We start from the raw sequence: 112,894 nt of genomic DNA on the forward strand, positions 1-112,894 counted from the left end.
CCCCCCGGCGCCCGTTGGCCTGCCCGGTGGTGCCCCCGCGCCCCCCCCCCCCCCCCCCCCCCCCCCCCCCCCCCCCCCCCCCCCACAACTCAACGGGGTTGGCGGTGGCGGGTAGTTTGATCGAGTGAGGGCCGGTGAGCTGGGTGCGATCGTGCGGGGGCGGGACTTCCGCCGGCTGTACGCGACGCGGCTGACGTCCCAGCTCACCGACGGCGTCTTCCAGGTCGCGCTGGCCGGGTACGTGTTCTTCTCGCCGGAGCGGCAGGCGACGGCGGGCAAGGCCGCGGCGGCGTTCGCGGTGACGCTGCTGCCGTACTCGGCGCTCGGGCCGTTCGCCGGCGTGTTCATCGACCGGTGGCAGCGGCGGCAGATCCTCGTGTGGACGCCGGTGCTGCGGGCGATGGTGGTGCTGGCCGTCGCGGCGCTGGTGGCGAGCGGGCGCGACGGCGCCGGCTTCTTCCTGGCCGTGCTTGTGGTGCTGGGCGTCAACCGGTTCTTCCTCTCGGCGCTGTCGGCGGCGCTGCCGCACGTCGTGCGGCGCGAGCGGTTGGTGACCGCGAACGCGTTCTCGGTGACGAGCGGGACGGTGATCGCGTTCGTCGGGGGCGGCGCCGGCTACCTGCTGCGCGCCGTGTTCGGCGGCGAGGAGCGGGGGACGGCGCTGATCCTCGTCGCGGGCGCGGGCATGTACCTGGCCGCCGGGGCGATCGCGACGCTGCTGCCGCGCGGGCTGCTCGGCCCGTACCCGGCGGAGGCGGAGGCGCTCGCGGGCCGCGGCCCCGGCCCGGACGCGCCGGGCGTGCGGGACGCGCTCGGCGCGGTGCTGTCCGGGCTGGCGGACGGGGCGCGGCACATCGCGGGCCGGCGGCAGGCGGCGCTGGCGCTCGGCGCGATCTCGTTCCACCGGTTCGTGTACGGGATCATCCTGATGATGACGCTGCTGCTGTGCCGCGGCCACTTCTCCGACGACGCCGACGAGGGGCTGGCGACGCTGGCGCTGATGCTGGGCGTGTCCGGCGCGGGGTACTTCGCGGCGGCGCTCGTGACGCCGCCGGTGGTGCGGCGGATCAGCAAGCAGGCGTGGATCGCGCTGCAGCTGGCCGCCGCGGCGGCGGGGATGCTGCTGCTGGGCCTGCCGTTCTCCGAGACGGCGTGGACGGCGGGCGCGTTCGGGCTCGGGGTCGTGTCGCAGGGCGTGAAGCTGTGCGTCGACACGACGCTGCAGGAGACGATCGACGACGCGTACCGGGGGCGGGTGTTCTCGGTGTACGACATGCTGTTCAACACGATGTTCGCGGCGTCCGCGGCGCTGGCGGCGACGTGGCTGCCGGCGGACGGGGTCGCGTCGATGACGCTGGTCGCGGTGGTCGTCGCGTACGCGGCGGGCGCGGCCGTGTACTGGACGGCGACGGTCCGGACCCCGAAGACCGTCCCCGCGCGGGACTGAGCCTCGACGGCGCGGCTCAGAGGGATTCGGCGATCGCGTGGAGGGCCGAGCCGATGTGGGCGGTCTCGTCCTCGGTGCACACGTACGGCGGCATTGTGTAGATCAGCTTCCCGAACGGGCGGAGCCACACGCCGTGCGCCATCGCGAGCTCCTGGACGGCGGCGACGTCGACCGGCTCGCGGGCCTCGACGACGCCGATCGCGCCGAGCACGCGCACGCCGGCGACCCCCGGCAGCTCCTCGGCGCCGGAGAGTTCGCTGGTCAGGACGGCCTCGATGGTGTCGACCTCCGTCCGCCAGTCGCGCGAGAGCAGCAGGTCGATGGACGCGGACGCGACGGCGGCGGCGAGCGGGTTCGCCATGAACGTCGGCCCGTGCATGAGCGCGCCCGCGTCACCGGAGGTGATGCCGTGCGCGACGCGGTCGGTGCACAGCGTCGCGGCCATCGTCATGTACCCGCCGGTCAGGGCCTTGCCGACGGACATGATGTCGGGGACGACCTCGGCGTGGTCGCAGCCCCACAGCTCGCCGGTCCGGCCGAAGCCGGTGGCGATCTCGTCCAGGACGAGCAGCAGCCCGTGCTCGTCGGCGATGTCGCGGAGCGCGCGCAGGTACTCGGGTGCGTAGAAGCGCATGCCGCCGGCGCCCTGGACGATCGGCTCGGCGATGATCCCGGCGAGCTCGTGCGCGTGCTCGGCGGCGAGCTCGCCGACCTCGTCGATGTAGGCCTGGTCGGGGTCGGCGGTGTAGCCGAGCGGCGGCACGGGCGCGAACACGTGCCGGGCGAGGACGTCGCTGAACAGGTGGTGCATGCCGTTGACGGGGTCGCAGACGGCCATGTCGCCGAAGGTGTCGCCGTGGTAGCCGCCGCGGACGGTCAGCAGCCGGTGCCGCTCCGGGCGTCCCTGCGACCGCCAGTACTGCAGCGCCATCTTGATCGCGACCTCGACCGCGACGGAGCCGGAGTCGGCGAAGAACACCTTGGTCAGCGGCTCGGGCGTCAGCCCGACGAGCCGCTCGGCGAGCCGCACGGCGGGCGGGTGGGTGAGCCCGCCGAACATGACGTGCGCCATCTTGCCGAGCTGCCCGGTGACGGCGGCGTTCAGCTTCGGGTGGTTGTAGCCGTGGATCGCCGCCCACCACGACGACATCCCGTCGATCACCTCGGTGCCGTCGGCGAGGGTGAGCCGGACGCCGTCGGCGGACACGACGGGCAGGGCGGGCGCGGTCGCGGGCATCGGCGCGTACGGGTGCCAGATGTGGTCGCGGTCGAACGCGAGCATCCGCTCGGTCTCGGCGGGGCTCATCCGGCCCAGCTGCAGGGGGATCATCACACCTCCGACGCGGTCGGGCCGGGTCGTCCCCCCTCGGGGTCGATCCCCTCCTCGGCGGCCCAGCGGCGCAGCTCCCGCTCGGCGGCCTCCTTGCCGATCATGCCCTGGTCGAGGCGCAGGTCGAGGAGGAACCTGTAGGCGCGGCCGACGAGCGGCCCCGGCCTGATCCCGAGGATCGCCTGGATCTCGTTGCCGTCGAGCTCCGGGCGGATCGCGGCGAGCTCCTCCTCCTCGGCGAGCCGCTCGATCCGCGCCTCCAGGTCGTCGTAGGTGCGGCGGAGCCGGTCGGCCTTGCGCTTGTTGCGGGTGGTGCAGTCGGCGCGGGTCAGCTTGTGCAGCCGGGTCAGCAGCGGGCCGGCGTCCCGGACGTACCGGCGGACGGCCGAGTCCGTCCACTCGCCGGTGCCGTAGCCGTGGAACCGCAGGTGCAGCTCGACCAGCCGGGACACGTCGGCGACGACGTCCTTCGGGTAGCGCAGCGCGGCCAGCCGCTTGCGGGTCATCTTCGCGCCGACGACCTCGTGGTGGTGGAACGACACCCGGCCGCCCGCCTCGAACCGGCGGGTCCGCGGCTTGCCGATGTCGTGCAGCAGCGCCGCGAGCCGCAGGACGAGGTCGGGCCCCTCCTTCTCCTGCGCGATGGCCTGCTCGAGGACGATCAGCGAGTGCTCGTAGACGTCCTTGTGCCGGTGGTGCTCGTCGATCTCCAGCCGCAGCTTCGGCAGTTCCGGCAGGACGTGCGCGGCGAGCCCGGTGTCGACCAGCAGCGCGAGGCCCTCCCGCGGGTACCGCCCGCAGATCAGCTTGGACAGCTCGTCGCGCACCCGCTCGGCGGAGACGATCTCGATCCGTCCCGCCATGTCCGTCATCGCCCGGACGACGTCCGGCGCGACGGTGAAGCCGAGCTGCGCGGCGAACCGCGCGGCCCGCATCATCCGCAGCGGGTCGTCGCTGAACGAGTCCTCCGGCTTGCCGGGCGTCCGCAGCACCTTGCGCCGCAGGTCGGTGAGCCCGCCGAACGGGTCGACGAACTCGTATCCGGGCAGCCGCGCGGCCATCGCGTTCACCGCGAAGTCGCGGCGCCGCAGGTCCTCGACGAGGGACGTCCCGTACGACACCTCCGGCTTGCGGGACTTCGGGTCGTAGGACTCGCTGCGGTAGGTGGTGATCTCCAGCTCGTGGCCGTCCTTGCGGAGCCCCACGGTGCCGAACTCGATGCCGATCGTCCAGACCGCGTCCGCCCAGCCGTCGATGATCTCCAGGATCCGCTGCGGCGGCGCGTCGGTGGTCAGGTCGACGTCCTTGGACGGCCGGCGCAGCAGCGCGTCCCGGACGGGCCCGCCGACGAGCGCCAGCTCGTGCCCGGCGGCGGCGAACCGCTCGCCGAGCTCGTCGGCGACCGGCGCGATCCGGCGCAGCAGCTCCGCGATCGCGGTTCTGCGGCGCGCCGCGGCGCTGGGGTTCTCGTTGTCGTCGGGCACCTGGTCGAGCACGGCCATCGAGCGTATTTCCTTGGTGAGCGGGCTGACAAAGGACTTTCGGCGGGCGCGGGCCCCTTCACACGGCGTCGGCCCCGGGTTACGTTCTGGGCACCCCGATGCCGCCGGCGCGACCGCCGGTGAGCCTCCCGTACGCACCACGGTAGCGGGATCCCCGCCCCGTACGGTCCGCCGCACCTGCGGCGCAGGCGCATCGGGAGGCTTCACCTGCCGTTCGGCGAGTGTTGATCCGAGCACCTCGGGTATGTGGGGACATCCCCCGCAGAGTGCAACGTACGGGGGCACAGGAGACCGGCACGGGGCAGTGCGGGGCATCGCCCCGCGGGACGGAGCCAGACATGAAGGACGCGCTCACCCTCCACCGCGCGCTGCTCGAATGGGAGGCCGTGCACGAGATCGTGCGGCTGCCCATCGGCATCGCCCACGCCGACGAGCTGCCGAAGGCGCTCGGCCTCCCGGCGGACCGGTGCCTGGTGACCCGCGTCTTCGCCTGCGACGACTCCGTCCCCGGCGATCCGCCCGACGACGGTCTCACCGGGGACGGCGGCGCGCCTCCTAGGCGGTGCTTCCTCACGGGGGTGATCGTCCGGGCGGGGGACCGGCCCTCCGGCGAGGCGGTCCGCCGCGCCATGGGCGCCCGGCGGGTCGGGCCCGCCCGCGCCGACCTCGTCAACGCCGTCACCGAGTACGCGGCCGGGCTGGTCTGCCCGCTGCTGCTGCCCGAGTCGATGCCGCTGCTGATCGACCAGCGGCTGGTGGACGGCCCGCCCGGACCGGACGTCGTCTACACCCCGACCGGCGAGCCGTCGACCGCGCTCGGCATCCGCGGCCACGACCTCGCCGCGCTGTGCCAGGCGAAGCCGGTCGACCTGGCCGCCCCGGCGGACGTCCCGGCCCGCATGGGCGGCGCGGGTACGGGCGGCGCGCCGGCGCGCGGCGGGCGGCCGAACACGCCGGGACGGCGCCGTCCCGTGGGCTGATCCGCCGCGAAAGTCCGGCACCCGGCCGGTCCCGACTACCATCGGGGCCGTGGTGCGGGAAAAGGACGTCCGCCCCGAGGCGGACCCGGCGCCGGGCCTCCACCGGGCGGACCTGCCAGCGGACGCGGTGTGAGGGCGGGCACGGCGTGAGAGCGGTCAAACGCGCGGTGACGCTGGCCGCCCTGCTGCCCTGGCTGGCGGTGGGCGCCGGCCCCGCGCTCGCCGCCGCGCCCGGTACCGCCGGAGCCCCCCGTGGCGCGACCGTTCCCGGCACGGCGCGGGCGCCCGGCCAGGCGCTCAGCCGGAGCCAGGTCGGCGTCGCGCTGACCAAGGTCAGCCCGAAGCCGCTGAAGGCGAACTCCACCCTCGACATCCGGGGCACGGCGCAGAACCGGTCCGGGCACGCGATCAGCGGCCTGACCGTGCGGCTGCGCTACGGCCGGCAGCCCCTCACCAGCCGCAGCCAGCTCGACCAGTACGCCGGGATGACGGCGAACCAGCTCCCCTTCCCCGGCCAGGCCAAGCAGATCCCGCAGGCGAGCGCCTCCGGCGGGCGGCAGGACTGGCAGTTCAAGCTCAAGGTCTCCGCGCTGCACCTGGTCCCGCCCGGCGCCACGCCCGGCGTCTACCCGGTCGGCGTCGAGGTCCTCAACTCCGCGCAGCAGGTCGTCGGCGGCGTGACGACGTTCGTGACGTTCATGCCGAAGCAGACCCACTTCAAGCCCGTCGCGGTCGGCTGGGTGCTGCCCCTCGCCGACCAGCAGCACCGGGCCGGCGACTCGGTCTTCCTCGACGACCGGCTCGCCGGCGAGGTGAGCGGCACCGGGCGGCTGAACGACCTGGTCGGCGCGGTGGCCGCCAACCCGAGGACCCCCGTCACCTGGGCGATCGACCCGGCGCTCCTCGACGACGTGCAGCAGATCGCCGCGCACGACTACCACGTGCTGACGCCCGGCGCGGAGACGTCCACCAAGACGGTGAAGAAGAGCGCCGCGGCGGGCGCATGGCTGACGGCCCTGCGCAACGCCGCGAAGGGCGCCCACCGCTACTTCACCCTCCCGTACGCCGACCCCGACGCCGTCGCGCTCGCCCGCAACAAGACGACCGGGCCGATCGCGACCGCGTTCGACCCGCGCAACACCCGCGTCGCGTCCGACGTCATCGGACGCGCGCCCGACGCGCGCTACGCGTGGCCGCCGTACGGCGTCGCCGGCCCCGACACCCTCGACGCGCTCGCCAAGTACGGGCTCAAGGGCGGCGGGTCGTTCCTGATGAGCGATCTCCAGTTCGGCGACCTGCCGGCCGGCGAGCCGGCGAACGCCACCAGCACGGTCCAGACCGTCCACCAGGGCACGCACAAGACGCTGATCTACGACTCGGGCCTGAACGACATCGTCAGCGCGAACTCGCGGGCCCCCGGCGGCACGGTGCTCACCGAGCAGCGGTTCCTCGCCGAGACCGCGGTGATCGCCGGCGAGGCGCCGAACGTCCAGCGCACCCTCGTCATCGCCCCCGACGCGAACTGGAACCCCGCCCCCGGCCTGGCCGGCGACCTGCTGAAGTTCACCAAGGGCGCGAGCTGGCTGCGCGCCACGGGCCTGGACCAGATCGAGCGGGCCCGCGCGCAGCCCCGCGAGCTGCGCGCCTACAACGACGAGTACCAGAAGTACGAGCTGGGCCCCGCCTACCTCGACCAGGTCGCCGCCATCGCCCGCCGCGCCGCCCGGTTCCGCGCGATCATGACGGAGCCGATCGGCGTCTCCTACGAGCGGGCCCTGCTGCGCGTCCAGTCGGCGTCGTGGCGGACGAGCCCGTCCCGCGCCCGCAACGCCAGGATCGAGCTGTCGGCCGAGGTGGACCACGAGATGGCGCGGGTCCGCATCGTCACGACCAAGAACCGGCGGGCGAACCTGGCGGGCAGCTCCGGCAAGGTGCCGGTCACCGTCAAGAACACGCTGCACGGCCAGGCGGTCCGGGTGCGGCTGGTCGCGACGTCGGTGAACACCGCCAAGCTGCAGCTCGGCAAGCTCGACAAGGGCGAGGACGTCATCGATCTCGGCCCGGGGGAGCAGGTGCAGCGCTGGTTCCCGGCGCAGGCGGCGGGCAACGGCAACTTCGACGTCCGGCTGGAGTTGCGGGACCCCGGCTCGGGCAGGGTGTTCAGCAGCACCACCATCACGGTCCGCACCACGGGCTACGGGCGGCTCTCCCTGCTCATCACCGGTGGCGGACTTGCCGTACTCTTCGTGGGCGTCGGAGTGCGGGCCATCAGAGCGAGGCGCCGCCGGAAAGCGGAGGCAGCCGGTGACGGGTCGACCGGAGTGGGATCGGCAGAGGCCGGAGAACCGGGGAACGGATTCCCCGGCCCCGGGTTCCCAGGGTCCGGGTTCCCGGGGTCCGGCTTCCCAGGGTCCGGAGTACCGCCCGCAGGGGCCACCGCCGCAGGCGCCACCGCCGCAGGCGCCTCCCCCGCAGGGCCCGCAGCAGGGCCCGCCTCCGGGCCGTCCTCCGCAGGGATACCCGGCCCGGCCGGGTTCTCCGAGGCCGCAGAGTTCCCCGGGGCCCCAGGGCTACCCGGAGCAGACGCCCCAGGGCTACCCGGCGCGGGGCCAGCAGCCCCCGTACCCCCCTCAGCCTCCCCGGCCGCCGCGCCATCAGCGGCCCCCGGCGCCCCAGCGGCCCCCGGGCCGTCCGGCGCCGCAGAACCCGGCGGGCTACCCGGCCCCAACGGCTCCGGCGGCCCCAACGGCTCCGGCGCCGACGGGCCGGCCGCGCACCGCGGCGAACATCGCGGCCGAGACCGCGATTGACATCCCGCTCCCCGGCGGGGGCGGCCCCGTGGGCGAGACCGTCGTGGACGTCCCGCCCCCCGCGGACGGCGGCGACGGCGGCAAGGCCGCGGCCGGCGGCATCCTGCGGTCCGGCGCGATCATGGCGATCGGGACGCTGGTGTCGCGCGTCACCGGCTTCCTGCGCACCGCCGTCCTCGTCGCCGCGCTCAGCACCGGCCTGCTCGCCAACGCCTACAACACCGCGAACACGATCCCGAACCAGATCTACGACCTGCTGCTCGGCGGCATCCTGACCAGCGTCGTCGTGCCGCTGCTGGTCCGCGCGAAGGAGCGCGACCGCGCCTACGGCGAGCAGTACGAGCAGCGCGTGTTCACGCTCGCGGTCATCGGCCTCGCGGTCCTGACGGTCGTCGCCGTGATCGCGGCGCCGCTGTTCATCGACGTCCTCGCCGGCAGCTACAAGGGCGACCAGCGGCACATCGCGGTCATGTTCGCGCGGTTCTTCCTGCCGCAGATCTTCTTCTACGGGGTCGGCGCGTTCGCCGGCGCGATCCTGAACACCCGCAACAGCTTCGCCGCCCCGATGTGGGCGCCCATCCTGAACAACATCGTCGTGATCGGCGTCGGCGGCGTGTTCCTGGCGATGGCGTCCGGCGTCGACCCGTCCAGCATCTCCGACACCGAGTTCCTCATCCTGGCGGCCGGCACGACCGGCGGCATCGTGCTGCAGACGGTCGCGCTGTGGCCGTCGCTGCGCCGCGTCGGGTTCCGCTGGCGGCCCCGGCTGGACTTCAAGCGCGGCGAGGTCGGCCAGGTCGGCCGGATGGCGGGCTGGACGCTGCTGTACGTCGTCGCGACGCAGGCCGGGCTCGCCGTCGTCACCGCCCTCGCCAACCGGGCCGGCGACCTCGGCCACGCCAAGGGCCTCGGCGACGGCTACGGGTACACCCCGTACTTCACCGCCTACCAGATGTTCCAGCTGCCGTACGCGATCGTCGGCGTCTCGGTGATCACCGCGCTGCTGCCGCGGATGAGCCGGTTCGCCGCCGAGGGCAAGATCGCCGACGTGCGGTCGGCGTTCTCCAGCGGGCTGCGCCTCTCCTCGGTGATCATCATGCCCGCGGCGGCGCTGATGCTGGTGCTCGGCCCGGAGATCACCACCGTGCTGTTCGCGCACGGCAACACGCACGCCTCCGACGCGCTGGTGATCGCCCGCGTCATGCAGATGTTCGCGATCGCGCTGGTGCCGTTCTCCACCTACCAGCTGATGCTGCGGGTCTTCTACTCCTTCGGTGACACCCGCACGCCCGCGCTGATCGGCGTGGTCTCCGTGACGGCCAACATCATCCTGGCGTTCGCCGCCTACAACGTGCTCGGCGTCAAGTGGATCGTGGTCGGGATGGCCGGCGGCTACGCCGTCACCAACGCCGTCGGCACCCTCGTGTGCTGGCTGGTGCTGCGCCGCAAGCTCGGCGGCATGGACGGCCGCCGCATCGCCGGCGGCCACCTGAAGCTGCTGGTCGCGATCTGGCCGCTGATCGGGTTCGCGTACGCGGTGCACGCCGTCGCCGACGCCGCGCTCGGCACCGACACGCTGGGGCCCGCGCTGATCGCGCTGGTCGTGGGCGCGGGCGGCGGCGGGCTGCTGTACCTGGTGTTCGCCAAGCTGCTGCGGGTCGACGAGGTCCAGGCGACGATCGCCACATTCGCGCGCCGGTTGCCCGGCGGACACCGGTAAGTCGTGGCAAAGTGAGGGGGACGCGCCCGGATCACGCCGCCATTCCCGTGTTCGAACCACTACCATGTGGGGGACTACGGCTTGCGGGCTGACACCCTGGGGAACGCAAAGAGGAGGGTCGGAGGCGTAAGCTGCCACGCCACGAACATGGGATCTGACCACCTGCGCAGGACGTTGCCGTGAGCACGTCAGTGATCGAACCCGGCACGCGTCTCGCCGGCCGCTACCGGCTCGAGGAGCGCATCAGCGACTCCGGCGGGTCCTCGCTCTGGAAGGCCATCGACGAGATCCTGGCCAGGGCCGTCGCCGTCCGCACCTTCGACCCCGAGTTCCCCCGCGTCGGCGAGGCCGTCACCTCCGCCCGGGCCGCCAGCCGCCTCACCGATCCCCGCGTCACCCAGGTCTTCGACGCCGACGACAGCGGCGAGAGCGCCTACGTCGTCAGCGAGTGGGTGGCGGGCGAGACGCTGGAGCAGATGCTCGCCAAGGCCCCCCTCGAACCGGGCCGCGCCGCGACCCTGCTGTACGAGGCCGCCGAGGCGATCGCCGCCGCGCACGCGGCCGGGCTCGCGCACCTCTGCCTGTCCCCGCGCGACCTGGTCTGGACGACCGGCGGCACCGTCAAGCTGCTCGGCGTCGCCACCGACGCGGTGCTCGGCGACCGCTACTGCGACGACCCCGCCGCCGAGGACGTCCGCGGCCTCGGCCGGATGCTGTACGCGGCGCTCACCGCGCACTGGCCCGGCGACGAGGACGGCTCCGACCTGCCCGCCGCGCCCAAGGGCGAGGACGGCGTCGCGCAGGCGCCCCGGCAGGTGCAGGCGGGCATCTCGCACGCGATCGACGCGATCGTCTGCCGCTGCCTCGGCATCGGCGCGGCCGAGCCGCTCACCGAGCCCGCCGAGCTGGCGAAGGCGCTGCGCGGCGTGCCGCGCACCCCGCTGCCGCTGTTCGCGGGCCTCGGCACCGCCGCGCCGCCGCCGCCGCGTCCGGCCGCGCCCAAGCGTCCCGCGACCCCCTCGACGGCCGCGACGACGCAGCCGCACCAGCCGCCCGTCCCGGAACCGACCCGGCCCGTACACGGCCAGGACGCGCGCGGCCTCGGAAGGCGCGGGCGCAGCGCGCACGCGCAGCAGGCCCAGCACGGCCAGCAGGCCCAGCACGGCCAGCATGCGCAGCCGGCGCCGTCCGGGCAGGTCCCGCCGCCGCGCGGCCGGTACGACACGCCCCCGTCGGCGCCCGCGGGCGACGCCGCGACCGTCGCGTCGCACGCCCGCAAGCCCGCCAACCGGGCGCTGCTCGGCATCGCCGCCGCCGCGCTCACCGTCATCGTCGGGCTCGGCGCCTGGGCGCTGTCCGGCGGCGGCTCCGACGACGGCAAGGGCGCCGCGGGCAAGAAGGCCGACCAGGGGCAGAAGAGCCAGCCGCCCAAGCCCGCCACGGTGAAGCTGAAGATCCAGGACGCGTCCGCCACGCAGAGCCCGGCCGACCAGCACCCCGACGGGACCAGCCGGAAGAACCCCTCGGCGGTCATCGACGGCGACCCCGGCACGGTGTGGGAGACCCAGACGTACTCGTCCGAGCAGTTCGGCAACTACCTCAAGGCCCTCGGCGTCACACTGACCCTGGGCACCCCGGCCAAGGTGTCGACGATCAAAGTCGACTGCCCGGCGTCCGGCGGCACTCTGCAGGTCAGGATCGGCGACTCCCGCGCCCCGGGCGCCATGAAGCCGATCGGCGAGCAGTCCTGCCACCGGGGCGAGCTGACCTTCGCGGCGAATCCGGCGGTGCAGGGCCAGTACGTGCTGGTCTGGTTCACCCGGCTGCCCGACGGCCTCAAGGGCAAGCTCAACGAGATCTCCATCAACGGGACGGCCGGCTGACCGCGCCGCGCGCGGGCCGCCCCGGCCGCGTCCGCGGGCGGTGCGGAGCCTCGCGACCTGTGACGTGAGCTGCCCGTTGTCTGTATCGTGCCTGTGAGCATCCATGTCCCCTCGCCCCCAGGAAACCGTGGTGACCACCCGAGCAGCCGGAGCCGGCCGCAGCCGCCCGGCACCGGCAGGGCGGCCCGTACGAGAAAGCGGTCGCTCATGACGTCGGTGAGCATGCGTCGAGTCGACGAGGTCCCCGACAAGGAGCTCCTCGCCCGGCACGCCCAGGGCGACCCGCACGCCTTCGCCGAGCTGGTGCACCGGCACCGGGACCGGATGTGGGCGGTCGCGCTGCGCACCCTCGGCGACCCGGAGGAGGCCGCCGACGCCCTGCAGGACGCGTGCCTGTCGGCGTTCCGCGCCGCCGGCCGGTTCCGCGGCGACGCCGCCGTCACCACCTGGCTGCACCGGATCGTGGTGAACGCCTGCCTCGACCGGATCCGCCGCAAGTCCGTCCGGCCCGCCACCCCGATGGGCGACGACGCGACCTTCGACGCCGTCGCGCCGAAGATGCCCGACCCGACCGACGCGCACGGCGTGTCGCTGGACGTCCGGACCGCGCTGGAGCAGCTGCCGTTCGAGCAGCGCGCCGCGCTGGTGCTGGTCGACATGATGGGCTACTCCGTCGACGACGCCGCCGAGGTGATGGAGGTCCCGCCCGGGACGATCAAGAGCCGGTGCGCGCGGGGCCGCGCGCGGCTCGCGCCACTTCTGACCCACCACCGGAACCGACGCGACTCCAAAAACGTCGGAGGTGTGGAAGGAGGTGGCATGCCCAAGTGAACCCCGCACATCTTGACTACGACGTCCTGGCCGACCTGGCCGAAGGACTGCTCGAAGACGATCAGGCCGCCTCCGTCAACGCGCACCTCGAATCCTGCGCCGAGTGCCGGGACCGCTCCGCCGATCTTGCGGACGTCTCCCGGATCCTCGCGGAGGCGCCCGCGCCTCCCATGCCGCCCGAGCTGGCCGAGCGCATCGACACCGCCATCGCGGCGGAGTCGATGCACAACGCCACCGTGGTGAGCATGGAGCAGCGGCGCGGAAGGCGGCATTGGCGGATACTGTCCGCCGCGGCGGCGGCGATCGTCGTCGTCGGCGGCGGAGCGACGGTCGGCAAGATCGCGCTGGACGGCTCGGACGGCACCGGCAGCCAGGCGTCGACCCCGCCGCAGGGGGACAGCGCGCGGCGCATGTCGGCCGGTGCGGCGCCGCACCAGGCCGCACCATCGGAGTCCGCGCTGGCCGCGGGCGCCTTCAAGGTCACCCGCAGCGGCACCGAGTACCGGGCCGGGAAGGTCGCCGGCCAGCTCGGCCGGCTGCTCGGCAAGGGGCAGGAGCTGCGGCTCCAGGGGGCCCCGCCGACCGCGCAGATGTCCGGCTGCGTCACCGGCGTCGCCCATGGTCGCACGCCCGCGCTGGTCGACCAGGCCAGCTACGACGGGCGAGCCGCGACGGTGATAGCCCTTCCCGGCGGCCGGGCGGGCAGCTGGGACGTCTGGGTCGTCGGCCCGGACTGCAGCGCGCAGGACCCGCACGTGCTCGAGCACGAGCCGGCCTGACCCACCGCCCGCGCGAAGGCCAGGGGGCGGCCTGGGGACCCGCCCCCGCGGTGACGGCCGCCTCTCCACCCCCTCGATGATCAGTTTTTCCCGAGCGGCGCTCGACGAGCAGCGCCGCGTAACAGCCGGGCACGTGCCCATCATCTACGCTGCGCAGCGACCAGCGACACTCCGTGATCAGCGGCGCCGCTTCTTGGCGGGCAGCCCACGGCCCGATTATGGGCACCGCCTCCGACATTCCCCCGGCCCGCTACAGCGACGCCACGAAGTCGAGCGCGATCGTCCAGGCGCGCTCGGCGGCCTCGGGCTCGTAGTCGGGCAGGTCCGGATCCGTGAACAGGTGCCCGGCGCCGCGGTAGCGGAACACCTCCACGTCCGCGCCCGCCTTGCGCATCCGCAGGTACCAGGCGTTCAGCCAGTCGACCGGCTCGAAGGTGTCGGGGTCGGCGACGTGCAGCTGCACGGGGATCTCGGTGGACGCGTCGTCGGCCAGGTCCGACGTCCCGTGCATCAGCAGCAGGCCGCGCGCCCGGTCGTCGCCGAGGGCCAGGTTCTGCGCGATGGACCCGCCGAGCGAGAACCCGGCGTACACGAGCCCGTCCCCGTCCAGCAGCGGCGCCGCCGCCGCGACCGCGCGGCGCAGCAGCTCGTCCCGGCCGATCTCCTCCTTGATCTCGACGCCCTCGTCCGGCGTGTCGACGACCCGGCCGCCGTACAGGTCGGGGACGGTGACGTCGTGCCCCGCGGCGCGGAGCCGGTCCGCCGCCTGGTGCACGGCCGGACGCAGCCCGTACATCGAGTGGAGAAGCAGAATGCGTGCCATGGCCACCACCCTATGGCTGTCCCGCCCGGTCCCCCGGGCCGCCCGCGCACCGGCCCGGGGGGAGCGTCGGGAGCGCATTGCGGGGCAGGTCACGGGTCAGGCGGCGCATGCCGGGAATCCCCTGGCCCTAGGATCGGTTGACGCGACTGGCAGGCCGTGCGGTGAGGCCACCGAAGGCCAAGAGGAGAGGCGCACAACAGTGAGCGACGTCCGTAACGTCATCATCATCGGGTCGGGCCCCGCGGGCTACACGGCCGCGATCTATGCGGCCCGCGGCGACCTGAAGCCGCTGCTGTTCGAGGGGTCGGTGACCGCCGGCGGCGCGCTGATGAACACCACCGACGTGGAGAACTTCCCCGGCTTCCCCGACGGCGTCATGGGCCCCGACCTGATGGACAACCTGCGCAAGCAGGCCGAGCGGTTCGGCGCCGAGCTGGTCACCGACGACGTCACCGAGGTCGACCTCGCCGCCGACCCGAAGGTCGTCAAGGTCGGCGACGAGACGTACCTGGCCAGGGCGGTCGTCGTCGCGACCGGGTCCGGCTACCGCGAGCTCGGCCTGCCGGACGAGAAGCGGCTCTCCGGACGCGGCGTGTCCTGGTGCGCCACCTGCGACGGCTTCTTCTTCCGCGAGCAGGACATCGCCGTGGTCGGCGGCGGCGACACCGCGATGGAGGAGGCGATCTTCCTGACCAAGTTCGCCCGCTCCGTCACCGTGATCCACCGCCGCGACGAGCTGCGCGCCTCCAAGATCATGCAGGACCGGGCGTTCGCCAACGACAAGATCCGCTTCCTGTGGGACAGCGAGGTCGTGAAGATCGACGGCGAGGACCGCGTCACCGGCGTGCAGGTCCGCAACCTCAAGACCGGCGAGCAGAGCCCGCTCGAGATCACCGGCCTGTTCATCGCGATCGGCCACGACCCGCGCAGCGAGCTGTTCACCGGCCAGCTCGAGACCGACGCCGACGGGTACCTCCTCGTGGACGCCCCGACCACCCGGACGAAGATTCCCGGCGTGTTCGCCTGCGGCGACGTGGTCGACCACATCTACCGTCAAGCCATCACCGCGGCCGCCAGCGGCTGCTCGGCGGCCATCGACGCCGAGCGCTGGCTCCAGGACCAGGACGCCGCGGAGACCGTCCCGCAGGCCTGACCGGGGCCCGCGGACGACCGACCGCACGGCCCGCACACCCGGCCCGGCGCCCGTGGCGCGCGCCGGACCCGCTCACCGAAGGAGACACCATGAAAGCCGTGACCGACGCCGACTTCGCCTCCGAGGTCCTGGACGCCGACAAGCCCGTCCTGGTCGACTTCTGGGCCGAGTGGTGCGGCCCGTGCCGGATGGTGGCGCCGATCCTGGAGGAGATCTCCCAGGCGCACGGCGACAAGCTCGAGATCGTCAAGCTGAACATCGACGAGAACCCGCAGGTGCCGGCCAAGTACGGCGTCATGCAGATCCCGACGATGAACGTCTACAAGAACGGCGAGGTCGTCAAGCAGATCATGGGCGCCAAGCCGAAGGCCGCCCTGCTCCGCGACCTCGCCGAGTTCCTCTGATCCCACGTGGCGAGCACGGCCCGCGCGGCCCGGTACCCCCGCGGTACCGGGCCGCGCGCCGTCCAGGGGTCAGGAAGCCGGGCAGTCCTTGATGGACGGGTCGTTCGCCTTGCAGGCGTCGCGGTGGGCCTTTAGCTCCGTCAGCTTCGCCTCGGCCGACTGCTGCCCGATGAACGCGAGGCCGCCCTTCGTCACCGCCGCCGCGTCCGACGCCGGCAGCTCGCTCACCGGGATGTCGCTGTCGGCGATCTTCTTCTGCTCGCAGCTGTCCTGGCCCCGGCCCTTGACGACGACGACCTTGCCGGACTCCTCTGTCAGGATGTACCTGCACACCCGGTCTTTCAGGGCCTTCAGGGCGGACGGCCCGTCCACCGTGTAGGTGTCCCTTACTTGCGTCCGCAGGTCTTGCGGCAGGTCCGCGAGCAGGATCGGCGGGTTCGGTTGCTGATCGGCCTTGCGGGACATGCTGATGCCCGGCACCTTCTGCGTCGTCCCCCGGTACAGGACGACCCTGCCGTCCTCCGCGCCGATGTAGTACCCGTTCCGGACGTTGTACACGAACAGCGAACCAGCGGTCACGATGCTTACCACGACGATGCCCGCGGCCACGGCCAGCCACGTCCACCGGCGCATGCCGGAGCCTCGCCCGGGACGCCCCGCCACCAGGCGGTCGGGCGGCATCGTCGGGTACCGCACGTGGTCCGGGTCCCCGGTCGGCTCGGACAGGTCCTGTTCTGGTGCGGCGGGCTGCGGAGCCTGCGTCATCTCCACGCTCGGCATCCCCGACGCGGGCGTCGCGGTGGACGGCCCCTCTTCGCCCGGCTGCCAACTCACGGACGCGGGCGCCGGCACGCCCGGCGCGGCCCCGCCCAGCACGGGACGGGGTGCGGTGCTTCGCGACGGGGCGTTCTCCGGCGCCGGACGTCCGGACGCGCCGACCAGCCGCATCAGCAGCGCGTGCGCGGTGGGCCTGCGTGCGGGGTCCTTGTCGAGGCAGGAGAGGATCAGCTCCCGCATCGGCCCCTGGAGACCGCCGAGGTCCGGGTCCGCGTGGGAGATGCGCGCGATCACCGCGGGCAGCGGGCTCGTCCCGAACGGCGGCCGGCCCAGCGCCGCGAACGCCATCACCGAGCCCCACGCGAAGACGTCGCTCGGCGGGCCGACCCGCCGCCCCGCCGCCTGCTCCGGGGACATGTAGGCCGGGGTGCCGATCAGGCCGCCGGAAACGGTCGTGCTCGCCTCGATGATGCGGGCGATCCCGAAGTCGATGACCCGCGGCCCGTCCGCCCCGATGAGGACGTTGGCCGGCTTGAAGTCGCGGTGCACGATGCCCGCCTCGTGGATGGCCACCAGCGCGGTCGCCGTCGCCACGGACAGCCGGTGCAGCGCGTTGCCCGTCCGGGGGCCGTCCGACCGGACGACCTGCTGGAGGGACGGCCCGTCGACGTACTCGCTCACCACGTACGGGCGGTCGCCGCCCAGGTCGGCCGCGATGATCTGGGCCGTGCAGAACGGCGCGACCCGCCGGGCGACCTCCAGCTCCTTCGCCAGCGCGCCGCGGTCCTCCCGTCCCGAGACCAGCCCGTCGTGCAGCACCTTGACCGCGACGAGCGTCCCGTCCCCGGCCCGCCCCTGGTACACCACGCCCTGGCCGCCCGCGCCCAGCCTGCCGAGGATCTCGAAACCGCCGAGTCGTCGCGGATCGCGCTCGCCCAGCGGTCCGACTGGCTGCATCGCTGCTCCCCGGGTGCGTCCGCGTCTGCCCGACCTGGGCCCGAGATTAGACGGCGGAGCACGCCTCCGGGTTCGGGGCGCACGGACCGGTCGTGGCCGGTCCAGGCCGCGGCCGCCCGGCCAAGGACGGCTGAACGCGTCTCAGACGGGCCGGAGCGCGCCTTCCGGGGTCATGGAGCCCAGCAGCCGTTCCAGGGCGACCTCGACGTCCTCACGCCACGACAGGGCCGACTTCAGCTCCAGCCGCAGCCGCGGGTACCGGTGGTGCGGGCGGATCGTCTTGAACCCCACCGACAGCAGGTAGTCGGCCGGCACCATGCAGCCGCCCTCCTCGTCCTTCAGGTCCCCGAACGCCTCGATCGCCTTCACCGCGCGGCGCGTCAGGTCCTTCGCGACGCCCTGCACGAGCATCCGGCCGAGCCCGCCGCCCGCGAACTCCGGCAGGATGTGCGCCGTCATCAGCAGCACCGCGTCCGCGCTCACCGGGCTCGTCGGGAACGCCACCGACCGCGGCACGTACAGCGGCGGCGCGAACATCACGAACCCCGCCGGCACGTCGTCCACGTACGCGATCTTCCCGCAGGAGCCCCACTCCAGCAGCGTGGAGGAGATCCACGCCTCCTTCTCCAGCGCCGCGCCGCCGCTCGCCTCCGCCCGGTCGCGGCTGACCGGATCCAGCTCCCAGAACACGCAGCCGCGACAGCGGTGCGGGAGATCGTCCAGATTGTCCAGCGTGATGTTGACGAGACGACGCGACACCGGGCCGGCACCCCCTGCTGCATCCTCGTCCGCCGGGCGAAGACCCCCGCCGCGGCCGGGACCTTCAAGGCGGATCGCCCACTTGCGCGGAAGCTCCCGGCAACAGACCGGGATCCTCGGGCATCGTATCGGACGGGGGACGAGCGGCCGGGCAGCGCGCCAGGTGCGGAAACCGCAGATCCGCAAGGTACGGGGTTCGCCCGGTCCCCCCGGAGCCGATGCCGTAACTTTGCGGTCAAGCCAGCCCCACCGGAGGTGCCTCGTGGAACAGCACTCGCGAACCGATGCCTACGCCGACCGCTACGCCGCCCGCGCCGCCGGCATGGTGCCGTCGGAGATCCGCGCTCTGTTCGCGATGGTCGCCCGCCCCGAGGTCGTCTCCCTCGCCGGCGGCGCGCCCTACGTGTCCGCGCTGCCTCTCGACGCCGTCGGCTCCATGATCGGCGACCTCGTCGCCGGCAGGGGCGCCGAGGTCCTCCAGTACGGCTCCGCGCAGGGCGACGAGACCCTCCGCGAACTCATCTGCGACGTCATGGCCCTCGAAGGCGTGCAGGGCTCCGCCGACGACGTCGTCGTCACCGTCGGCGCCCAGCAGGCCCTCGACCTCATCACCAAGATCTTCATCGATCCCGGCGACGTCGTCCTCGCCGAGGCCCCCTCCTACGTCGGCGCGCTTGGCACCTTCGCCGCCTACCAGGCCGACGTCGTGCACGTCCCCCTCGACGAGGGCGGCCTCATCCCGTCCGCGCTCCGCGAGACCCTCGACCGGCTCCGCCGCGACGGCCGCCGCGTCAAGTTCCTCTACACCGTCCCGACGTTCCAGAACCCCGCCGGCGTCACCCTCACCGCCGCCCGCCGCGCCCAGATCCTGGAGATCTGCGCCGAACACGACGTCCTGATCGTCGAGGACAACCCCTACGGCCTCCTCGGCTTCGAGGGCGAGCCGATGCGGGCGCTGCGCGCCGACGACCCCGACCGCGTCATCTACCTCGGCTCGTTCTCCAAGACGATCGCGTCCGGCCTCCGCGTCGGCTGGGTCCTCGCCCCGCACGCGGTGCGCGCCAAGCTCGTCCTCGCCGCCGAGTCCGCGATCCTCTGCCCGTCGAACTTCTCCCAGCTCGCCGTCCGCGAGTACCTGCTGACGCAGCCCTGGCGCGAGCAGATCAAGGCGTTCCGCGAGATGTACCGGGAACGCCGCGACGCCATGCTCGACGCCCTCGACCAGCTCATGCCGGACGGCTGCACCTGGACGCGCCCCGCCGGCGGCTTCTTCGTCTGGCTCACCCTCCCCGAGGGCCTCGACGCCAAGGCGATGTCCCCCCGCGCGATCGCCGACCGCGTCGCCTACGTCGCCGGCACCGGCTTCTACGCCGACGGCGGCGGCCGCCGCAACATGCGCCTCTCGTACTGCTTCCCCGAGCCGCACCGCATCCGCGAAGGCGTCCGCCGCCTCGCCGCGGTCGTGGAGAAGGAGATCAGGCTGCGGGACACTTTCGGGGGAGTCGAGCACGACGGCCCCGGCGGTGTGCACACCCCGGGCCCGGGCATCGTCTAACCGATACCACCCGGTTTCGCGTAACCGCGCCGGCTCCCCCATGCTGGGAGCCGGCGCGTTTTCGTAGCCGCTCCTACCGCCAGAAGGGCACCTGCTGTGGAACTCGGGCACGTCGTCGTCCTCGCCGGGGGACTGTCCTACGAGCGAGAGGTCTCGCTCCGCTCCGGACGCCGCGTCACCGACGCGCTGCGCGCCCTCGACATCCCCGTCGAGTTGCGCGACGCCGACGCCACCCTCCTGGACTCCCTCGCCGACGACCCGCCGGACGCCGTGTTCCCCGTCCTGCACGGCGCCGCGGGGGAGGACGGCTCGATCCGCGACGTCCTCGACCTGCTCGACGTCCGCTACGTCGGCGCCCGCCCGGACGCCTGCCGCGTCGCCTTCGACAAGCCGACCGCCAAGTCCCTGGTGCGCCGCGCCGGGCTGCGCACCCCCGAGTCCGTCGCCCTGCCGAAGGAGGTCTTCCACGACCTCGGCGCCGCGTCCGTCCTCGACCAGATCATCCGCGGGCTCGGCCTCCCCCTCTTCGTCAAGCCCACCCGCGGCGGCTCCGCGCTCGGCGCGTCCGTCGTGCACGAGCCGTCCGAACTCTCCGCCGCCATGGTCGGCTGCTTCGCCTACGGCGACAGCGCCCTCGTCGAGCGCTACATCGAGGGCACCGAGGTCGCCGTCAGCGTCATCGAGCGCCACGGCCGCCCCGAGGCGCTCCCCGCCGTCGAGATCGTCGCCCCGGGTGCCCTGTACAACTACACCGCCCGCTACGACGCCGGCGACACCGAGTTCATCACGCCCGCCCGCCTCGCCCCGGACGCCGCCGAACGCGCCACCGCCGCCGCCGTCACCGCCCACCGCGCCCTCGGCCTCCGCGACCTGTCCCGCACCGACCTCATCGTCGACCCCGACGGCGAGGTCCACTTCCTCGAAGTGAACGTCGCCCCCGGCATGACCGAGACGAGCCTGCTCCCCCGCGCCGTCAGCGTCGCCGGCCTCGACCTCGGCGAGGTCTGCCGCGACCTCCTCCTGGCCCAGTTCTCCTGAGCCGATGTTTCACGGGAAACCCTCGCCCTCACCAACGTTTCCCGTGAAACATCCCCTGACGTCGAACGGCCACTCCAGAGCATCGCACCAGGGTGACTTGCCAGTCGTCGACGAACGACCAGCGCGCCCGGCCCATGTTTCCCGTGAAACATCGCCTGCCCGTCCCTCTCCGCGCTCACGTCCGACACGGAGACTCTGGATCGCTCGGACGACTGGGATCGGCGGCCGGTCCCCCGAGCAACCATGCGAGGCCGAGGGAGCCAGGGCCCGCACGGACGCTGGCAGTCACACCGAGATCCACGCTGGTTGGTTGACTGCCGTCGGCGAGAGGCGTCTGGTGCGCCCGATCGGCCGCACGCTTGGCAGCCGACAGGCTCCGCGGTCGCGGAGTTCGGGGCCGAGTTCACCGAGCAGCGCGACCGAACCGACGGGGTAGCGGGCCCCAAGCGCACCGTTGCCCTACGTCCGCCGCCCGGCGCGGGCGGACGATGCAGTGGCCGGCACCCGAGCGAATCGTTGCCTACGTCGCGCCGTCCCGGCGTGTGCGGGACGGTGCATGCGCGCCGATGAGTCGCCGGGGGCGCGGAGCCGGTCGTCGCTCGCAGGGCGTGCCAGGCCTCGCTGTCGCTCGCGTGTTCAGAGAACGTAGTGATCCCCAAGCCCGCTCGCGTTCGCCGCGCCCGGTGCCCGGGTGCCCCGGGCGCGGCGGCCGGGCGTTCGCGGGGGAGACGCAGGCGGGGATGTTTCACGGGAAACATCGGGTGGGTGGGAAAAGCGAAGCGCCCCGGAAGGCTCCGGGGCGCTGGAGGTCGAGGGATGGCGAGGAGCCTACGGCTCGCCGGGGCCGTCGTCGGGCGCCATCGACTTGATGATGCGGTCGAGGTCTTCGAGGGTGGCGAACTCGACCACGATCTTGCCCTTGTTGCGGCCCATGTCGACGCGGACCTTGGTCTCGTAGCGGTCCGAGAGGCGGTCGGCGAGTTCCTGGAGCCCGGGAGCGACGGGCTTCTTGCGGCGGCCCTGGCGCGCTGCCTTCGGCGCGTCGTCCACCTCGCGGAGCGCGATCATCTCCTCGACCGCGCGGACGGAGAGGCCCTCCTGCACGATCCGCTGCGCCATGTGCTCCTGCGCCTCGACGCTGTCGAGGGACAGCAGCGCGCGGGCGTGGCCCGCCGACAGCACTCCGGCGGCGACGCGGCGCTGGACGGCGGGCGGCAGGTTCAGCAGCCGGAGCGTGTTGGTGATGTGCGGGCGGGACCGGCCGATCCGGGTGGCGAGCTGCTCGTGGGTGGCGCCGAAGTCCTGCAGCAACTGCTGGTAGGCGGCCGCCTCCTCCAGCGGGTTCAGCTGCTGGCGGTGCAGGTTCTCCATGAGCGCGTCGCGGAGCAGATCGTTGTCGCCGGTGTCGCGGACGATCGCGGGGATGACGTCCAGCCCGGCCATCTGGGAAGCGCGCAGCCGGCGCTCGCCCATGATCAGCTCGTAGTCGTGCTCGCCGGACTCGGCCCGGCGGACGACGATGGGCTGCAGCAGCCCGACGATACCGATGGACTCGGCGAGTTCCTCGAGGGCCTGCTCGTCGAAGTGCTCGCGCGGCTGGCGCGGGTTGGGGGTGATGGACGTGACGGGCAGCTCGGCGAAGTGCGCTCCGGCGACCGGCTGGACGTCCGGGCCCGCGGCGCCGTCCAGGCCGGTGCCGTTCGGGCCGCCGGGGTATCCCGGCCCGCCCAGGCCGCCGGTTCCGCCCGCGCCGGACGGGTCGCCCGCCGGTGGCGGGGGCGGGGCGGTGGGGATGAGGGCGCCGAGCCCCTTGCCCAGACCGCGTCGCTGCTGGCTCACTTCCTCGCCCCTCCATGGGCCATTTCCGAGGCCGCCTCGCTGTAGGCGAGGGCGCCGCTGGAACCCGGGTCGTACGTCATGACGGACTGTCCGTAGCTCGGCGCCTCGGAGACGCGGACGCTGCGGGGGATCACCGTGTTGAGGACGACGTCGCCGAAGTGGTTGCGGACGTCGTCCGCGACCTGCGCGGCGAGCCGCGTCCGGGCGTCGTACATGGTGAGCAGGATGGTGGACACCCTGAGCTTCTGGTTGAGGTGCGCCTTGACGAGGTCGACGGTGCGGATGAGCTGCCCGAGCCCTTCGAGCGCGTAGTACTCGCACTGGATCGGGATGAGCAGCTCGTCGCCGCCGACGAGGGCGTTGACGGTGAGCAGGCCGAGCGACGGCGGGCAGTCGATCAGGACGTAGTCGAACTTGTCGGTGTCGTAGGCGTCCAGGGCGCGGCGCAGCCGGGACTCGCGGGCGACCTTGGAGACGAGCTCGATCTCGGCGCCGGCGAGGTTGAGCGTCGCGGGCGCGCAGTACAGGTTCGGGATCTCGGGGGCGGCGACGACGATGTCGGCGAGCGCCATGTCCTCGATCAGGACGTCGTAGATGGACGGGATCTCGGCGTGGTGCTCGATGCCGAGGGCGGTGGACGCGTTGCCCTGCGGGTCGAGGTCGACGACGAGCACCTGCGCGCCGTGCATGGCGAGCGACGCGGCGAGGTTGACCGAGCTGGTGGTCTTGCCGACGCCGCCCTTCTGGTTGGCGATGGTGATGATGCGGCAGCGGTCCGGCCGCGGCCATTCGCGTTCCCGGCGGCCGGACATCGCTTTCAGAGCGGTGACCGCTGTTTCATGTGAAACCTTGGCGTCCTTGAGCGCCTCGCGCACGAGTTCTGACTCCCCCTGAGATGGTCCCTGGCGCGGACCCGCCTGCTGTGTGCCGGCGCTGGTCGGCACATAGCCGACGTTCTCCGCGGTACCGGACGTCGTGTTACCCCACATTGCGTGCCCGGAGGGCGCGACCGCCGGCGGTGTCGCGGCACCGGCGTCCTCCCGCGTCCCCTCGCCGGCCTGCGCGGCCTGGCCCGCGGGGGTCTCCCGCGCGGGCTCCGCGGCGCCGGTCCCGCCCGGGCCGGGCGGCTGTTCGTCGGGGGATTCGCCGGCGCGGTCAGGCCGTCCCAGTCCTGGTCCCGTGCTCATGAAGACCTCTTCCTCGACCTTCCAGCGCGCCGGGGCGCGCTCTGTCGTCGCCCGGCCGCTGCACTCCGGTCCGCCGGCCTGCCGGCGACCACACGGACAAGCGTTGTCGGCGGGTCGACCATACCGCGCCCGACTTGGAGCAGTTCGGTCTGCCGCACCCCGAAACGCTGCAGAACGGGTGCGGCCTCGTCGAGCTCGGCCGCGGCCCGCTCGCCCTTGAGCGCGAGCAGTTCACCGCCGGGGCGCAGCAGCGGCAGCGCCCACTTGGCGAGACGTTCGAGGGGGGCCACCGCGCGCGCCGTCGCCACGTCCACCGAGAACTCCTTGGTGACGTCCTCGGCCCGGGCCCGGCGCACCTCGACGTTCCGCAGGTCGAGCATCTCGACGCACTCGTCGAGGAAGGTCGTCCGCCGGAGCAGCGGTTCGAGGAGCGTGATCCGCAGGTCGGGCCGCACGATCGCGAGCACGACGCCGGGCAGCCCGGCGCCGGATCCGATGTCGACGACCTGGGCGTCCGCCGGGATCGCCTCGGCCACCACCGCGCAGTTGATCAGGTGGCGTTCCCACAGCCGGTCGGCCTCGCGCGGGCCGATCAGGCCGCGTTCGACGCCCGCGTCGGCGAGGAACGCCGCGTAGCGTTCCGCGACCGGCAGTGTTTCCCCGAAAACCTCGCGTGCGATCCCCACCGTACGAATCGTTCCATAAAACGGCGTGGCGGCGTACACACGCAACGTCCCCGGAGGCGACCGCATGACGCTTTCGCATGTCGGCGACCGTCCGGGAGGTGCGGCTTCTTGCGATATGGGAAGAACCACATGTCCTGCCGCATATTCGGCGACCGCCGGGTAAAAGGACGGTGTCGCCCCCCTTGGAAGGAGCTCCGAGTCATGGGAATCGGAGTCAGTCTCGCGTTCATCGCCATCGGAGCGATCCTCGCCTTCGCCCTCCGCGTGGATCTCGCCGGCGTCGACATCCATCTCGTCGGCTGGATCCTGATCGTGGTCGGTGCGGTGAGCATGGCCTTCACCCTCAAGTACACCCGTCCGCGGCGCCGCGAGGGCCGGGTGGTCGGGGCGGACCCCGTCTACGGGGACGAGCCGGGCACCGTGATCCGCGAGGAGCACATCATCGAGGATCCGCCCCCGGCGGGACGTCCCGCCGAGCGCGTCGAACGCGTCGTCGAGCACCCGGCGGACGAAGGCGTGACGCACGGGCACGTCGCCCAGGACCCCGCGTTCGCGCAGGACCCCTCCCGCGCTCAGGACCCGGCCGAGGCGAACAACCCCGCCATCGACTCCGATTCCGTCGACCCGCTCCGCGACCCCGCACGGCGTGACCCCGCGCCGCGCGAGCGGAGCGTGTACGGACGGACACGGCCCGGACGTCGTTGATCGCGTACCGTTCGGCGGCTTCGCTTCTCACCGCTACCTCCGCCCCGGACTCGTCCGTCCGATAGGCCACCCGGTGTGCTTTGGGCGGCGGTGCACACCGGGTTCCCAGGGGCCCCGCGCCGGTCAGGGCGCGGGGCCCCGCCTCGTCCACCCGCTCGATCGGCCAGGCTGTGGATAACCAGCCGTTTATCCACAGGGTCAGGGCCGAGCCGTGTCGCTCCGCGCCGTTTCCGGGTGGCTAACCGCCTTCACCTGCGGCGCTATAACGCGCCTGCGTAGGTCCGGGAGCGTCGGCCGGGCACGCGATCCCCAGGGGTCGGCGGCGAGCTTCGGGCGAGTTATCCACAGAATCGCGTTCTGGTTCTCTGGAAGGCGACGAGCCCTGACCATGGAGGTGGGCATGCGAACGGCCCCGGCATCGGGGTGATGCCGGGGCCGTTCGGTGGACTGCTCGTCTGGTTGTGGAGGAAGCGACCGGCCAGGCGGCCGCCGGGAGGTCCGTCAGGACGGGTGGACGACCACGTAGCGGTCCGGCTCCTCGCCCTCGGACTCGCTGCGCAGGCCGGCCGCCGCCACCGCGTCGTGGACGATCTTGCGCTCGAACGGGGTCATCGGCGCGAGCGGCTTGGACTCGCCGCTCTGCTTGACCTCGTCGGCGACGTCCGTGCCGAGCTTGGTGAGCTCGGCGCGGCGGCGCTCGCGGTAGCCGCCGATGTCGAGCATCAGCCGGGTCCGGTTGCCGGTCTGGCGGTGCACGGCCAGCCGGGTCAGCTCCTGCAGTGCCTCCAGCACCTCGCCGCGCTTGCCGACCAGCTCGTCCAGCGATCCGCCGACCACCGCGACGATGGCGCGCTCGCCCTCGACGTCCATGTCGATGTCGCCGTCGTAGTCACCGATGTCCAGCAGGCCCTCGATGTAGTCGGCGGCGATCTCGCCTTCCTGCTCGAGGGCCTGGACGTCGACCTCGGTGGTGTCGGTCTGGCTCAACGGGGTCTCCTTCTTCGGCGAGGACAGGGGTCCAAACTAGCGCTTCTGGCTGCCGCTGCGCTTGCTGCGCGGCTTGCGGGTCGGCTGGTTGCGGACGACCTTGGGCTTGGTGTCCTCCGGCTCGGGAGCGGGCTCCGGCTCCTTCTTCAGCTTGGCCCTGATCCCGGACGGCGCCTGGCCGTTCTTCCCGGCGGCGGCCTTCGACCCCGCGGTCTTCGATCCCGCGGTCTTCGATCCCGTGCCCTTCGCGCCCGCGCTCTTCGAACCGGCCTTGGCGCCGGCCGTCTTGGCTCCGCCCGACGTGGTCTTCGCAGTGGCGGTGTCGTCGGTCTTCTCGCCGGGCGGGGGGAAGCGCTTGTAGATGTAGTGCTGCTGCGCGAGCGTCCAACTGTTCGACGTCACCCAGTACATGAGGACGCCCAGCGGGAAGCCGAGGCCGAAGAGGCCGAACAGCGGCGCGAGGAAGACCATCATCTTCTGCGCCTGCATCATCGGGTTGGCGTCGGCGGCCGCGGCGGGCTGGCGCTTCATGCTGGCCCGGACGGTGAAGAACGTCGTGCAGGAGCTGATCACCACGGCGATGCCGGTGACGATGATCGCGCTCCAGGTCTTGTCGCTCCAGGCGTTCAGGAACGTGTCGGGGATGTGCGCGCCGAAGATGTTGGCGTGCTGGGCGCTCTGCACCAGGTCCGCCGACATCGCGAAGACGCTGTGCCCCGGCTTGGCGTCCGAGATCCGCTTGAGGGTCTGGAACAGGCCGATGAAGACCGGCATCTGCACGACCAGGGGAAGGCAGCCCGACAGCGGGTTCGCGCCGTTCTCCTGGTAGAGCTTCATGACCTCCTGGTTGAGGCGCTGCTTGTCGTTCTTGTACTTCTTGCGCAGCGCCTGAACCTTCGGGTTCAGCTCCTGCATCTTCCGTGAGGCGTGGATCTGCTTCACGAACAGCGGCACGAGGATGAGCCGCAGCATGACGGTCAGCAGGATGATCGAGCCGCCCCACGCCCATCCGCTGTCCTTGGGGAAAACGACGCTCAGCCCCGCGTGAATCCACACGATGAGCTGAGAGACGATCTGGTATAGCCAGTCAAGCACCGGGCAGCTCCTTGGGCTCTGCTAGGGCGGGGCCGCTCTCCTTGCGGCCGGAGTTCGAAGAAGCCGCCTTCGCCTTCGCGCTGGGCGTCTTCTTCGGCGGCACCGGGTCGTAGCCGCCGGGGTTGAACGGGTGGCACCGCGCGATCCGGCGGACCGTCAGCCATGTGCCGCGCGCCGCCCCGTGCACCCGGAGGGCCTTGAGGCCGTAGGTGCTGCAGGACGGGGTGAAGCGGCACTGCTGCCCGAGCAGGGGGCTCAAGAAGCGGCGGTAGGCGCGGACGAGAAGGATCAGCACCGCGGCGACCGGACCAGGGGTGGTCGCCGGGCGCTGGTCGGTGAACGGTTCCCCGTGCCGGTTCCTCATCTCCGCCCCTTGGACGCGGGCCGCAGCAGCCGGTCGAGCGCCGACTCCAGATCCGCGGCCAGCTCGTCTGGGCGCGCCTCGCCCGCGCGGGGGTTGGCGCGCACTACGAGCAGGCTACCCGGTGGAAGCCGGTCCACGTGCCCGCGCGCGAGGTGCCGGAGCCTGCGCCGCACCGCGTTGCGGGTGACGGCGTTGCCGACGTTGCGCGCCACGATGAACCCGACCAGCGCCGGGCCGGCGGCGTCCGCGTCCTCTTCCGGACGGAGCAGGTGGACGACGACGTTAGGCCGTCCGGCGCGTCGCCCGCGCCGGACGGCCAACGAGAAGTCGTCCCGCCGCCGCATCCGGTGCCCGGACGGCAGCATGAGAGGGGTCGGTCAGACCGCGACGCGGGCGCGGCCCTTGCCGCGCCGCGAGGAGAGGACGGCGCGCCCGGCGCGCGTGCGCATCCGCAGCCGGAAGCCGTGCTTCTTGTGGCGGCGGCGGTTGTTCGGCTGGAATGTACGCTTGCTCACTTTGAGGCTCCAGTGCTGCGGTCGGTTCGACTAGATAGGCGCGATAGCTCGCATCGAGGGCCCGCGTCCGGTCCCCCGCAGCGGGGGCCCACCCGTGCCGTCCGGGCGGACGACCGGCGGGCACGCGTCACCTCCGTCGATGCGACTCGACCTCAGCACGTTACGGGCTACCCGGGCGCCGGGTCAAACGGATCACCGTCCCGGCCGCCCGTCGCGGCGCCGCGCCCGGCGGCCGGGAGGCGGTGGCGCCGGGGTCCGGCTTCGTGTTGCGGGTGCGGTCGGCAGGGTCTAGGGTCGTCCTTCCGGGCACGCCGACATTCCTCTGACGATCTGGGATCGCGGTCGGCGTTCCGCCCGCCGAACCCCCGTCAATCGACCGCACGCCCACCGGCCGCCGCAATGGCCGGAGACCTCCCGTCCCCGCCCGTCCCGAACCCCGCGGCGGAGTTTTGCACAGGCTCCCGCATGCCTATGCACAGCATGTGGACAACTCTGTGGACAACTCGTGAGAGAGTAAGGCTTCCGCGTCGCGGCGGTGCCCGACGGGGCGGGCCGCAACCCGTGGGAGAACCGGGCTGTCAGGGACTCCGTTGACCGGAGTTGTGGGGAGGGGACCTTGCGCATGGACGGTCAGGATCTCGGATCGGTCTGGGCCCGGACCCTCACCGCGCTGTCTGAGAGCGATCTGTCCCCGAGCTACCGCGCATGGCTGCCGATGGTCCGCCCGCTGGCCCTAGTGGAGGGGACGGCGCTGCTCGCGGCGCCGAACGAGTTCGCCAAGGACGCGCTGGAGACCCGGCTGCGCAACCTCATCACGCAGGCACTCTCCCATGAGCTGGGCAGGGAGATCCGTGTCGCGGTGACGGTCCAGCCGGAGCCGCCCGCGGTGCCCGCACCGGGTCCCGGCAGCGGGTCCCGGGCGGGGGCGGGCGAGCCGCTGCCGGCGCCGGTGCCCGGCGGGGGGCTGCACGAAGCCGCGCCTTCTTCTTATGGCGAACGGCCGCTCGACGATCGTGAGCGCGACCGTGACCGCGATCGTCCCTATGGGGATCAGCAGCAGTACGGCGACGCTCCTTACTCGGAGCGTCAGGATTACGGCGACCGTTCGTACCCGGAGCAGCCGTACGGCGACCCGGGGTACCGCGCGCCGTCCGAAGTTACCCACAGGCCCGGTCCTCCCGGTGGTTATCCACAGGGCGACGACGATCGTGGATGGCCGCAGCGTGACAACGACCACGGCGCGCCGTTCCCGCCGGCACCGCGCCCTCCGGCGTACGGCGCGGGTCCGGGCGGGCGGGGGCCGTCCTCGTACGACCGGGGGAACGGCCCGGGTTTCCCTGGACGCGGCCGTCCGCAGGAGGGCTTCGGCGGACCCGAGGGTTTCGGTGGTCCGGAAGGGTTCGGGGGCGAGCCTCCTGGGAGGCCGCCGCATGCGCCTTCGCATCTCAACGACCGGACCCTCGGCCCGCTGCGTCCGGGGGGGCGCGGCCAATCCCTCGGGCGTGAGCCCCAGCACGGTTCGGGTGAGCCGCCGCTAGGGCACGACGAGGACTCGTACAAGACGGAGTTCCCTGGCGCGGAGCAGTCGTACACGGGCCCGGAGCAGTATCCGGCCTCGGAGAAGTACCGGGGTGACGAGCCGCCGTACCGCGGTGAAGGCGGTTTCCGCGAGGACGAGACGTCCGATCCCCGTGGACCGATCCCTCCGCCGGGGGGCCCGGGCGGCCCATCCGGCCCCGGAGGCCCAGGCCCTGTGGGCCCCGCCGGCGCGGGCGGCCCTGGGGGCGCGCGCGGCGAAGGCGGCGGCGGGCAGGGCGGTTCCGGCGCGTCCGAGCACGCCCGCCTGAACCCGAAGTACACGTTCGAGACGTTCGTCATCGGCTCCTCGAACCGGTTCGCGCACGCGGCGGCCGTCGCCGTCGCCGAGCAGCCCGCCAAGGCGTACAACCCGCTGTTCATCTACGGCGACTCGGGCCTCGGCAAGACGCACCTGCTGCACGCGATCGGCCACTACGCGCAGAGCCTGTTCAACGGCGCGCGGGTCCGGTACGTCAGCTCCGAGGAGTTCACGAACGACTTCATCAACTCGATCCGGGACGGCAAGGCGGACGGGTTCCGCCGCCGCTACCGGGACGTCGACATCCTCCTCGTCGACGACATCCAGTTCCTGGAGGGCAAGGAGCAGACGCAGGAGGAGTTCTTCCACACCTTCAACACGCTCCACAACGCCAGCAAGCAGATCGTGATCTCCAGCGACCGGCCGCCGAAGGAGCTGGTGACGCTGGAGGACCGGCTGCGCAACCGGTTCGAGTGGGGCCTGACGACCGACGTCCAGCCGCCCGAGCTGGAGACCCGGATCGCGATCCTGCAGAAGAAGGCCCGCCAGGAGGGCCTCGCCGCGCCGCCGGACGTGCTGGAGTTCATCGCCTCGCAGATCGCGACGAACATCCGGGAGCTGGAGGGCGCGCTGATCCGGGTGACGGCGTTCGCGAGCCTGAACCGGCAGTCGGTCGACATGAAGCTGGCGGAGATCGTCCTGAAGGACCTGATCCCGAACGACTCCGGCCCGGAGATCACCGCCGCGATGATCATGGCGCAGACGGTGGAGTACTTCGGCACGACGATCGAGGACCTGTGCGGCCCGTCGCGGTCCCGGATGCTGGTGACGGCCCGGCAGATCGCGATGTACCTGTGCCGCGAGCTGACGGACCTGTCGCTGCCGAAGATCGGCCAGCAGTTCGGCGGCCGCGACCACACCACGGTGATGCACGCCGAGCGCAAGATCCGCTCGCTGATGGCGGAGCGCCGGGCGATCTACAACCAGGTCACCGAGCTGACAGGGCGGATCAAGCACCAGGCGCGCAAGCGCTGAGGAAAAGCCTGGGGACAAGGCCCCCGCCGGGCCGTCCCGGGCTGTGGACGAGTACCGTGCACAGGCCGTTCGAACGCCCGATCGAAGCCCCTCACCGGACGGTACCGAAACCAAGATCGACATGCACAACCTGGGGATAACTCCGCGGATCCGGTGGACAGCCCGGGGAAAACCTGCGGACAACATGGGGACGACTCGTGGACCGATTGTGGAAGCCCCGGGGACGGCCACCCGGCATCATGGGGACGAACCCGTGGACAAGCTGGGGACACCTTGGGGACGACCTGGGGACGGACCCGGCCGGTCCCCGCCACGACGGCCGGTCACCGCGCCGGCCATGGAGAACCTGCGGAAAACTCGTGGACAACCGGGGGATGACGTGAGGATGACGTGTGGGGAAGGATTCGCCGTCCCCAGCCCGGCCCGCGCCGTCCACCGCCCATACACAGCCCCAGTGGACAGAGATTCGCTGCCTCACCTGCGAAAACGCGGTCTGTCCACACTATCCACGGCCCCTATTACTGGTACTGCACTAGTTCTCTACCCAAGAAAAGATCCGACTCAAGTTAGGGCCTGGGGACAACGCGCCCCGAGCGCCCGAGCCGAGCCCGGAGCACCTCACCCTTGTCCGACACCTGCAGGAGGCGGGTCCCCTTGAAGTTCCGCATCGACAGAGACGCCCTGGCCGACGCCGTGGCCTGGACGGCGCGCACGCTGCCGGTCCGGCCCCCGGTGCCGGTGCTCGCGGGCATGCACATCGTCGCCGGAGGCGAAGGCGGCGGCGAGGACGGCGGCGACCGGCTGAAGCTGTCGGCGTTCGACTACGAGGTCTCCGCGCAGGTCTCGACGGAGATCGACGTGGAGGAGGCGGGGACGGCGCTGGTGTCCGGCCGGCTGCTCGCCGAGATCTCGCGCAGCCTTCCTCCCCACCCTGTGGAGGTGACGACCGACGGCGCGAAGGTGATGCTGCGCTGCGGCAGCGCGAAGTTCACCCTCCTCACCATGCCCGTGGAGGACTACCCGTCGCTGCCGGAGATGCCTCCGGCGGCGGGCGCGGTCGGCAGCGACGAGTTCGCGGCGGCCGTCGCGCAGGTAGCGATCGCGGCGGGCAAGGACGACACGATCCCCATGCTCACCGGGGTGCGCGTGGAGATCGAGGGCGAGACGGTCACGCTCGCGTCGACCGACCGGTACCGGCTCGCGGTCCGGGAGCTGCACTGGAAGCCGGAGCGGCCGGACTTCTCCGCGGTCGCGCTCGTCCCGGCGAAGACGCTCGCCGACACCGCCAAGTCGCTGACGGCGGGCGCCGAGGTGTCGATGGCGCTGGCCGGCACGGGCGGCACCGGCGAGGGCATGATCGGTTTCGAGGGCGGCGGGCGCCGCACCACCTCGCGGCTGCTGGACGGCGACTTCGTCAAGTACCGGTCGCTGCTGCCGAGCGAGTACGCGGGCCTGGCGGAGGTGCAGACGGCGCAGTTCATCGAGGCGGTCAAGCGCGTGTCGCTGGTCGCCGAGCGCAACACCCCGGTGCGGCTGTCGTTCAGCCAGGGCGAGGTCGTGCTGGAGGCCGGGACGGGCGACGAGGCGCAGGCCGTGGAGGCCCTGGAGGCGACGCTGGAGGGCGAGGACATCGACATCGCCTTCAACCCCGGGTTCCTGCTCGACGGGCTCTCCGCGATCGGCTCGGACGTCGCGCGGCTGTCGTTCACGACGCCGACGAAGCCGGCGGTGCTGACCGGGAAGCCGCCGCAGGACGGCGAGAACCCGAACTACCGTTATCTGATCATGCCGGTGCGGTTGTCTGGGTAAAGACCGGTCCTGGGGCACACCTGGGGAGACGACCGGTCCGCGGGGGAGCCGCCCCCGCGGACGGGGCACGGGCAGTTACGCACAGGGGAGAAGTGAGCATGGAGCTGGGCATCATCGGCCTGGGCAAGATGGGCGCCAACATGGCCGAGCGGCTGCGGCGCGGCGGTCACACGATCGTCGGCTACGACCGCAACCCCGACATCAGCGACGTCGGCTCGGTCGAGGAGCTGGTCGAGCGGCTCTCCCCGCCGCGCGCCGTGTGGGTGATGGTGCCCGCGGGCGCCCCCACGCAGGACACCGTCAACAGGCTGGGGGAGCTGCTGTCGCCGGGCGACCTCGTCGTGGACGGCGGTAATTCACACTATGTGGACGACCAGCGGCACGGCGAGGAGCTCGCGGCGAAGAACATCGGGTTCCTCGACTGCGGGGTCAGCGGCGGCGTGTGGGGCCTGCAGAACGGCTACGCGCTCATGGTCGGCGGCGACGACGACAACGTGAAGCGGATGATGCCGATCTTCGAGACGCTCAAGCCGGAGGGCGAGTACGGCTTCGTGCACTCCGGCAAGATCGGCGCGGGCCACTACGTGAAGATGGTCCACAACGGCATCGAGTACGCGATGATGCAGGCGTTCGGCGAGGGCTACGAGCTGATCGAGGCGAGCCCGCTGGTCACCCGGGTGCCGGAGACGTTCCTCAGCTGGCAGGAGGGCACGGTCATCCGGTCCTGGCTGCTGGACCTGCTGAACCGCGCCCTGAAGGACGACCCGGAGCTGGACGACCTGCGCGGCTACGCCAACGACTCGGGCGAGGGCCGCTGGACGGTGCAGGCGGCGGTGGAGCACGCGGTGCCGCTGCCGGCGATCAGCGCGTCGCTGTTCGCGCGGTTCGCGTCCCGGCAGGACGACTCCCCCGCGATGCGGGTCGTCGCGGCGCTGCGCAACCAGTTCGGCGGGCACGCGATCGAGTCCGCGAAGGGCGCCGACTCCCCCGGCGCCGACGTGAACCCCCCGAAGGTCTGACCCTCCGGGCGGTTATCCACAGAACGCGCCGGGTGTGTGGGCGGCGTGCGGGAGGCTCTACGCTCGTGTCCCGTGCACGTCGCCCACCTCTCGCTCCAGGACTTCCGGTCGTACGCCGCCGCGGAGGTGGCGCTCGCGCCGGGCGCGACCGCGTTCGTGGGGCCGAACGGGCAGGGCAAGACGAACCTGGTCGAGGCGATCGGGTACGTCGCCTCGCACGGCAGCCACCGCGCGGCGACGGACGCGCCGCTCGTCCGGCAGGGCGCGCCGCGCGCGATCGTCCGCGCGGGGGTGGTGAAGGACGAGCGCAAGGCGCTGATCGAGCTCGAGATCAACCCGGGGAAGGCGAACCGGGCGCGGCTGAACCGGTCGCCCGTCCCCAGGCCGCGGGAGATCCTGGGGATGCTGCGGACGGTGCTGTTCGCCCCCGAGGACCTCGCCCTGGTGAAGGGCGATCCGGGGGAGCGCCGCCGGTTCATGGACGAGCTGCTGACGGCGCGGGCGCCCCGGTTCGCGGCGGTCCGGTCCGACTACGACCGCGTCCTCAAGCAGCGCAACGCGCTGCTGAAGTCGGCGGCGGCGCACCGCCGGTCCCCCGGCCCGGAGGTTCTCGCGACGCTCGACGTGTGGGACGCGCATCTCGCGCGGACCGGCGCGGAGCTGCTGTCCGGGCGGGTCGAGCTGGTGGAGGCGCTGCGTCCGCTGGTCGCGCGCGCGTACGCGGCGCTCGCCCCGTCGAGCGGCGCGGCCGATCTGCACTACCGGAGCTCGCTGGGCGCGGAGGAGTTGTCCACAGACCGTGGACGGCTGGCCGAGCAGCTGCTCGCCGGCGTGGCCGAGGCCCGCAAGCAGGAGCTGGAGCGCGGGGTGAGCCTGGTCGGGCCGCACCGCGACGAGCTCGTCCTGCGGCTGGGGGAGCTGCCCGCGCGCGGCTACGCCAGCCACGGCGAGTCGTGGTCGTTCGCGCTGGGGCTGCGGCTCGCGGCGTTCGACCTGCTGCGCGCGGACGGCGACGACCCGGTGCTGATCCTCGACGACGTGTTCGCCGAGCTGGACACCGGGCGCCGCAGCCGGCTGGCGGAGCTGGTGGCCCCGGCCGAGCAGGTGCTGATCACCGCGGCGGTCCCGGCGGACGTCCCGGCGGAACTGACGGGCGGCTCGTATACCGTCTCGGGCGGCCGGGTCGTGCGGGACTGACCGGGAAGGGGGGCGGGCAGGTGACCAGTGATCCGCGGAGCACGGGGATCGGGGGAGACCGGGGAGACCGTCCCGGCTCGGGCGCCGATGATCCACAGGATGTGCACAACTCCCCCGGTCCGGTGAATTCTCCGGAACCCGGTGGTGTGGCCGGGGCCGGTGATCCCCAGGCTGTGGACGGCCGACCGGCCGGGGCCGGGGAGCAGGAGGCTCCGGCGAAGTCGGGGATCGAGCTGGCGCGGGAGGCGCTCGCGCAGGCGAAGGCGGACGCGCTGAAGCGCGGCACGCTGCCCGGGCAGGGAGGGCGGCGCAAGGGCGCGGCGAAGCCCGTCCGCACGCGGGACCCGGGCCGCGGCGGCGACCCGAAGGCGTTCGGCGCGGCGATCCGGGAGCTGCTGGCCACGCGCGGGTGGGAGCAGCGCGCGGCGGTCGGCGGCGTGTTCGGCAACTGGGCCGGGATCGTCGGGCCCGAGCTGGCCGAGCACACCCGCCCGGAGCGGTTCGAGGACGGGGAGCTGACGGTCGCGGCCGATTCGACGACGTGGGCGACGCAGCTGCGGCTGCTGTCGTCGACGCTGGTGCGCCGGCTGAACGAGGAGCTGGGGCACGGGACGGTCCGCCGGGTGAAGGTGGTCGGCCCGGCGTCCGGCCCCCGGCGCACGGGCGGCTGGCGCGTACGCTGAGACGGCGCCGGGGCGCGCCGCGGTGCGCCGAAGGCCCGGAGGCGGGTCGTCGCGAAGTGACAACGCGGCGGTGCCGCCGGGCGGGCGCGGGGCGGCGGTTGCGCGGCGTGACGGGATGTCGGTGGCGGGTGGGAACATCTGTTCGGGAAGCCCGGTGACGAGTTCAGCAACGAGGGCGCCGTAGGCCAGAGAACCCCCCTGGGGCTATGGGGGGATGCATCTCCGGGCCCACTCGGCCGCCACACGCGCACACAGCGCTCGGGAGTGCCACTTTTCGCCGTGTGACCCGGTAGAATGAAATCGGGTTCAGGATGCTGCACCGCCATGGGGTGCCCGGAGCTCTACCGAACACGTACAGAGCATTAGGGCGCCCTCATGTGTGTTACGGGGCACACCGCGCTCCCCTGGGCGCGGGGCGGCTCACCATCCCCGGCAGGAGGATCTCCTTTGGCGTACGACGCTAGTTCGATCACTGTCCTTGAAGGCCTGGAAGCGGTCCGCAAGCGTCCGGGCATGTACATCGGGTCGACCGGTGAGCGCGGCCTCCACCACCTGGTCTACGAGATCGTGGACAACGCCGTCGACGAGGCCCTCGCGGGCTACGCCGACGACATCGTGGTGACGCTGCTCGCGGACGGCGGCGTCAGCGTGCTCGACAACGGCCGCGGCATCCCGGTCGGCGAGCACCCGGTGGAGAAGCGGCCGGCGATCGAGCTGGTGCTGACCACGCTGCACGCCGGGGGCAAGTTCGACGGCAAGTCCTACGCCGTCTCCGGCGGCCTGCACGGGGTCGGTTCGGCGGTGGTGAACGCGCTGTCGACCCGGCTGGAGGCCGAGGTCAAGGTCGACGGCCACGTATGGCGGCAGTCCTACACCTGGCGCGGCCCGGACACGGAGCTGCGCAAGGGCGAGGAGACCGCCGAGACCGGCACCCGCATCACCTTCTGGCCCGACGGCGAGATCTTCGAGACCCTCGAGTGGAACTTCGAGACGCTGTCGCGCCGCATGCAGGAGATGGCGTTCCTGAACCGCGGCCTGTCGATCACCCTGTGCGACGAGCGGCCGGACCACTCCAACGGCGAGCCGCACGTGGTGAAGTACTGCTACGAGGGCGGCATCGAGGACTTCGTCCGCTACATCAACGCGCGCAAGGACGCCGTCCACGAGTCGACGATCTACTTCGGCGACGACACCGAGGGCATGTCGGTGGAGATCGCCATGCAGTGGAACTCCTCGTACGCCGAGTCGGTGCACACGTTCGCGAACACGATCAACACGGCGGAGGGCGGCACCCACGAGGAGGGGTTCCGCGCGGCGCTGACCACGATCGTCAACCGGTACGCCCGCGACAAGGGGCTGCTGCGCGACAAGGACGACAACCTCACCGGCGAGGACGTCCGCGAGGGCCTCACCGCGATCATCTCGATCAAGCTGGCCGACCCGCAGTTCGAGGGGCAGACGAAGACCAAGCTCGGCAACACCGAGGCGAAGTCGTTCGTGCAGCGGGCCTGCAACGAGCACCTGCGCGACTGGTTCGAGGAGAACCCGGGCGAGGCCAAGGAGATCATCAACAAGGCGTCGCAGGCCGCGCGCGCGCGGGTGGCGGCGCGGCAGGCGCGCGACCTGACCCGGCGCAAGAGCCTGCTGGAGTCGACGTCGCTGCCCGGCAAGCTGTCGGACTGCCAGTCGACCGACCCGTCCAAGTCCGAGCTGTACATCGTCGAGGGCGACTCGGCGGGCGGCTCGGCGAAGGGCGGCCGCAACCCGCACTTCCAGGCCATCCTGCCGATCCGCGGCAAGATCCTGAACGTGGAGAAGGCGCGGATCGACAAGATCCTCAAGAACAACGAGGTCCAGGCGATCATCACCGCGCTCGGCACCGGGGTGCACGACGAGTTCGACATCGCCAAGCTGCGGTACCACAAGATCATCCTGATGTCGGACGCCGACGTCGACGGCCACCACATCAACACGCTGCTGATGACGCTGCTGTTCCGGTTCATGAAGCCGCTGATCGAGGCCGGCCACGTGTACCTGTCGCAGCCGCCGCTGTACAAGATCAAGTGGGACGCGCGCGGCAACGAGGCCGACTACGCCTTCTCTGACGCCGAGCGCGACGCGATCATCGAGGCCGGCATCGCCGCCGGCAAGCGCGACCCGCGCCCGCGCGACCAGGTGCAGCGCTTCAAGGGCCTCGGCGAGATGAACGCCAACGAGCTGTGGGACACCACGATGGACCCCGACAACCGGGTCCTGCTGCAGGTGCAGCTCGACGACGCCGCGCAGGCCGACGAGCTGTTCAGCGTGCTCATGGGCGAGGAGGTCGAACCCCGCCGGGAGTTCATCCAGCGCAACGCCAAGGACGTGCGCTTCCTCGACATCTGACAGGTGCGGCGGCCCCGGCCCGCCCTGACCGGCGGCGGGGCTCCCATCGGGCGTCGTACTTCCTTCCCACTTAGCAGAAGAGGTCTTGAGAGTGACGGACGTGACCGCAGAGGGTGGACACCCGGGCGAGCGGATCGAACCGGTCGACATCCAGGTCGAGATGCAGAAGAGCTATCTCGACTACGCGATGTCGGTCATCGTCGCGCGCGCGCTGCCCGAGGTACGCGACGGGCTCAAGCCGGTCCACCGCCGCGTCCTGTACGCGATGTACGACGGCGGCTACCGGCCCGACCGCGGCTACTTCAAGTGCGCCCGCGTCGTCGGCGACGTCATGGGGAACTACCACCCCCACGGCGACTCGGCGATCTACGACGCGCTGGTCCGGCTGGCGCAGCCGTGGTCGATGCGGTACCCGCTGGTCGACGGGAACGGCAACTTCGGCTCGCGCGGCAACGACCCCGCCGCGGCGATGCGGTACACCGAGTGCCGCATGGCGCCGCTGGCGATGGAGCTGCTGCGCGACATCGACAAGGAGACCGTCGACTTCTCCCCGAACTACGACGGCCGCTCCGCCGAGCCGGACGTCCTGCCGTCGCGGTACCCGAACCTGCTGGTCAACGGGTCCGCCGGCATCGCGGTCGGGATGGCGACCAACATCCCGCCGCACAACCTGCGCGAGGTCGCCGACGGCGTCCGGTGGTACCTGGAGAACTACGGCGCGTCCGACGACGAGCTGCTCGAGGCGCTGATCGAGCGGATCAAGGGCCCCGACTTCCCGACCGCCGGCCTGATCGTCGGCCGCAAGGGGATCGAGGAGGCCTACCGCACCGGCCGCGGCTCGATCACGATGCGCGCCGTCGTCGAGGTGGAGGAGATCCAGGGCCGCACCTGCCTGGTCGTCACCGAACTCCCCTACCAGGTCAACCCGGACAACCTCGCGCTGAAGATCGCCGAGTCGGTCAAGGACGGCAAGCTCGACGGCATCGCCGACGTCCGCGACGAGACCTCCGGCCGCACCGGCCAGCGCCTGGTGATCGTCCTCAAGCGGGACGCGGTCGCCAAGGTCGTGCTGAACAACCTGTACAAGCACACCCAGCTGCAGGAGACGTTCGGCGCGAACATGCTCGCGCTGGTCGACGGCGTGCCGCGGACGCTGCGCATCGACCAGTTCGTCCGGCACTGGGTGACGCACCAGATCGAGGTCATCGTCCGGCGCACCCGGTTCCTGCTCCGCAAGGCCGAGGAGCGCGCCCACATCCTGCGCGCGCTGCTGAAGGCGCTCGACCGGATCGACGAGGTCATCGCGCTGATCCGGCGCTCGCCGTCGGCGTCGGAGGCGCAGCAGGGCCTGATGAACCTGCTGGAGATCGACGAGATCCAGGCGCAGGCGATCCTGGACATGCAGCTGCGCAAGCTCGCCGCCCTGGAGCGCCAGCAGATCACCGACGAGTACGACAAGCTCATGGCGGAGATCGCCGACTACAACGAGATCCTGGCCTCGCCGGAGCGGCAGCGGCAGATCGTCGGCGACGAGCTCGCCCCCATCGTGGAGAAGTTCGGCGACGACCGGCGCACCGAGATCATCCCGTTCGACGGCGACGTGTCGTACGAGGACCTCATCGCCGAAGAGGACGTCGTCGTCACCATCACCCGCGGGGGCTACGCCAAGCGCACCAAGACGGACCTGTACCGGGCGCAGCGGCGCGGCGGCAAGGGCATCCGCGGCGCGCAGCTGAAGCAGGACGACATCGTCGACCAGTTCTTCGTCACCACGACGCACCACTGGATCCTGTTCTTCACCAATAAGGGCCGGGTGTACCGGGCGAAGGCCTACGAGCTGCCGGACGCCGGCCGCGACTCGCGCGGCCAGCACGTCGCGAACCTCCTGGCCTTCCAGCCGGACGAGCACATCGCCCAGGTCATGGACCTGCGCGACTACGAGGTCGCCCCCTACCTCGTCCTCGCCACGAAGAAGGGCCGGGTCAAGAAGACCGCGCTGCGCGACTTCGACTCGCCCCGCACCGGCGGCATCATCGCGATCAACCTGGTCGAGGACGACGAGGTGATCGCCGCACGGCTCGTGTCCGCCGAGAACGACCTGCTGATGGTGTCCACCGGCGCGCAGGCGATCCGGTTCCACGCCGACGACGAGTCGCTGCGGCCGATGGGCCGCGCCACCTCCGGTGTGATCGGGATGCGCTTCGAGGAGGACCAGGAAGTCCTGAACATGCTGGTCGTGAAGGACTCCGACCACGATGTCCTGGTCGCGACCGAGGGCGGCTACGCCAAGCGGACCCCCGTCGACCAGTACCCGGTCCAAGGACGGGGGGGTAAGGGTGTTCTCACCGCTAAGATCGTGGAATCCCGCGGCAGGTTGGTAGGAGCCCTCATGGTCCGCCCGGACTACGAGGTGTTCGGCATGACGTCGAACGGGGGCGTCATCCGCACCAGCGCCGCGGAGATCAAGCAGTCCGGCAGGCAGACCATGGGCGTCCGCCTGATGAACCTCGCGGAAGGGGACAGCGTGGTCGCCATCGCGAGGAACGTAGAGTCCAGCATGGAGGACTCAGTCGACGCCGAGGGGGGCGATGGTGAGTGACGCGTCCGTCCGCCTCACCGAGCCGCTAGGCCAGGAGGACACGTGAGCACGGAGCCCGGCAAGAGCAAGGGCGGGCCCGGCGGGGACCGCAGCGGCAAGGGGACGTCCGGCGGCAAGACCGTCGCCGCGGCGTCCGCCAAGCCGGCCCGGGACGAGACCAGCGTCGACATCGACTCCGACGTCTCGGACGGCTCGAGCTCCTCGGCCTCGTCCTCCTCCTCCGGCCCGGACGAGACCCGGGTCGACCTCGCCCAGGTGAAGGACGAGCCGAAGAAGTCCGACCGGCCGGAGATCGCGCCGGTCAAGGACTCCGCCGAACCGGCCAAGCCGGCCAAGCCCGCGCGGCCCGCCAAGCCCAGCTGGACCAAGCCCGCCGAACCGTCCGGGTCCGTCTCCACGGGCCGGACGGAGAAGCCGCCGGCGCCCGCCGCCGCGTCGGGCGGCGGCTCGGGCAGCCGGACGGGCTCCGGCTTCGCCGGGACCGTCCTGAAGGACCGCCCGTCGGCCGCCGTCGCCCCGGCGAACTCCAAGGCGCCCGCGCAGGCGAAGCCGGCCCGCAAGGCCCAGCTGCAGCTGGCCCGGCTCGAGCCGTGGTCGGTGATGAAGTTCAGCTTCGTGATGTCGCTGGTCTGCTTCGTCGTCCTGCTGGTCGCCGTGGTCGTGCTGTACGTGATCCTGTCCGGCCTCGGCGTCTTCGACGCCATCAGCGACACCGTGAACAGCCTCACCAAGCAGCAGGGCGACACCACCGGCGGCGTCGACGCCGGCAGCTGGTTCTCCTTCGCCCGCGTGTTCGGCTACACCGTCCTCGTGGGCGCCCTGAACGTCCTGCTCATCACCGCCCTGTCGACGGTCGGCTCGGTCATCTACAACCTGGCCGCCGACCTCGTCGGCGGCGTCGAGGTCACCCTCAAGGAGGCCGAGTAGCGCGATCCCGCCGCCGCCCGGCAATCGATTTCCGGTTGCCCTTCCGCATGGGGTAATCTCGGGGTGCGCCGCAAGGCGGCGGCAGTACGGGCCTATAGCTCAGTCGGTTAGAGCGCATCCCTGATAAGGATGAGGCCGGTGGTTCAAGTCCACCTAGGCCCACAACGAAAGCGTAGGTCAGAGGCCGGTTCCGGATGGCTCGGAACCGGCCTCTCGATCGTTTGGCGCTCCGGTGGCACTTCCACCGCATACCCGTGCGACTCGAGCGCCCGCGCCAACGCCCGAACCCGCAGGCCGCGGATCAGGACCGGGACACTGTGGTGAGCTTGCCGATATCGGAGGCGTAGACGCTCATCCAGTGCGGATGCAGCCGGTAGTAGACCACGTCCTCGTCCCAGTCGAAGGCGTCGGCGCCGTAGAAGTCCTTGAAGTAGGCGAGCAGTTCCGGCCAGTCCGCGGCCGGCTCGCCGTGCTGCGGATTGAGGATCTCCACCGTGCCGTGCGTGAACACACCCAGGTCCTCACCGCGCATGTGCGCGGCGCTGACGGCCGGGCGGGCGGCCAGGTGCCGGGCCTTCACGGCGTTGCGCGCCGTGCCGAAGTGCCACTTGCCCCGCAGGAAGTGCCCGTCCACGCCGCTGATCCGCGGTTCACCCTTCGCCGTCACCGTGGACAGAGCCAGGGTGCACATGCCGGTGAGGACCCCGGTGAGCTGCTCCGCGGTCAGTGTCCTCTCGGCGCTGATGATCGAGCGGAGGTGAGAGGAGGAGCGGGACAGTGAGGCGTCCAGCAGCCCCTGCAGCTCTTTGAGATCTTCTGGTGTTTCGCGCATGGAGCTCCTTGTCCGTCCGTAGGGCGCGGTCCACGCCCATATCGGCGCCGACCGGTGAACCAATGGTCGGTGGTAAACCTGACATCCTCCGTCATGTTTTTCGTCCGTCCTTCGGGCCCGGCACGGTCGCCTCTACAGAGGTGTGCTCGTTTCCGCAGGTGAAGAACGTGGCGACGGTTCGGGTGGGGGCGGGCCTTCGGGTGGTGAGTGTCCAGGTGGTGAGGGCGCAGAGCGCGAGGGCCGCGCCGAGGGCGGTCGAGCCGGGCCATCCGGCGGCGTCGAACAGGGCGGTGGTCGCGGCCGCGCCCAGGGCGGAACCGAGCGAGTAGAAGACCATGTAGGCGCCGATGGCGGAACTGGTGCGGTCGGGGAAGGCGGTCGCGAGCGCGTGCTGGTTGCCGACGTGCACCACCTGGACGGCGAAGTCGAGCAGCACCACGCCGAGCACCAGCAGCGGCAGCGACCACGGCAACCGGCCGATCGCCGTCCAGGAGGCGAGCAGGAGCACCAGCGCGATGCCGGTGGCGCGGCGTGCGTGCCCGGCGTCGTTCCAGCGTCCGGACCGGGCGGCGCCGAGGGCGCCGGCGAGGCCGGCGACGCCGAAGAGCCCGATCCGCGTCTCGTCGAGGTGCCACGGCGCGCGGGCCAGCGGCAGGGCCATCCCGCTCCACAGCGTGCCGAACGAGGCGAAGAGGAAGAACGCGATCAGGCCGCGGCCGAGGAGGACCGGCTCGGCGAACAGCGCGCCGAAGGACCGGATGACCTGCCCGTACCGGGCCGGGGGCGGCCGTTCGTCGGCGGGCAGCAGGACGAGGGCGAGCGGCGCGAGCACGGCGGCGAGGACCGCCAGCGACAGGTAGATGCCGCGCCAGCCCCACAGGTCCGCGAGGATTCCCGCGACGACGCGCGCGCCGAGGATGCCGATCACGACGCCCGAGGTGACGATGCCGAGGTTGCGCCCGCGCTCGGCCGGAGGGGAGACGGAGGCGGTGTAGGCGACGGCGGTCTGCACGACGACCGCGAACGCGCCCGCCGCGGCCAGCCCGGCGAAGGCCGTCCAGGGGGACGGGGCCGCCGCTGTGAGCGCCGTCCCCGCGGCGACCAGGGCGAGGTGCGCGGCGATCAGCCGCCTGCGGTCGAGCATGTCGCCGAGCGGCACCAGCAGCACCAGTCCGGCCAGGTAGCCGAGCTGGCCGGCGGCCACGAACCGGCCGAGCGCGCCGACCGGAACGCCCAGGTCGCGCCCCATCGGCGCGAGCACCGGCTGCCCGGCGTAGACGCTCGCCACCGCGGCGCCGCACACCACCGCCAGGAACAGCCTCGTCCACCGGTTCACCGCCCCGACCTCCGATCGGTTTCATTTTGCAACCGAACGGAGGCTAGGTCAGAATGGTTTCATTCCGCAACTCATGGGAGGGACGATGGCGGCCGACGACACCGGCGGGCCGGGCCCCGCGTGGACGGACCCGAGCTGCCCGGTCGCCCGCGCCGCCGACCTGGTCGGCGACCGGTGGAGCCTGCTGATCGTCCGCGACGCGATGGACGGCGCCCGCTCGTTCACCGACTTCCAGCAGCGCACCGGCATCGCCCGCAACATCCTCACCGAGCGGCTCCGCAAGCTCACCGCCCGCGGGCTGCTCGCCCAGGTCGACGCCCCGTCCGGCAGGCGCCGGCTGTACGCGCTCACCGACGCCGGCAAGGACCTCTTCCCGGTCATCGTCACGCTCCGGCAATGGGGCGAGCGGCACGCCTTCGACCAGGACGAACCCCGCTCCGTCCTGGTCGACGGCGACGGCGTACCCGTACCGGAACTGCGGCCGACGGCGGCGGACGGATCCCCGCTGACGGCCGACACGACGGCGGTGCGCCGCCCCGCCTGACCCGGCCCATACCGTCGGCCCGCTGGTCAGGCGTGCTCTTCGAGTTCGGGGATGCCGAGTTCCTTGCGCGCGGCCTGGAGGAACGTCTCGCGCGCCTCGCGGAGGAAGTCCTCGTGCGTGCCGTCGGCCGGGCGCTCGTGCCAGAGCGCCGCGTCCAGGCGTTCGGCGTAGGCACGCGCGGCGGTGCGCAGTTCGGGAGAGCAGAGGAGGTCGAGGCACCGCTGCAGGTACCAGAAGCGATGCGTCACATCGCCGGTGTCGCTGTCCAGTGGGGCGTCCCGGAACCGCCGGTGGCTCGCACGCTCCATGGCCTGCGCGGCCTCCATGAATTCCCGCAGCGCCTCTTTGCGCTCCGCCCTGAGCGCGGCCAGCCGGTCCGCTCGGGCACGGGCCGTCGACTCCCGGCTCAGGAGCCGCTGGGTCCAGTACGAGCCGCCAGCCGCGATGACCGCTCCGACGACCACACCCGACAGGGACGCCAGGCTCGCCGCCAAGCCAGAACCGCTCATGTGCACATCCTGCACCGCGCGAGCCGGCACAGCGGTGCGAATCGGACATCTCCGTCCCCCGTGCGAGCTACTCGCAAATGTCCTCCGCACGGTGATGATCAAGCGGTCGCCGAATCCATAGCGTTCTCTGCGTGAGCGCGGCGTTCCGGCCGCGAATTTCCAGGCAAATGGTGACCGTGCCGGGAGCCGCTTTCTTTCGCCGGAGGACATGATGATTCGCAAGCTCAGGACGTTCGCCGTGGCCGCGATCTGCTGCGCGGTGGCCGGTGCGGGGTTGACCGGGTGCGATGACGACTCGGCCTCCGTCCCGTTCATGAACGCCCGCAAGGCCGCCACGTTCACCGGGACGAAGAAGATCGAGGTCGATGGGAGAACGGTGCACGTGTCCTGCTCGGGAAAGCGGAAGGAGGGCGGGCCGGTCGTCGTCCTGCTGCACGGCGGCGGCGACGGGCTGGACAAGATGGCCGCGTTCCAGAAGACGCTCGCCGAGAAGAACCGGGTCTGCTCCTATGACCGGCTCGGTGCGGGCGCGAGCGACAAGCCGGACGGCCCGCAGAGCTTTTCCAGCACCGGGAAGGTCCTCACCGGGGTCCTGGACGAGCTCGCCGGGGACGCGCCGGTCGTCCTGGCCGGGCACTCGATGGGCGGGCTGATCGCCGCCCGCTACGCGCCGGACCACCGGGGCAGGGTGAAGGGGCTGGTCCTGATGGACGCGACGCCGCCGACCATGCTCGCCGACCTGACCAGCGCGATCCCCGCGTCCGCCAAGGGGCCGGCCGCCCAGCTGCGCGCGCAGAACCTCGCGGTCTTCAAGGGCGAGAACCCCGAGCGGCTCGCGATGCCGGACGGGAAGGTGCGGTCGGCCGGGAACATCCCGGTCGAGGTCATCAAGCACGGCAAGCCGTACCTGGCGGCCGTCCCGGGGTCCGGCCCGCGGCTGGAGCAGGCCTGGACGGCCGGCGAGCGCAAGTGGCTGGGGCTGTCCGGCCACAGCAGGTTCACGGTCGCGGAGAAGAGCGGCCACTACATCTACCTCGAGCAGCCGGAGGTCGCCGTGCGGGCCGTCGAGCGCGTCGCCGCGAAGGTCGCGAGCTGAGGCCCCGCGAGCCGGCGTCGCCGCCGGCGTACCGGCCTCGAGCGGCATCCCCGCACTGCTCACGACAGGTGAGCAGGCGGGGATGCTCGATTTCCAGGGCAAATGATTCGCCCCCCGGCCGGCGGGAGACGTGCAATGCGTCGATCCCGCCATTCGGCGGACCGTTCCGGAAAGGCTTGTCCCCCGTGCGAGCTACTCGGGAATGTCCACCGCGCGGTGACGTTTCCGAACGGGCCGATTCCATAGCGTTCTTCCATCGCCGCGGTGCTCGGGCCGCGGAAACCCCCGAAGGAGTCGGAATGCGTTTGGTGAAGCAGCTGGTGGCCGTCGCCGCGGTCGCTTTCGTCGGAGGCCAGGCGGCCGCCGCGGTGAAGGGGAACGATCTCCTCACCTTCGTGCTGGGGATGGCGACGGCCGTCCTGACGCCGATCGTGTACGCCTGGGTGGTGCGGCGGACCGAGCACCGCGCACCGGTCGAGGTCGCGAGGACGGGCGCCCCCGCGGCCCTCGGACGCGGCATGCTGATCGGCCTCGCGATGTTCGGCGCCGTGATCGCGAACATCGCGTTCCTCGGCGACTACCGGATCGACGGCTTCGGGTCGGTCCCGGGCGCGGTCGGGCTGTTCGGCTTCATGGCCGCCGCGGCCGTGACGGAGGAGCTGCTGTTCCGCGGCGTGCTGTTCCGGATCATCGAGGGGCGCATCGGGACGTGGGCGGCGCTGGTGCTGACCGCCGCGCTGTTCGGGCTGTCGCACCTCACCAACGCCGACGCCACCCTGTGGGGCGCGATCGCGATCGCCGTGGAGGCCGGGAGCATGCTCGCCGCCGCGTACGCCGCGACCCGCAACCTGTGGGTGCCGATCGGGCTGCACTTCGCCTGGAACTTCGCCGAGTCGGGCATCTTCGGCACGGAGGTGTCGGGCAACGGTTCGAACAAGGGCCTGCTGGACAGCACGATGTCGGGTTCGTCGCTGATCACCGGCGGCAAGTTCGGCCCGGAGGCGAGCCTGTACACGGTCGCGGCCGGGCTGGCGCTGACGGTCGCGTTCATGTGGCTGGCCCGCCGCCGCGGCAACGTGATCCCCGCCCGCCGGCGGGCCGCCGGGGCTTCGCAGAGCCCCGCCGCCCGGCCGGCCGCGACCGCTACGCTCTCCCGGTGATCGATCTTCGGCGGCTTCCGGCGGTGAGTCTCGGCCGGCTCCCGGACACGTGGCGGCGGTTCGACGTCACGGTCCGGGACCTCCCGCTGGCGCTGCTGCTGGTCACCATGTCGCTGGTGCCGGCCTTCCACGGCGCGGGGACGCGGATCGGCGAGATGGCGACCCGTCCGTTCGACGCGATCGCGGCCCTGGTCGTCGCGGTGGAGTGCCTCCCGCTGGCGGTGCGGCGGCGGTGGCCGCTGGCGTGCCTCGTGCTGGTGTCGGTCGGGTTCGCCGCCGACCAGATGCGCGGATACCACCTGGTCGCGGGCACCGCGCTGCCGTTCGCGCTGCTGAGTGCGGGCGCCTACCTGGAGCGCCACCGGCGCGCCGCGATCGCCGCCGGGTCGGTGCTGTACGTGGTGTTCGCGGTCGCGCTGAACCGGGTCGGCGCGAACGAGCAGACCGACGAGTACGTGACGTTCTACCTCGCGCTGGCCCTGATCTGGGGGGTCGGTGCGTGGCTGCGGTCGACGCGGGCCGCCGAGGCCGAGCGCCGGCTGCGCGTCGCGGAGGCCACCCGGACCGCCGAGCGCACCCGCATCGCCCGCGAGCTCCACGACGTGGTGACCCATCACGTGACGGCGATGGTGGTGCAGGCGGAGGCGGCGCGCTACCTGGTGGCGGCCCCCGAGCGGCTGGACGAGACGCTGAGCACGGTCACCGACACCGGCCGCCGCGCCATCACCGATCTGCGGCACCTGCTCGACCTGCTCAACCCCGACCACGGCACCGGCGGCGAGGACGGCGGCGGCCCGGGCCGGGCGCCGTCCGCGGGCGACCTGGACGCGCTGGTGGAGCAGACGCGGCGGGCCGGGCAGCCGCTGGAGTTCACGCGGGTCGGCGAGGCGGCGGTGGCGGCGGGCAGCGCCGAGTCCGTCGCCTACCGGGTCGTGCAGGAAGCCCTGACGAACGTGTTGAAGTACGCCCACGGGAGCCGCGCCGCGGTCGAGGTGCGTTACGGCGAGAAGGAGATCACGGTGGAGGTCGGCAACGACGGCTCGGGGTCGCGGGCCGCGGCCGTCGGGGGCGGCGGGCGGGGCCTGACCGGCCTGAGCGAGCGGGTGGCGGCGCTGGGCGGGGAGTTCAGCGCGGACCCGCGTCCCGGCGGCGGCTTCGTGGTGCGCGCCCGCATCCCGTCGGGGAGCGCGTCGTGACCGCGCCGGTCCGGGTCCTGGTCTGCGACGACCAGGCGCTGATCCGCACCGGGTTCGCGACGATCATCGACGCCCAGCCGGACCTGGAGGTCGTCGGCGAGTGCGGCGACGGCCGCGCCGCGGTCGACCTCGCCCGCAAGCTGAACCCCGACATGGTGGTGATGGACGTCCGGATGCCGGTGCTCGACGGCATCGAGGCGACCCGGCTGCTCGCCGGCGCCGGGGTGGAGCACCCCGTGAAGGTGCTGGTGGTGACGACGTTCAACCTGGACGAGTACGTCTACGAGGCGCTTCGGGCGGGGGCGAGCGGGTTCCTGCTGAAGGACGCGCCGCCGGGGCAGCTGCTGCACGGCATCCGCACCGTGGCGTCCGGTGCGGCGCTGCTGGCGCCTGAGGTGACCCGGCAGCTCGTCGGCAAGTACGCGGCGCGGATCCGGCCCGCGCCGGGGGCGGCCGAGGGCACCGCGCTGGCGCCGCGCGAGCTCGAGGTGCTGCGGCTGATCGCCAACGGCCTGTCCAACAGCGAGATCGCCGCGACGCTGGTGATCAGCCAGGAGACCGTCAAGACGTACGTGTCGCGCATCCTCACGAAGCTGGACCTGCGGGACCGTGTGCAGGCGGTCGTCTACGCGTACCGCAACGGCCTGGTGACCTGAGCGCGGGTGCGCCGGCCGTCCCTGTTGGGGACGGCCGGCGCACAGGGCTGTGAACAGAGTTATCCACAGGATGTGGACAGCGGCGTATCTGGACCGCGGAAGTGCGCGTGGCCAGGGCGGACGCGGATGTCCCCAGGTTTCCGGGGTGGGGACGAGCGGTGGACGGCGATGGGTACGGCGGCCGGCCTCGGGCTGGGGACGCTGTTATCCACAGGCGTCACGTGCCGGACGTGTCGGCGCGGAACTCGTGGACGACCTCGATCGGGCCGACGATGTGCGCGTTGAACTCCTCCAGCTCCTCCGCCGGGACCCACAGCTCCAGGATCGTCCGGCCGCCCACCTGGCGGACCGGGTAGCGGTCGGCGAAGGCGGCCTCGACCTCGAACCGCGTCACGTAGCCGGAGCCGTGCGCGGGCACGTTCCAGTCCCGGGCGATCTTGATCGCGTACTCCTCGTTGAGCACCGGGTAGAAGATCGGCTGGTCCGGGAGGCGCGGCGGCCACGCCCGCCAGTCCGCGGCGCGCAGCAGGTCCAGCTCGGCCGGGCCGACCGGCCGCCAGAGGGTGAGGGTGGTCATCCGCAGATTCTGCCCGCACCGGCGCGGCGGCGGCCGCCTGACGGGTTTGTCCAGTTCGTCGCACCGTCCTGACCTGCGGAGGAGTCGCGGTTGTCCACAGGCCGCGGGTCGGGTGGCGGCTGGGGATGTGGTTGGGGATTCTTGGTGGGCAGGGCTGTCCACCGGGCGCGGGCACCTGTGGAGGGCCGCTGCCCACAGGCTGTGAACGCGCTGTGCGAAGGCGGGTGCTGGAAGCGGTCTCGTCCCTGGTCAGCGGGTTATCCACGACGTGGACAACGGTCCTGCGCGTTGGGGACCGGTTGGGGAAGAATGGTGGACGGCGCGGCTCGACGGTCATGCCCAGGGTGTGCACGGAAGTTATCCACAGGCTGTGGACACTGTGCATGACGGGGTGCGGGTGTGGACGGGGCGGCGCCGCGCCCGCCGCTACCGATCGGATGTTCGAAACGCCCCGCCGCCTGGGGATTCCGCTGTGGAACGGGCGTCCGGAACGCCTGCTCGTAGGGGCCGGAGGATGTGCGAAACGTTGCCCCCAGCCTGTGGACGACGGGCCTCGCAGGTCCTTGGCGACCGGATGGCGGGGCTGGCGGATCGTCAGCTCGCCCCCCCCGCGCGGGACATGGTCATTTCGGATGGCCTGGACATGTTCGACGGGCTGCGCATTAATGGCGGGATGGAGCCCGGCCCGGTCGCCGCGACGCCGCAGGGGCGTCCGCTCCGGCCTGCCGGACGGCGGTCCGCCCGGCTCCCCGACCGCCCCCCGACCTGCGAACATTTGTTCGAGTACGTGCTAGGCTCCCGGACTCATGGGGCATCTTCTGAACGAGCCGGTCCGCGCCGAGCACGATCCCGCGGGACGACTCACCGCGTACGAGTGGCGGGGGTCGCGCTACGCCGTCGAGGAGGTCCTGAAGACCTATGGGACGCCCCAGGACGGCCGCGTGTACCGGGTTCGCGTCGTCGGCGCGGAGGGCGTGGCCGTCGCGGAGCTCGGCCGTGACCGGGACCGCTGGCGGCTCCGGCACGTCTTCTCCGCCTGACGTCCCCGCCGGGCCCGGACCCGGCGCGGCGGGCGCGGGGCGGCGTCCCGACCGGGCGGTGTGGACGCGCGTCGACGGCATCCAGGGCGCCTCGCTCGACCTGCTCGACGCGCGGATCGGACGCCGCCACTACGCGCCGCACGCGCACGACGAGTACGCGATCGGCGTGTGCGTCGACGGCCTGGAGACGATGCGGTACCGCGGCGAGCGGCTGTACTCGGCGGCCGGCAGCATCGTGGTGATCGAGCCCGGCGAGGCGCACACGGGCGGCCCCGCCGACCAGGACGGCTTCGCCTACAAGTGCCTCTACCCGACGGCCGAGCTGGTGGGCGCGGCGGCGGGGTGGGACGGCGGGCTCCCGCACTTCCGCGAGCCGATCGTCGACGATCCCGTGCTGGCCGGGCGGCTGCGGCTCGCGCACCGGTCGCTGCGGACGGCCGGTGACCCGCTGGAGGGCGAGAGCCGGCTGCTCGAGGTGCTCGGCGCGATCGTCCGCCGGCATGCCGTCCGGATCCCGCCGGGCGGGCCCTGGCCGCGGGGCGCCTCCGGGATCGCCCGTGCCGTCGCGGCGCGGCTGTCGGACGAAATGGTGGAGCCGCCTACCCTCGCGGAGGTGGCGGCGGACCTCGGCCTGTCCCGCTACCAGTTGCTGCGCGCCTTCCGCGATTCGATGGGGATGCCTCCGTACGCATGGCTCGCCCAGCATCGGGTGGCGCGCGCGCGGACGCTCCTTGACGCGGGGCATAGGCCCGCCGAGGCGGCGTCGCTCGTCGGGTTCGCCGACCAGGCGCACCTCACCCGCTGGTTCCGCCGCGTCCTCGGCGTGACGCCCGGCGCGTACCGCAACAGCGTTCAAGACCGCGCGCGCCGCCGCCCCGCATCCTGAAGCGGTTGCCCGGCGCTGGGGGCCGGGCCGCCGACCTGGAACGGAGGACGTGGTGAGTCGCCGCGGCTGGTTGCTGTTCGCGCTGATGGGCGTGCTGTGGGGGATCCCCTACCTGATGATCAAGGTGGCGGTCGGGGGCGTGTCGGTGCCCGTGCTGGTGTTCGCGCGGACCGCGCTCGGCGCGCTCGTGCTGGTGCCGCTCGCCGCCCGGTCCGGCGGCCTCGCGCCGGTCCGCCGGCACTGGCGGCCGCTGCTGGCGTTCACCGCGGTGGAGATCCTCGGCCCGTGGGCGCTGCTGTCGGACGCCGAGCACCGGCTGACCAGCTCGATGACCGGGCTGCTGATCGCCGCGGTGCCGATCATCGGGGTGGTGCTGGCGCGGCTCACCGGCGACGCCGAACGGCTCGGACCGGTCCGGTGGGCGGGGCTGCTGGTCGGCCTCGCCGGCGTCGGCGTGCTGGCCGGGCCGCATCTCGGCGGCGGCAGCGCGCGGGCGATCGGCGAGGTCATGCTGGTGGCGGTCGGGTATTCGATCGCGCCGATGATCGCGACGCGGCGGCTGCGGGACCTGCCGAGCCTGCACATGGCCGCGGGGTCGCTGACGACCGCCGCCGTGGTGTACGCGGTCCCGGCGGCGCTGACCTGGCCGGACGCGATGCCGCGCGGGCGGGTGCTGGCCGCGCTCGGCGGCCTCGGCCTGGTCTGCACCGCGCTGGCGTTCATGGTGTTCTTCGAGCTCATCCGGGAGGCGGGCACGTCGCGGGCGATGGTGTTCACGTACGTGAACCCGGCGGTTGCGGTCGTCGCGGGCGTGCTGCTGCTCGACGAGCCGCTCACCGGGACGATCCTGGCCTCGTTCGCGCTGATCCTCGGCGGCTCGGTGCTCGCGACCGTGCGCCGCGGCCCGTCCGTTGACGCGCCGCCTGCCGCGGAAGCGCCGCCCGTGGACGTGCCGGTCAGCGAAGAGTCACGATGAACCTGCCGGGCCGGGCGACGTTGCCCGCCGGGTCGATCGCCCGGTACTCGACGGTATGCCGGCCCTTGGGAAGCTTCCCGTAGGTCAGCGAGTCGATCACGGTGCCGTTCTCGGAGAACCGCCACGGCGCGGACGAGTCGGTCGGCCAGCCGAAGTAGTTGAACCAGCCGTCGCCGTCCACGCGGAACTCGGAGACGACCACGCCGGGCCGGTCGTCCGCGCCCGTCAGCTTCATGGTGAACGGGCCGTCGAAGACGTACTCGGGCGTGCGCCCCGGGCGCGGACGCGCCTGCGCCGCCTCGGACAGCTCGAACTTCACCGTCGGCCGCTGCGCGTCGATCGTCCATGTACGCGTCTTAGAGCCGACCCTGGCGACGAGCGTGTGCGTGCCACTGCGCAGGTGCAAGCGCCCTAGCGCGATGTCGCGTTCGCCGCCGTGCACGCGCCGTCCGTCGAGTTCCCACCGGACAGTGGGGACGCTCCTAGCGGGATGGGTCGTTTCCGCGTACACGACGGATTCGGCGCCTACGGCCATGTCGGTGGGTGTGGACGAGGTGAAGTCGGCGGGCACGTTGTCGGGAGGCGTCTTCAGCCGCGTATCGACGGTCCATGTGCGGACCTGGGTGAGCGCCGAGGACGCGCGTACGGCGGGGTCCCGCACGAAGTCCGTAGGGTCGGTGACGGTCGCCTTGACGGTGTGCGTGCCCTTCTTCAGGTGAAGGCGCTTGAGGTCGAGGTTCGGCGCCTTCCCTACGACCTTGCCGTCGGCCGTCCACGTCACCGACAGCTGGTGCCCTGTCGGATGCATGGTCTCCACCCACAGCACACGGTCCGCGCCCACAGGAGCGTCCGCAGGGGTCTGTGCCTGGACGATGTCGACCTTGCCAGAGATGCGCTGCGTCATCCGCTCACGCGCGACCTGGTCGTAGTAGTAGCCGAGCGTCTTCATCATGGAGTGTCGGCTCGGCCTCCACACCCCCTTGCTGAAGTAGAGGCCGCCCTCATAGGCCCCTATGACGCCCCCCGCTTCGCTGCGCTCACCGAGCCACCGCCACCACTTCTTCTTCTGCGCCTTCATCTCGTCGACGGTGAGCAGCGTGTGATGAAGGGACCCAGGTTCCGGACCGGTGTACGTACCGCCCGGCACACCCCGCTGGTAGTAGTCGTACTCGTCGTCCAGCCCGCCCAGCGAATGCCCGAGTTCGTGCGGCGCGATGAGGGCCGACATGGCGTTCCCGCCAGAGGACGTGGCGTACGTACCACCCGCGCCCCCGTAGGTGTCGCTGTTGGCCATCGCGAGGATCTGCCTGTTGTTCGCGTTGGTGCCGGGCACCATGTCCGCGTACTTCTTGGCGGCGGCGGAGTCCATGACGAGCAGCCGCTGCAGGCCGTCCTGCTCGCAACCGCTCCAGAACGCCATGCTGAGCGGCGTCGTGCGGCGCGGCGAGGACAGATCGGGGTCGCAGCTCACCCCCGACTCCGCCGACGGGATCTCGACCGCGTACACGTTCATGTAGCTGCGGTACGACTTGAACGGCTCGATCGTCCACAGGTCGTTGAGGTGCTTGTCGAGGTCGGCGCGGAACTTCGGCATGTCCGCCGCCGTATAGCCGTCGCCCATCACCACCAGGTTGAAGCGCTTGGCCGGGTCACCCGTCACCTGGACCGGCACCACCGTCGCGTCCGCCGCCTCCGCGCGCGCGGGAACCGTCGCCAGGGCCGTCACGCTCAGCGCCGCCGCGCCGATGATGCACGTTCTACCCGTCCACATGCACGGACCTCCTCGCGCGGGCGCGCGGGCCACAGCGGCCCGGGGAGCGGCGCGCCGATCAAGCGGCACCGTTCCGGATTATCACCTCAAGATCCGCGTTTGTCGCCCATGCGCGCCCGGCGCCGTCAGCGTTTGCCGCGCTGCCCCTCCGCCAGGCCCTCCGCGATGTCCTGGCCGCCCGCGCGCCGCTGCACCGCCGCCGACAGCACCGGCGCGACCCCGCCGAGCTGGGCGCCGATCCGCAGCGCGAGCGGCGCCACGTCCACCTCGGCGGCGTTCCGCTCGACCGCCCGCACCGTCGCCTTCGCCACGTCCCGCGGCGACCGCGTCCCGACGCCCCGCGGCAGCGTGACGCCCGCGTCCGCGAACATCCCGGCATCGCGGATGAACCCCGGGAAGACGGTCGACACACCGACGCCGTGCGGACGCATGTCCTCCCGCAACGCCAGCGCGAATCCCCGCATACCGAACTTCGTCGCGTTATAAAGCGACGCGTGGCCGGACGCCGTCTTCCCGGACAGCGACGCGATGAACACCAGATGCCCGCGGCCACGATCGGCCATCCGCTCGCCCGCGAGCTTCGCCATCACGATCGGCGTGCGCAGGTTCACGTCCAGCACCCGGTCGACCTGCTCCAGCGTGTAGTCCGCCAGCAGCCCCGACGCGGGCAGCGCCGCGTTCGCCACCAGCACGTCCACCGGGCCCGCCTCGTCCAGCAGCCGCTCCGCCGCGCCGCGTTCGGCGAGGTCGGCGACCACCGCCCGGCCGCCGAGCCGCTCGGCCAGCGGCTCCAGCGCCTCGGCCCGCCGTCCCGACAGCACCACCGCCGCCCCGCGCCCGGCGAACCCCTCCGCCAGCGCCCGCCCGATCCCGCCCGTCGCCCCGGTCACCAGGACGGTCGCTCCACGCAGTTCCATGGCCGCGATGATGGCCGATCAGAACCCGATCCGCCACAGCAGCAGGATCGCCGACGACAGCGCCAGCCCCACCGCGCCGAGCGGCACGTCGCCCACCACGATCAGCAGGGCGCATCCCGCGGCCGTCACCGCCGCGACCACCACCAGCCCCCGGCCCCCCGACGCCTCCTTCTCCGGCGCACCGGGGTCGAGCTCGCGCTCCCAGCGCCGGAAGTCGTCCTCAGCCATCGGCACTCCCGAGGGTCGTCCCCCGGATCATCCGCCCGCCCGCCGGCGAGTGGCACCCGGGATTGGACGATCGGTCCGATACCGGTGAGTGGGTGCGGACCGCCCGGGATCGGTTGCTAGGCTGCGGAGAGCCTGGGGGAGCAGACACTGATCCGTATCTTTCCCCGGGTTCGGACTCATAGTCGAGGTGAAGGGGTCCCCACCGTGAAGAAGCTGCTGATTCTCGCCGTCGTCGCCCTCGGTGGCTTCGCCGTCTGGCGCCGCCTCCAGCAGGACCGCGCCGAGCTGGACCTGTGGACCGAGGCCACGTCGTCCGACAGCTGAGACGCCGGCGACACCGGGCCCCGGCGTGAGCGGCGCGGCGCCGATCACCGTCGCCTGCATCGATCTCGCCGGGACCACCGTCGCGGACGGCGGCGCCGTCGAGACCGCCTTCGCCGAGGCGATCGCCGCCCTGGGGATCGTCTCCGGCACGGCGGCGCACGACCGCGCCATGGACCGCGTCCGCGCGTCCCGCGGCGGCTCGAAGATCGAGATCTTCCGCTCGCTGTTCGACGAGCCCCGCGCCCAGGCCGCGCACCTGGCCTTCGAGCGGTCCTATGACCAGCTCGTCGACCGGCACGGCCTGCGGCCCGTACCCGGCGCCGAACGCGCTCTCGAGCGCATCCGCGGCGCCGGCGTACGCGTATGCCTGCTCACCGGCTTCGGCCGCCGCACCCAGGCCCGCGTCCTGGACGCGCTCGGCTGGTGGGACCGCGCCGACCTCACCCTGTGCCCCGAGGACGCCGGCCGCGGCCGGCCGTGGCCCGACCTCGTCCTCACCGCCGCGCTCCGCCTCGGCGCCGACGACGTCCGGCACATCGCCGTCTGCGGCGACACCGCCAACGACATGCTGACCGGCCGCCGCTCCGGCGCGTCCATCGTCGCGGGCGTCCTCACCGGCGCCCACGACCGCGACCGCCTCCTCGCCGCCGGCGCCACCCACGTCCTGCCCAGCGTCGCCGCCCTCCCCGACCTCGTCCTCGCCACCTGACCGCGGCCGGATCACGACACCGAGTGAACGCCGCGCCGCGCCGCCACGTCGCACAGACGTCCCCCGCCGCCCTCGACGACGGGACCCGGCATGCCGAAGCGACGCCCCTATCCGCCCCGATTCCTCTTCTACTACGACTTCGAGGACCGACCGACGACCCCGAGCCGCCACCCCCTCCTCCGCGACGTCGTAGCGGTGGTATGCGGCTGCGCGGCACTGCCGGCCCTGGCCTGCCTCGCAGGCCTCCTCTGGTGACGGCCCAGCCTGGGGAAGCCTGTACTCTGCTATCGGTGTACGATCGATGCTCGTCGCGCCGAACCGGCGTAACCGCAGGTCACGCGGGGCCTTAGCTCAGTTGGTAGAGCACCGGCTTTGCAAGCCGGGTGTCAGGGGTTCGAATCCCCTAGGCTCCACCCACCAAGAAGCCCAGGTCAGAACCGGAATTACGACCTGGGCTCTCGTCTTTCACGATCGCTTTTTTCGCTTCCGTGCCCGTTGCGTGCCCGATCGCTTCTTGCCCTTGAGTTCGGCCTTGGCCATGGCACTCAAGGTGTCCGCGATTGCGCGGTGCCGCTCACCGGTCACCAGCAGACCCGACTACCTCACCATGCCCACTACGCGCGGGGAGCCTCGCCCATCCGCTCAGCCAACTGCATGGGCGTCGCCGCTTCCACCAGAACCCATCGGCGAGCGCGCGGCAGCATGGCCCACCAGTGGAAGGTGTGTTCCCCGAACCACACGGTCGACCCCGGAAAGCGCCGCTGCAACGTCAGTACGGCCGCCGCCACGTCGTCTACGACACGACCGTCCGGCCGGGTCACGACCGCGACCGTTCGGGCGCGCCCATCGGCGGTTCGGCGAGAAACGCCGTGATCCGGTCGGCCGCGCCGTCGACGTCCCGCAGCGGATGGAAGTTGTCGACGCTTCGCCCACCCGCCGCACGAGCTGCTCGACGGCGCCACCACCATCCGGGCCGCCGGCCTTTCCCTCAACCTGCTGTGCCAGCAGTACCCCGACCAGCGCCTGGCCCGGCTCATCGAGAACGGCACCACCCTGCAAGCCCTCTTCCTCGACCCCGAAGGCCAGGCCATCCGAGCCCGCGAACAAGAAGAGGGCTACACCGACAACCACCTGACCACCCTCACCCGCCTGAACATCGAAGTCCTGACCCGCCTACGCAAACGCCTCTCACCCGAGGCCCAAGACCGCCTGTCCGTCGCGGTCTACGACGAGACCATCCGGTTCAACATCACGCTCATCGACGACCGCCTATGCGTGATTCAGCCCTACCTACCGCAGGCCCGAGGCGTCGACTCGCCCACCTTCCTCGCCGAACGCAACTCGACCGGCACCGGCTTGTATGCCACCTTCGAAGAGATCTTCCACTCGCTCTGGAACCGAGGCAGGACCGTATGACCGACGCACCCGCATCACTGCTCCCCGTCGCCCTCAAAGCCGCGGAGATAGCCAGTGATCTCGTGCGAACCCGCGTCCCCGGCCTGCTCACCGCCAAAGGCGACCGCGACATGGCCAGCGAAGTCGACTACGCCGTAGAACGGGCCGTCCGCGACTACCTCAAAGAGCGAACCCCCGACATCGCCGCGGCCGCCACGGGGGCCGCGCCGCCGCCTACGCTGTGCAATACTCGGGGCCGCGTCGAGCAGCCGGTAACGCCGGGCAAGGAACAGAGGCTGCCTAGTACTGTCCGGGACCCTTTAGACCTCTTCGGCCAGGCCACGAACTATTTCGGGTGCAGGGACGTTGCAAGCTGGGGGGAAAGGCGCGGGGCTCTCCCGACCCCGATCTGTTGAGGACGGCGATGGTCCGCTCGCGGCCGGGGCCGGGCGAGGGGGGCAGAGCAGAGCTGCCGCAACCGATCAAAGCCCGCGTGACAGACTCGCCCCATGACCGACCGGTGGCCCGAGATCGACGAGAACATCGTGAGGCACCGCATCATGTCGGCCATGATGATCTTGCGAGAGGCGTTCGGCTACGGCGTTCGCGAGGCGATCGATGCCTTCGACGCGCGGTACAGGCTCCTTCGCGAGACCCGGCCGGACGACTTCACGGTCAGTTCCGAAGAGTACGGCAGGCACTTCTACAGCTGACGATCAAATCCGGATCATGCGCGGAACGGGCGGGCGCCGAAGGGACGGGACGGAGCGTCCGTGCGAGGCGCTGCCGCCGGTGATCAGGGAAGCGGCCCCGGAGCCGTGTGAGCTGACAGCGGTGACGGCAACGGGAGCCGACTCCGCCGCACGTGATCAAGCCCAGCGCGAGGGCACCACGGCGGAACGAGCCTGAGACCTTGAGCATGATCGAACTGATGAGGATGCGGCTCACTGGCCGGGACGGCGTGCCCGATACGGAAGCCCCCGTGCGCACTGAATGGCTGCACGAGGGCTTTCCGATGAGCTGAGGCGCTTAATCGCTTTCCCTGAAGACCGGGGAGACCACGCAGCTGCCGCCGCCGTTCCAGCACAGCACCATGTCATGAGGTGTGTGGCCGTAGACGTCCGCCTCTCGCGTGTCGCAGCCGCTGTCGCCGCCATCGTCGATGGTCGCCTCGACGACGATGTCTCCGTCCGCGGTGAGCTCTCGGACGTATCCGGTGACCCCATGGCCGTCGGCATGTGTGTCGCAGACCTTGAACTTGTCCCCGTCATCGATGAACGTCATCGAGTCACGGCCGCTCGGCAGATGGATGCCGACGTCGGTGGCCATGGCCGGAGACGCCGCGAGCCCGAACACCACGGCGCCGACCGCGCCGACCAAGGCCCCACGCTTGAGGATGCTGCTCACCATCGGATACCCCCTGTTCCTCGGGTCATGAACGACCCGGTCAGCTGACGGAAAGGCCCCGTTGTGGCGGCGAATCCGCAGTGGTCGCTTTGACGCCCTAATGATTACGGGAGTGAAGACTTGCGTCCTTAGCGCAGAGTGCACATCTCTTAGCAATGCGTCCACTCGAGAGGTCAACCGCTGAAGATTTGCCAAGAACGACCCGGCAGGGACCGCATCCTTCTCTGCGGCCGGCTCGCGGACGCAGCGCGGGAGTGAGTCGCTGGCTTCTCCGGCCCTGCACATGGCTCCGTGGCTTTCTGGCACCGTGGTCGGCTCTACCGACGAAATCACCGACGGTCGGGGAAGTGGATGCCCGCAAGCGTGGGAGGCAGGACCGTGTCAATGGTGGAAGGCTGGGTCTGGGAGCGCAATGTAGAACCGCTACTCAGTCAGGCTTCTGAGTCGTTATGCCGGTTACTCCTTCGACGACACCGACTGGCAGACCGTCGTTCTCGGCCTCGAAGGAACCGACGATGACCAAGACGACGGCTGGTACGAGTATCCCCTAGTGGGCCATCACTGTCTCAGCGTCGCGCTCGCCAACGCGGTGGGCGGTCAGGTCGTGTCGGTGCGAATCGACGGACTCACCGACCGTGACATGATGCTGCGGGCGGAAACGCTTCTCGACGCCTACGCACACTCCGATTAGCTAAGGTCCCGTCGGGCTGGGAGGAGAATGGCGGCTGGTAGGGCATGCATGGCGTCGTCTTGATGCCGGGTCACTTGTCGTGGTGCCCATGTCGAGTCGCTGCTTCCGTCGCCTTCGATCGTTGCGATACTGATCGGTGTGGATGCGAGGGGGCATGCGGATCGGTGGTTGGCGGGGTGGGACGCTCGTGATCTGGACGGGATCATGGCGTGTTACTCCGATGACGTCGACTTCGCGGCGGCGACGGTGGTGAGCCGCTGGGATCGGCCGGACGGCCGGTTGAGGGGGAAAGAGGAGTTGCGGCGGCACTTCGAGCGGGGGCTGGAGCTTGCGCCGGAGTTGCGGTTCGCCGAAGAGGCGTTCTTGCCCGGTCCGGGCGGCTACGCCCTGTTGTATCGGCGTGAGAACGGCAATCGGGTTTTGGACGTGGTCGAGCTGGATGAGGACGGGCGGGCCGCGCGGGTTCGGGCGTTCTACGAGCAGGCGCAGCGATAGTTCGCTGCTCCGCGGCCCGCGCGCGGTCAGCTGGTCTTGCCCCATAGGTAGGCGCCGGCGCCCATGGCCAGGAGGCTGATCCAGCTGAAGACGGCGCGGACGGTGTTCCAGGCGGTCCAGCGGCCGGAGTAGTCCTGCCAGATCCTGGCGGCGTCGGCGGCGTGCTTGGGGATGGTCACGCCGTCCAGGTCGTTGTTCATCGGGATGTTGACGGCGAAGCTGGGGAACAGGGCGCCGAGGACGTAGACGGCGGCCGCGGCCAGGAACAGGATGCCGGCGGCCTTCTGGTCCATGGTCATGAGCAGGACGCCGGCGACGGCGGCGAACACCGGCAGCAGCATGAACATGCCGACGAACAGCGGGTTCTGGATGCGCTGGTTGATGGTCTGCATGGCGTCGATCGCCGAGGCCGGCTTCGAGCCGTTCAGGCCCGGCATGACGCCGGTGGAGAAGCCGAAGAACGTTCCGGCCATTCCGGCCGCCATGATGATCGAGAGTGTGGCCGAGGTGGCCGCGAACGAGAATTTCATCGGTTTCTCCGAGTGCCGGGCGAGTTCCGTTGTGCCCTTGAGTCAACTCGGCGGCGCGGCCGTCCGACATCGTTGAGAAGCTCGACACCATATGCGAGCGTCCAGGCTTACGGGTGGGTTCTGGACGGGGTTTGGGGTGGTGGTGCGGTCGACAGGGGGAAGGGGCGAACGTAGCTTCGGGGCGTGGGTGGCGTCAGTTCGCAGCGGGTCGCGTTCGATGCGGCGCGGGTGCTGGTGTCGGCGGCGAGCAGCGATCTGTGCTGGTGGTTGTGCGGGGAGCTCGGCAGGTGCCTCGGGGAAGGTTACGAGGCGCGGTTGCTGGAGACGCGCCTGCGGTTGGAGCATGACGACGTCTATTACAAAGAGGCCGGGTGCTGGCGCGCCATTCTGGAGGACGCGTTCCGTGACCGGCCCGATGCGGCCGAGTGCCTTTATCGGGTCGTAGGGCCGTTGCTGGGGGCGTCAGCCGGCCGGTGATGCGTCCGGGACGATGGCGGGGCGGGCCAGGCCGGCGGGGACGAGGAGGAACACCTTCGGGGCGAGGCGGTCCATGTCGCCGCCGCGGCCGAAGACGAGGCCGGCGGCGAAGTCGACGAACTGTTTCGCCACGTCGTCGGGGAGGGCCGTCAGGTCCATGACGACGGGCACGCGCTTGTTGCGGAAGAAGTGCCCTACGTGGAGCGCCTCGTTGTAGTCGCGGGGACGCAGTGTCTTCACCATCACCCTGCCAGTGTCTCTGTGGCGTCAAGGCACAACCGCGGGTTGTGGGACGGGTCGGGCGGTTGTTTGTCGGCGCGGTGGCGGGGGTGTTGGATCGGCGGGCGGAAAGGGGGCGCCGTGCTCGGACGGGATTTCGCCTGGTTGTGGCGCGCGTACGCGGTCAGCTCGCTGGGGACGTGGCTGGCACTGGACGCGTTCCCGCTGATCGCTGTGCTGGCGCTGCATGTGGGGCCCGCCCGGGTGTCCATGATCGCCGCGGCGGGCGGGACGGCGGCGGCGCTGCTGGCGGTGCCGCTGGGGCCGTGGATCGAGTTCCAGTACAAGCGGCGGTTGATGGTCCGGGCGGATCTGGTGCGGTTCGCGGTGCTGGCGACGGTGCCGGCCGCGTACGCCTCCGGGGTGTTGACGTACGCGCATCTGCTCGTGGTGGCGGTGGTCGTCGCGCTGGCGGACATCGTGTTCCGGGGCGCGAGCGGGGCGCATCTGAAGGAGCTGGTGCCGCAGCGGCATCTGATGGAGGCCAACGGCAGGTTCGAGACGGTGCAGTGGATGTCGACGGCGGTCGGGCCGCCGGCGGGCGGGGCGCTGATCGGGGTGCTGGGGCCGGTGGTGACGGTGCTGCTGGACGCGGTCAGCTACGTGCTGTCGGCGGTGGGGATCACGAGGATCGCGGCGCCGGAGGCGGAGCCGCCGGTGCGGACGGCGGGGGCGTCGCGGTGGGCGGAGATCGGCGAGGGGTGGCGGGTGATCGCGGCGGAGCGGGAGCTGCGGCTGCTGTTCGCCAACAGCGTGCTCACCGGGGCGCTGATCATGGCGACGGCTCCGCTGCTGACCTATCTGATGCTGCACGACCTGGGGTTCTCGCCGCTGGAGTACGGGCTGGCGTTCGGCGCGCCGTGCCTCGGCGGGATCGCCGGCGCGCGGGTGTCGCGACCGCTCGTCCGGCGGTTCGGGCGGCGCACGGTCATGCTGGTGTTCGGGGTGGGGCGGGCGTTGTGGCTGGTCGGGCTCGCGTTCGTCGGGACGGGGCTCGGGGCGTTGCTGCTGGTGATGGCGATGGAGCTGGGGATCATCACCTGTATGGGGGTGTTCAACCCGATCTACGCGACGCGGCGGCTCGAGCTGGTGGAGGCGGGGAAGGTCGCCCGGATGGTGACCGCGTGGACGGTCGGTTCGCGCACCGCGATCGCCGTGCTCACGGCGGTGTGGGGGGTTCTGGGCGGGCTCGTGGGGGTGCGTGCGGCGATCGCGGTGGCGGGGGTGCTGCTCATCGGGGCGTGCGCGTTCCTGCCGTGGCGCCGGGAGCCGTCCGGGGTCACCGGAGAGGCGTCTCCCGAGGCCGGGGTGCGGGCCGCGGGATGACGGGGGTTTCGGTCTCGCGCCGCCACAGCGTGCGGTAGAGGCCGGGGCGGGCGGCCAGTTCGGCGTGGGTGCCGCGGTCGGCGACGCGGCCGCCGTCGACGACGATGATCTCGTCGACGGCGTCCAGGCCGGTGAGGCGGTGGGTGACGAGCAGGGTCGTGCGGCCTTCGGTGGCGGTGAGGAGGTCGGCGGTGAGCGCGTCGGCGGTCGCGGTGTCGAGGTGCTCGGCGGGCTCGTCGAGGAGCAGGATCGGGAAGCCGGCGAGCAGCGCGCGGGCGAGGGCGATGCGCTGGCGCTGCCCGCCGGAGACCTGTGCGCCGTGCTCGCCGACGCGGGTGTCGAGGCCGCGGGGCAGCGCGTCGACCCAGTCGAGGAGCCGGGCGCGGCGCAGGGCGTCGCGGATCTCGGCGTCGGTGGCGGCGGGACGGGCGAGCCGGACGTTCTCCCCGATCGTGGAGTCGAACAGGTGCGCGTCCTGGGCGCACAGGCCGATGACGGTCCGGACGTCGTCGCCGGTCAGCGCGCGCAGGTCGGTGCCGTTGAGGGTGACCGAGCCGGACGCGGGTTCGAGGAACCGGAGCAGCACGGAGGTCAGGGTCGTCTTGCCCGCTCCGGACGGCCCGACGATGGCGCAGCGGCGGCCGGGCGTGAGGTCGAGGGAGATGCCGTCGAGCGCGTAGGGGGCGGCGGGCGTCCAGCGTGCCCGCAGGTCGTCGATCTTGAGCGTGTAGGGCGCGGCGGGGAGCGGCGACGGCGCGGACGGGTCCTGGACGGGCGCCGGGGCGTCGAGCACGGCGAAGATCCGCGCGGCGGAGCGGCGGACCCGTTCCAGTTGCTGCGCGGCCAGCGGCAGACCCGCGACGACCTCGAACGCCGCCAGCGGCAGCAGGACGATCACGGCGAGCAGCACCCCGTCGAGCGCGCCGGTCCGGACGGCGGGTACCCCCACGGCGAGGGCGCCCCAGACGGCCAGCCCGCCGGCGAGGGCGGAGACGGCCGCGCCGAGACCGGTGGACGCGGCGGACCGCGCGGCGGCGCGGGTGAAGTCGCGGTCCAGCCGGGCGGCTTCGGCGAGCCGTGCGGGCGCGGCGCCGTTGGCGATGAGCTCGGGGGCGCCCTGGAGGACGTCGACGACGTGGGAGGTGAGGTCGCCGCGCAGGTCGGTGGTGCGGCGCTCGGCCCGGCGCGCCGTCGCGGACGACAGCCAGGGCGCGGCGACCCCGGCGGCCAGCAGCGCGACCAGCAGGATGGCGCCCGCCGATGGGAGCAGCGCCCACGCGAGCCCGACGGACGCGCCACCGATGACGGTGGCGACGGTGCACGGCAGCAGGACGCGGAGGAAGAGGTCCTGGACGGCGTCGACGTCGGCGACGAGGCGGTTCAGCAGGTCGCCGCCGCGGAAGGCGGGGAGCCCGCCGGGCGCGAGCCGCTCGAGCCGTTCGTAGACGCGCGCGCGCAGGTCGGCCAGGATGCGGAACGTGGCGTCATGGCCGACGAGCCGTTCGAGGTAGCGGAACACGCCCCGGCCGAGCCCGAACGCGCGGACGGCCACGATCGCGACCATCAGCATCAGCACGGGCGGGTGCTGGGCGGCGCGGGAGATGAGCCAGGCGGACGTCGCCATCAGGCCGACGCCGCTGCCGAGCGCCAGGACACCGAACAGGAGCGCGAGCAGCAGCCGTCCCCGCGCAGGCCAGGCGAGCCGGATCAGCCGGAGGATCATGCCGCCACCCCCGCGGGCTCGACGGTGACCACCCGGTCGGCGAGGGCGGCGAGGGCCGGGCGGTGCGCGACGAGCAGGACGGTCCGGCCGGCCTTGAGCCGTTCGACGGCGTCGATCACGGCGGCCTCGCTCTCCCCGTCGAGGTTGGAGGTGGGTTCGTCGAGCAGCAGGAGCGGCGCGTCGCGCAGGAACGCGCGGGCGAGGGCGATCCGCTGGCGCTGGCCCGCCGACAGGCCGGCGCCCCGGTCGGCGAGCACGGTCGCGAACCCCGACGGCAGCGCCGTGATGAACTCCAGCGCGTTCGCGGCCTCGGCGGCGGCGCGCACGTCGGCGTCCGGCGCGTCGGGGCGGCCGAGGCGGATGTTGTCGGCGACCGTCCCGGCGAACAGGTAGGGGCGCTGCGGGACCCACGCGATCCGGTCGCGCCAGGCGTCGGGGGCGAAGTCGCCGAGGTCGTCCCAGTCGGCGAGGACGCGGCCCGCGTCCGGCCGGACGAACCCGAGCAGCACCGACAGCACGGTCGACTTCCCGGCGCCGCTCGGCCCGGCGAGCGCGACCGTCTCCCCGGGGTGGACGGTCAGCGAGAAGTCCTCGAGCGCGGGGCCCCGGGGATAGGTCACCGTGACCCCTTCCAGCCGGAGGGTCGCGCGCGAGAGGTCCGGAACGTCCGTCCGGGTGCCGGTGGCGGGCAGCGGCGTCTCCAGCACCTCGAAGATCCGCGACGCGGCGGTGAGGCCCTCGACGCTCGCGTGGTACTGCGCGCCGACCTGCCGCAGCGGCAGGTACGCCTCCGGCGCGAGGACCAGGACGAGCAGCGCCGTCTCCAACCCGAGCCCGCCGTCGACGAGCCGCAGCCCGATCGACACGGCGACGAGCGCGACCGACAGCGTCGACAGCAGCTCCAGGACCAGCGCGGACAGGAACGCGACCCGCAGCGTCGCCATGGTCGCGCGCCGGTGCCGGTCGGTGACCTCGCGGATCCGGGCCGCCTGCGCCCGCGCCCGGCCGAAGATCTTCAGCGTGGGCAGCCCCGCGACGACGTCGAGGAAGTGCGCGGCGAGGACGGACAGCGTGCGCCACTGCCGGTCCATCTTCCGCTGCGTGGTGAGCCCGACGAGGATCGCGAACACCGGGATGAGCGGCAGCGTCGCGGCGATCGTGACGGCGGACGGCCAGTCCCCGAGCAGGATCCGCAGCCCGACCGCCGCCGGGACGATCACCGCGAGCACGAGCTGCGGCAGGTACCTGGAGAAGTAGTCGTCGAGCGCGTCGACGCCGCGGGTGGCGAGGGCGGCGAGCTCGCCGCTGCGCTCGCCGGACAGCCAGCGCGGCCCGAGCGCCATCGCATGGGCGAGGAGCCGGCCGCGCAGCTGCGACTTCACCGCGGCGGAGGAGCGGTGCGCGGCGACCTCCTGCAGCCAGGCGACCAGCGCCCGGCCGAGGACGACGCCGAGGAGCAGCAGCATCGGCGTGCGCAGCCCGGTGAGCGTGGCGCCGCCGAGGAACGCGCGGGTGAGCATGTCCGCGAGCAGCGTCGCCTGCGCGATGATCAGTGCGGCGGTGGCGGTGCCGAGCGCCACCGACGCCAGCAGGAAGGTCCGGGTCGTCCGGGCGTAGCGCAGCAGCCGGGGGTCGAGGGGCTTCATCGCACCGGCTCCGGCCTCTTCTTCGGCGCCGGGGGGATGTGGGAGGTGCCGATCCGCTTGCGGAACACCCAGTACGTCCACCCCTGGTAGATCATCACGATCGGGGTGAACGCGCCGGCCACCCACGTCATGATCTTCAGCGTGTAGCCGCTGGACGCGGCGTTGGCCGTGGTCAGGCCGCCGGAGCCGAGCGTCGAGGGCAGCACGTCCGGGAACAGGGCGGTGAACAGGGTGGCGACGGCGAGCACGATGGCGGCGCCGGTGCCGACGAACGCCCAGCCCTCGCGCCCGCGCCGGTTCGCGGCGGCGGCGGCCAGCAGCCCGGCGGCGGCGCCGGCGGCGGTCAGCCAGGTCACCGGCTTGCCGTGCTGGAGCTGGGTGATCAGCAGGAAGCTCCCGCCGGCGGCGATCGCCGCGACCACGGCGATGCCGGCGACCCGGCGCGCCCGGAACCGGATCTCGCCGGACGTCTTCAGCGCGAGGAACACCGCGCCGTGCAGGGCGAACAGGGCCGTCGTCGCGAGACCGCCGAGCAGCGCGTACGGGTTGAGCAGGTCGAGCAGCGTCCCCGCGTAGTCGTGCGAGGCGTCCAGCGGCACGCCGCGGACGATGTTGGCGAAGGCGACGCCCCATAGGAACGCGGGCACGAGGCTGCCCCAGAAGATCGCCCGGTCCCAGCGGGCGCGCCACCGCGCGTCGTCGCGCTTGCCGCGGTACTCGAACGCGACGCCGCGGACGATCAGCGCGATGAGGATCGCGAGCAGCGGCAGGTAGAAGCCGCTGAACAGGGTGGCGTACCACTCGGGGAACGCTGCGAAGGTGGCGGCGCCGGCGACGATGAACCACACCTCGTTGCCGTCCCAGACGGGCCCGATGGTGTTGATGACGACGCGGCGCTCGACGTCGTCGCGGCCGAGGACGGGCAGCAGCATCCCGACGCCGAAGTCGAAGCCCTCCAGGAAGAAGTAGCTCGTCCACAGGAAGGCGATGATGACGAACCAGACGGTGGTGAGTTCCATGGCCGGCCTCCCTCAGTAGGCGAACGCGAGCGCGCGCTCGGCGTCGTCGGAGTCGTCGCCGGACGGCGGCGGGGGCAGCACCTCGTCCTCGGTGGGCGGCCCGGCCTTGGCGTACTTGAGCATCAGCCCGACCTCGATGATGAGGAGGACGCCGTACAGCGCGGTCAGCGAGACGACCGAGATGAGCATCGACGTCGGCGACACCCCGGGCGAGACGCTCGCGGACGTCTTGAGCACGCCGAACACCGACCAGGGCTGCCGTCCGGTCTCGGTGAAGATCCAGCCGGCGGAGTTGCCGATGAACGGCAGGGTCAGCGACAGCACGCCGATCCGGTACACCCATGGGCCGGACGGCAGCCGCCCGCGCCGCAGCAGCCACAGCCCGGCGAGCGAGACGAGCGCGGTGAGCATCCCGACCCCGACCATGACCCGGAAGTTCCAGTAGGCGACGGGGACGACCGGCCGGTAGTTGCCGGGCCCGTAGCGGGCCTGCTCGGCGGCCTGGACGTCGTTGATGCCCTTGACCTCGCCGTCGAAGCTGCCGGTGGCGAGGAAGGACAGCACGCGCGGGACCTTGATCCCGAAGACCTCCTTGTGGCCGTCCGGCGTGCCGACGGTGAAGACGGAGAACGACGCGGGCTGCTCGGTCTCGTAGAGCGCCTCGGCGGCGGCCATCTTCATCGGCTGCTGCTCGGTCATGACCTTGCCCTGGACGTCCCCGGTGAGGGCGACGCCGATCGACGCGACGGCGGTGACGGCGAGCGCGACCTTCAGCGAGGGCCGGAAGACCTCGACGTTCTTGCGGCGGGCGAGGTGCCAGGCGCTGACGCCCGCCATGAACAGCCCGCCGGTGACGAACGCCGCGGTGATGGTGTGCGGGAACGAGACGAGCTGGGTGGAGTTGGTGAGGACGGCCCAGAAGTCGGTGAGGCGGGCGCGTCCGGTCGCGTGGTCGATGCGGTAGCCGACGGGGTGCTGCATCCACGAGTTCGCGGCGAGGATGAAGTAGGCCGACAGCAGGGTGCCGATGTGGACGAGCCAGATGCAGGCGTTGTGCAGCTTGGCGTTGAGCCTGTCCCAGCCGAAGATCCACAGGCCGAGGAAGGTCGACTCGACGAAGAACGCGAGCAGGCCCTCGATGGCGAGCGGGGCGCCGAAGACGTCGCCGACGAAGCGGGAGTAGTCGCTCCAGTTCATGCCGAACTGGAACTCCTGCACGATGCCGGTGACGATGCCCATCGCGAAGTTGATCAGGAAGAGCTTCCCCCAGAACTTGGCGGCGCGCAGGTACCGCGTCCGGCGGGTGCGCAGCCACGCCGTCTCCAGGCCCGCGACCAGCGCGGACAGTCCGATCGTGAGCGGGACGAACAGGAAGTGGTAGACGGTGGTGATCCCGAACTGCCACCGTGCGATGTCGACCGTGTCCATGGGCGGCGTGCCTCTCCGGCTCATCTACTACAAGCTGTAGTACTACGTCCTGTCGGTAATACTACGGCCTGTAGTACTACGAAGGGTCGTAACATCGCTCACACGCGCCCGGACGGGCGACGGGCCCGCGGCCCGGCCGGCCGCGCCTAGACTCGCGCGCATGGAGCTGAGGGACGCCACGCGCATGATCCTGTCCGAATCGGCCGCGCATCCGGAGCTGCTGCGGGTCACCCGGCAGGCGCACGACGAGCTGGCCGCCGGACGGCCCGTGCCGTACACCGAGCTGAGCTGGATGCTCAAGGAGGCGGCGCGGAAGAACGTCTACCCCGCCCTCCACGCCCGGTACGGCGCCGGGGCGTTCGACGAGATGGTCCTCGTCATCGGGCGCGAGATCGACCGCCAGGCCCCGGTCGTCCGCCACTGACGGCGCCGCCCGCTCCGCCGGGGCACCCCGTCGCGATCGGCTCCGGCGCCGCCGCCCGCCGGTCCACCGACCCCCTCACGGCGCCCGTCACGGGCGCCTCCTGCGCATGCTGAGCCCGGCGGTGCGAATCTTCCGGCCGGGACGGGGCATAAGGACGCTCCCGGCCGACGTTAGACTCTACGAATCATTCTTCGGCGCCCCGATGGCGCCAGGCTCGTCCTTGTAGCCCACCGACCGCCCGCATCGGCGGTCACACCGTGGTGCCTCCCGAGACGTGCCCCCCTCTCGGAAGGTAATGCGTGACCACAGCTGCTGCTGCTCAGAACCCGTCCGCCGACCTGCCGGCCGCGCCCGACGGCGCGACCGCGGACGACGAGCGGGTTCCCACCTTCGCCGAGCTCGGCCTCCCGGCCGCGCTGGTGTCCGCCCTGGCCCGCCAGGGCATCGAGGCCCCGTTCCCGATCCAGGCCGCCGCGATCCCCGACGTCATGGCGGGACGCGACGTGCTCGGCCGGGGCAAGACCGGCTCCGGCAAGACCCTCGCCTTCGGCCTGCCGCTGCTCGCCCGCCTGTCGGGCCGCCGCGCCGCGCCGAAGCGCCCGCTCGCGCTCATCCTCGTGCCGACCCGCGAGCTCGCCCAGCAGGTGCAGACCAACCTCGAGCCGCTCGGCCGCGGCCTCGGGCTGAAGTTCAAGACCGTCATCGGCCAGACGTCGATGTTCAAGCAGATCGACGCGCTGCGCCGCGGCGTCGAGGTCCTCGTCGCGACCCCGGGCCGCCTCAAGGACCTGATGCGGCAGGGCGCCTGCGACCTGTCCGACATCGAGATCGCGGTGCTGGACGAGGCCGACCACATGGCCGACATGGGCTTCCTGCCCGACGTCACCGACATCCTGGACGCCGCCAAGCCCGGCGGGCAGCGGCTGCTGTTCTCCGCGACCCTCGACAAGGACGTCGACGTCCTCGTCAAGCGGTACCTGCACGACCCGGTGACGCACGCGATCGGCCCGGTCGACGAGTCCGTCGACACGATGGAGCACCACCTGCTGCTGGTGGCGCCCAAGGAGAAGGGCGCCATCACCGCCGAGATCGCCAACCGCGAGGGCCGGACGATCCTGTTCGCCCGCACCAAGCACGGCGTCGACCGGCTCGCCAAGCAGCTCACCCAGGTCGGCGTCCGCGCGGCGGGCCTGCACGGCGGCAAGAGCCAGGGCCTGCGCACCCGCACGCTCGCCGAGTTCCGCGAGGGCTCGATCAGCGTGCTCGTCGCCACCGACGTCGCCGCGCGCGGCATCCACGTCGACGACGTGTCGCTCGTCATGCACGTCGACCCGCCCGCCGACCACAAGGACTACATGCACCGCGCGGGCCGCACCGCCCGCGCCGGGGAGCGCGGCACCGTCGTCACGCTCGTGCTGCCGCACCAGGTCCGGTCCACGTCCGCGATGACCCGCCGCGCCGGCATCAACGCGCCGCGCGTCCGGGTGAGCAGCGGCGACGCCGAGCTGGTGAAGCTGACCGGGGCGCGGGTCCCGTCGGGCATCCCGATCGAGGAGCCGCTGATCCCGGAGCGGCCGCGCCGCGAGGGCGGCCGCGGCGGCCGTCCGGGCGGACGCCGCGGCGGACGCGGCTTCGGCGGCGGACGCGGCGGGCGCTCGTTCGACCGGCAGGACGGCGGGCAGCGCTCCGACAGCCGCGGCGAGGGCTCCTACGAGCCGCGCCGCGACGGCGGCGGCTACGGCGAGCACCGCGGCTCCTACTCCGGCGGCGAGCGCCGCGGCGGCGGCCCCCGTTCCGGGAGCGGCCCGCACGGCAACCGCCGCGCCTACGGCGGCGGCAAGCGCCGCGACGGCGGAGACCGCCGCGCCGCCCGCTACAACTAACGCGAACACGCAGAAGCCCCGTCCACCCAGGACGGGGCTTCTCCGTTCTTCTAGCCGGCTTCCTCGCGGAGCTTGTCCTGGAGGAGCTGGAGGCCTTCCAGGCCGTCGACGGAGAGGGCGGCGAGCTCGTCCAGCGACATCAGCGGGCTGTTGCGCAGCGGCGGCTGCCAGCCGTTCTCGGTGTCGTAGCTGCGCAGCACCTTGGCGGGGACGCCGCCGATGACCGCGTGGTCGGGGAACTCGCCGCGGACGACCGCGCCGCCCGCGACGGCGACGTTCCGGCCGAGCCGGGTGCCCGGCAGGATGATCGCGCCGGTGCCGATCCAGCAGCCGTCGCCGATGACCACCGGGTTGTTCTCCGGCCACTGCCGGCCGATCGGCACCGCGACGTCGCCGTAGGTGTGGTTCTGGTCGGTGATGTAGACGTTAGGGCCCGTGAAGACGTCGTTGCCGATCTCGATGGACTGGTGGCCGACGATGTGCGTGCCGCGGCCCAGCGAGCAGCTCGACCCGATCGTCACGATGACGTCCGGGCCGAGGTCGAGGCCCGGTACGAAGCCCGCCGAGATCGTCACGTGCGTGCCGACGAGCGTGTGGTCGCCGATCGAGATCCACGGCTCGCCGTAGATCGCGCCGACCGGGAAGCCGATGCAGGCGCCCTCGCCGAGGTAGGCGAAGCGGCGCCGGCCGGGCGTGTGCGGGGTGATCTCGCCGTGCCGCTGGATCCACCGCCAGCCGGCGTGCACCGCCGTGTGCAGCCCGCGGCGGGCCCGGTCCCTGGCCCGGCCGGCCAGACGCTGCGCCATGGAGCGCGGATTCGGCGACATGGCGTTCACCGTACCGGTTGGTAGTAAACGGGGGAACGCGAGGACCGGATCACGTGCGGCCGCATGCCGCGGGGCCCGGCCGGCGGACGGCACGGGCCCCGCGTTCGCGCGGACGGCGCGGACGGTCAGTGCGGCGAGTGCACCTGCCCGTCGACGTCGGAACCGGAGACGGTCATCGAGTCGGCCGACACGGCCTCCCCCTGCTCCCCGGAACTTCCGGCCATGTCGCGCATGGCGTCGCGCTTGGTCAGCGCGATGCCGGCGATGCCGGCGGCCGCCACCATGCCCATCATCGCCATCATGGCGCCGCGCCGCGGCCTGTCCTTCGGCGGCTCCACCCGCTGGGCGACGTCACCGAGGAACGCGCTCACCCGCGGGGCGAGCCCGGTCTCCACGTACCGGGCCGCCATCCGCAGCCGCGGCGCGCTCCAGCCGCGCATGACCATCAGCTGGTCCTGGGCGGCCGGCATCATCCGCTCCGCCATGGCCGAGGCGCCCTCCTGGGCGCGTCCGGCGCCCTGGCGGGCCGCTTCCTGAACGCGGCCGAGCCGCGAGAGCACCACGTCCTGCGGCTTCCGGCGGATACTAATCATTAGGGACACGCTAACCTCCCTGTTTGCGAGGTCCTGTCAGGCAGCCTTCCCGAGTGCCGGGAGGTAAACCCGTCGTGCGCGATCGGATGGTCACGCACCGTGACGGATCCGGGCCTGGCCGGGACCCGAGCGAACGCACACAGATCCACTCCACGAGGAGGCGGCCAGCGTGGCCAACGAGACCTTCGCGACGCTCACCACGTCGCTCGGCAAGATCGTGATCCAGCTGTACCCGGAGCAGGCGCCGGAGACGGTGGCGAACTTCACCGAGCTGGCGGAGGGCAAGCGCGTCTGGACCGACCCGAGCACCGGGGCGAAGTCCGAGACGCCGCTGTACAACGGGACGATCTTCCACCGCGTCATCCCCGGCTTCATGATCCAGGGCGGGGACCCGCTGGGCACCGGCACCGGCGGCCCCGGCTACGAGTTCAAGGACGAGTTCCACCCGGACCTGAAGTTCAACAAGCCGTACCTGCTGGCGATGGCGAACGCCGGGCCCGGCACGAACGGCTCGCAGTTCTTCATCACCACCGACAACATCGGCCAGGTGCAGCACCTGACCGGCCGGCACACCATCTTCGGCAAGGTGATCGAGGGCACCGACGTCGTCGACAGGATCAGCAACGTCCCGACCGGCAGGATGGACCGTCCCAAGGAGGACGTCGTCATCCAGTCGGTGACGATCGAGCGGCGTTAGTCGTTTTACTGGGTGAGACCCAGCGCCGGGTGACACCCAGCGACGGCCCGACGGAGACCGGATGAGCACAGAACAGAGCCCCGCGCCCGAGACCTCGGTGCCGACCTGCTACCGGCACCCGGGGCGGGAGAGCCATGTCCGCTGCACGCGGTGCGACCGCTACATCTGCCCCGACTGCATGCGGGACGCGGCGGTCGGGCACCAGTGCGTCGAGTGCGTCGCCGGCGGGAACCGCGGCGCGCGCAGTGCCGCCCCGCGAACGGTGCTGGGCGCGCGCGGTCCGGTGTCGGCGGTGCCGGTCGTCACGTACTCGCTGATCGGCCTGTGCATCGCGGTGTACCTGGCCGAGCTGGCGTCGACGCGGGTCGTCACCGACTTCATGATGCTGGGCCGCTGGGTGCAGCCGGACGGGGAGGTCATCGGGGTCGCCGGGGGCCAGTGGTACCGGCTGGTCACGACGATGTTCCTGCACGAGCGCGGGGGGTCGCTGGGCTTCACCCACATCCTGTTCAACATGTGGGCGCTGTACGCGGTGGGGCCGGCGCTCGAGCAGGTGCTCGGCCGGTGGCGCTACCTGGCGCTGTACCTGCTGTCGGGACTCGGCGGCTCGGTGCTGCTGTACCTGGTCGACCCGAGCGGCGCGGCGGTGGGGGCGTCCGGCGCCATCTTCGGCCTGTTCGGGGCGTACTTCGTGATCGGCCGCCGGCTGGGCGCGCCCGCCGGCCCGATCGTGTTCCTGCTGGTGATCAACCTGGTGATCACCTTCTCGGTGAAGGGGATCTCCTGGGAGGGGCACGTCGGCGGGCTCGTCGTCGGCGCGCTGATCGCGCTGGCGTACGCGTACGCGCCGGCGGCGCAGCGGCGGCTGTTCCACCTCGGGATGCCGGTGCTCACACTCCTGGCGCTGGCGGCCCTGGTGACGGCGAAGACGCTCGCGCTGACCTGAGGGCCGCGGGACGGTTCCCGGACGCGCGGAAGCCGCCCGTGCCCCTCGGGGGTGCGGGCGGCTCTTCCGTGGACGGCTCCGGCCCCTCGAAGACCGTTCGGTACCCGGCCTGTGGAAAACCTGGGGAAAGTCAGGGCCAGAGATCCCCAGCCTGTGGATAACTTTCGTGGATTGGTGCGCCGCGAAAGCGGGTATTGCGACCGGATCAGCGCCAGCGCGTCGACAGCACCACGCCCAGGATGATCGCCACGAAGCCGATCCCCAGGTTCCAGTTGTGCAGGTCGGACATGAACGGCACGTCCGTGCCGGTGCTGGCCGTCACGTAGAAGACCGCGATCCAGGCCAGCCCGATCAGCCACAGCGCGACCATCGTCGGGACCAGCCAGCGCGGGCTGACCTCCGGCGCCTTCGACTTCTGCGGGGGCGTGTAGACGGCCTTCTTGCGCACTTTGGACTTGGCCACGGTGGGATCGTTCTCCTCGAGCGCCCGGCGGCCGGAGCGCCGGACCGCGCATGGGTGGTTTGTCGGTTAGCGTAGTCGCTGGTGAGCACTGTCTGATGAGCAGTTCTGGATGATGAGGGTACGGCGTTCGGCGTGGGGAAGCATCATCCCAGCTCTCACGCTCCTCGCGGGCACCCTGTTCGCGGCGAGCGCGAGCACGGCCCGCGGCACCAGCCTGCGCGACGAGGGCCGCACCCGCGTCACCGACCTCATCGGTGACGAGCAGCGCGCCCACCGCCGCGAACGCGACCGCTACCAGCGGCTCCGCCGCGACGTCGACGCCCTCTCCCGCGCCGCCGGACGCACCGACGCCCGCGTCGAGCAGGCCCAGGGCGACGCCGACCGGCTCGCCCCCGCCGCCGGCTTCACCCCCTACACCGGCCCCGCCGTCCGGGTGTCCCTGGACGACGCGCCGCAGCCGTCCGGAGCCCTCCCCACCGGCGTCCGCCCCGACGACCTCGTCGTCCACCAGAGCGACGTCCAGGCCGTCGTGAACGCGCTCTGGGCCGGCGGCGCCCGCGCCATGCAGATCATGGACCAGCGGGTGATCGCCACCAGCGCCGTCCGCTGCGTCGGCAACACCCTCATCCTCCAGGGCGTCGTGTACTCGCCGCCCTTCCGGATCACCGCCGCCGGCGACCCCGCCCGCCTCCGCGCCGCCCTCGCCGCGTCCCCCGACATCGCCGTCTACCGCAAGTACGTCCGCGCCTACGGCCTCGGCTACTCCGTGCGCACCCTCGCCCGCGCCGTCCTGCCCGCCTCGGACACCAACACGACCATGAAGCACGCTACGGTGCCGACGGAGGCGCCGGGAGGCGCGCACTGAGCCTCGGGAAAGGGGACGCGCGGTGCGGTTGGTGATCCGTGGGCTCGGCGAGCTGTGCATCACCGCGGGCGTCATCGTGATGCTGTTCGTCACCTACGAGCTGTGGGGCACCGGCCAGTACACCAGCGCCCAGCAGGACAGACTCGGCAAGCAGCTCCTGAAGTCCTGGCAGGCGCCCAAGGTCACCACCGAGAAGGTGCGGCTCGGCAACGGCCTCGCGATGATCCGCATCCCGAAGTTCGGCAGGAAGTACCACTATGTGATCATCGAGGGCGTCAGCGTCCCCGACCTGCGTAAAGGGCCCGGCCACTACCCCGGCACCGCCCTGCCCGGCCAGGTCGGCAACTTCGTCGTCTCCGGCCACCGGACGACCTACTCCGCTCCCTTCAACAAGCTCGGCGACCTCGACCGCGGCGACGAGATCCTCATCGACACCCGCGACGACCAGTACGTCTACAAGGTCACCGACCGCAGGATCGTCAAGCCCACCGAGGTCGACGTCACCGCCCCCGTCCCGTTCCACCCTGGCCGCAGGCCCACCGGACGGATGATCACCCTCACCACCTGCCACCCGAAGTACTCCGCCGCCAAGCGGATGATCATCTTTGGGGAGCTCGCGTCCGCCGTGCGCCGCGTCAAGCCCGGCGTCCCGACCACCGCCGCCGGAAGGTAGGAGAGACCATGTACGCCTGGATCTGGCGCCACCTCCCCGGCACCTGGCCCGCCAAGACCGGCATCGCCCTCGCCATCGTCGCCGCCGTCGCCGCCGTCCTCTGGTGGGGCGTGTTCCCCTGGATCGAACCCAAGGTCCAGATCGACCACGGCGTCGTCGACGGGACCCCCACCCCCACGAGCCCCTCGAAACCCGGCTGACCTGCGCGTTCGCTGCCCGGCGCGGATCGCGCCGGAATCGTGAGAAAAATTCGGTTGAAACCCGTAACGTCCGAGACGCCCCACACGAAGACCTATCGAGGGCTTCCGCCATTGCCCCCGAGTGGCGGAAGCCCTCTCGTTTGCTTTGCATTGCCCTTGGCGTCAGGCGCTGGGGCGCCTTCCTTCGGCGGGCAATGCGTGCGATCGCTGCATCGCTCCCGACTCGCCCTGGGCGCTCGCTGCGCGATCAGATCCTTGCTTCGCTCGAATCTGGCTTCGCACGCGATCGCAACGTGCCGGTCCTAGCATCCTTGGCTTACGGACGATCTTCTGCCGCTCTGCGAGGGTGCGCCCTGCTTGCTGAGCTTGCTGCGCGCGTGCTGGCCCTCACAGAGGGTGGGCTCGCTTCGCTCGCCCCCTTGACCGTTGAAGGGCCCGTCCCCTGGGGGGACGGGCCCTTCAACAGTCGTTGTTCTTGGTCAGTGGCCGCCGAAGTTGGGCCACTGGGGGCCTCCGGTGGTCGGGGTGTTCGTCGGGGTCTGGGTCGGCGAGGGCTGCGCCGCGACGAAGATGGTCACCGTGTCGCCGGGCGCCACCGTCGCGTCCTGGCCGGGCGACTGGTCGTAGACGAAGCCCGTCGCCACCTGCTTGTCCGGCGGCGGCGTGCCCTCCTGCACCTTGCACTCCAGGCCGAGGCTCTGCAGCTTGGCGCAGGCGGCCCGCTTGCTGCTGTTGAACAGTGGCGGGACCTTCAGGTTGCTCGGGCCGTTGGAGACGACGATGGTCACCGTCGAATGCGGCTTCACCTGCGAGCCGGCCGTCGGGTCGGTGCTGATCACGCTGAGCCGCGGGACGCTGTCGCTGGTCTGCACCGACTTTCGGACCTTGAAGCCCTTCTCCTCCAGCAGGTTCTTGGCGACCGAGTAGGGCTTGTTGGTCACGTCCGGCACCTCGACCTTCGGCACCGGCTTCGGGCCCTTGGAGACGAGGAGGACGACCGACGCGCCCTTGTCCAGGTTCGACCCCGGCTTCGGCGTCGAGGTGATCACCGAGCCCTTGTCGACGTCGTCGCTGTAGTCGGTCTGCGGCGTGCCGACCTTGAAGCCGAGCTTGGTGAGCTGCGCCGACGCGGTCTTCGCGTCCTGGCCGACGATCGAGGTCGGGACGGCGACCTTGTCGTCGCCGCCGCCCCCGCCGCCGCTCATCATCCAGCCGATCAGCGCGGCGCCGCCGATGAAGACCACGGCGAGCGCGATCCACAGCGCCGCCTTCTTGCCGCCGCCGCGTTGCTCGTAATCCTCGTCGTAGTGGACGGGCGGCAGCGGGTAGTCGTCCGCCGGCCGCTGCACCTGCGTGTGCGCGCCGCCCGGGTACCCGCCCATGACCTGCGTGCCCTGCGGCTGCCCGCCCATGAGCATGGTGGACGCCGCCGTCGAGGCCACCGGCTGGCCCTGCAGCACGCGCTGGATCTCCTGCCGGAACTCCGTCGCGTTCTGGTAGCGGTGGTCGGGGTCCTTCGCCATCGCCTTCAGGACGATCGCGTCCGCCCACTGAGGGATGTTCGCGTCGACCTGCGACGGCGGGACCGGCTCCTCCCGGACGTGCTGGTAGGCGATCGCGACCGGCGAGTCGCCCGTGAACGGCGGGCGGCCGGTGAGCAGCTCGTACAGCACGCAGCCGGTGGAGTAGATGTCGCTGCGGGCGTCGACGCGCTTGGCCTGCGCCTGCTCCGGCGACAGGTACTGGGCGGTGCCGATCACCTGCGCGGTCTGCGTCATCGTGGCGGCCGAGTCGGCCATGGCCCGGGCGATGCCGAAGTCCATGACCTTGACCTCGTGCTGCCGGGTGAGCATCACGTTCGCCGGTTTGATGTCGCGGTGCACGATCCCGCCGCGGTGGCTGTAGTCCAGCGCGCGCAGGATCCCGTCGGTGATCTCCAGTGCCTTCTCGGGGAGCAGCGCGCGGTTCTCCCGCAGCAGGTCGCGCAGCGTGCTCCCGTCGACGTACTCCATCACGATGTAGGGGATCGGGGTGTCGCCGATCATGTCCTCGCCGGTGTCGTACACGGCGATGACGGAGGGGTGGTTCAGCGACGCGGCCGACTGGGCCTCGCGCCGGAACCGGGCCTGGAACGTGGGGTCGCGCGCCAGGTCGGAGCGCAGTGTCTTGACCGCGACCACCCGATCCAGCCGCAGGTCACGGGCACGGTAGACCTCGGCCATGCCGCCGCGCCCGATCACCGTGTCGAGCTCGTAGCGGCCGCCGAGCAGCCGAGGTTGACTCATATGTGCACTTTCCCTCGTACGTCTACACCTTGTGGTCCGAACTTAGCTCCCCGCTCTGCGTGGGCGAGGGATCCGGGCTCGGAGTTGACGGAGTCGTGGTGCTCACCGTCGGTGTCGGTGTTGGCTCAGGGGCGGTGGGAGTCGCCCGGGACGGTTTCGTGGTCGGCTTGTGCGAAGGAGACGCGTGGCGGCTCCGTGGCGTTGACGGACGGATCCTATGCGTCCGGTGCGGCCGGGTGACAGCCGGTGTGGGGGCCGGTGTCCGTTCCGCGGTCGGTCTGCCGGGATCGGTGGCCGGTACGTCGACGCTGTCACCGCCGACCGGGCTCGTCACGGGGGCCCGGGGCGCGTCCCGCCGGTCGCGGGCCGCACCCGACGCGCTCTTCCACAGCGAGCCGGCGACGATGGCTCCCACCACCAGCAGCACGGCGGCGACCGAGGTGAACGCCAGTACCGTGCGCCGTTGCCCGGTCACTGTCCCGGTGGTGAGGTTATCCTCCGCACCGTCTGCGTCAAATCCCGATATAGCGGATGTCCGTGGGGGGCGTTCCGGACCGGTCCCCGTGCGCAGCGGCGCCGCCACCGGATCCACCACCGCCGGGCGCCGCGCTCCGGCCCGGCCGTCGCGCGCCCGGCGGCCCGTGCTCAGCGACCGGCGGATCGCGAGGGCCCGGTCGGCGACCGCGGCCGCCCCGGCCGGGCGGTCCGCCGGGTCCTTCGCCAGCATCTGCATGATCAGCGCCCGGGCCGGCTCCGGCACCCGCGCCGGCAGCTCCGGCGGTGCGTCCCGGACGTGCTTGAGCGCCACCTCCACCGGCGTCTGCCCGTCGAACGGCGGCTCCCCGGCCAGGCACTCGTAGGCCACCACGCCCAGCGAGTACAGGTCGGCGGCCGTGGTGATCCCGCTCGCCGAGGCCTGCTCGGGCGAGATGTAGTGCGCCGTCCCCATGACCATCCCGGTCGCGGTCTGCGACGCCGCCGCCAGCCGCCGGGCGATCCCGAAGTCGGTGATCTTCAGGGTGCCGTCCGGCGACACCATCAGGTTCGCCGGCTTGACGTCGCGGTGCACGATCCCCGCCTCGTGCGCCACGGCCAGCGCCCGGCCCGCCTGGACGAGCAGGTCCAGCACGGCCTCCACCGGCAGCCCGCCGTCCCGCGCGAGGATCTCGTCGAGCGGCTCGCCCGGCACCAGCTCCATCACCAGGAACGTCCGGCCGTTCTGCTCGCCGTAGTCGAACGCCTGCGCGATCCCGGTGTGCTGCAGGCCCGCCGCGAACCGCGCCTCCGACTCGAACCGGGCCCGCGCCGACACGTCCCCGCCGAGCTCCAGCCGCAGCAGCTTCACCGCCACCGGACGGCCCAGCGACTCGTCCCGGGCCCGCCAGACCTCGCCCATCCCGCCGATGGCCAGCCGCTCCAGCAGCCGGTACCGGTCCTTCAGGACGAGGCCCGCGCTCACTTCTTCAACACCTGGCGCATGATCGCCGCGGCGATCGGGCCGGCGCCGGTCGCGCCGAAGCCGTCGCCCTCGGTCATCACCGCGAACCCGTAGCGCGGGTTGTCGACCGGGGCGAACCCGACGAACCAGCGGGCGTTCGGGATGCCGGGGCCCTGCTCCGCCGTACCGGTCTTGCCGGCGACGTTCATGCCCTGCAGGTTCTTCGCGGTGCCCGCCTGCACGACCGCGCGCATCATGTCCTCGAACTGGGACGCCTGGTCGCTCGACAGCGGCTGGCTGTACTCCTTCGGCGAGGCGCTGTACAGCTCGCTCTGGTCCTTCGCCCGCACTGTGCTCACGACGTAGGGGTTCATCAGCTTGCCGTGGTTGACGATCGCCGACGCGACCATCGCCATCTGCAGCGGCGTCGCCCGCACGTTCTCCTGGCCGATACCGGACCGCGCCGTCGCGTCCCGGCCGGTGTGCTGCTGCTTGCCGTCGGCGTCGGTGTAGTTCACCGGCACGTCGCTCTCCGCGGCCGGCATCTGCGGCTCGAGCGTCACCGACTTGCCGAACCCGTACTCGGCTGCGCCCTGGTTCAGGCGCTCGATGCCGAGCTGCAGCGCGAGCCGCGCGAACGAGGTGTTGCAGGACTCGGCGTACGCGCCCTTCATCGGCGCCTGGCCGCCGCAGGACCCGCTGTCGCTGTCGTTCGGCAGGTTCGTGCCCGACTCCGGCAGGCTCAGCGGCGAGGTGTCCAGCGTCGTCTGGTCGTTCATCCCGAGCTTGTTCATCGCGACCGTCGCCGTCACCGTCTTGAACGTCGACCCGGGCGGGAACGTCTGGCTCAGCGCGTTGTCGTTCAGCGGCCGGATCACGCCGCTGCCCTTGTCCAGCTGCTCCAGCCGCTTGACGCCCTTGTCACCGGTCTGCGGCGCCACCTCGTTCGGGTCGAAGGACGGCCACGACGCCGCCACCTGCACCGCGCCCGTCTTCGCGTCGATCACCACGGCGCCGCCGCGCCGGCCCGGCGCCGTCTTGGCCTTCAGCTGCTCGTACGCTCGCCGCTGCGCCTCCGGGTTGATCGTCAGCTCGACGTTCGCGCCCTCCGGCTTCTTGCCGATGAACGTGTCGAACCAGTGCTGGTTCGCGATCCGCTTGTCCTTGCCGCCGAGCAGCGAGTTGTAGGCCCGCTCGACCTGCGTGGCGTTCCCGTTGAAGTACCCGGTGACGGGCGCGAAGATCGGCCCGTCCTTGTACGTCCGGCCGTACTTCGGGTTGTCCTTGCCCGTCGGCGTGGACGTGACCAGCACCTCGCCGCCCGCGGAGATCTGCCCGCGCGGCGAGTTGAACACGTCCTGGTACTGCCGCGCGTTGTGCGGGTCGGTGCGCAGGCTCTCCGCCTCGCTGCCCTGGACGTAGTTCACCTGCGCCATCAGCCCGAAGAACAGCAACATCCCGAAGACGGCCACCCACCGGATCGGCTTGTCCATGTTCATGGGGCGGAGATCACCTCGTGCTCACGATCTGGGTCATGCCCTCGTCCTGGATGGCCTGCGGGGCGGGCTTGCGCGCGTCGTGGCTCATCCGCACCAGGATCGCGATCAGGATCCAGTTCGCCATCAGCGACGAACCGCCCTGCGACAGGAACGGCGTGGTCAGACCGGTCAGCGGGATCAGCTTGGTCACCCCGCCGACGATCACGAAGACCTGCAGGCCCAGCACGAATGAGACGCCGCCCGCGAACAGCTTCAGGTACGGGTCCCGCGCGGCCACGGCGGTCTTCATGCCGCGCTGCACGATCAAGGCGTAGATGAGCAGCAGCGCCATGAGCCCGGTCAGGCCGAGCTCCTCGCCCATCGAGTCGAAGATGAAGTCGCTGAACGACAGCGGCGTCTGCCACGGCTGGCCCTGCCCGAGCCCGGTGCCGAGCACCCCGCCCTCGCCGAGCGCGAACAGCCCCATCATCAGCTGCCGGCTGTCGGAGTACTCGCCGCCGAGCTTCGCGCAGGCGGTGAAGCCGGGATAGCCGCTGCCGGCGGCCTTCTCCCTCTTGTAGATCGTGGTGTCGGGGTTGACCGGGACGACCTTGCCGCTGTCCAGCAGGCAGCCGCCGTCGAAGTACGGCTTCGGGTTCTGCCAGATGTCGATGCGCTGGTTGACGTGCGCCATGAACGGCAGCTGCGTCGCCACGAACACGCCGACCGCCAGCAGCCCGACGCCGATCGCCACCCACGACACCCGCTGCGTCGCGATGTACAGCATCGACACGAACAGGCCGAAGAACAGCAGCGCCGTACCGAGGTCCTTCTGCATGAACAGCACGCCCAGGCAGAAGAACCAGATCACGACGATCGGGCCGAGGTCGCGGGCGCGCGGCAGGCTGAACGGGCCGAGCTTCTTGCCGATCAGCGACATCGCCTGCCGCTTGTTCACCAGGTACCCGGCGAAGAACACCACCAGCAGCAGCTTGGCGAACTCGCCCGGCTGCACCGACAGCGGGCCGACGTGGATCCACACCCGCGCGCCGTTGATCTCCGCGCCGATGCCCGGCACGATCGGCAGCAGCAGCAGGATGATCGCGACCAGGCCGGTCAGGTAGGTGTAGCGCTGCGCGGTCTTCGGGGTGAACGACAGCGGCGCGTCGGTCTTGGTGGTGTCCCGCATGATCAGGACCGCGGCCACGAACAGCCCGATCCCGACGAACGTCCACAGCAGCTGGCCCGGCGCGTCCGCCGCGTCCTTGATCAGCTTCTTGCCGGCCAGCTGCGCGGCCTTCTTGGTGTCGCTGGTGTCCAGGTCGAGCCGGTAGATCATCGCCAGCCCGAGCCCGTTCAGCGCCACCGCCAGCGGCAGCAGCAGCGGGTCGGCGTACGGCAGGAACTTCGCCTGCACGAAGTAGGCGGCGAGCGCGAGCACCACCAGGCCGCCGCCGATGGTGAACAGACCCGCGGGGATGTGCCCGTCGCGGGCCAGCCCGACCTCCGCGAACGCCGACAGCGTCAGCACCATCGCGAACGCGAGCACCGCGAACGACGCCGCGTTACGCCGCTGGTACGGCAGGACCGCCCTGATCTGCTCCCCGAGCGAGTTCATCTATGGCTACCCCCGTCGGACGGGCAGTCCTCGATGGTCGGGTTGCTCGCCTTGCACGCGTCGCGGTGGTCGCCGAGCTCCCTCAGCTTCGCCTCGGCCTCCTGCTGCCCGACGAACGCGAGGCCGCCCTTGGTGACCGCCGTCGCGTCCGACGTCGGCAGCTCGCTCAGCGGGATGTCGCTGTTGGTGACCTTCTTCTGCTCGCAGTCGCGCCGGCCCTGCCCCTTGACGACGACGACCTTGCCGGACTCCTCGGTCAGGACGTACTTGCACACCCGGTTCTTCAGCTCGTTCAGGGCGGACGGACCGTCCACGGAGTAGGTCGCCTTCACCTGCTCCCGCAGGTCCGTCGGGAGGTCCGCGAGCAGGATCGGCGGGTTCGGCTGCTTGTCGGCCTTCCGGGACAGGCTGATCCCCGGCACCTTCTGGGTCGTCCCCCGGTACAGGACGACCTTCCCGTCCTCCGCACCGACGTAGTAGCCGTTCCGGACGTTCTGCACCAGCACGAAACCGCCCGCCACCACGGCCACCACGACCACGCCCGCCACCACGATCAGCCACGTCCAGCGGCGCGCGCCCCCGCCGCGCCGCCGCTGCGGCGCCGCCATCTGCTCCTGCATGCCCTGCGGCATCGCCCCGGGCGGCCTTGCCATCGGCTCCTGCATCGGCATCGGCGCCGGCGGCGGCATCTCGTCCACCGCGACCGGCGGCTGCGGCATCGTGTCCCGCAGCTGCGCCGCCCGCCCCGCCGGGGTGTCCGCCACCGTCACGTTCGGGCCCGTCCCGCCGCCCGGCGGCTCCGGCGGTGCCGCGTTCGCCGCCGCGCCCACCGCGTGCCCCGGACCGCCCGTCGGGGGATGCCGCTCCAGGTCCACCACGTCCGCGACCACGCAGGTGATGTTGTCCGGCCCGCCGCCCCGGTTCGCCAGGTCGATCAGCTGCCGGACCGCCTGCTCCGGCTCGTCCACATCCGTCAGCACCTGGAAGATCGTCTCGGCCGTCACCACGCCGGACAGGCCGTCCGAGCACAGCAGGTAGCGGTCCCCGACGTTCGCCTCGCGCAGCGACAGGTCCGGGTCGACCTCGCCGCGGCCGTCCAGCGCGCGCAGCAGCAGCGACCGCTGCGGGTGCGTCGCCGCCTCGTCCGGGCTGATCCGGCCCTCGTCCACCAGCGACTGCACCAGCGTGTGGTCGTGCGTGATCTGGAAGAGGCTGCCGTCCCGCAGCAGGTAGGCGCGCGAGTCCCCGATGTGGACCAGCGCGACCTGGTTGCCCGCCCACAGCATCGCCGTCAGCGTCGTTCCCATGCCCTGCAGGGCCGGGTCGGACTCCACGATGCGGTGCAGGTTGTCGTTGGCCGTCTTCACCGTGTGCTCGAGCGCGGCCAGCAGCTCGCTCGCGGGCAGGTCCTTGTCCAGCCCGCGCAGCGCGTCGATCGCGGCGGCACTGGCGATCTCGCCGCCGACGTGTCCGCCCATCCCGTCGGCCACCGCGAGCAGGTGCGCCCCCGCGTACGCCGAGTCCTCGTTGCCCTCGCGCAGCATGCCGACGTCGGAGCGCGCGGCGTAGCGGATTCCCAGTGTCATTTGCGCAGCTCGATCACGGTCTTGCCGATACGGACCGGTACGCCGGGGGGCACCGGCATCGGCCGGGTCACCTTCGTGCGTCCGAGATATGTGCCATTGGTCGAGCCGAGATCTTCCACGATCCACTGACCGTCCTGCGCATAAAGTCGGGCATGCCGGCTCGAAGCGTAGTCGTCGGTCACCACGAGCGTGGCGTCATTGGCGCGACCGATGGTAATGGGCACCCCCGTGAGATCGATGACGGTGCCGGCCCGCTCGCCCTGGACGACCACGAGCTTGCTGGGGGCGCCGCCCTGGGCGCCGCGGCGCGACGGCGGCGGGGGCGCCGCCGCCATCTGCGGCCGGCCCGCCTTCGGGGGCCGGGGAGGCTGGGCCGCCCGGGTGGCCGCCTTCGTCGCCGCCTTCGAGCCGAACAGGTCGGCCCTGATCACACCGACGGCCGCGATGACGAAGAGCCAGAGCACCGCGAGGAACGCCAGCTTGATCAGCGTGAGGGTGAAATCGGACATCGGAGTCGGGGTTACTCCCTATCGCGGCGGAACACAAGGGTAGTGCGGCCCATCGTGACCCGGGAGCCGTCCACCAGCGTCACCCGCCGGATCGGCTGCCCGTTCACGAACGAGCCGTTGGTCGACCCTAGATCCACGAGCACGATTTCGGGACCTTCTACGCGGATCTCGGCATGGTGCCGGGACACGCCCGGATCCACGAGACGCAGGTCGCAGTCGGTGCCGCGGCCCAGCAGGGTGACCGGAGTGTTGATCTCGTACGTGCGCTGCGTGGTGTCGGAGCCCTCCACCGCGGTCGTCACCAGGAGCCGCGGGTTGCCGGCGAAGGCCCCGCCCCGCCCGCCCTGCGGCACGTCGCTCACCGGCTGGCGGATCTCCCCGCCCTCCACGGTGGACCCCCGGATCACACCGGACCGGATGCGGAACATGCCCGTGGCGAGGTCCCCGGCGTTCTCGAACCGGACGCGCACCGGACCCACGAAGGAGTACCCCTGCTCCTTCGCGTACTCGCGCGCCAGGTTCGCGAGCTCCTGGCTCAGGCTGTCGGCGTACACCTGCAGCCGCTGCCCGTCCTGCTGAGAGATCTCGACGACGAAGTCGTTCGGGACCAGCGTGCGGCCCTGCGCCACGATCGCGGCCCGATCGTCCATCTCGCGCTGCACAGCACTGGCCACCTCGACCGGCTGCAGCTCCGACTTGAAGGCACGGGCGAAGGCCCCTTCGACCATGCCCTCGAGCCGTCGCTCGAAGCGCTGAATGACGCCCACGGGCACCTCCTCTCCCCACTGGTAGACGATCGTATCGGTGCGAAGGTTCGCGAGAAGTATCCGAGTGCCAGACCACTGCCGCGACCGTGCTAGCCTTTTCACGCGCCCGGAAACGGGCCGACACCCTGGGCGGGTGGCGGAACGGCAGACGCGCACGGTTCAGGTCCGTGTGTCCGAAAGGATGTGAGGGTTCAAATCCCTCCTCGCCCACTTCGGGGTGCAGACGAAAGTCCCACCCCCACAGTGACGAAACGACCCCGGAGCTGGCAAGCTCCGGGGTTCTTGTCGTTACGGAGGCCAGTCTTCTGTGACCGATGGGACCGAAGGGACAGGCGCGCAGCCGCCGGTCGACTAACACTTCTCCACGGGTGTCACGCTCTGGACGGTGTCGAGTGGGATGATCTTTTCCCCCTTGCCGGTCATCAGAACCATGCCCTGCGCGGTGACGCGTGCGGCGGTTCCACAGACCGTGGTGTCCGACGTCGTCAGCCTGAGCAGCGGATTGTCCTTGGCCGGACCGTACCAGGTGACCGCGACGGCGGAGACGAGCAGGGCCGCGCATGCCAGGGTGGCGATGATGCCCTGGCGCAGGTTCCGTGCCGCGTCCAGGGCCTCACGGTGCTGGGTGACGGCCTCCGGCAGCAGGTCGTTCAGGGCGATGACGCGGGGACGGCCCTGGGCGGCGCTCCATCGCCGCCCGCGCGCGGATGACGGCCATGTTGGCCTCTTGGCTGGAGCGCGGCGAGATCGCCGGATTCCGCCGATCCGGGCCGGTCCGGCGACACCAGCTTGACCTCCGTCCGGGTCAGCGCTGCCGCCCGCGCGACGCCCGGTGCCGCCGCGACCCGGGCCGCCACGTCCCGGGACAGCGGCGCAAGTGAGACCATATGGCCGATCCGCTCCCCCACCTCCTCCACAGGGAAGGATCAGAGCGCGCTGACGGAACGAGCCCCCGGCGCGCACGCCAGGGGCTCGTCTCGGCGGTCGGTCCGCGCCGCCGCGTCGGGTGCTCTCAGGAGGCCCGAACCGTGACCCCCGCGACGGCGCCGCCGTCGACCAGCAGGTCGGTGCCGGAGATGAACGACGCGGCGGGGCCGAGCAGGAACTCGGCGGCCGCGGCGATGTCGGCGGGGGTGCCGGCCCGCTTGGCGTTGGACGCGTCGATCATCGCCCTCATGCCGGCGCCGTGCTCGCTGTCGAGCTCGGCACGGCCCATGGGGGTGGCGATGACGCCGGGGCTGATCGAGTTGATCCGGGCGCCGCGCGCGCCCCAGGCGGTGCTGGCGGCCTGGACGCGCAGCCGGTTGGCGTACTTGGCGAAGGCGTAGGCGGTCCCGCTGTCGGCGAAGGCGGACGCCTCGCAGATCGGAAGGGAGAGCAACTGGTCCGCCGGGGTGGTGGCGAGCTGTTGCTGCTGCTCGCGCGGGAGGCCCGGGTGGAAGTGGCCGGCCATGCTGGCGATCACGATCCCGGCGCCGCCGGGCGCGACGACCTCGCCGAACTCCTCCAGGACCAGCGCCACGCCCAGCAGGTCGACCGCCAGGACCGCCGGCACCGGCGCCTGCACGGGCGACAGCCCTGCGGTGTGCACCACCGACAGCACCGGGCCGAGGGAGTCGGCCTGCTCGGCCAGGGCGGCGACCGGCTTGCGCGAGGAGACGTCCACCCGCTGCGCGGTCACCCGGTGGCCCTCGCCGGTGAGCTGCCCGGCGACCGCGTCCAGGGTCTCCTGGTCGTGGTCGGCCACCAGGAGGTGGGCGGACGGGCTGATGCGCCGGGCGATGGCCTGCCCCATGCCGCCGACTCCGATGACCACCGCGACGTGCTGCGCCATGCTCTCTCCTCCGGGCCGTGTCAGCCGGTCGGTTTCATTTGAGCGTGCCGTCCGTGACCAGCGCGCGGAGTCTCCTGCGGTCGAGCTTGCCGCTCGGCAGCGTCGGGATCCGCTCGCTCGACGTGACGACCCAGCGGGTCGGGACCTTGTAGGCGGACAAGCGCCGGCGGGTGTCGGCGGCGAGGGCGTCCACGTCGATCTCCGGGACGGCGGGCACGATGACCGCGCAGACCTCCTCACCGCGCGCGGGATGGTCGGTTCCGATGACCGCGCACTGGGCGACCTCGCCGGACTCCTCGATCGCCGACTCGACCTCGAGCGGGGACACGTTCGCCCCGGACGACTTGATGAGGTCGCTGGTGCGCCCCACGTAGAACAGCCGCGGGTCGCCGGGGCGGCGGTAGACGCGGTCGCCGGTGTGGTACCAGCCGTCCTGGTCGAACACCTCCGACCGCTCGCGCTTGTTGTAGCCCGCCATCGTGCCCGTGCCGCGGATCAGCAGTTCGCCGACGTCGCCGTCGGGGACCGGGCGGCCCTCGCCGTCGACGATCGCGGTGTCGGTGAAGGCGAAGCCGCCGGCCGTCTCGGTCATGCTGCGGTGCACGGGGTAGCCGTCCGGGACGCCGTTCATGGCGAGGTCGAGCGGCCCGTCCCGCAGCATGGGCGCGGCGGCGAGGTCGCGCCCGGCGAAGGACGGGTGCTCGCGCAGCCGCTGGGTGAACGCGGGCCAGCCGACGACGCCGTTGCCGCGTTCGCGCTCGATCAGGTCGAGCGCCGCTCCGGCGTCCAGGCGCGGCAGGACGAGCACCGTCACCGGTTCGTGGAGCGCGCCCGTCGTGGCGAGGACGCCGCCGATCCAGAAGAACGGCATCGCGCACAGGATCCGCGGCACGCCCTGGACGCCGGTGAGGGACCGGATCGCGGCGGGCCAGGTGGAGGTCTGCCGGGTGAGGGTGCCGTGCGTGTGGAGGACGCCTTTGGGGTCGGCCGTGGACCCCGACGTGTGCACCATGATCGCGAGGTCGGCGGGAGTCACCTCGTCCTCGACCGCCGCCAGCAGCCCGGCGGGCGCGACGGCGTCGCTCGCAGCGTTCCAGACGGTGGCCCAGGAGCGGTCGGAGTCGCCGGTGAGGACGATGCGGCGCAGGTAGGGCGCGGCGGGCAGGCACAGGTCCCCGGCCCGCTGGTCCGCGAGCCCGGGGAGCGCGGCCTCGAACCGCTCGGCGACGTCGATCGTGAGGACGCGGACCGGGGCGACGAGCACGGCGACGTCGGCCAGCCGCAGCACCTTCGCGATCTCGGCCGGGGCGTACAGCGTGCTCAGCGGGACGACGACGGCGCCGACGCGGCTCGCGGCGAGCCACCAGACCGCCCATTCGGTGTCGCTGGTGAAGAACAGGCCGACGCGCGTCCCCTTGCCCGCGCCGTGGCGGAGCAGCCACCGCGCCGCGAGCGCGGAGCGGCGGTCGGCCTCGGTGTGGCTCAGCCGGTCGGTGGGCGTCACCAGGTACAGATCGTCGCCGAACTCGCGCGCGGCGCGCTGGAGCAGGGCGGGGACGGTCGCGCGCGACCCGATGTCTGCCGGCGGCATGGGACCCACTCTCGACGATCGCGGTGCCCGGAGCCTATTACGTACGATTCCCGTACGTAAAGGGCCGGATCTACAATGGGCACCCGCCGAACCGCCGCGAAGGAACGCCGCCATGCCCGACGCCCGAACGTCCGGTCCGACGGCGGGGCGCAAGCGGGACCCGCTGATCGAGCCCCGGGTCTTCGAGGCGGCGGTCCGCGTCTACGCCCGCGCGGGCTGGGGCGGCTTCACCTTCGACGCGGTGGCGCGGGAGGCGGGCGTCGGCAAGCCCGCCCTCTACCGGCGCTGGTCCGGCGGCGAGGAGCTGCTCGTCTCCGCGCTGCACAACCTCGACTTCCCGACCGCCCGGGACTGCGGCTCGGTCCGCGCCGACCTGCTGGACTACGCCCGGCAATGGGTGCACTGGTACCGGCATCCCGACCGGGCCCTTGCCGGCCGCCGGATCTCCCTCGACTCCCGCGCCCGCCCCGCGCTCGCGGCGCTCTACGAGGAGATGATCAACAGGCCGCGCACCGAGGCCGCCCGCGAGATCACCCGGCGGGCGGTCGCCCGCGGCGAGCTGGCGCCGGCGGTGCGGTCCTCGACGCTTCCCGACCTGCTCGTGGGCGCGATGTCCACGCACTGGGAGTCGACGCCCGAAGGCAGCCGCGCCCGCCTCCGCCGCACGTTCCCCGCCTATGCCGAGACGCTGGTCGACATCATCCTCGCGGGCGCGCAGGCGATGCCGCCGCGCCCCTGACGCGCACCGGCTCAGGACAGCTCGTCGAGGACCGCCTCGGTCACCGTCTCGACCAGCGTGACGCCCGCGTCCATGGACGCGTTCCGGTCGGACAGGACCGCGATCGCGTACTCGTGGTCGCCCTTGATCCGGCCGATGCTGTTGATCACCCACGGGCCGATGAACTTCGACTACAACGCGGCCAAAGCGGCGCTGAACAATCTCGCGAAGGGCCTGTCGGAGGAGTTCGGGCCGCAGGGGATCCGCGTGAACACGGTGTCGCCCGGCCCGGTCCGGACGGCGTGGTGGACCGAGGAGGGCGGCGCGGCCGACATCATCGCGCAGGCCACCGGCTCGGACCGGGACGCGGTCCTGGACGGCGGCGCGGCGGAGATGATGAGCCTGACGACCGGCCGGATGGCCGAGCCGCAGGAGGTCGCGGACGCCGTGGCGCTGCTGGCCTCGCCGCGCTCCGCGAGCACGACGGGCGCGGAGGTCGTCGACTCGGGCTTCCTCAAGGAGTCTAATCCATAAGCAATCCTGCTAGAGATCATAAGATCTATCTCTTTGACGTATGGACAGCCGGTGACCAGGATGGGCGGTGAGCGACGGGAAGAGACCCGAGAGGAGCCACGATGAACGCGTACGGGAATGTGCGGGGCGCGGTGCTCGAGCCGGGCGACGAGGGCTACGACGCCGAGCGGACCGGCTTCCAGACCGCCGGCCCGCACCGTCCCGCGGTGATCGTCGTGGCCGAGGACGCCGCGGACGTCCGCGCCGCCGTCGAGCACGCCGCCGCGCGGGGCCTGCCGGTCGCCGTGCAGAACACCGGGCACGGGCTCCCGCTCCCCGCCGACGGCGGGCTGCTGATCGCCACCCGGAAGATGACCGGCGTCGAGATCGACCCGCGAACCCGGACGGCGCGGATCGGGGCCGGCGTCCGGTGGGCGCAGGTCGTCGCCGGGGCCGCGCCGCACGGGCTCGCGCCGCTGAGCGGGTCGTCGCCCGGCGTCGGCGCGGTGTCCTACACGCTCGGCGGCGGGATCGGGCTGATGTCGCGGCGGTACGGGTTCGCGGCCGACCACGTCCGGTCGATCGACGTCGTCACCGCGGACGCGCGGCTCCGGCACGTCACGCCGGACACCGACCCGGACCTGTTCTGGGCGCTGCTCGGCGGCCGCGCGAACTTCGGCGTGGTCACCGGCCTGGAGACCGGCCTGCTCCCGGTCGCGCGGCTGTACGGCGGCGGCCTGTACTTCGACGCGGACCTGATCCCCGCGGTGATGGAGACCTGGCGGCGGTGGACCGGGACCGTCCCCGACGCGATGACCTCGTCGGTCGCGCTGATGCCGGTGCCCGACGTCCCGGCGTTCCCCGAACCGCTCCGCGGCCGGCACGTCGCCCACGTCCGGATCGCCTTCACCGGGGACGCGGCGGAGGGCGAGCGGCTCGTCGCGCCGCTGCGGGCGGTCGGGCCGCGGCTGATCGACACGGCCGGCGAGATGCCGTACACCGACTCCGGCCTCATCCACAACGAGCCGCCCGTCCCGATGGCGTACCGGGCGACGAACGTCGCGGTCGACGCGCTGGACGGCGGCCTCGTCCGCGACCTGCTCGGCCTCGCCGGACCGGGCGCGCCCGACCGGGCGATCGTGGAGGTCAGGCACCTCGGCGGGGCGATGGCGAAGCCGCCGGCCGTCCCGAACGCCGTCGGCAACCGGGACGCCGGGCACCTCGTCGGCCTGCTGTCCAAGCTCGGTCCGGACGACATGGGGGTCGACGCCCTGCACGACCGGTTCGGCCGGCTGCTCGCCGCCCGGTCGCGCGGGCGGGTGCTGAACTTCCTGTTCGGCCCGGACGCGACACCCGACCGGGTCCGCGCCGCGTACGAGCCGGAGACCTACCGGCGGCTCGCCGAACTGAAGGCGCGGTACGACCCGGCGAACCTCTTCCGCCTGAACCACAACATCGCTCCCGCGACGTAGGACGCGAGGCCCCGCACGGCCGCCGCGCCCTCCGGGCCCTCACGCCCTGGACCCCCGTTCCGGACATCGGAGCGGGGGTTCTCGGCGCGTCACTTCCGCGGAGCGCGGCGCGGCAGGAGGAGCGCCGGCACGAGTGCCAGGGCCAGCAGACCGAGCGCGAACGCGTACGTGTGCTGGAACGCGTCCGCAAGCGGACCGGCGACGGCCGCATGCGCCTGCGGGCTCAGCCGGCGCACGGCCTGCAACGCGCCGCCGTCCGGATCGTCCGGGACGAGGCCGCTCATCAGCGTGGACAGCACCACCGACGCCAGCGCCGTCCCGATCGCGCCGGACGTGGTGTTGACGAGGTTCACCGTGGTGCTCGCGGCCGGCGCCTGCTCGTGCGATATCCCGCGCGTCGCCGCCGTCATCGCCGGCGAGCGGGCCGACCAGCACCGCCAGCCCGAGCGTGCTCATCAGCCGGCCGAGCCGCTCCGGGCCGGCGGCGCGCAGCAGGATCGCTAGAAACGCCCCGACGGGCCCGGCATCCGTCACCCGACTGGCCTCTCGGCCTTCGTGACGGCGCGGTCGGTGCGTCAGAGCGCGGAGGGGTGGCAGCAGGCGATGCGTGGGGCGGCGGGGGCGTTGAACTCGGCCCAGACGGCTCGGCCGCCGAGGGCGCTGTGCGAGCCCCATGCGGTGGACAGGGCGTCGACCAGGCGCAGGCCGCGGCCGTCCTCGCCGCAGGGGTCCTCGCGCACGCACGGCGCGCCGCCGGTGCCGCCGTCGTCGAGGACGGTCACGCGCAGCATCCCGTCCGCGGCGCTGACGATGACGGTCACCCGCCCGCCCAGCCCGGACGCGGTGTGCTCGCAGGCGTTCGCGACCAGCTCGTCCACGCACAGGACGACGTCGGCGAGGGCCTCGGCGTCGATGTGCGGGGCGACGCGGCGGACGAACGCGCGCGCCTCGGGAGCGGAGCGGGCTACGCCGGGTAGGCTCGTCGTGCCGAGAAGCCGCATGGGACCGCGCGTCCGGACAGTGCCCCGTTTCATCGCTTCGCTCCCTCAAGTGAGTGCTCCGGCCAGCATGCGGCCGCGGATGCGGCCGCACAATCGCCTCCGGTGACAAGCCGGGCGCCGTGCATTCGCCGTTTACGTAGATGAACCCGGCGGGCGTGCGACGATGCGTGCTGACATCGGCGCGCACGGTGACGATCGGGTTGCCGTGGCGCCGCGGCGCGGGGAGGATCGCGTGGTGAACGAACTCGAAGAGGGAACGCGGCTCGCACTCGACTTCGGCAAGCTGCGCGCCGTCGCGGCGACCGGCTCGGAGGTCGTGCCGGTGGTGCTGCAGGACGCGGCGAGCAAGGACGTGCTGTTCATCGGCTACGCGAACGAGCAGGCGCTGAAGGCGACGCTGGACGAGCGGATCGCGGTGCTGTGGTCGACGTCGCGCAACGAGCTGTGGCGCAAGGGCGCGTCGTCCGGCGACGTGCTGGAGCTGGTCGAGGTCCGCGTGAACTGCGAGCAGAACTCGCTGCTCTACCTGGTCAACCGGACGACCGGCGGCGCCTGCCACACCAGGTCGGCGTCCGGCGACGCGCGCCCGACCTGCTACTACCGGTCGATCACCGGCGAGGGCGCTCTCCGCCACGAATGACGGGTCTCATCGCGGGGCCGGCCGCGGGTGGCGCCCGGGAACGTTCCGGGCGCCGTGGTTCTTCTTGACGCCGTCGCCGCGGTCGTGCTTCTTGCCTTTTCCGTTGCCGTTGTTGTTGCCCTGACCCTTGCTCGGATGGGTCTTCTTGGCCTTCGGGGACCTGCTCTTGGCCTGACCGGGCGGAGTCGTCCGGCCGCGCTTCGGCGTGCCCTTCGGGGACGGGCTCGGCTTCTGATGCCGCGGCGGCGGCGTCGTGCGCGGTGCGACGGTCGGCGACGGCATCAGCCGGTCGCGGCGGTGCGACGACTGCTTCGGCGAGCGATGGTGGGACGACGCGGGCGCCGGGGACTGCCCGGGCAGGTGCCCGGTGCTCGCCGCGACCGCCACGCCGCCGCCGAACGCCGCGAGCGCGGCGGCGAGCACGGCGACCTTGACCGTCGCGAAGCGGGACACGGCGGCCCAGCGCGGCCGGTGCGGCGCGGGCCGTGCCAGGGCGGTGCGGAAGGCGGCGGCCGCGGCGTCCTCGCCGGCCAGTTCGCCCGGACGCGGCGGGCCGGCGGCGGCCGCCAGCAGTGCGCGCAGCGCGTCGTAGCCGTCGGCGCGGTGGTCGGCGGGGCCGTTCGCGACGCTCATCGGAACACTGCGGAGCAGCCGCTCGGCGGTGCGCCGGTCGAGCCGTCGGGCTCGCTGATGGTCGTTCATCTCACCCCTTCAGCGCCCGTACCGCCGCTTTTGTCACTTCCGGCGCCGGGCAGCGGCGCGATCATGGACCCGGGGCCCGCCGCGCCGGACCCCGCGAGCCGCTCGGAGAGGCGGCGCAGCCCCCGGTGGGCGGCGGTGCGGACCGCGCCGGGCCGCTTCCCGAGCACCTTGCCCGCCGACTTGGCGTCCAGCCCCGCGACCACGCGCAGCAGCACCGCCTCGGCCTGGTCGCGCGGCAGCGCGGCGATCAGCCGCACCGCCTCCTCGGTGGCGATGCCGTCCAGGGCCAGCGCCTCGGTGTCGGCCTGCGCGGCGAGCGTCAGCAGTTCCTCGGCGGGCGCGTCGGCGGCGGGCCGGCGGGACCGGCGGCGCAGGTGGTCGAGCGCGCGGTGCCGGGCGATCGTGGCGGTCCAGCCGCGGAACCCGTCGATGCCGCCGCTGAAGCCGGGCAGGTCGCGGGCGATCTGCAGCCAGGCCTCGGAGGTGACGTCCTCGGCGTCGGCGCCGACGAGCGCGCCCGCGAAGCGGATCAGCCGGGGCTGGACGTCCCGGTAGAGCACGCGGAAGGCCTCCTCGTCGCCCTCCTGGGCAGCGCGGAGAGCGCGGTCGAGATCGTCCTCGCCGCTCGCGTCCCTCCTCCGCACTCTCGTCACCTGCGCCATTGTGCAGGCATTTCAGGTCTCGTGTGACATGTACGGGGCGCTCGGCACTGACCGTTCTGAACGGCCGTGCCGGGAGGGCGCGCGCGACGTTCGTCCCCCGATGCGAAGTGATGGACCACATGATCCGCGATTCGCCTGTACACCGGCATGACCGGAACGAGGATTCCGGTGCGGCGCCGGGCCGATCCGCGTCTCCGCCCGGCCCCAGGGGCACCGCGCCGGACGGGCCGCCGGATGTTCGACGTGCTGGAGTGCATGCCGACCGTCCCGGGCGCGATCGGCGCGTTCCGCCGGTCCGTGCTGGCGCGGGTCGGCGGCGTCCCCGCCGACACCCTCGCCGAGGACACCGACCTGACCATGGCGATCTGCCGGTCCGGATACCGCGTCGTGTACGAGGAGAAGGCGATCGCCTGGACGGAGGCGCCGTCGTCGCTGCGGCAGCTGTGGCGGCAGCGGTACCGCTGGTGCCACGGGACGATGCAGGCGATGCGGAAGCACCGCCGCTCGCTGGTGGAGCGCGGCGCGTCCGGCCGGTTCGGCCGCCGCTGCCTCACCTACCTGGCGGTATTCCAGGTGCTGCTGCCGCTGTTCGCGCCCGCCGTCCGCCCGCTGTGGGCGCTGCCGCTCCAGCAGTTCGCGTACCGGCAGCTGATGTACCTGGTGGTCGTCCAGTCGGTGGTCACGGCACTGCTGGGCGCCCGGCTCGGCTGGCACACGATCCGCCGCACGGGCACCTTCTCCGACGTCCCGCCGCAGCCAGCGTCCGCCCGCTGACCGGATCGGATCCTGAGGGCGGGAACAATCCGAGGGCGCCCAGGGGTTACACGACATAGCCGGTGTGCCTGGTGTCCCCGGGCCTCACCTATCGCCTTCACGGAATACCGTTCGGCTGGAGCCGTGTTGAGCCTTTCGCCGAGAGGCGACCCGCACACCGGTGCTCGACCACGGCTCCGCCGGGCCTCCACACCCGGCGGGGCGTGGTCATTTTCGGGGCCGGTTCCGGTGCCAGACTTGACGGCATGAGTCTCGCGGCGCACCTGGAGGACCTCGGCCGTCCGCTGGTCGAGGAGCAGCTGAAGCACCCGACCGTCCTCGGCATCGCGCACGGGGACCTGGACGAGGCGGTCTTCCGCTCCTGGCTCGAACAGGACTACCTGTTCCTGCACGACTACGTCCGCGTGTTCTCCCGGCTCGCCTGGCAGGCCCCGCCCGCGCACCTCGGCGACCTCGTCGACCTCGCGCACGCGACCTACCACGACGAGCTGGACCTGCACCGGTCGCTGTCCGCCGAGTTCGGCGCCGACCTGGACGGCGCCCGCAAGGGCCCCGCCTGCGCCGCCTACACGGGCTTCCTGCTGGACAGCGCCGCCTCCTACGGCGACGGGCTCGCCGCCCTGTACCCGTGCATGTGGGGCTATTCGACGCTCGGTGCCCGCCTCGCCGAGGACCCGCCCGCCGAGCCGCGCTACCGCCGCTGGGTCGACACCTACGCCGACGCGGGGTTCGCGGAGCTGACCCGCCGCATCGCCCAGATGATCGACGAGTCCGGCGCCGACCCCGCCCGCGCCGAACACCTGTTCCTCGAGGGCATGCGCCACGAACTCGCCTTCTGGGACGTCCCGCTCTGATCGTCCGCGCGGGGTTTCACATGAAACACCGGAGCGCGCGGCCCCGGATCGGGGGCCGCGCGCTCATTCGCCGTCGTCAGCGGGCCGGCTCGACCTCCGGACGGGCCGGGGCCGAGGCCGCCGGGGCCGGCGCGGCGTCGCCGTCCAGCGCCTTGAACCGGCGCAGCCGCAGGCTGTTGCTGACCACGAAGACCGACGAGAACGCCATCGCGCCGCCCGCGATCATCGGGCTGAGCAGCCCGGCCGCCGCCAGCGGCAGCGCCGCCACGTTGTAGGCGAACGCCCAGAACAGGTTCCCCCTGATCGTGCGGAGCGTGCGCCGCGACAGCCGGATCGCGTCCGCCGCGGCCCGCAGGTCGCCGCGGACCAGCGTCAGGTCCGACGCCTCGATCGCCACGTCCGTGCCGGTGCCCATCGCCAGGCCGAGGTCGGCCTGGGCGAGCGCGGCGGCGTCGTTGACCCCGTCGCCGACCATCGCGACCGTCCGCCCCTCGGACTGCAGGCGCTTGACGACGTCGACCTTGTCCTGCGGCAGGACCTCGGCGATCACCTCGTCGATCCCGACCGCGTCCGCGACCGTCCGGGCGACGGTCTCGCTGTCGCCGGTGAGCAGCACGGGCCGCAGCCCGAGCGCGCGCAGCCGCCCGATCGCCTCCGCCGAGGTCGGCTTGACCTGGTCCGCGACGGTGATCACCGCGCGCGCCTCGCCGTCCCAGCCGACCGCGACGGCGGTGCGGCCCCGCGACTGCGCGTCCGCCATGGCCCGCTCCAGATCGCCGGTCAGGTGCTGCGACCACTCGGCCAGCAGTTGCGGCCGGCCGACCAGGACGCCGTGCCCGTCGACGATCCCCTGCACGCCCAGGCCCTCGACGTTGGCGAAATCCTCGACCGTGCCCAGCGTCCCGACCCGCTCGGCGGCCCCCCTGGCGATGGCCTGCGCGATCGGGTGCTCGGACGCGTTCTCCAGCGCCCCGGCGAGCCGCAGCACCTCCGCCTCGTCCGCGCCGCCGGCGGTGTGGACGTCCACCAGCGCCATCCGGCCGGTGGTGACGGTGCCGGTCTTGTCCAGCACGACCGTGTCGATCGCGCGGGTCGACTCCAGCACCTCCGGGCCCTTGATCAGGATGCCGAGCTGCGCGCCGCGCCCCGTCCCGACCATCAGCGCGGTCGGGGTGGCCAGGCCGAGCGCGCACGGGCAGGCGATGATCAGCACCGCGACCGCCGCGGTGAACGCCCCGGCCAGGCCGGAGCCGGTGCCGACCCAGAAGCCCAGCGTCGCGACGGCCAGCGCGATCACCACCGGGACGAAGACCCCGGAGATCCGGTCGGCGAGCCGCTGCACCTGCGCCTTGCCGGTCTGCGCGTCCTCCACCAGCCGCGCCATCTGCGCGAGCTGGGTGTCGGCGCCGACCCGCGTCGCGCGGACCAGCAGCCGCCCGCCCGCGTTCACCGTCGCGCCGACCACCGCGTCGCCCGGCGCGACCTCCACCGGGACGGACTCGCCGGTCAGCAGCGACGCGTCCACCGCCGACGACCCCTCGGTCACGACACCGTCCGTGGCGATCTTCTCGCCGGGCCGGACGACGAACACGTCGTCCACGGCCAGCCGCTCGACCGGGATGCGCTCTTCGCGCCCGTCGCGGACGACCGAGACCTCTTTGGCGCCCAGCTCCAGCAGCGCCCGGAGTGCGGCGCCCGCGCGCCGCTTGGCCCGCGCCTCGAAGTAGCGGCCCGCGAGGATGTACGCGATGACGCCGGACGCGGTCTCCAGGTAGATGTTCATCGACCCGTCCGAGCGGGTCATGGTGAACTCGAACCCGTGCTTCAGGCCCGTCTCCCCGGCGGTCCCGAAGAACAGCGCCCACAGCGACCAGCCGAACGCGGCGAGCGTCCCGACGGACACCAGGGTGTCCATCGTCGCGGCGCCGTGCCGCAGGTTCGTCCACGCGGCCTTGTGGAACGGCCAGCCCGCGTACACCACGACCGGCGACGCCAGCGTCAGCGACAGCCACTGCCAGTTGTCGAACTGCAGCGCCGGGACCATCGCCATCGCGATCACCGGGACGGCCAGGACGACCGACGTGATCAGCCGCTGCCGCAGCGTGCGCAGCCCCTCGTCGGGCTCCTCACTCCCGTCGCTCTCGGGCGGGGTAGGCAGCTCGGCGGTGTAGCCGGCCGCCTCCACCGTGGCGACCAGGTCCTCCGGCGATACCCCCGCCGGGAACTCGACCCTGGCCTTCTCGGTGGCGTAGTTGACCGTCGCGGTGACGCCCTCGAGCTTGTTCAGCCTGCGTTCGATGCGGTTGGCGCACGACGCGCACGTCATCCCGCCGATCGCCAGCTCGATCCGCCCGGATTCCGCTTCTGGCACGGCGCCGGTGGTCATCGCTCCTCCTCCGCTTCGACCGTACGGGATGTCAGTGGGTGTGCCCGCCGTGGCCTTCGTCCTGTCCGCCCTGCTCGACGGGCCCGGACGACGGCCCCGCCGTCACGGTGAACTCCGCCGTGCGGACCTTGCCGCCGTGCTGGAAGTCCAGGTACAGCCGGTACGTGCCCGCGCTGGGCGCCTCGGCGTAGAAGGTGATGCCGGGCCCCGGCTTCGTCTTGCCGTCGCCGGGCTCGCCGTCCGGGTGGACGTGCAGGTAGGCCAGGTCGCCCTGCCGCAGCGCGACCAGGTGCCCGTAGGCCTCCAGGTACGGCTCCAGGTCGGTGACGGGCCGGCCGTCCTTGCCGACCGTCAGCGTCAGCTTGCTCGACCTGCCCGGTGCCAGCGCCCCGTCCAGCTTCACCTCGTAGCCGTCCACCTTCGCGACCCGCGCGGGCTCCGGCAGCGGGACGGGCTGGTCGTCGCCCGGGGCGGCGACGTCGGCGCCCAGCGTCAGCGCCTCCTCGGCGCCCTCCGGCCGGACGTCGGTGAAGAACCGGTACGCGCCCGCCTTGGGCAGGACGACCGTGGCCGCCCACACGCCGCCGCCGACCTCGGCCGGGTGCAGGTGCTGGAAGCCGGACAGGTCGCGCCGCGCGATGATCAGGTGCAGCCGCTTGCCGTGCAGCGGCGCGAACCCGGTCACCGGCCTGCCGTCCGGGCCGTCGATGGTGAACCGGAAGTCGGTCGGCACGCCCGGCCGGACCGTGGTCGTCCGCGGGTGCAGGGTGTAGCCGTCCTGGCTGACCTGCAGCCCAGCGGGGACCGCCGTGCCCGCGGATTCGTGCGCGCCGTGCCCGCCCTCGTCGGCCTTGCCGACAGGGCCGGCCACCGTGCCGATCCCGGCGGCGCCGCCGAAGACGACGGCCAGCCCCGCCACGTAGACGCCCACCTTGGTCGCGGTGTTCATCGTCCTTCACCTCGCTCGTAGGGCGGCAGGCCTCAGGCCCGCAGGGCGTATCCCGCCTCCTCGACGGCGCCCTTGATCAGGGCGTCGTCGACGGGGGCCTCGCTGGTGACGGTCACCCGGCCGGACTCGAGGTCGACGTCGACGGCGGTGACGCCGGCGACCTGCCCGACCTCCTCGGTCACGGAGGCGACGCAGTGGCCGCAGGTCATCCCGGTGACGGTGTAGGTGGCGGTGCTCATCTCTCGTCCTTCCTCATCATGTACCCCCTGGGGGTATCGGCACGACCTCATGGTGCCATAACCCGAACACTCCGCACAACCCGTACCCCCTAGGGGTTATTTCGAGATCCGGGTCACGGCCTGCCGCACGGAGTTATCCACACCCTGTGCGGCGGTCCGCCCCGGTGGCCGCGCGGCGATTTGTCGATATTCGTCAAGGTATTCACCCTGGAACGCCCCGCCGCCGCACCGACCCGCGCGCCATGCACAAGGTTTTCCACAAGCTTCCCCAGCCCTGTGGACAGTCCAAAGGGACACCGCGCACGGGGGCGCCGCTCCCTTCGATCCTCTCGCGGTCCGCGCCCCCGGGCGGGCCTCTTGCGCAGGTCCGCCGCACCGCTGCCGGACCGTTTACCTTGGAGGGGTCACGGCCGGCGAGTGGAGGTCCGATGCCCGAGTTGCCCGAGGTGGAGGCGCTGGCGGCGTTCCTGCGCGAACGCGTCGTCGGCCATGCCGTCGCGCGCGTCGACGTCCTCGCGATCTCCGCGCTGAAGACCTACGACCCGCCGGTCACCGCCCTGCCCGGCCTCACCGTCACCGGCGCCGCCCGGCACGGCAAGTTCCTCGACCTGGACGTCGACGGCATCCACCTGGTCGTCCACCTGGCCCGCGCCGGCTGGCTCCGGTGGCGCGACGAGGTGCCGGCCAAGCCCGCCCGCCCCGGCGGCAAGAACCCGCTCGCCCTCCGCGTCCACCTCGACGACGGCTCCGGCTTCGATCTCACCGAGGCCGGCACGAAGAAGGGCCTCGCCGTCTACGTCGTCCGCGATCCGAACGACGTACCCGGCGTGGCGGGCCTCGGCCCCGACCCGCTCGACGCCTCGTTCACCGCCGACCGCCTCCGCGAGATCGTCGCGGGCAAGCGCACGCGGATCAAGGGCCTCCTGCGCGACCAGAGCGTCATCGCCGGCATCGGCAACGCCTACTCCGACGAGGTGCTGCACGTCGCGAAGGTGTCCCCCTTCAAGATCGCCGCGACGCTCACCGACGACGACGTCGCGACCCTCCACGACGCGATCGTCACGACCCTCCGCGACGCCGTCGGCCGCTCGCGCGGCCTCGAGGCGCAGGACCTCAAGGGCGAGAAGAAGACCGGCCTCCGCGTGCACGGCCGCAAGGGCGAGAAATGCCCGGTGTGCGGCGACACGATCCGCGAGGTGTCGTTCGCCGACTCGGCCCTCCAGTACTGCCCCACCTGCCAGACCGGCGGCAAACCCCTGGCCGACCGCCGCCTCTCCCGCCTCCTCAAGTAACCCCACCAGCCGAGCTGCGGCGTGCCGCCGCTAGGACGACACGCCACAACGCAATGCCTTATCGCTCCTTCCGGGCGACCTTGCGGATCACCTTGGCCACGCGTCGCCGCCTGCATTTGGTGTCCGCCGGCTCGGTGAGCGGGCCCAGCCGCGCCGCGATCTCGGCGACGGTGCCCGCGATGTCGTGGCACGGCTTGAGCGGGTCACCGGTCGAGGCGACGAACCACGGCACACCGCCCGTGGTTGCGAGAGGAAGCCGAGCTCACCCCCGAGACGGCCGCCGGGATACTCGGCTGGAGCCGCACCAAGCTCGTCCGGATCGAGACCGCGAAGAACCTGCCGACCGTTGCGGACGTCGCGCACATCCTCGAGACCTACGGCGGTTCGGCCGCCGTCCGAGCAGCCCTCCTCCAGCTCGCCCGCGACATCCGCATGCGCGGTTGGTGGACGTCCTACGACGACGTCCTGGCCGGCTCATACGCCGAGTTGGAGGACGCCGCCGACCGCATCCGCAGCTGGCAGACAGAGGCACCGCCCGGCCTGTTGCAGACCGAGGATTTCGCCCGCACGCTCATGCAGGGTGAGTATCCCGACGACTCGGCGGAAGTCGACAGAAGACTTCAGGCTCGGATGACGCGCCGGGCTCGACTCGCGCGCGCAGATGCTCCGCAGCTCGATGTGATCATCGCTGAAGAGGCGCTCCGTCGTCCGGTCGGCGGTCCGAAGGTGATGATCGGACAGCTAAGTGCGCTCCTGGAGGCCGGCGAACGTCCGTCCGTCATGATTCGGGTGGTTCCGACGCGCATCGGTTACCGCCCTGGCCTCGGCGGCGGCTCGTTGGTGCTCTTCGAGTTCGATGCACCCTTGGAACTCGACACGGCGTACCTGGAAACCCTCGGCGGCGGCCTGTACATCGAAGACATATCCCAAGTACGGATGTGTACGGTGATGCTGGGGCGTATCGCCGATGTGGCGCTCTCGCCCCAGGAGTCCGCGGCTTTGATCGCCGCCGTTCCAGTCCTATGGTTCGTGACTTCCCCGCCGACGCCGTGTGGCGCAAGTCCAGCCACAGCGGTAGTGGCAACGACACGTGCGTCGAGGTTTCGGCAAGTGTGGCGGGGGTGGTCGGTGTGCGTGACTCGGTTGATCCTGGAGGGCTGGTGCTGGCTTTCGCGCCGTCGGCCTGGCGCGCGTTCACGGCCAGGGTCAAGGACGGCGAACTCGCACTTTGAGCGCTCCTGAGTGGCGGGGGGGGGGGTTTGGGGGGCCCACGCCCAACCCCCCCCCACCACACCGGGGGGCCGGGGGGGGGGCGCCGTTATGGGCGCGCCATAGCGACACCCCGCCACTCAACAGGGTGCGGCCGGTGGGGGTCAGCGGACCTTGGGGACGGGGCCGAAGACGGGGGCGATCTCCGTCCAGCGGTGCAGCTGGCAGCCGTCGTTGCGCTTGAAGGTGGTGTCGATGGGCTTGCCCTGCCAGGTGCCCTTCACCGTGGCGACCTCGGGGCCGCCGTAGATGTCGGTGCACATCCGGTCCTTGGGGACGGGCGCGAAGGGGTCCTTGGCCTTGGTGAGGGCGGCGCAGGCGTCGGCGGCCTTCGGATGGTCGCCGCCGGCCGGGTCGCAGGTCAGCTTGTAGGTCTTGGCGGGAGCCTGGGCCGAGGCCCGGATCTGGATGGTGAGGGTGTCGGCCGGGGAGCCCGAGGGACGTACCGTGGCGGTGCCCGAGGGCTTCTCGCCGGGAAGGCTCTTGGCGTGTTCGTCGCCGCAGGCGGCCAGTGAGAAGATCATGGCGAGCCCGGACGAGGCGAGGATGAGCGTCCGATACCGCATGCGTGATTCGACGCAGGGGCGCCTCGCGCGGTTCCATGGAGGTGTGATGATTTTCGGGGACGAGGTTCCGGCGGTGGTCGCCGCCGACGTTCCGCAGGGCGGTTACCTGCTGGACGTGCGCGAACAGGACGAGTGGGACGCCGGGCACGCGCCCGAGGCCGTGCACATCCCGATGGGTCAGCTGGGCGACCGGGCCGGGGAGATCCCGCGGGACCGGGAGATCTTCGTGATCTGCCGGTCGGGGGCGCGGTCGGCGCAGGTGACGGTGGCGCTGAACCAGGCGGGCTGGCTGGCGAAGAACGTGGACGGCGGGATGAAGGGCTGGGCCGAGGCGGGCCGGCCGATGGAGAACGGCGGGGACGGCGAGCCGTTCGTGGCCTGACCCAGCAGAGAGATATGCACCCTTTGTAAGGGTTGCGGGTGGTTGTACGATCGGTGCCGACCGATAACCGCGGGAGCTCGGGCCATGAGCCGGGCTGAGAGGGCGGCCTTCCTGGCGTCGCCGACCGCATGAACCTGTCCGGGTAATGCCGGCGTAGGGAGCGTGTCCCGTGACGTCCGATGTCGAGAAGACCCTGGAGCGCCCGCGCAACGAGGTCCCCTACACCCTCGACGAGCCCGCCCCGAAGGTGCTCGGCTTCTGGGACCAGAGCGCGTTCTGGGCGAATCTCGGGGTCAGCCTGCTCGCCTTCTCCGGCGCCTACACCGTGCTCGCGCCAGATGCGGACGGGAAGCCGACGCTGGCGATCGCGGCGGGCATCGTCGCGATGATCGTCGGCACCGTGCTGGGCGGGCTGATGCTCGGCCTGGCCGCGGTGCCGGGCGCGCGGACCGGGCAGCCGGCGATGGTGCTGCTGCGCGGGCTGTTCGGCGCGCGGCTGTCGTACGTCCCGACGGTGCTGAACATCGCGCAGCTGGTCGGCTGGGGCACGTTCGAGCTGATCGTGATCGCGGACGCGGCGCGGGAGCTGTGGGACGGGGTGCCGCGCTGGGGGTACGTGGTCGCGGCCGGGGTTCTCACGACGGTGCTGACGATCTGGCCGCTGGGGTCGGTGCGGCTGCTGCGCCGGTACGTGACGGTCGCGGTGATCGTCGCGCTGGCCTACTTCTACGTGCAGCTCGTCCGGCAGCCGCTGCCGGACCTGAACGAGGGGTCGTGGCACGGGTTCTGGATCGGCGCGGACGCGGCGCTGGCGGTGTCGATCTCGTGGGTGCCGGTCGCCGCCGACTACACGCGGCACGCGAAGAGCGCGCGCGGGGCTTTCGGTGCGGCATCGGTGGGGTATTCGGTCACCCAGATCGTGGCGTACGTGCTCGGGCTGCTGGCCCTGGCGCTCGTCGCCGCCGACACCGACCGGGTGTTCGAGCCGTTCCAGGACGTCGCGCTCGGCGCGGTGTTCTTCGCGGTGTTCGTGTTGCGGGAGGCCGACCAGTCGTTCGCGAACGTGTACTCGACCGCCGTGTCGATCCAGAACCTGGTGCCGCGGGCCGACCGCCGCGTCCTGTCGGTCGCGCTCGGCGCGGGGATCACGGTGCTGGCGCTGGTGCTGGACATCAACGACTATGCAAGCTTCCTGTCGCTGATCGGGTCGGTGTTCGTCCCAATGCTGGGCGTGCTCGCGGCGGACTTCTTCCTGGGCCGGGGCCGGGCCGGCGGCTGGGACGCGAGCCGCACCGCGCCGTCCCGGTGGAGCATGATCGCGGCCTGGGCGGTCGGCATCGTCGCCTACCAGCTGATCAACGCGGGCACCGTCGGCTGGTGGGCGGACCTGTGGCAGGACGTGCGGGACGCGCTGCACTTCACCCCGCAGAGCTGGATGAGCGCGTCGCTGCTGTCGTTCCTCGTCGCGGGGGCCGCCACGCTGCTGGTCGGCTGGGCGGGCGCCGCCCGCCGCCGCCCCGGTATTACTCAGCGGTAGGGTTGTCGCAGCCGCGCGCCGACGGATGCGCCGCGCCCGCCGGAAAGGCACGACGGAGATGGTCGATTTCCAGGTCCCCGGGCCGCTGACGTGGCGTTCTTCCCTTCGCCGGGGTCGCTTCGCAGGATCTTTTCGGCGCCGATCGCCCGGCGCCGCGCCGGGGTCCGGTGGCACGATGACAGACGTGCAGCACGTCCACGATCCCATCGCGCGCGCCGTCATCGAGAGCGCCGCCGACGCGATCGTGGCCGTGGACCAGAAGCACCGCGTCACCGTGTGGAACCCGGCAGCCGAGCGGATGTTCGGCTGGAGCGCCGAGGAGATGGTGGGGCGCGTCCCGCCGATCGTGCCGGACGAGCTGAAGGCCGAGCACAACGCCGTCCAGGAGCGGCTGCTCACCCGGCGCGCCGGGGAGGGCGAGCCGGAGAAGGAGGGCGGGCAGATCTCCATCGCGACCCGCAGGTTCCACCGGGACGGCCGGCTGATCGACGTGCGGATCGACACGAGCCTGCTGAAGGACCCGGCCGGGACCCCGCTCGGCTGGGTCGGGGTGTACCACCCGGCGGAGGACGACGAGATCGTCCAGCACCACATGACCGAGCGGGCGCGGCTCGTCCGGCGGCTGAACGACATCGTCGCCGACCTGAACGCCGAGCTGGACCTCGCCGTGGTGCTCGACCGGATCACGACCGCGCTGATCGAGCTGACCGGCGCGGACGCGGGCGGATTCGTCCGGATCGAGGGGCAGCGGCTGCGCCTGGTCAGCAGCTCCGGGCTGCCGGAGCACATGCGCGAGGCGACCGCCGAGCTGCGCCCGAGCCTGGTCGGGGAGCTGCTGCGGTCCGGCAAGACGGTGAAGATGGCGACCGGCGAGCAGCGGCTCGGCGACCTGATCTGGTCCGAGCTGCCCGGCCTGCACACCGTCGCTCTCGGCCTGTCGTACTTGCAGAACAAGCCGTACGGGGCGCTGTACGCGCTGTTCTCCGGCCGCAAGATCGGGCACACCGAGCTGGAGCTGCTGGAGCTGCTCGCCGGGCACGCGGGCGTCGCGGTCGGCAATGCGGTCGCGTACGCGGAGGTCGTCCGGCAGCGGGCGCACGAGCGCGCGGTGATCGACTCCAGCGCGGACGGCATCGCGGTGCTCGACCACGACCTGGTCGTCCGGCAGTGGAACCCGGCGGCGCACACGCTGACGGGCATCCCGCCGGAGGACGCGATCGGCCGCCCGCTGCCGTTCGCCATGCCCGCGCTCGGCGAGATGCTGACGTTCCCGCTGGAGTCCGGGGTCTGGCTGAACGTGCTGGCCGCCGAGATCGAGGAGACCGGCGAGCTGGTCGTCGACTTCCGGGACGTGACCGAGGCCAAGGCGCTGGAGGAGGCGAAGGACCTGTTCCTCGCCACCACGAGCCACGAGCTGCGCACCCCGATCACGGTCGTGCAGGGGTTCGCGTCGACGCTGGTCAACCGGTGGGACGAGCTGGCCGACGGCGACCGCCGGGCCGCCGTCGCGACGATCGCCGAGCGCGCGCAGTCGCTCGGCCGGCTGGTGGAGCACCTGCTGCTCGGCTCCCGCGCGGGCCGCGACGAGCTGGCCGTGACGGTCGAGCCGTTCGATCTGGCGCGGGTGCTGGAGGGCGTCGTCGCGGGGTTCCGGTCGCTGTCGGAGCTGCACCGGGTGGAGCTGGAGATCGGGCCGGACCTGCCGCGCTGCCGGGGCGACGCGATGGCGACCGACATCGTGCTCGGGCAGCTGCTGGAGAACGCGTTCAAGTACAGCCCGGACGGCGGGACGGTCCGGGTCCGCGCGGAGGCGGACGCGTCAGGGATTGCGGTGACGGTCGAGGACGAGGGGATCGGCATCCGGCCCGGCGACCACGAGCGCATCTTCGAGCGGTTCGTGCAGGGCGAGGCGGGGGACCGGCGCCGGTTCGGCGGCATCGGCCTCGGCCTGTACATCGTGAAACGGCTCACCGAGGCGCAGGGCGGGGCGATCTCGGCCCATCCCGCCGCGGCCGGCGGGCCCGGCACCCGCATGCGGCTGGTCCTGCCCGCTGAATGACCGCCCGGTCGCTCACTTACCGTGAGGACAGCGGTCCGGATGCGGACGGGTGAGTCCGGTGTGGCGCGCGGTTTGCGCGATCCTGACTGGTGGCAGTGTTGCTGCGTGCGGGAAAGTACGGTGGCCACCCGGTGTGACGGACGAAACGTGCGCGCGAGGAGTAACCCGTCCTCCGGCTGGATAGATCCAAGGATGGTCGCCGTTGGTGCCGGGACCGGCTTCCCGCACCGCATTTCGACGCCGCGGACGGGGGTGATCACCGTGACCGGACGGCCGGTGACTCGTTGTGCAGGTGGCGGCCGGCCTCGCTCAGGTTTCCGGCCCCCGACATCAGGGCATTTCGGTCGTACCGGAAGCGCGGCGACAGGACTCGTCCGAGACAGCGGAACCACGGGGAGGTGAGGGCGTCGAGCGTCGTACTGCTGCCACACGCGCCGTCCAGCGTCGCGGTCGCCCGCAGGCGCCTCAGCTCGGAACTGGCCGCCTCGGGGGTCTACGAGGCGGTCGTGGACGACGCCAGCGTCATCGTCAGCGAGCTGATCAGCAACGCGCTGCGGCACGCCAGGCCGCTGCCCTCCGGGCAGGTCCGGGTCTGCTGGCTGCGCCGCGGCGACGTCCTGGAGCTGGAGGTCAGCGACGGGGGCGCGATGACCGAGCCGCGCCGCGGCCCCGGCACGCTGTCCTCGCTCGGCGGCCGCGGGCTCGGCATCGTCGAGGCCCTGTCGGAGGGCTGGGGCGTCCGGCACGAGGACGGCGCCACCACCGTGTGGGCCGTGCTGCGCACACCGCGCTCGCCCGGCGGCGAGAACGCGGTCTCGCCTGCGCGATCGGACGGCGTCGTGCCCGATCTCGCCGCGTTCCCGGACCTCATGGACGACCCCGAGGACGACCTCTTCGACGGAACGAGGAATGAGGTGGCCCCAAGTAGGGCATACCCCGCCTAGAAGGACCACTGCGGCACCTTGTATGGTCCTCAACAAGCTCGGGCGCTGTCGTGCCCCCGTCGACACCGCCCGAGCGTCCAACGTGGCGAAGGCCCCGGCATCGCGCCGGGGCCTTCCGCGTTCCGCGTGAGGGTCAGGGAGCGTCGCGCAGGATCGGGCAGGACATGCACCGCGGCCCGCCCCGCCCGGTGCCGAGCTCGCTGCCGCTGATCCGGATGACCTCGATCCCCGACGCCTCCAGCTGCGCGTTCGTCTCGATGTTGCGCTCGTACGCCACGCACAGCCGGGGCGCGACGGCGAGCGTGTTGTTCCCGTCGTCCCACTGCTCCCGCTCGGCGGTCACCGGATCGAGCCCGGTGTCGATCACCTTCAGCCGGTCCAGCGCCATCGCGTCCGCCGCCGCCTCCAGGAACGGGCGCGGCCCGGCGACCAGCAGCTCGCCGCCGTCCAGCGTCACCGTGTACGCGGTCAGCGAGTGCGCGACCGGCGGGTACATCACGACGGTGTCGACGTCGACCATGGTGCAGACCGTGTCCAGGTGCATGGTCGCGCGCTCCTGCGCGATCGGCACCGCCAGCACCGTGTGCGCCAGCCCCGCCCCGATCACCTGCCGGGCCAGCCGCTCCACCCCGGCCGGGGTCGTCCGCTCTCCCGTCCCGACCGCGATCACACCCGGGCAGAGCAGCAGCACGTCGCCGCCCTCCAGGTGCTCCAGCGCCGGCGAGTACACCGGGTCCACCCCGGCGAACCGCGGATGGTGCGCGTAGATCAGCCCGGTGAGCTGCGCCTCCCGGCGCCGCGCCTCCATCGCCAGGCTCGTCACCGCGACCCGGTCGCCGATCCAGGCGCTGTTGTCGCGGGTGAACAGCAGGCCGGGCAGCGGGTCCACGATGAAGTCGAGCCGATCCATCAGCCGGTACACCAGGCCGTGGCCCGCCTTCAGCTCCTCGTGCGCCAGCCCCGCGACCAGCGTCTGCGCCAGGTCCTCCGGGTCGAGGTCGCGCAGGTAGCCCTCCACGACGCCGCGCAGCTGGTCGCCGAGCCGCAGGTCGACGATCGCGTCCGCGATCGCCTGCTCCCGCGCCCCCTCGTACTCCAGCGCGTCCTGCAGCAGCTCGGTGACGTACAGCACCTCGACGCCGCGCTCCCGCAGCGCCTCCGCGAACGCGTCGTGCTCCTCCTGCGCGCGGCCCACCCACGGGATCGCGTCGAACAGCAGCTTGTCGCTGTTGCGCGGCGTCAGCCGCTTCAGCTCCGCGCCCGGACGGTGCAGCAGGACCGTCCGCAGCCGCCCGACCTCGCTGGTCACCCGGTGCTCGTGCACGTCCGGCGCCGTCGTCCCCGTTGTCTGCGTCACACCAGAAGTCTAGGTCGGCGGCTTCCGCCGGAGCCGCCGGGCCGTTCCTGTGTCACGATCCGAGGGTGATCCGGGGGCTTGCGTTCCATTTGACCGCCGCGACGCTGCTGCGGGTGTCGGCCGAGGGGGTCGCGACGGCGCTCGTCCTGACCGTCCAGGCCCGGACGGGGCACGCCGCCACCGCCGGGTACCTGCAGACCGCGATGACGCTGCCGTACGTGGTCAGCGGGCCGGTGATCGGCAACGCGCTGGACCGGCTGGCGCGCCCGCGCCGCGCCGTCGTCCCGATGGCGCTCTGCTACGCCGCCGCGACCGGGCTGCTGCTGACGATGGCGGGCGCGTCGCCTCTGTCGGCCGCGCTGTGCGTCGCCGCCGTGATCGGCTGCACCGAGCCGATCGTGGTGGCGCTGACGAGCCTGCTGCCGCGGTTCGTCCCCGCCGACCGGCTGTCCCGCGCGTACGGGCTGGAGGCGTCGAGCTACAACGTTGCGGCGATCGTCGGCCCGGGCCTCGCGGCGGGCGTCGCGTCGCTCGCGGGCGGGCGGTACGCGGGCGCGGCCATCGTCGCGAGCGCCGTCCTCGGGCTCTGCGCGCTGCCGCTGCTGCCGTTCGCGGGCCCGGACGCCGCGCCGGGCCAGGACGCGTCCGGCACGGCACCGGCCGGGCGCACCGCGGAGGCCGGACAGGCCGCCGAGGCGGGACGGGCCGTGGAGGCGGGCAAGGGCGCGATCGCCGAGCGGGACATCGGCGAGGTCACCGAGGACGCCCGGTCCGGCCTCGCCGAAATGATCGCGGGCGGGCTGGTCGTGCTGGCGCGCGGCCGGGTACTGCGCGCGGTGACGGTGGCGACGACGCTGGCGTGGCTGGGGTTCGGCGGCGTCGCGGTGACGGCGGTGCTGCTCGCCCAGCACGTCGGCGCCCCGGCCAGCGCGGGCGGGCGGCTGCTGGTGGCGATGGCGGTCGGGTCGCTGCTCGGCTCGCTCGCGTCGAGCCGCTTCCTGACGCCGCGGCACGGCGAGCCGGTCCTGGTCGGCGGGCTCGTCGCGTTCGGCGCGGCGCTCGCGGCGGTCGCGGCGGCGCCGTCGGCGGGGTGGGCGATGGCCGCGTTCTGCGCGGCGGGCCTCGCCGAGGGGCCGGTGTTCGCCGCGACGCTGATGCTCCGCCAGCGCGAGGCGCCGCCGGACCGGCTCGGCCAGGTCAACACGACCGGCGGCAGCCTCAAGATCGGCGCGTCCGCGCTGGGGGCCGCGCTCACCGCGGCGTGCGCGGACGCGGTCGGCCCGGTCGGCCTCGTGCTGGCGATCGCCGCGCTCCAGTTCGCCGGCGCGGCGTCCGGCTGGATCCTGCTGCGACCGCGCCGGCCTCGTTCTGTCCCTTGACAGGTTGTGGTGATCGCCAGGGTGGGCGAGCCCTCATGAAGGTGATCAGCAGCTTGGGGACGTCAAGTGCGGGCCTTCGGGCGCGGAAAATCGGTCGACATCTTCCGGAACGCTCCGTAACGTGCGGAGCATGTTCCTCGCAGCCGGCACCCGGACGCTCGCAGGCGACTGCCTGCTGAGCGCGGTGCCGGCTGCCTTCCTCTCGGCAGCAGCAGCGGCGTTCGCCGACGACGGCGTCCGACGCTGACCCCTCTCCGTCCAGCCCTCCGGAGAACCAGCGGAGGGGGGTCGGCACAGCGCGCGCGGACGATCGTGCACGCGCGCGGGTTCTCACGTTCGGATCATCGTGAGGACGGACCAATGGCGAAGAAGCTGTACGAGCGGGACAAGCCGCACCTGAACATCGGCACGATGGGGCATGTCGACCACGGCAAGACGACCCTCACCGCGGCGATCACCAAGGTGCTGGCCGAGCGCGGGCTGGCGTCCGCCGTGCCGTTCGAGGGCATCGACCGCGCCCCCGAGGAACGCGACCGCGGCATCACCATCAACGTCGCGCACGTCCAGTACTCCACCGCGACCAGGCATTACGCGCACGTCGACATGCCCGGTCACGCCGACTACGTAAAGAACATGATCACCGGTGCGGCGCAGGTGGACGGGGCGGTGCTGGTCGTCTCGGCGCAGGACGGCGCGATGCCGCAGACGCGCGAGCACATCGTGCTGGCGCACCAGGTCGGTGTCCGGCACATCGTCGTCGCGCTCAACAAGGCCGACATGGTCGAGGACACCGAGCTGCTCGACCTCGTCGAGCTGGAGGTGCGCGAGCTGCTCACCGAGTACGGGTTCCCCGGCGACGAGGTGCCGGTGGTCCGGGTGTCCGGGCTGAAGGCGCTGGAGGGCGACCCGTACTGGACGGCCCGGATCGGCGACCTGCTCGCCGCGATCGACGCGTACGTGCCGGTCCCGGACCGGGTGCTCGACAAGCCGTTCCTCATGCCGGTGGAGAGCGTGCTCACCATCACCGGTCGCGGCACCGTCGTGACCGGGGTGGTGGCGCAGGGCTCCGTCCGGATCGGGGACGCGGTGGAGGTCGTCGGGCTCGGCGCGTCGTTCGGCTCGGTCGCGACGGGGCTGGAGACGTTCGGCCAGTCGATGGACCACGCGGAGGCGGGCGACAACACGGCGATGCTGCTCCGCGGCGTGCGGCGCGACCAGGTGCGGCGCGGCCAGGTGGTCGCGGCGCCGGGCGCGATCCGCCCGCACACCCGGTTCCGCGCGCGGGTCCGGGTGCTGACGGCGGCGGAGGGCGGCCGGAGCAGGCCGTTCTTCCACGGGTACCGGCCGCAGTTCCACTTCCGGACGACGGACGTGGTCGGCGGCGTGGACCTCGGCGGCGAGGGCGGCATGGCGATGCCGGGCGACGCCGTCGACATGGCCGTCGAGCTGGGCCGGCCCGTCGCGATGAGCGAGGGGCTCGGGTTCGCGATCCGGGAGGGCGGCCGGACGGTCGGCGCCGGAACGGTCGTCGAGCTGCTCGACTAGGGCGGTGCGAGAGGGGTCCGGCGGGCCGGTGACGGCCCGCCGGACCCGTTCGCTTTTGTCGACTTGTCGGCTCTTTGCGGTGTCGTGGGTTGTGGCGGACCGGAATCGGCACCGAAAGCGTGACCGGACGGTCGCGAAACGGTGGCGGACAAGATCGCGATGTGGTGGGATCTCTCCCGACACCCCC

At 72.1% G+C, this 112,894-nt stretch carries 108 protein-coding genes, 3 tRNA genes, 1 pseudogene and 1 riboswitch; of the genes and pseudogenes, 62 read left to right on the forward strand and 50 right to left on the reverse strand.

The annotated features are described in order from the left end of the window. Window positions 1-124 precede the first annotated feature (124 nt). Window positions 125-1,447 (forward strand): MFS transporter, encoded by a 1,323-nt coding sequence (locus F8568_RS13535; protein ID WP_151593891.1) that lies wholly within the window; start codon window positions 125-127, stop codon window positions 1,445-1,447. A gap of 16 nt (window positions 1,448-1,463) precedes the next feature. Here the strand turns inward: F8568_RS13535 and F8568_RS13540 are convergent, their stop codons facing one another. Both F8568_RS13540 and F8568_RS13545 read right to left on the reverse strand, forming a co-directional pair. After that, on the reverse strand, window positions 1,464-2,777 hold the full coding sequence (locus tag F8568_RS13540) for an adenosylmethionine--8-amino-7-oxononanoate transaminase (protein ID WP_151593892.1): 1,314 nt from the start codon (window positions 2,775-2,777) through the stop codon (window positions 1,464-1,466). Further along, window positions 2,777-4,279 (reverse strand): CCA tRNA nucleotidyltransferase, encoded by a 1,503-nt coding sequence (locus tag F8568_RS13545; protein WP_151593893.1) that lies wholly within the window; start codon window positions 4,277-4,279, stop codon window positions 2,777-2,779. The genes F8568_RS13540 and F8568_RS13545 overlap by 1 nt, the downstream gene beginning before the upstream one ends. 338 nt (window positions 4,280-4,617) lie before the next feature. Between F8568_RS13545 and F8568_RS13550 the strand changes: the two genes are divergently transcribed. The 6 genes from F8568_RS13550 (at window position 4,618) to F8568_RS13575 (ending at window position 13,282) form a co-directional block, all read left to right on the forward strand. Then, window positions 4,618-5,259 (forward strand): aminoacyl-tRNA deacylase, encoded by a 642-nt coding sequence (locus F8568_RS13550; RefSeq protein WP_151593894.1) that lies wholly within the window; start codon window positions 4,618-4,620, stop codon window positions 5,257-5,259. Between the two features lie 146 nt (window positions 5,260-5,405). Beyond that, entirely contained in the window at window positions 5,406-8,069 is a 2,664-nt protein-coding gene (locus F8568_RS48060; RefSeq protein WP_151593895.1) for a DUF6049 family protein, read from the forward strand. A 28-nt stretch (window positions 8,070-8,097) separates the two neighbouring features. After that, the gene (gene murJ / locus F8568_RS13560; protein WP_328600859.1) at window positions 8,098-9,789 is read left to right on the forward strand and encodes a murein biosynthesis integral membrane protein MurJ; all 1,692 of its coding nucleotides are present in this window, start codon (window positions 8,098-8,100) and stop codon (window positions 9,787-9,789) included. Between the two features lie 179 nt (window positions 9,790-9,968). Next, window positions 9,969-11,672, forward strand: a complete 1,704-nt coding sequence (locus F8568_RS13565) for a protein kinase family protein (RefSeq protein ID WP_151593896.1) — start codon at window positions 9,969-9,971, stop codon at window positions 11,670-11,672. 207 nt (window positions 11,673-11,879) lie between these two features. Continuing rightward, window positions 11,880-12,503 carry an RNA polymerase sigma factor SigM gene (sigM, locus tag F8568_RS13570; RefSeq protein WP_190857618.1) on the forward strand — a complete coding sequence of 208 codons (624 nt, stop codon included), beginning with the start codon at window positions 11,880-11,882 and terminating at the stop codon, window positions 12,501-12,503. After that, window positions 12,500-13,282 carry a cupin domain-containing protein gene (locus F8568_RS13575; RefSeq protein WP_151593897.1) on the forward strand — a complete coding sequence of 261 codons (783 nt, stop codon included), beginning with the start codon at window positions 12,500-12,502 and terminating at the stop codon, window positions 13,280-13,282. Before sigM ends, F8568_RS13575 begins: the two co-directional genes overlap by 4 nt. Window positions 13,283-13,532: 250 nt before the next feature. On the opposite strand, the gene F8568_RS13580 is transcribed toward F8568_RS13575, so the two are convergent. Continuing rightward, a complete protein-coding gene (locus F8568_RS13580) occupies window positions 13,533-14,105 on the reverse strand; it encodes a dienelactone hydrolase family protein (protein ID WP_151593898.1) in 573 nt (190 codons plus the stop codon). A gap of 199 nt (window positions 14,106-14,304) precedes the next feature. Between F8568_RS13580 and trxB the strand changes: the two genes are divergently transcribed. After that, window positions 14,305-15,258 carry a thioredoxin-disulfide reductase gene (gene trxB / locus F8568_RS13585; protein WP_151593899.1) on the forward strand — a complete coding sequence of 318 codons (954 nt, stop codon included), beginning with the start codon at window positions 14,305-14,307 and terminating at the stop codon, window positions 15,256-15,258. 89 nt (window positions 15,259-15,347) lie between these two features. Further along, on the forward strand, window positions 15,348-15,662 hold the full coding sequence (trxA, locus tag F8568_RS13590; RefSeq protein ID WP_151593900.1) for a thioredoxin: 315 nt from the start codon (window positions 15,348-15,350) through the stop codon (window positions 15,660-15,662). Window positions 15,663-15,731: 69 nt separating this feature from the next. Here the strand turns inward: trxA and F8568_RS13595 are convergent, their stop codons facing one another. Both F8568_RS13595 and F8568_RS13600 read right to left on the reverse strand, forming a co-directional pair. Further along, window positions 15,732-17,396: a serine/threonine protein kinase gene (locus tag F8568_RS13595; RefSeq protein ID WP_151593901.1), complete on the reverse strand. Its 1,665-nt coding sequence runs from the start codon at window positions 17,394-17,396 to the stop codon at window positions 15,732-15,734. Window positions 17,397-17,537: 141 nt separating this feature from the next. Further along, complete coding sequence (locus F8568_RS13600) at window positions 17,538-18,155, reverse strand: GNAT family N-acetyltransferase (RefSeq protein ID WP_151542874.1); 618 nt, start codon at window positions 18,153-18,155, stop codon at window positions 17,538-17,540. 322 nt (window positions 18,156-18,477) lie between these two features. On the opposite strand from F8568_RS13600, the gene F8568_RS13605 reads away from it, so the two are divergent. Both F8568_RS13605 and F8568_RS13610 read left to right on the forward strand, forming a co-directional pair. Beyond that, on the forward strand, window positions 18,478-19,710 hold the full coding sequence (locus F8568_RS13605; RefSeq protein WP_151594044.1) for an aminotransferase-like domain-containing protein: 1,233 nt from the start codon (window positions 18,478-18,480) through the stop codon (window positions 19,708-19,710). Between the two features lie 96 nt (window positions 19,711-19,806). Then, window positions 19,807-20,748: a D-alanine--D-alanine ligase family protein gene (locus F8568_RS13610; RefSeq protein ID WP_151593902.1), complete on the forward strand. Its 942-nt coding sequence runs from the start codon at window positions 19,807-19,809 to the stop codon at window positions 20,746-20,748. 828 nt (window positions 20,749-21,576) lie between these two features. Here F8568_RS13610 and F8568_RS13615 read toward each other — a convergent pair. From F8568_RS13615 to rsmG, 3 genes are all read right to left on the reverse strand, one after another. Next, window positions 21,577-22,587: a ParB/RepB/Spo0J family partition protein gene (locus tag F8568_RS13615; RefSeq protein ID WP_151593903.1), complete on the reverse strand. Its 1,011-nt coding sequence runs from the start codon at window positions 22,585-22,587 to the stop codon at window positions 21,577-21,579. Continuing rightward, window positions 22,584-23,399: a ParA family protein gene (locus tag F8568_RS13620; protein ID WP_151594045.1), complete on the reverse strand. Its 816-nt coding sequence runs from the start codon at window positions 23,397-23,399 to the stop codon at window positions 22,584-22,586. The genes F8568_RS13615 and F8568_RS13620 overlap by 4 nt, the downstream gene beginning before the upstream one ends. A gap of 371 nt (window positions 23,400-23,770) precedes the next feature. Continuing rightward, window positions 23,771-24,460 carry a 16S rRNA (guanine(527)-N(7))-methyltransferase RsmG gene (rsmG, locus tag F8568_RS13625; protein ID WP_151593904.1) on the reverse strand — a complete coding sequence of 230 codons (690 nt, stop codon included), beginning with the start codon at window positions 24,458-24,460 and terminating at the stop codon, window positions 23,771-23,773. A 201-nt stretch (window positions 24,461-24,661) separates the two neighbouring features. Here rsmG and F8568_RS46755 point away from each other — a divergent pair, with 201 nt between their 5' ends. Further along, the gene (locus tag F8568_RS46755) at window positions 24,662-25,165 is read left to right on the forward strand and encodes a DUF6458 family protein (RefSeq protein ID WP_202124912.1); all 504 of its coding nucleotides are present in this window, start codon (window positions 24,662-24,664) and stop codon (window positions 25,163-25,165) included. A gap of 501 nt (window positions 25,166-25,666) precedes the next feature. Here the strand turns inward: F8568_RS46755 and F8568_RS13635 are convergent. The 5 genes from F8568_RS13635 to rpmH are packed head-to-tail and all read right to left on the reverse strand — an operon-like array spanning window position 25,667 to window position 28,126. After that, on the reverse strand, window positions 25,667-26,152 hold the full coding sequence (locus F8568_RS13635; RefSeq protein WP_151542869.1) for a Jag family protein: 486 nt from the start codon (window positions 26,150-26,152) through the stop codon (window positions 25,667-25,669). Window positions 26,153-26,188: 36 nt separating this feature from the next. Further along, entirely contained in the window at window positions 26,189-27,247 is a 1,059-nt protein-coding gene (gene yidC / locus F8568_RS13640) for a membrane protein insertase YidC (protein ID WP_151593905.1), read from the reverse strand. Then, on the reverse strand, window positions 27,240-27,611 hold the full coding sequence (yidD, locus tag F8568_RS13645) for a membrane protein insertion efficiency factor YidD (RefSeq protein ID WP_151593906.1): 372 nt from the start codon (window positions 27,609-27,611) through the stop codon (window positions 27,240-27,242). The genes yidC and yidD overlap by 8 nt, the downstream gene beginning before the upstream one ends. After that, entirely contained in the window at window positions 27,608-27,976 is a 369-nt protein-coding gene (gene rnpA, locus F8568_RS13650) for a ribonuclease P protein component (RefSeq protein ID WP_151593907.1), read from the reverse strand. The genes yidD and rnpA overlap by 4 nt, the downstream gene beginning before the upstream one ends. 12 nt (window positions 27,977-27,988) lie before the next feature. Next, window positions 27,989-28,126, reverse strand: a complete 138-nt coding sequence (gene rpmH, locus F8568_RS13655; protein WP_151593908.1) for a 50S ribosomal protein L34 — start codon at window positions 28,124-28,126, stop codon at window positions 27,989-27,991. A 622-nt stretch (window positions 28,127-28,748) separates the two neighbouring features. Here rpmH and dnaA point away from each other — a divergent pair. The 9 genes from dnaA to F8568_RS13705 all read left to right on the forward strand — a co-directional run bounded on the left by dnaA (window position 28,749) and on the right by F8568_RS13705 (window position 41,779). Next, window positions 28,749-30,998 carry a chromosomal replication initiator protein DnaA gene (gene dnaA / locus F8568_RS48065; RefSeq protein ID WP_236008717.1) on the forward strand — a complete coding sequence of 750 codons (2,250 nt, stop codon included), beginning with the start codon at window positions 28,749-28,751 and terminating at the stop codon, window positions 30,996-30,998. Between the two features lie 654 nt (window positions 30,999-31,652). Continuing rightward, on the forward strand, window positions 31,653-32,807 hold the full coding sequence (gene dnaN / locus F8568_RS13670; RefSeq protein WP_151593909.1) for a DNA polymerase III subunit beta: 1,155 nt from the start codon (window positions 31,653-31,655) through the stop codon (window positions 32,805-32,807). 98 nt (window positions 32,808-32,905) lie between these two features. Beyond that, window positions 32,906-33,826, forward strand: coding sequence for a phosphogluconate dehydrogenase (NAD(+)-dependent, decarboxylating) (gene gnd / locus F8568_RS13675; RefSeq protein ID WP_151593910.1), 921 nt, complete (start codon window positions 32,906-32,908; stop codon window positions 33,824-33,826). A 72-nt stretch (window positions 33,827-33,898) separates the two neighbouring features. After that, entirely contained in the window at window positions 33,899-35,023 is a 1,125-nt protein-coding gene (gene recF / locus F8568_RS13680; protein ID WP_151593911.1) for a DNA replication/repair protein RecF, read from the forward strand. Between the two features lie 173 nt (window positions 35,024-35,196). Then, window positions 35,197-35,706 (forward strand): DUF721 domain-containing protein, encoded by a 510-nt coding sequence (locus F8568_RS13685; protein WP_328600861.1) that lies wholly within the window; start codon window positions 35,197-35,199, stop codon window positions 35,704-35,706. Between the two features lie 447 nt (window positions 35,707-36,153). Beyond that, a complete protein-coding gene (gyrB, locus tag F8568_RS13690; protein ID WP_151593912.1) occupies window positions 36,154-38,091 on the forward strand; it encodes a DNA topoisomerase (ATP-hydrolyzing) subunit B in 1,938 nt (645 codons plus the stop codon). 91 nt (window positions 38,092-38,182) lie between these two features. Beyond that, window positions 38,183-40,690 (forward strand): DNA gyrase subunit A, encoded by a 2,508-nt coding sequence (gene gyrA, locus F8568_RS13695; protein ID WP_151593913.1) that lies wholly within the window; start codon window positions 38,183-38,185, stop codon window positions 40,688-40,690. A 42-nt stretch (window positions 40,691-40,732) separates the two neighbouring features. Continuing rightward, the gene (locus tag F8568_RS50335; protein WP_328600862.1) at window positions 40,733-41,617 is read left to right on the forward strand and encodes a DUF3566 domain-containing protein; all 885 of its coding nucleotides are present in this window, start codon (window positions 40,733-40,735) and stop codon (window positions 41,615-41,617) included. Between the two features lie 88 nt (window positions 41,618-41,705). Then, window positions 41,706-41,779: transfer RNA gene (locus tag F8568_RS13705), tRNA-Ile, on the forward strand. A 139-nt stretch (window positions 41,780-41,918) separates the two neighbouring features. Here F8568_RS13705 and F8568_RS13710 read toward each other — a convergent pair. Both F8568_RS13710 and F8568_RS13715 read right to left on the reverse strand, forming a co-directional pair. Continuing rightward, on the reverse strand, window positions 41,919-42,449 hold the full coding sequence (locus F8568_RS13710; protein WP_151593914.1) for a pyridoxamine 5'-phosphate oxidase family protein: 531 nt from the start codon (window positions 42,447-42,449) through the stop codon (window positions 41,919-41,921). 91 nt (window positions 42,450-42,540) lie between these two features. Further along, a complete protein-coding gene (locus F8568_RS13715) occupies window positions 42,541-43,785 on the reverse strand; it encodes an MFS transporter (RefSeq protein WP_151593915.1) in 1,245 nt (414 codons plus the stop codon). A gap of 85 nt (window positions 43,786-43,870) precedes the next feature. On the opposite strand from F8568_RS13715, the gene F8568_RS13720 reads away from it, so the two are divergent. After that, window positions 43,871-44,329 carry a winged helix-turn-helix transcriptional regulator gene (locus F8568_RS13720; RefSeq protein WP_151593916.1) on the forward strand — a complete coding sequence of 153 codons (459 nt, stop codon included), beginning with the start codon at window positions 43,871-43,873 and terminating at the stop codon, window positions 44,327-44,329. Window positions 44,330-44,355: 26 nt separating this feature from the next. On the opposite strand, the gene F8568_RS13725 is transcribed toward F8568_RS13720, so the two are convergent. Next, the gene (locus tag F8568_RS13725; protein ID WP_151593917.1) at window positions 44,356-44,838 is read right to left on the reverse strand and encodes a hypothetical protein; all 483 of its coding nucleotides are present in this window, start codon (window positions 44,836-44,838) and stop codon (window positions 44,356-44,358) included. A 208-nt stretch (window positions 44,839-45,046) separates the two neighbouring features. On the opposite strand from F8568_RS13725, the gene F8568_RS13730 reads away from it, so the two are divergent. From F8568_RS13730 to F8568_RS13745, 4 genes are all read left to right on the forward strand, one after another. Further along, window positions 45,047-45,934 carry an alpha/beta fold hydrolase gene (locus F8568_RS13730; protein WP_328600863.1) on the forward strand — a complete coding sequence of 296 codons (888 nt, stop codon included), beginning with the start codon at window positions 45,047-45,049 and terminating at the stop codon, window positions 45,932-45,934. 299 nt (window positions 45,935-46,233) lie between these two features. Then, a complete protein-coding gene (locus F8568_RS13735; RefSeq protein ID WP_151593918.1) occupies window positions 46,234-47,094 on the forward strand; it encodes a CPBP family intramembrane glutamic endopeptidase in 861 nt (286 codons plus the stop codon). Further along, on the forward strand, window positions 47,091-48,290 hold the full coding sequence (locus tag F8568_RS13740) for a sensor histidine kinase (protein ID WP_328600864.1): 1,200 nt from the start codon (window positions 47,091-47,093) through the stop codon (window positions 48,288-48,290). The genes F8568_RS13735 and F8568_RS13740 overlap by 4 nt, the downstream gene beginning before the upstream one ends. After that, a complete protein-coding gene (locus F8568_RS13745) occupies window positions 48,287-48,946 on the forward strand; it encodes a response regulator (protein WP_151593919.1) in 660 nt (219 codons plus the stop codon). The genes F8568_RS13740 and F8568_RS13745 overlap by 4 nt, the downstream gene beginning before the upstream one ends. Before the next feature lie 217 nt (window positions 48,947-49,163). Here F8568_RS13745 and F8568_RS13750 read toward each other — a convergent pair whose 3' ends face one another. After that, the gene (locus tag F8568_RS13750) at window positions 49,164-49,523 is read right to left on the reverse strand and encodes an ADP-ribosylation/crystallin J1 (RefSeq protein ID WP_151593920.1); all 360 of its coding nucleotides are present in this window, start codon (window positions 49,521-49,523) and stop codon (window positions 49,164-49,166) included. Between the two features lie 806 nt (window positions 49,524-50,329). Here F8568_RS13750 and F8568_RS13755 point away from each other — a divergent pair. The 3 genes from F8568_RS13755 to F8568_RS13765 are packed head-to-tail and all read left to right on the forward strand — an operon-like array spanning window position 50,330 to window position 52,425. Then, a complete protein-coding gene (locus F8568_RS13755; RefSeq protein WP_151544802.1) occupies window positions 50,330-50,563 on the forward strand; it encodes a hypothetical protein in 234 nt (77 codons plus the stop codon). Further along, window positions 50,520-51,449 carry a helix-turn-helix transcriptional regulator gene (locus tag F8568_RS13760; protein ID WP_202124958.1) on the forward strand — a complete coding sequence of 310 codons (930 nt, stop codon included), beginning with the start codon at window positions 50,520-50,522 and terminating at the stop codon, window positions 51,447-51,449. The genes F8568_RS13755 and F8568_RS13760 overlap by 44 nt, the downstream gene beginning before the upstream one ends. A 52-nt stretch (window positions 51,450-51,501) precedes the next feature. Further along, window positions 51,502-52,425 carry a DMT family transporter gene (locus tag F8568_RS13765; protein WP_151593922.1) on the forward strand — a complete coding sequence of 308 codons (924 nt, stop codon included), beginning with the start codon at window positions 51,502-51,504 and terminating at the stop codon, window positions 52,423-52,425. On the opposite strand, the gene F8568_RS13770 is transcribed toward F8568_RS13765, so the two are convergent. The 3 genes from F8568_RS13770 to F8568_RS13780 all read right to left on the reverse strand — a co-directional run bounded on the left by F8568_RS13770 (window position 52,406) and on the right by F8568_RS13780 (window position 55,341). Continuing rightward, on the reverse strand, window positions 52,406-54,196 hold the full coding sequence (locus F8568_RS13770; RefSeq protein WP_151593923.1) for a M64 family metallopeptidase: 1,791 nt from the start codon (window positions 54,194-54,196) through the stop codon (window positions 52,406-52,408). The two genes, F8568_RS13765 and F8568_RS13770, sit on opposite strands and share 20 nt — an antisense overlap. Before the next feature lie 125 nt (window positions 54,197-54,321). Continuing rightward, on the reverse strand, window positions 54,322-55,113 hold the full coding sequence (locus F8568_RS13775) for an SDR family NAD(P)-dependent oxidoreductase (RefSeq protein WP_151593924.1): 792 nt from the start codon (window positions 55,111-55,113) through the stop codon (window positions 54,322-54,324). Between the two features lie 18 nt (window positions 55,114-55,131). Next, a complete protein-coding gene (locus tag F8568_RS13780; RefSeq protein ID WP_151593925.1) occupies window positions 55,132-55,341 on the reverse strand; it encodes a hypothetical protein in 210 nt (69 codons plus the stop codon). 204 nt (window positions 55,342-55,545) lie between these two features. Between F8568_RS13780 and F8568_RS48070 the strand changes: the two genes are divergently transcribed. The 6 genes from F8568_RS48070 to F8568_RS13800 all read left to right on the forward strand — a co-directional run bounded on the left by F8568_RS48070 (window position 55,546) and on the right by F8568_RS13800 (window position 58,482). Further along, entirely contained in the window at window positions 55,546-55,665 is a 120-nt protein-coding gene (locus F8568_RS48070) for a DLW-39 family protein (RefSeq protein ID WP_211238580.1), read from the forward strand. A 25-nt stretch (window positions 55,666-55,690) separates the two neighbouring features. Then, window positions 55,691-56,374 (forward strand): HAD-IA family hydrolase, encoded by a 684-nt coding sequence (locus tag F8568_RS13785; protein WP_328600865.1) that lies wholly within the window; start codon window positions 55,691-55,693, stop codon window positions 56,372-56,374. Window positions 56,375-56,714: 340 nt separating this feature from the next. Further along, a tRNA-Ala gene (locus F8568_RS13790) sits at window positions 56,715-56,787 on the forward strand. 610 nt (window positions 56,788-57,397) lie between these two features. Further along, complete coding sequence (locus F8568_RS51000; protein ID WP_407924469.1) at window positions 57,398-57,790, forward strand: DUF5919 domain-containing protein; 393 nt, start codon at window positions 57,398-57,400, stop codon at window positions 57,788-57,790. After that, the gene (locus F8568_RS46760) at window positions 57,787-58,185 is read left to right on the forward strand and encodes an FIG domain-containing protein (RefSeq protein ID WP_202124914.1); all 399 of its coding nucleotides are present in this window, start codon (window positions 57,787-57,789) and stop codon (window positions 58,183-58,185) included. The genes F8568_RS51000 and F8568_RS46760 overlap by 4 nt, the downstream gene beginning before the upstream one ends. A 93-nt stretch (window positions 58,186-58,278) precedes the next feature. Next, entirely contained in the window at window positions 58,279-58,482 is a 204-nt protein-coding gene (locus F8568_RS13800) for a hypothetical protein (protein ID WP_151593926.1), read from the forward strand. Between the two features lie 316 nt (window positions 58,483-58,798). Here the strand turns inward: F8568_RS13800 and F8568_RS13805 are convergent, their stop codons facing one another. After that, window positions 58,799-59,179 carry a hypothetical protein gene (locus tag F8568_RS13805; protein WP_151593927.1) on the reverse strand — a complete coding sequence of 127 codons (381 nt, stop codon included), beginning with the start codon at window positions 59,177-59,179 and terminating at the stop codon, window positions 58,799-58,801. 856 nt (window positions 59,180-60,035) lie between these two features. Here F8568_RS13805 and F8568_RS13810 point away from each other — a divergent pair. Next, window positions 60,036-60,362: a nuclear transport factor 2 family protein gene (locus F8568_RS13810; RefSeq protein WP_151593928.1), complete on the forward strand. Its 327-nt coding sequence runs from the start codon at window positions 60,036-60,038 to the stop codon at window positions 60,360-60,362. A gap of 26 nt (window positions 60,363-60,388) precedes the next feature. On the opposite strand, the gene F8568_RS13815 is transcribed toward F8568_RS13810, so the two are convergent. Beyond that, window positions 60,389-60,754: an anthrone oxygenase family protein gene (locus tag F8568_RS13815; protein WP_328600866.1), complete on the reverse strand. Its 366-nt coding sequence runs from the start codon at window positions 60,752-60,754 to the stop codon at window positions 60,389-60,391. On the opposite strand from F8568_RS13815, the gene F8568_RS48075 reads away from it, so the two are divergent. Both F8568_RS48075 and F8568_RS13820 read left to right on the forward strand, forming a co-directional pair. Beyond that, window positions 60,753-60,968 carry a hypothetical protein gene (locus tag F8568_RS48075; protein ID WP_236008754.1) on the forward strand — a complete coding sequence of 72 codons (216 nt, stop codon included), beginning with the start codon at window positions 60,753-60,755 and terminating at the stop codon, window positions 60,966-60,968. The genes F8568_RS13815 and F8568_RS48075 overlap by 2 nt on opposite strands. A gap of 107 nt (window positions 60,969-61,075) precedes the next feature. Then, complete coding sequence (locus F8568_RS13820) at window positions 61,076-61,369, forward strand: hypothetical protein (RefSeq protein WP_151593930.1); 294 nt, start codon at window positions 61,076-61,078, stop codon at window positions 61,367-61,369. On the opposite strand, the gene F8568_RS13825 is transcribed toward F8568_RS13820, so the two are convergent. Next, window positions 61,355-61,612, reverse strand: coding sequence for a cell division protein SepF (locus F8568_RS13825; RefSeq protein WP_236008743.1), 258 nt, complete (start codon window positions 61,610-61,612; stop codon window positions 61,355-61,357). The two genes, F8568_RS13820 and F8568_RS13825, sit on opposite strands and share 15 nt — an antisense overlap. A gap of 117 nt (window positions 61,613-61,729) precedes the next feature. On the opposite strand from F8568_RS13825, the gene F8568_RS13830 reads away from it, so the two are divergent. Beyond that, complete coding sequence (locus tag F8568_RS13830; RefSeq protein ID WP_151593932.1) at window positions 61,730-62,974, forward strand: MFS transporter; 1,245 nt, start codon at window positions 61,730-61,732, stop codon at window positions 62,972-62,974. On the opposite strand, the gene cydC is transcribed toward F8568_RS13830, so the two are convergent. From cydC to F8568_RS13845, 4 genes are read right to left on the reverse strand one after another with little or no spacing between them, the layout of a single operon-like run. After that, entirely contained in the window at window positions 62,928-64,697 is a 1,770-nt protein-coding gene (cydC, locus tag F8568_RS46765) for a thiol reductant ABC exporter subunit CydC (protein ID WP_202124915.1), read from the reverse strand. The genes F8568_RS13830 and cydC overlap by 47 nt on opposite strands. Then, the gene (gene cydD / locus F8568_RS46770) at window positions 64,694-66,343 is read right to left on the reverse strand and encodes a thiol reductant ABC exporter subunit CydD (protein ID WP_202124916.1); all 1,650 of its coding nucleotides are present in this window, start codon (window positions 66,341-66,343) and stop codon (window positions 64,694-64,696) included. Before cydD ends, cydC begins: the two co-directional genes overlap by 4 nt. Then, complete coding sequence (cydB, locus tag F8568_RS13840; RefSeq protein ID WP_151593933.1) at window positions 66,340-67,362, reverse strand: cytochrome d ubiquinol oxidase subunit II; 1,023 nt, start codon at window positions 67,360-67,362, stop codon at window positions 66,340-66,342. The genes cydD and cydB overlap by 4 nt, the downstream gene beginning before the upstream one ends. Window positions 67,363-67,374: 12 nt before the next feature. Next, complete coding sequence (locus tag F8568_RS13845; RefSeq protein WP_151594051.1) at window positions 67,375-68,790, reverse strand: cytochrome ubiquinol oxidase subunit I; 1,416 nt, start codon at window positions 68,788-68,790, stop codon at window positions 67,375-67,377. 160 nt (window positions 68,791-68,950) lie between these two features. On the opposite strand from F8568_RS13845, the gene F8568_RS13850 reads away from it, so the two are divergent. Together F8568_RS13850 and F8568_RS13855 are read left to right on the forward strand one after the other, a co-directional pair. Then, window positions 68,951-69,214, forward strand: a complete 264-nt coding sequence (locus tag F8568_RS13850; RefSeq protein ID WP_151593934.1) for a hypothetical protein — start codon at window positions 68,951-68,953, stop codon at window positions 69,212-69,214. Between the two features lie 338 nt (window positions 69,215-69,552). Next, a complete protein-coding gene (locus tag F8568_RS13855; RefSeq protein ID WP_151594052.1) occupies window positions 69,553-71,097 on the forward strand; it encodes a DEAD/DEAH box helicase in 1,545 nt (514 codons plus the stop codon). Window positions 71,098-71,147: 50 nt separating this feature from the next. On the opposite strand, the gene F8568_RS13860 is transcribed toward F8568_RS13855, so the two are convergent. Both F8568_RS13860 and F8568_RS13865 read right to left on the reverse strand, forming a co-directional pair. After that, window positions 71,148-71,924: an acyltransferase gene (locus F8568_RS13860; protein WP_151593935.1), complete on the reverse strand. Its 777-nt coding sequence runs from the start codon at window positions 71,922-71,924 to the stop codon at window positions 71,148-71,150. A gap of 125 nt (window positions 71,925-72,049) precedes the next feature. Further along, window positions 72,050-72,517 carry a hypothetical protein gene (locus tag F8568_RS13865; protein ID WP_151593936.1) on the reverse strand — a complete coding sequence of 156 codons (468 nt, stop codon included), beginning with the start codon at window positions 72,515-72,517 and terminating at the stop codon, window positions 72,050-72,052. A gap of 169 nt (window positions 72,518-72,686) precedes the next feature. Between F8568_RS13865 and F8568_RS13870 the strand changes: the two genes are divergently transcribed. Beyond that, window positions 72,687-73,214, forward strand: a complete 528-nt coding sequence (locus F8568_RS13870; RefSeq protein WP_151593937.1) for a peptidylprolyl isomerase — start codon at window positions 72,687-72,689, stop codon at window positions 73,212-73,214. A 61-nt stretch (window positions 73,215-73,275) separates the two neighbouring features. Continuing rightward, window positions 73,276-74,160 carry a rhomboid family intramembrane serine protease gene (locus tag F8568_RS13875; RefSeq protein WP_151593938.1) on the forward strand — a complete coding sequence of 295 codons (885 nt, stop codon included), beginning with the start codon at window positions 73,276-73,278 and terminating at the stop codon, window positions 74,158-74,160. A 205-nt stretch (window positions 74,161-74,365) separates the two neighbouring features. Here F8568_RS13875 and F8568_RS13880 read toward each other — a convergent pair whose 3' ends face one another. Beyond that, window positions 74,366-74,623: a cell division protein CrgA gene (locus tag F8568_RS13880; RefSeq protein ID WP_151593939.1), complete on the reverse strand. Its 258-nt coding sequence runs from the start codon at window positions 74,621-74,623 to the stop codon at window positions 74,366-74,368. Window positions 74,624-74,732: 109 nt separating this feature from the next. On the opposite strand from F8568_RS13880, the gene F8568_RS13885 reads away from it, so the two are divergent. From F8568_RS13885 to F8568_RS13895, 3 genes are read left to right on the forward strand one after another with little or no spacing between them, the layout of a single operon-like run. Beyond that, a complete protein-coding gene (locus tag F8568_RS13885; RefSeq protein ID WP_151593940.1) occupies window positions 74,733-75,488 on the forward strand; it encodes a DUF881 domain-containing protein in 756 nt (251 codons plus the stop codon). A 22-nt stretch (window positions 75,489-75,510) separates the two neighbouring features. Continuing rightward, window positions 75,511-76,161 carry a class E sortase gene (locus F8568_RS13890; RefSeq protein WP_328600867.1) on the forward strand — a complete coding sequence of 217 codons (651 nt, stop codon included), beginning with the start codon at window positions 75,511-75,513 and terminating at the stop codon, window positions 76,159-76,161. A gap of 8 nt (window positions 76,162-76,169) precedes the next feature. Then, on the forward strand, window positions 76,170-76,361 hold the full coding sequence (locus F8568_RS13895) for a hypothetical protein (protein WP_151593941.1): 192 nt from the start codon (window positions 76,170-76,172) through the stop codon (window positions 76,359-76,361). Window positions 76,362-76,840: 479 nt separating this feature from the next. Here the strand turns inward: F8568_RS13895 and pknB are convergent, their stop codons facing one another. From pknB to F8568_RS13930, 7 genes are read right to left on the reverse strand one after another with little or no spacing between them, the layout of a single operon-like run. Next, on the reverse strand, window positions 76,841-78,646 hold the full coding sequence (gene pknB / locus F8568_RS13900; protein ID WP_151593942.1) for a Stk1 family PASTA domain-containing Ser/Thr kinase: 1,806 nt from the start codon (window positions 78,644-78,646) through the stop codon (window positions 76,841-76,843). Window positions 78,647-78,668: 22 nt separating this feature from the next. Continuing rightward, window positions 78,669-80,105, reverse strand: a complete 1,437-nt coding sequence (locus tag F8568_RS13905; RefSeq protein ID WP_151593943.1) for a serine/threonine-protein kinase — start codon at window positions 80,103-80,105, stop codon at window positions 78,669-78,671. Continuing rightward, a complete protein-coding gene (locus tag F8568_RS13910) occupies window positions 80,102-81,583 on the reverse strand; it encodes a peptidoglycan D,D-transpeptidase FtsI family protein (protein ID WP_151593944.1) in 1,482 nt (493 codons plus the stop codon). The genes F8568_RS13905 and F8568_RS13910 overlap by 4 nt, the downstream gene beginning before the upstream one ends. A 10-nt stretch (window positions 81,584-81,593) precedes the next feature. Then, the gene (locus tag F8568_RS13915) at window positions 81,594-83,180 is read right to left on the reverse strand and encodes an FtsW/RodA/SpoVE family cell cycle protein (RefSeq protein WP_151593945.1); all 1,587 of its coding nucleotides are present in this window, start codon (window positions 83,178-83,180) and stop codon (window positions 81,594-81,596) included. After that, complete coding sequence (locus tag F8568_RS50340) at window positions 83,177-84,766, reverse strand: Stp1/IreP family PP2C-type Ser/Thr phosphatase (protein WP_151593946.1); 1,590 nt, start codon at window positions 84,764-84,766, stop codon at window positions 83,177-83,179. Before F8568_RS50340 ends, F8568_RS13915 begins: the two co-directional genes overlap by 4 nt. Continuing rightward, window positions 84,763-85,275, reverse strand: coding sequence for an FHA domain-containing protein FhaB/FipA (locus tag F8568_RS13925; protein WP_151541687.1), 513 nt, complete (start codon window positions 85,273-85,275; stop codon window positions 84,763-84,765). Before F8568_RS13925 ends, F8568_RS50340 begins: the two co-directional genes overlap by 4 nt. Window positions 85,276-85,286: 11 nt before the next feature. Beyond that, entirely contained in the window at window positions 85,287-86,042 is a 756-nt protein-coding gene (locus tag F8568_RS13930) for an FhaA domain-containing protein (RefSeq protein WP_151541686.1), read from the reverse strand. 127 nt (window positions 86,043-86,169) lie between these two features. Here F8568_RS13930 and F8568_RS13935 point away from each other — a divergent pair. Beyond that, window positions 86,170-86,252, forward strand: a tRNA-Leu gene (locus F8568_RS13935). A gap of 802 nt (window positions 86,253-87,054) precedes the next feature. Here the strand turns inward: F8568_RS13935 and F8568_RS13940 are convergent. Both F8568_RS13940 and F8568_RS13945 read right to left on the reverse strand, forming a co-directional pair. Continuing rightward, entirely contained in the window at window positions 87,055-87,876 is an 822-nt protein-coding gene (locus F8568_RS13940) for an SDR family oxidoreductase (protein ID WP_151593947.1), read from the reverse strand. Window positions 87,877-87,910: 34 nt separating this feature from the next. After that, entirely contained in the window at window positions 87,911-89,467 is a 1,557-nt protein-coding gene (locus F8568_RS13945) for a class I adenylate-forming enzyme family protein (RefSeq protein WP_151593948.1), read from the reverse strand. 112 nt (window positions 89,468-89,579) lie between these two features. Here F8568_RS13945 and F8568_RS13950 point away from each other — a divergent pair, with 112 nt between their 5' ends. Next, window positions 89,580-90,206, forward strand: coding sequence for a TetR/AcrR family transcriptional regulator (locus F8568_RS13950; RefSeq protein WP_160573610.1), 627 nt, complete (start codon window positions 89,580-89,582; stop codon window positions 90,204-90,206). A gap of 11 nt (window positions 90,207-90,217) precedes the next feature. Here F8568_RS13950 and F8568_RS13955 read toward each other — a convergent pair whose 3' ends face one another. After that, complete coding sequence (locus tag F8568_RS13955; protein WP_160573611.1) at window positions 90,218-90,355, reverse strand: hypothetical protein; 138 nt, start codon at window positions 90,353-90,355, stop codon at window positions 90,218-90,220. Here F8568_RS13955 and F8568_RS13960 point away from each other — a divergent pair. Next, window positions 90,342-90,719 (forward strand): SDR family oxidoreductase, encoded by a 378-nt coding sequence (locus tag F8568_RS13960; RefSeq protein WP_236008718.1) that lies wholly within the window; start codon window positions 90,342-90,344, stop codon window positions 90,717-90,719. The genes F8568_RS13955 and F8568_RS13960 overlap by 14 nt on opposite strands. A 101-nt stretch (window positions 90,720-90,820) precedes the next feature. Beyond that, window positions 90,821-92,170: an FAD-binding oxidoreductase gene (locus F8568_RS13965; RefSeq protein WP_151593950.1), complete on the forward strand. Its 1,350-nt coding sequence runs from the start codon at window positions 90,821-90,823 to the stop codon at window positions 92,168-92,170. 89 nt (window positions 92,171-92,259) lie between these two features. Here the strand turns inward: F8568_RS13965 and F8568_RS13970 are convergent, their stop codons facing one another. Continuing rightward, window positions 92,260-92,580 (reverse strand): hypothetical protein, encoded by a 321-nt coding sequence (locus F8568_RS13970; protein WP_151593951.1) that lies wholly within the window; start codon window positions 92,578-92,580, stop codon window positions 92,260-92,262. A 165-nt stretch (window positions 92,581-92,745) separates the two neighbouring features. Then, entirely contained in the window at window positions 92,746-93,204 is a 459-nt protein-coding gene (locus F8568_RS49530) for an ATP-binding protein (protein ID WP_151593952.1), read from the reverse strand. Window positions 93,205-93,406: 202 nt separating this feature from the next. On the opposite strand from F8568_RS49530, the gene F8568_RS13980 reads away from it, so the two are divergent. Further along, window positions 93,407-93,811: a phosphoribosyl-AMP cyclohydrolase gene (locus tag F8568_RS13980; RefSeq protein ID WP_202124917.1), complete on the forward strand. Its 405-nt coding sequence runs from the start codon at window positions 93,407-93,409 to the stop codon at window positions 93,809-93,811. Between the two features lie 6 nt (window positions 93,812-93,817). Here the strand turns inward: F8568_RS13980 and F8568_RS13985 are convergent, their stop codons facing one another. Then, the gene (locus F8568_RS13985) at window positions 93,818-94,513 is read right to left on the reverse strand and encodes a hypothetical protein (protein WP_151593954.1); all 696 of its coding nucleotides are present in this window, start codon (window positions 94,511-94,513) and stop codon (window positions 93,818-93,820) included. Further along, window positions 94,510-95,166, reverse strand: coding sequence for an RNA polymerase sigma factor (locus F8568_RS13990; RefSeq protein ID WP_328600868.1), 657 nt, complete (start codon window positions 95,164-95,166; stop codon window positions 94,510-94,512). The genes F8568_RS13985 and F8568_RS13990 overlap by 4 nt, the downstream gene beginning before the upstream one ends. Window positions 95,167-95,409: 243 nt before the next feature. On the opposite strand from F8568_RS13990, the gene F8568_RS13995 reads away from it, so the two are divergent. Further along, on the forward strand, window positions 95,410-95,949 hold the full coding sequence (locus tag F8568_RS13995) for a glycosyltransferase (protein WP_236008719.1): 540 nt from the start codon (window positions 95,410-95,412) through the stop codon (window positions 95,947-95,949). A 245-nt stretch (window positions 95,950-96,194) separates the two neighbouring features. After that, window positions 96,195-96,803 (forward strand): TenA family protein, encoded by a 609-nt coding sequence (locus F8568_RS14000; protein WP_151593957.1) that lies wholly within the window; start codon window positions 96,195-96,197, stop codon window positions 96,801-96,803. 76 nt (window positions 96,804-96,879) lie between these two features. On the opposite strand, the gene F8568_RS14005 is transcribed toward F8568_RS14000, so the two are convergent. Genes F8568_RS14005 through F8568_RS14015 form a run of 3 tightly spaced genes read right to left on the reverse strand, consistent with a single transcriptional unit; the run spans window position 96,880 to window position 100,377 of the window. Then, the gene (locus tag F8568_RS14005) at window positions 96,880-99,189 is read right to left on the reverse strand and encodes a heavy metal translocating P-type ATPase (protein WP_151593958.1); all 2,310 of its coding nucleotides are present in this window, start codon (window positions 99,187-99,189) and stop codon (window positions 96,880-96,882) included. A gap of 31 nt (window positions 99,190-99,220) precedes the next feature. Further along, window positions 99,221-100,138: a hypothetical protein gene (locus F8568_RS14010; protein ID WP_151593959.1), complete on the reverse strand. Its 918-nt coding sequence runs from the start codon at window positions 100,136-100,138 to the stop codon at window positions 99,221-99,223. Window positions 100,139-100,170: 32 nt separating this feature from the next. After that, the gene (locus tag F8568_RS14015) at window positions 100,171-100,377 is read right to left on the reverse strand and encodes a heavy-metal-associated domain-containing protein (RefSeq protein ID WP_151593960.1); all 207 of its coding nucleotides are present in this window, start codon (window positions 100,375-100,377) and stop codon (window positions 100,171-100,173) included. Between the two features lie 428 nt (window positions 100,378-100,805). On the opposite strand from F8568_RS14015, the gene F8568_RS14020 reads away from it, so the two are divergent. Next, on the forward strand, window positions 100,806-101,669 hold the full coding sequence (locus tag F8568_RS14020) for an Fpg/Nei family DNA glycosylase (protein ID WP_151593961.1): 864 nt from the start codon (window positions 100,806-100,808) through the stop codon (window positions 101,667-101,669). Window positions 101,670-101,727: 58 nt separating this feature from the next. Here F8568_RS14020 and F8568_RS14025 read toward each other — a convergent pair whose 3' ends face one another. Continuing rightward, window positions 101,728-101,901 carry a hypothetical protein gene (locus F8568_RS14025; RefSeq protein WP_160573612.1) on the reverse strand — a complete coding sequence of 58 codons (174 nt, stop codon included), beginning with the start codon at window positions 101,899-101,901 and terminating at the stop codon, window positions 101,728-101,730. Window positions 101,902-101,912: 11 nt separating this feature from the next. Between F8568_RS14025 and F8568_RS14030 the strand changes: the two are divergent. Continuing rightward, window positions 101,913-102,665: pseudogene (locus F8568_RS14030) on the forward strand (helix-turn-helix domain-containing protein); the annotation flags it as partial. Window positions 102,666-102,691: 26 nt separating this feature from the next. Continuing rightward, window positions 102,692-102,901, forward strand: a complete 210-nt coding sequence (locus F8568_RS14035) for a DUF397 domain-containing protein (protein ID WP_151594054.1) — start codon at window positions 102,692-102,694, stop codon at window positions 102,899-102,901. A 141-nt stretch (window positions 102,902-103,042) separates the two neighbouring features. Here the strand turns inward: F8568_RS14035 and F8568_RS14040 are convergent, their stop codons facing one another. Then, window positions 103,043-103,504 carry an SSI family serine proteinase inhibitor gene (locus F8568_RS14040; RefSeq protein ID WP_151593962.1) on the reverse strand — a complete coding sequence of 154 codons (462 nt, stop codon included), beginning with the start codon at window positions 103,502-103,504 and terminating at the stop codon, window positions 103,043-103,045. Window positions 103,505-103,553: 49 nt separating this feature from the next. Here F8568_RS14040 and F8568_RS14045 point away from each other — a divergent pair, with 49 nt between their 5' ends. The 4 genes from F8568_RS14045 (at window position 103,554) to F8568_RS14060 (ending at window position 108,426) form a co-directional block, all read left to right on the forward strand. After that, window positions 103,554-103,886: a rhodanese-like domain-containing protein gene (locus F8568_RS14045; protein ID WP_151594055.1), complete on the forward strand. Its 333-nt coding sequence runs from the start codon at window positions 103,554-103,556 to the stop codon at window positions 103,884-103,886. A 59-nt stretch (window positions 103,887-103,945) separates the two neighbouring features. Then, window positions 103,946-104,063: riboswitch (TPP riboswitch) on the forward strand. Then, entirely contained in the window at window positions 104,056-105,423 is a 1,368-nt protein-coding gene (locus tag F8568_RS14050; RefSeq protein WP_328600869.1) for a purine-cytosine permease family protein, read from the forward strand. Its footprint overlaps the riboswitch before it by 8 nt. Before the next feature lie 175 nt (window positions 105,424-105,598). After that, window positions 105,599-107,482 (forward strand): sensor histidine kinase, encoded by a 1,884-nt coding sequence (locus tag F8568_RS14055; protein ID WP_151593963.1) that lies wholly within the window; start codon window positions 105,599-105,601, stop codon window positions 107,480-107,482. Window positions 107,483-107,880: 398 nt separating this feature from the next. Then, entirely contained in the window at window positions 107,881-108,426 is a 546-nt protein-coding gene (locus F8568_RS14060) for an ATP-binding protein (RefSeq protein WP_328600870.1), read from the forward strand. Window positions 108,427-108,559: 133 nt separating this feature from the next. Here the strand turns inward: F8568_RS14060 and F8568_RS14065 are convergent, their stop codons facing one another. Further along, window positions 108,560-109,783 carry an arginine deiminase gene (locus F8568_RS14065; RefSeq protein WP_328600871.1) on the reverse strand — a complete coding sequence of 408 codons (1,224 nt, stop codon included), beginning with the start codon at window positions 109,781-109,783 and terminating at the stop codon, window positions 108,560-108,562. Between the two features lie 65 nt (window positions 109,784-109,848). On the opposite strand from F8568_RS14065, the gene F8568_RS14070 reads away from it, so the two are divergent. Then, the gene (locus tag F8568_RS14070) at window positions 109,849-111,162 is read left to right on the forward strand and encodes an MFS transporter (protein WP_160573613.1); all 1,314 of its coding nucleotides are present in this window, start codon (window positions 109,849-109,851) and stop codon (window positions 111,160-111,162) included. A gap of 360 nt (window positions 111,163-111,522) precedes the next feature. Beyond that, window positions 111,523-112,707: an elongation factor Tu gene (tuf, locus tag F8568_RS14075; RefSeq protein WP_151593965.1), complete on the forward strand. Its 1,185-nt coding sequence runs from the start codon at window positions 111,523-111,525 to the stop codon at window positions 112,705-112,707. The last annotated feature ends 187 nt before the right edge of the window (window positions 112,708-112,894 follow it).

Origin of the sequence: Actinomadura physcomitrii (genome assembly GCF_008923205.2) — a bacterium.
In the GTDB taxonomy this organism is placed as follows: domain Bacteria; phylum Actinomycetota; class Actinomycetes; order Streptosporangiales; family Streptosporangiaceae; genus Spirillospora; species Spirillospora physcomitrii.

Bases quoted from the DNA above. Each gene is read 5' to 3' on its own strand.
- F8568_RS13800 (WP_151593926.1), top strand. From the start codon at position 58,279: ATGACCGACCGGTGGCCCGAGATCGACGAGAACATCGTGAGGCACCGC.
- F8568_RS14005 (WP_151593958.1), bottom strand. From the start codon at position 99,189: ATGACCACCGGCGCCGTGCCAGAAGCGGAATCCGGGCGGATCGAGCTG.
- F8568_RS13970 (WP_151593951.1), bottom strand. From the start codon at position 92,580: ATGACGGCGGCGACGCGCGGGATATCGCACGAGCAGGCGCCGGCCGCG.
- F8568_RS50340 (WP_151593946.1), bottom strand. From the start codon at position 84,766: ATGACACTGGGAATCCGCTACGCCGCGCGCTCCGACGTCGGCATGCTG.
- F8568_RS14035 (WP_151594054.1), top strand. From the start codon at position 102,692: ATGGTTCGTGACTTCCCCGCCGACGCCGTGTGGCGCAAGTCCAGCCAC.
- cydD (WP_202124916.1), bottom strand. From the start codon at position 66,343: ATGAAGCCCCTCGACCCCCGGCTGCTGCGCTACGCCCGGACGACCCGG.
- F8568_RS48075 (WP_236008754.1), top strand. From the start codon at position 60,753: ATGGCGTCGATCGCCGAGGCCGGCTTCGAGCCGTTCAGGCCCGGCATG.
- tuf (WP_151593965.1), top strand. From the start codon at position 111,523: ATGGCGAAGAAGCTGTACGAGCGGGACAAGCCGCACCTGAACATCGGC.
- F8568_RS13850 (WP_151593934.1), top strand. From the start codon at position 68,951: ATGGAGCTGAGGGACGCCACGCGCATGATCCTGTCCGAATCGGCCGCG.
- F8568_RS13710 (WP_151593914.1), bottom strand. From the start codon at position 42,449: ATGCGCGAAACACCAGAAGATCTCAAAGAGCTGCAGGGGCTGCTGGAC.
- F8568_RS13805 (WP_151593927.1), bottom strand. From the start codon at position 59,179: ATGGTGAGCAGCATCCTCAAGCGTGGGGCCTTGGTCGGCGCGGTCGGC.
- F8568_RS13580 (WP_151593898.1), bottom strand. From the start codon at position 14,105: ATGGCACGCATTCTGCTTCTCCACTCGATGTACGGGCTGCGTCCGGCC.
- F8568_RS13605 (WP_151594044.1), top strand. From the start codon at position 18,478: ATGGTGCCGTCGGAGATCCGCGCTCTGTTCGCGATGGTCGCCCGCCCC.
- F8568_RS13780 (WP_151593925.1), bottom strand. From the start codon at position 55,341: ATGGCTGAGGACGACTTCCGGCGCTGGGAGCGCGAGCTCGACCCCGGT.
- F8568_RS13915 (WP_151593945.1), bottom strand. From the start codon at position 83,180: ATGAACTCGCTCGGGGAGCAGATCAGGGCGGTCCTGCCGTACCAGCGG.
- F8568_RS14040 (WP_151593962.1), bottom strand. From the start codon at position 103,504: ATGCGGTATCGGACGCTCATCCTCGCCTCGTCCGGGCTCGCCATGATC.
- gnd (WP_151593910.1), top strand. From the start codon at position 32,906: ATGGAGCTGGGCATCATCGGCCTGGGCAAGATGGGCGCCAACATGGCC.
- F8568_RS13750 (WP_151593920.1), bottom strand. From the start codon at position 49,523: ATGACCACCCTCACCCTCTGGCGGCCGGTCGGCCCGGCCGAGCTGGAC.
- F8568_RS13860 (WP_151593935.1), bottom strand. From the start codon at position 71,924: ATGTCGCCGAATCCGCGCTCCATGGCGCAGCGTCTGGCCGGCCGGGCC.
- F8568_RS46760 (WP_202124914.1), top strand. From the start codon at position 57,787: ATGACCGACGCACCCGCATCACTGCTCCCCGTCGCCCTCAAAGCCGCG.
- F8568_RS13875 (WP_151593938.1), top strand. From the start codon at position 73,276: ATGAGCACAGAACAGAGCCCCGCGCCCGAGACCTCGGTGCCGACCTGC.
- F8568_RS13885 (WP_151593940.1), top strand. From the start codon at position 74,733: ATGATGAGGGTACGGCGTTCGGCGTGGGGAAGCATCATCCCAGCTCTC.
- F8568_RS13940 (WP_151593947.1), bottom strand. From the start codon at position 87,876: ATGGCGCAGCACGTCGCGGTGGTCATCGGAGTCGGCGGCATGGGGCAG.
- F8568_RS13895 (WP_151593941.1), top strand. From the start codon at position 76,170: ATGTACGCCTGGATCTGGCGCCACCTCCCCGGCACCTGGCCCGCCAAG.
- F8568_RS13735 (WP_151593918.1), top strand. From the start codon at position 46,234: ATGCGTTTGGTGAAGCAGCTGGTGGCCGTCGCCGCGGTCGCTTTCGTC.
- F8568_RS13910 (WP_151593944.1), bottom strand. From the start codon at position 81,583: ATGAACATGGACAAGCCGATCCGGTGGGTGGCCGTCTTCGGGATGTTG.
- pknB (WP_151593942.1), bottom strand. From the start codon at position 78,646: ATGAGTCAACCTCGGCTGCTCGGCGGCCGCTACGAGCTCGACACGGTG.
- F8568_RS13950 (WP_160573610.1), top strand. From the start codon at position 89,580: ATGCCCGACGCCCGAACGTCCGGTCCGACGGCGGGGCGCAAGCGGGAC.
- rnpA (WP_151593907.1), bottom strand. From the start codon at position 27,976: ATGCTGCCGTCCGGGCACCGGATGCGGCGGCGGGACGACTTCTCGTTG.
- F8568_RS46755 (WP_202124912.1), top strand. From the start codon at position 24,662: ATGGGAATCGGAGTCAGTCTCGCGTTCATCGCCATCGGAGCGATCCTC.
- F8568_RS13595 (WP_151593901.1), bottom strand. From the start codon at position 17,396: ATGCAGCCAGTCGGACCGCTGGGCGAGCGCGATCCGCGACGACTCGGC.
- F8568_RS13960 (WP_236008718.1), top strand. From the start codon at position 90,342: ATGCTGTTGATCACCCACGGGCCGATGAACTTCGACTACAACGCGGCC.
- F8568_RS13620 (WP_151594045.1), bottom strand. From the start codon at position 23,399: ATGTCCGGCCGCCGGGAACGCGAATGGCCGCGGCCGGACCGCTGCCGC.
- F8568_RS14020 (WP_151593961.1), top strand. From the start codon at position 100,806: ATGCCCGAGTTGCCCGAGGTGGAGGCGCTGGCGGCGTTCCTGCGCGAA.
- F8568_RS13925 (WP_151541687.1), bottom strand. From the start codon at position 85,275: ATGTCCGATTTCACCCTCACGCTGATCAAGCTGGCGTTCCTCGCGGTG.
- F8568_RS13865 (WP_151593936.1), bottom strand. From the start codon at position 72,517: ATGATTAGTATCCGCCGGAAGCCGCAGGACGTGGTGCTCTCGCGGCTC.
- F8568_RS13725 (WP_151593917.1), bottom strand. From the start codon at position 44,838: ATGAGCGGTTCTGGCTTGGCGGCGAGCCTGGCGTCCCTGTCGGGTGTG.
- dnaA (WP_236008717.1), top strand. From the start codon at position 28,749: ATGGACGGTCAGGATCTCGGATCGGTCTGGGCCCGGACCCTCACCGCG.
- F8568_RS13720 (WP_151593916.1), top strand. From the start codon at position 43,871: ATGGCGGCCGACGACACCGGCGGGCCGGGCCCCGCGTGGACGGACCCG.
- F8568_RS14015 (WP_151593960.1), bottom strand. From the start codon at position 100,377: ATGAGCACCGCCACCTACACCGTCACCGGGATGACCTGCGGCCACTGC.
- F8568_RS13945 (WP_151593948.1), bottom strand. From the start codon at position 89,467: ATGCCGCCGGCAGACATCGGGTCGCGCGCGACCGTCCCCGCCCTGCTC.
- cydB (WP_151593933.1), bottom strand. From the start codon at position 67,362: ATGGAACTCACCACCGTCTGGTTCGTCATCATCGCCTTCCTGTGGACG.
- trxA (WP_151593900.1), top strand. From the start codon at position 15,348: ATGAAAGCCGTGACCGACGCCGACTTCGCCTCCGAGGTCCTGGACGCC.
- sigM (WP_190857618.1), top strand. From the start codon at position 11,880: ATGACGTCGGTGAGCATGCGTCGAGTCGACGAGGTCCCCGACAAGGAG.
- F8568_RS14000 (WP_151593957.1), top strand. From the start codon at position 96,195: ATGAGTCTCGCGGCGCACCTGGAGGACCTCGGCCGTCCGCTGGTCGAG.
- F8568_RS13550 (WP_151593894.1), top strand. From the start codon at position 4,618: ATGAAGGACGCGCTCACCCTCCACCGCGCGCTGCTCGAATGGGAGGCC.
- yidD (WP_151593906.1), bottom strand. From the start codon at position 27,611: ATGAGGAACCGGCACGGGGAACCGTTCACCGACCAGCGCCCGGCGACC.
- F8568_RS13845 (WP_151594051.1), bottom strand. From the start codon at position 68,790: ATGGACACGGTCGACATCGCACGGTGGCAGTTCGGGATCACCACCGTC.
- F8568_RS13825 (WP_236008743.1), bottom strand. From the start codon at position 61,612: ATGGTGAAGACACTGCGTCCCCGCGACTACAACGAGGCGCTCCACGTA.
- F8568_RS13730 (WP_328600863.1), top strand. From the start codon at position 45,047: ATGATGATTCGCAAGCTCAGGACGTTCGCCGTGGCCGCGATCTGCTGC.
- F8568_RS13540 (WP_151593892.1), bottom strand. From the start codon at position 2,777: ATGATCCCCCTGCAGCTGGGCCGGATGAGCCCCGCCGAGACCGAGCGG.
- F8568_RS13775 (WP_151593924.1), bottom strand. From the start codon at position 55,113: ATGGAACTGCGTGGAGCGACCGTCCTGGTGACCGGGGCGACGGGCGGG.
- F8568_RS13755 (WP_151544802.1), top strand. From the start codon at position 50,330: ATGGGGCATCTTCTGAACGAGCCGGTCCGCGCCGAGCACGATCCCGCG.
- F8568_RS14055 (WP_151593963.1), top strand. From the start codon at position 105,599: ATGACAGACGTGCAGCACGTCCACGATCCCATCGCGCGCGCCGTCATC.
- F8568_RS13770 (WP_151593923.1), bottom strand. From the start codon at position 54,196: ATGTGGACGGGTAGAACGTGCATCATCGGCGCGGCGGCGCTGAGCGTG.
- F8568_RS13995 (WP_236008719.1), top strand. From the start codon at position 95,410: ATGTTCGACGTGCTGGAGTGCATGCCGACCGTCCCGGGCGCGATCGGC.
- F8568_RS14010 (WP_151593959.1), bottom strand. From the start codon at position 100,138: ATGAACACCGCGACCAAGGTGGGCGTCTACGTGGCGGGGCTGGCCGTC.
- cydC (WP_202124915.1), bottom strand. From the start codon at position 64,697: ATGATCCTCCGGCTGATCCGGCTCGCCTGGCCTGCGCGGGGACGGCTG.
- F8568_RS13545 (WP_151593893.1), bottom strand. From the start codon at position 4,279: ATGGCCGTGCTCGACCAGGTGCCCGACGACAACGAGAACCCCAGCGCC.
- F8568_RS13965 (WP_151593950.1), top strand. From the start codon at position 90,821: ATGAACGCGTACGGGAATGTGCGGGGCGCGGTGCTCGAGCCGGGCGAC.
- F8568_RS13985 (WP_151593954.1), bottom strand. From the start codon at position 94,513: ATGAACGACCATCAGCGAGCCCGACGGCTCGACCGGCGCACCGCCGAG.
- F8568_RS49530 (WP_151593952.1), bottom strand. From the start codon at position 93,204: ATGAAACGGGGCACTGTCCGGACGCGCGGTCCCATGCGGCTTCTCGGC.
- F8568_RS13815 (WP_328600866.1), bottom strand. From the start codon at position 60,754: ATGCAGACCATCAACCAGCGCATCCAGAACCCGCTGTTCGTCGGCATG.